The following is a 106304-nucleotide window of genomic DNA, read 5'->3' as shown; positions in this document are numbered from 1 at the left end:
CCGCTCGACTTGCATGTATTAGGCACGCCGCCAGCGTTCGTCCTGAGCCAGGATCAAACTCTCCATAAAAGAATTTGAGTAAGCTCAAATTTGCTGGCATCATGTTTGATGTCCAAAATTTTGTTTCTTATTCAGAAACGTTTATTGTTAACGTTTTGCTTGTTCAGTTTTCAAAGTTCATTTCGTTAAGTTGTTTTGTTATCTCTTAACGACTTGTCTTATATTACAGGCTTATCGGTAAAAGGTCAACACTTTTTCGTAAAAAAAATTTCATTACGCTACATTTATTAAAAGTTTCCTTATTATATAAACCTTTAATCTTTTTTAGACTCTTCACTAAAAATTGTACTTAACCGCATATTGTATTACGGGCAGGCGAGGTTAAGCCTCCTCGTCGCTCATTTTTTTGGGTACTCCCGTAGCTTTGGTGCTTGCGCAGATAAATTGTCACAAGGCATGATGGTTTTAGCCTTTGTTTTTCTATCGCTTTTCCCGTCGGAAGCTTTGCACTTGCCGCTTCACTTCCGATGCAGAAAAACATTGCTCTGTAGCGAAAGACGAACACCGTAAGCCACACTCGCCCCCCCTCCACTATAGGCACTTTTAGAATCCCGCATTTTTTCATCAAGAACATATTTTAGCATTGAACCTTTTTTATATTCATTCAATCATTGTTTCATCATACTCACCAAAAACTTCACTTCAAAACACAAAAAAGAGACACCCTATAAAAGGTGCCTCTTGTTCTAACTAATGATGTACTTTAAATTCTAAAAATTAAAGTTTAACAATGTTAGCAGCTTGTGGTCCACGGTTGCCTTCTTCTACGTCGAATTCAACTTTTTGACCTTCTTCTAATGATTTGAAACCTTCGCCTTGGATTGCTGAGAAGTGAGCAAATACGTCAGCTCCGTTTTCAACTTCGATAAAACCGAAACCTTTTTCTGCATTAAACCATTTAACTGTACCTTGTGCCATGTGTGATGACCTCCAAAAATTTAATTTATAATAATATAGAATTTCTCCGTATAAAAAAAATCCGCCTATTACAAAAAGTACCGAATGATCACGATTACTTTTTGTAATAGGTGAATTCATAGTTTCTCCGAAGAAATTTAATTATTGACCTCATTATATAACATGTTTTTCTATTTGTCCAATTTCTCAACATTTTTTTATAATTTAACGTACGTACGCCTTAGAGAAAACTACGCAATTAATTTCTTACATCTCACTTAAGCCACCGTCAATATCTCATGAATGGTTCTTTCATTCTATCTGCAAAACACGCAAAAAAACGGCAAATTATAAGCGTTTCACGTGTTTCCCTAACATATTAATTTCAATAACCACATCGGAATTAACGCAACATCTAGTTGACTAAATACAGCATTAGACGTTCTTTCAAACGATATAAATTCTTTTAAAAAAACGATTCAATGGCCTACTGTGACTTATCCCTCTTGCCGATTCTTTCTATTGTCACATCACGCAATTCCATTACCACATACACTGTTTGTTTTTTTGAAATATGCCCAATGAAACGTGAGGCTGCCTAACAAAAGTAAACACTTCTGACTGTCCTGCCAAGCATTTTCTACCCTAAAAAAAGCTATCGTTCTCAAGGTTATACATCTAAGCTACTTCGCTTTAACCTATATCCTCTAACCCATAGTACTCATCCTGTAATGCGCCTATTTGATCATGTGTTATTTTAAGGCGTGTTTTTAATTCTTTTAACTTTTCTTTCTCTAATGTAATAAGTGCATCATAATGCAATGCTTTTTCACGGTGAAGAGTCGCACTTGCTTCATATAGTTGGATTTGCTCTCGCTCTGCTTGCAATACAGAGCTATCCATTTCCAAAAAGGCTTCTGTTAGCACTTTGAGCTTTTCATCAATGTCCTTTTGAATTTGTTTTTTCTGTGCTTTTAATTTTGTGTTATCAATCGTAGACGCAATGACCTGCCAAAGACCCTTTCTGGCACGGTTTTCTTCCTGTTGATTCTCTAGTGCTGCTCGTTCACTGTCCTTTATAATGAGCCAATCGATCCCCTCTTGTAGTAGCGGCGTACGTTCCTCTTTCGGTACGGTTGCGATATATTTTCCAATAAAGGCTTTGTATGCTTGCACTTTTTCTTTATCTAGTTCCATTTGCCTCACATGTTTCTCCCGCGCTTCCTCATAGTCGGTAATTTCGAGTTGTTGCTGATGAATAGTTGCTTTATAGCCTTCTCTTTTAGCGAATAATTCCTCATAACGCTTTACTTGCTGTTGCCAATGCTTTGTAAATGGCGTGCTATCAATTTGCCCAATACGATTTTGCGCCACAATAGGTAAGGTTAGCTGCAAAACCCCTAAAGGTAATAACTTTTTCTTTACATGCTTATTTTGATGCTTCAAGAGCAATCCTCCACCACCCAGTGCTAGCGGGATTAACATAAATGGGCTCATCATCATTGAAAATAAGGCTGTCGCTACAGTGTATACACCAAATGGTAAAGCAACACCGCTAAGTGCCATCGTGGATGCAATCGCCGTTGTCAGTGTTGTATAGGCTGAAAAACCCGCCACCTCCACAATCATTGATAAGACAATAACGGACCCTTGCGTTAAAATGGCTATGCGAAGCGTCTCATGTGTTAACTCATCAATGCCTAACCCTTGCTTCAATTGCTGTTGCTTTTCTATCGGTAACTCTGTCAGCAACTGTTGTATTTTCTCCGTAAAGTTCGTTGATTGCTCTTCACTCAACTTACGGAACTTGCCATCAAAAGCAGCAAATAACTTTTGCATGTGGTATTGAATCATTAGCTGATACGCTTCCTGCCCATTAGCTGATTCGATAAACACCGCATAGTCTTTATCACTTTTTAACATTTGTTCATGTATTGCTTGCACAATGACTTCACTTTGCGTCTCAATATCCTCTAGACAATCGTAACGCATCCCTTTTATTTCTAGAACACGCGTCATTTCTGTTAATAATTTCACTTTTAATTCTATATCCGAATAGCGTTCTAACTTTTTTACTTCTTCTTTTAATGCTTCATTGAAATGATCGATGTCTTTAGAGAAAAAATCTTTCGTTTTCGCTGTTAGCATATCGATTATATTTGTCTTACATAATAATGCGTATACCATGCGTAGCTCTTGACCCGTTGTCTGTAACAATGCATGCGCAAGTACTCGACCGTTCATACTAATCCCTCTTTCCCTTATTCATTCCTTCTATATAGTAATCACTTTCTTCCCACTGTGCATCTTTTTCTTTTTATATGATGCACGGTATAATAGAGCTAGTGTAAAACAGAAGGAAGGATGATTTTGATGAACATCACATTAATGGAAAAAGGCGAAGTACTTGCTACGATTGTAGAGAAGCAAGTAACTTGTGACGATAATAAAGTACGCGAATGCTTAGAGGCGCTTATCTTGAATCATGAACTCAATAATTTCCCACCGCATATCGATAAAGACCAAATGCTAAAAGATGCCATCAAAGGCTTTGCATTTGCAAGCGGCTATGAGCTGAAATAACATATTAGCAAAGGATTTGTTATACTATGAAAACTAAAAGAGACGGAGTGAACAATATGTTAAAAGATGAAGTATTTGCTCAATTAAAAATAGCGATGAAAGAAAAAGATGTCGTAGCAAAAGGCGTATTACAGCTCGTAAAATCGGCATTAGATGCGGCAGAAAAAGAAAAAGGCACTGCATTAACAGAGGCAGAAGAAATTGCGGTGATTAACCGTGAAGTAAAACAAACGAATCAAGCATTGGAAGGGGCTCAAGCTGCTGGTCGTGCAGATTTAATTGAAAAAGAAGAAACGAAATTAGCACTGCTAAAGAGTTTTCTACCAAAACAGCTTTCAGAAGAGGAAATTGCGGAAGCATTAACAGCTGCAGGCGTTGTAGCAGGGATGAGTATGGGCGATGCGATGAAAATTGCTAAACCACTACTTGTCGGTAAAGCAGAAGGAGCCGTTATTTCAAAAGTAGTGAAATCCCTTATTGCATAGTTCACCTAGACGTTGCCACAAGCAGCGTCTTTTTTGTCTTTACCCTCTCCTACTAAACTAACAGAAAACACAACTTATTACCTAGCATTTTATAGGAATATAGTATTTCATTTAAAACTCATTATGTTAATCTAGAACTAGTAGTTATATTACTCGGAGGGATTATTTTGCAATCTTATTATGAATCACAACTAGAAGTAGCAAGAGAACTATTCCGTAAAACGCAATGCGATATTACGATTTCTATTCTTGATGCAGAACTACCTAAAATTGAGAAAGAAAAAAATTATAAATTATTATGTGAGTATTTAAATTTAAAAATCGCTGCCTATCTTACTAAAGGAGATATTAAATCGGTAGAACCACTACTAGAACCATTCAAAATTGCACTAACCGAAAGTGGCAACGAAGAGTTAAAAGCAAACTATCCATATCATGCAGCAACCTTCTTTTATATGAGTGGGGATATAGAACGTTCGATTGAGTACAATTTGAGAGCGTTTAAAATCATAGAAAACAACCCTTCTCATCTATACTATATAGGTATTTGTATTAATCTAAGTTCTTGTTATTTATTACTAAAAGATTTTGAAAAGGCCCAATATTACCGAGAAAAAATTGTGACACATATAAAATTCAATAAACATGAATATCCCCTTGCCTATTTTCACTATATGAACAACTATGCGTTTCATTTATTTGAATTAAAACGATACGATGAAGCTTATGAAATGCTAAACAACGTCTTAACCCATCCTTTAATAAGAGAAAATACAAAACATTACGCTATGACAATTTGTAATATGGGTGTGTATTATTCACGGGTCAATCAATGGGAAAAGGCTGACAATTACTTAGAAAAATCTTGGTCGATTTTTGAGAACTTTTCTGACGTACAGGCTAAAGGACGATTTTTAACGTCTATTATTAATGCGTATGAAGAAATGGGCAATTATAAACAAGCATACAAGTATGCGCGAATCAAAAATGATTTATTAGAGTCCGAAGAATCTCAGCGTCAGCAAGCCCGTTTACATGAGTTTGCATTAAGCACAAGTAAAGATTCACTCACTCTATTAATTTATACAGATAAACTAACACAAGTGCATAGTCGGTACTATTTCGATGAGCAATCAGAAAAGTGGCTCCAAGAAGCGATTGAGCAACACACGCCGCTCTGTTGTGCTCTATTTGATATCGATAATTTCAAAAAACAAAACGACTGTTACGGGCATGTCGTAGGCGATCAAATTCTTCAGCAAATCGGCATCGTAGCAAATCAATTCCAACACGAGAACGAATTATTTATCGCTCGCTATGGTGGAGATGAATTTATTGTATTTAGTAAAAATGTTGAATTATTTAACAAAACAATTGAACATTTATTCTCTACTTTGCAAGCAGTCGAAATTCCGTATGAAGATACGTACCTCTCTTTTACGATTAGTTTAGGAGCTGTCGTCATCGAAAATCTATCTGACTATACTGTCTCGATGATGATTGAACAAGCCGATAAAAAGCTATACGAGGTAAAGAAGACGGGTAAAAATAATTTAAAAGTCGGGTAAAGGATGGGGCTGTCCGGAACAGCCCACTTCCATACTTATTAACAACACTAAAAAATATCGCTCCTGCCCTGATTCCATCATCCTCGTCACAAAGCATATGTCTCAAAAGGACTTTTCAGACCCACCCTTTTCACCATAACTGCGGCTTCGCAACCATTAACCATAGCATAATTAACATAATGGCAATATATTTGACTGTTGCTATTTGCATCGTTTTTATAAATAGGTCTCTCCGAAATCCATCAGCATCCGCGATTCGCCATGCAGGCTTAAATGCTTTTGCTAAAAACAGTAGCGATGCTAACATCACCACAATTGTCGCGAGTACCCAAGAAGTTTTCCATGACCAGCCACCAAGCCACATTAATACTAATCCACTCGGTATAACTACATGCCCTGCCAAACTAACCGCTCTTACAGCGCCGCGTAACGCTTCTACAATGCCATGGACTACTCTTTCATCTGCCTGCTCCATTCGTTTTAACATTGGAAAAATAGCAAATAACGGACCAATGGCTACAACAGCACTGAGTATATGTATAAACAACGCGATTTTATATATCACTAACTTCCCCTCTCCATTCATCATTCTTCTGTTCTGTATTTTACCTCATTTCTATTAAAATAATAGCATGACATTCCTATATACCATTTTTTATCAGAATGTTATGATTAATCCATTAAGGGGGGATGTATTGTGAATCGTCAACATGCAGGGGTATTATTTGGGGGAATTTTACTTCTTGTTGTAGCAATGGGCATTAGCCGATTTGCCTTCACACCATTACTACCATTTATGCGAGCAGATGAGGGCTTATCGTTCCAAACAGGCGGCTGGCTCGCTTCAAGTAATTATGTCGGCTATTTTGTCGGGTCACTTGGTGCAGGGTTTATTTATAAACGCAAAAAGTTTTTTCTATTAAGCAATGTTTTATTAAATGTTGTCTCTATTATTGGGATGGGACTCACTCACGCTTATGTATTATGGATTGTTTTGCGATTTATCGCAGGGGTAACAGGTGGATTTATTTTCGTGTTAACTTCTAGTATTATTATGGATTATTTAGCTAAACATCTTCTTACACGCTGGTCTGGCTATGTGTTTAGTGGCATCGGGATTGGGATTGCTATTTCCGGTTTATGTGTCCCCTTTTTAGAAGTCCACTTTATGTGGGAAGGGACTTGGATAGGGCTTGGGCTTTTATCTACACTATTTGTCCTGCTGACGCTTGCCTTATGGAGACATATTGTCGTCCATGATGGTGAACGTGTTGCGAAAACAAATGATACAAATATTTGGCGAGGATTTATGCCCTGGCTCATTATTGCATATGGTTTAGAAGGACTTGGCTATATCATTACAGGGACATTTTTAGTGGACATCGTATATAACATCGAAAATTTACAAGCGTATGCCAGCTACACCTGGGTGGTCGTTGGCATTGCCGCAGCGCCCTCTGCTCCTTTCTGGATGGCGATGATGTCGCGCTTTAAGCCTGTACACGTGATGTTTGTTGCTTACATATTGCAAGTGTTTGGTATTATTTTACCTGTATTATCGCAGACCGTATGGAGTGTACTATTATCTGCCTTTTTATTCGGTTGTACATTCGTTGGACTCGTAACACTGTCGACAGGATATGGGCGCCAACTATTCCCACGTCAAAGTAACTTTGTTGTCTCCATGTTGACTACATTTTACGCCTTCGGACAAATTATTGGACCGATTATCGCAAGCCGCTTAGAAGTATATTTTTCGAGTTTTAAAGCGCCTTTACTATTTGCTGGTAGTATTGTTTTTTGTGCATTTGTTATTTTAGTGAGCGGGTATGTGCTGACACATCAGACACAGAAGGTACAAGTAAAGAGCATCAAATCACCTTCCTAATAGCTTTTACTAGTACTTCCTTCCAAAATCAGCTTAAAATGAGCGGGTACTTAAATGTATACTTGCGATGTTTTTGAAAAAACAAATAGTTATTAGCGAAAAAAGTAGGCCTCGTGTCTACTTTTTTCGTATGATAAGAGTACAAAGGGAGGCATGATGATGGATACAAAAACAATTATTGCTCAAACAGAAGCGTTTGGGGCAAATAACTACCATCCCCTACCAATCGTTATTTCTGACGCTCTTGGTGTGTGGGTGTATGATCCAGAAGGCAATAAATATTTAGATATGCTTTCGGCTTACTCAGCTGTCAATCAAGGGCACCGGCATCCGAAAATTATCGAAGCCTTAAAAGCACAAGCTGACCGCGTTACATTAATATCCCGCGCATTCCATTCAGAAAATTTAGGTGCATGGTACGAAAAGGTTGCCCAATTAACCAATAAAGACATGGTCTTGCCAATGAATACAGGTGCTGAAGCGGTGGAAACAGCGATTAAAACCGCACGTCGCTGGGCATATGATGTAAAAAAGATTACCGGAGAAGCAGAAATTATTTGCTGCGAGGGAAATTTCCACGGGCGTACAATGGCAGCTATTTCGATGTCTTCAGAACAGGCGTATCAGCGCGGCTTCACCCCTTTGTTACCTGGCTTTAAAACGGTTCCTTATGGTAATATGGAGGCCATTCGTCAAGCCCTTTCAAAAAATACGGCCGCTGTCATTTTAGAGCCGATTCAAGGAGAAGCAGGCATTGTCATTCCTCCTAAAGGATTCTTACAAGAGGTTTTAAAATTATGTCAAGATAATAATATATTAATGATTGCGGACGAAATTCAAACAGGGCTAGGTCGTACAGGCAAAATGTTCGCCTGCGATTGGGAAAATGTCGTGCCAGACATCTATATACTCGGTAAAGCACTTGGCGGTGGTGTGATGCCGATTTCATGCGTAGCCGCAAACCGCGCTATTTTAGGTGTTTTTAATCCTGGCTCACATGGCTCCACATTCGGTGGGAACCCACTCGCTTGTGCCGTATCGATTGCTGCACTGGATGTATTGATAGATGAAGAGCTTACTACACGTTCCGTTGAGCTTGGTACTTACTTCATGGAAAAGCTTAGTAACATTCAACATCCTGCAATCAAAGAAATACGTGGTCGTGGATTATTCATCGGCCTCGAATTACATGAAGCGGCTCGCCCCTATTGTGAAAAACTAAAGAATGTCGGTTTATTATGTAAAGAAACACATGATAACGTTATTCGTTTTGCTCCCCCACTCACGATTTCACAACAAGAATTAGACTGGGCAATCGAGCGAATCAAAGAAGTATTTGCATAATCATCCCATCATGCCTCAGGAGCCGCTCGCCCTGAGGCATCACTACTATGTATACTACGGACGAAAAAGGAGTCGAAATCGATGAAGACCATTTATGTAACAGGCTACCGGGCACATGAACTCGGTATTTTTAATGATAAACATCCCGGCATTGCCGTTATTAAAAAGGCACTATATGATCAACTTTATCAACTTTGTGATGAAGGATTGGAATGGGTTGTTATTAGCGGGCAGCTTGGCGTAGAAGCTTGGGCAGCCGAAACAGTGATCGAATTAAAAGAGCATTTCCCCGAACTTAAATATTCCATGATTACTCCCTTTCTAGAACAAGAGAAAAATTGGAATGAACAAAAGCAAGCTCAGTATATACATATTTTAAATCACGCAAATTTCGTGACGAGTGTAACAAAACGCCCTTATGAGGCACCTTGGCAATTTATCGAAAAAGATAAATTTATTATTCAGAATACAGACGGCATATTACTTGTTTACGATGAGGATAATGAAGCTTCACCTAAATATGTACTCAAACTAGTTGAAAAGTATATGGAAAATAACGACTACGAACTACTACGTATTACTGCCTACGATTTACAGATTGTTGCCGAGGAATTACAACGTTCTGACTGGTAATTTTGTTAATTTAAAGAAAATTCTCTAAAATCAGAATGTTTAAGGTACAAAAAGTAGGCCGTCTTTGCTATAATGAAATTGTAGTAAGTTAGTTTTTCTAACATAAGAGAGGAGTGTTACATGAATGGATACAATTAAAATGGTCGTAGAGCAAAAACCGATTAATATTTTGCACCACACGTACAATCGTGAGTGCCGTTACACACGTGGGTTGCATATTCCAATCGAGGATTTCCAACATATTATCAACCGTATGTGTCCAGATACAAAAACGTATTTCGAGTTTCATAATGTCGCAACGAAAATGGAACGTGGCGAATACTTAAATGGGTATGCAGGTTTAGCCCGCAATATCGTGAACTACTACAAAACTGAGAAAGGTGCCGAAGTAGCAGGCCTAAACGATGGACGTGACTTCTACGTTAAAATCGTTTAGAGGAACATACAATTGGAAACCAAAACAAACACCGCCACTAGGAGCAAGCAAACAGCAAGCAACTATAATGGCGGTGTTATTTATTTTCACATACGATTATTTTTTCTTAATCGTAATCGTCCAAGCCGCTTCGCCTACTTGCTCAAAGTTTGTTACTTCATGCCCTGCCTCTGCAGCCCACCGTGGGATTGATTCTGTTCCTTGTGTACAATCGAACTCCACAATTAACTCGTCACCTGAATGGATTTCTTCAATTGCTTGTTTTGCTTCTACTAAAGGAAATGGACAAACCATTCCCATCACTGCCAATTTCTTTTGCATATACACTCTCTCCTTCTATCTTAAGCTGTTACCGTTTGTGTACGAGTAGCCTGTACTTTTTTACGTGGACGAACAAATACAAAATAAGATGCTGTCCATGTTCCTAAAATCATGAATAACAATGAAATCCAGCCAGACCATGTCATCATCGCTGTCATCACAAGTCCATTTCCGATTGAACAGCCGCCTGCTAAACTTGCACCGAAGCCCATCATTAAACCACCTGAGAAACTATTCAGGCCTGTTTTGACATCCGGCATACGGAAACGGAACTCCCCTGCCATTTTCGCTGCAAACATAGAACCAAGCAGTATACCTAAAACTAAGAACACGCCCCAGTTAATAAATGTTAAATCACCTGTTACAAAGAACTGTAGAAGATTGGCAGAAGGTGACGTAATCCCTAAACCACCGATACGACCAGTCGCAACTGATAACGGCCATGCAATCGTTGCAATCACACCGATCACTGCGGCTGTCACAAATGGATTCCAACGTTTCTCAAAGAAAATATGTGCTAACCCTGTTTTCTTTGGCTTTAATGAAGGAATCTTTACTTTCGGCTTTTTCAACTCACGGTACACAATGAATGCTACAATAGCGACTAAAATGCTGATGAAAACCCATGGGCTTACACCAAATGTTGCAGCCATCGAGTTATTACCTACTTCATAAGACTTTAATTCTTCACTGATTGGTGCCAATGGACCTGTACGCATCATGGCTGCTACTAACATATACCCCGCAAGTGCAATCCAGCTACCAATTAAACCTTCTCCAGCGCGATACCAAGTACCTGTTGCACAACCACCAGCAAAAATAATACCAATTCCAAAAATAAAAGAACCTATAATGACTGCCAATATAGAAATAGTCCCTGCTGAAAATTCAAAAACACCTAAACTAATGAATGTATAGACACCTACACTTTGTACGGCAATTGCAATTAATAAGGCATAAAACATACGATTATCCTTCGCAATATACATATCGCGGAAGCCGCCTGTTAAACAAAAGCGTCCACGTTGCATCACAAATCCAAGCAAAGCACCACATAACAAACCTGTAAGAAGACCTAAAGACATATCGTGTAACCTCCTTTAATACTTAGTAAATTTATAGGTTTATATTATATTAACAAATTACCTACCGCAATAATCCTTAATACCTATTTATTTACTAGGTTTTAATTTCAGAAAAATGAAGGCTTCTCTAGCTGTACAGCTCTGAGGTAAATATCTATATTCATCTCGTCTTGACTTTTGTATTGATAAAGATTATCATTATCAATATAGTTGTTAAGTATTTCATTTTTGAGTCGAAACGTATCCCCCAGAATCGTTTCGTATCCTCCCTTCCAATTTTTCATATGATAAAGGCAATGACAAACTTTTAAAGAGTTTGTCATTTTCCCTGTATGGGGAATACTCATTACATACACATAAAAAGGAGCGAATAGTTATGGAATTCCGTATTGAAAAAGACACAATGGGTGAAATTCAAGTCCCTGCTGATAAATTATGGAAGGCACAAACACAACGTAGCTTACAAAACTTTAAAATTGGTACTGAAAAAATGCCAATCGAAGTTATTCGTGCATTCGCCATTTTGAAAAGATCAGCGGCTATCGCAAACCAAAAGCTTGGCAAGTTATCTGATGTAAAAACAAATGCTATCGTAGCGGCAGCTGATGAAATTTTAGCAGGAAAGCTCGATGATCAATTCCCTCTTGTTGTATGGCAAACGGGCTCTGGTACACAGTCAAATATGAATGTCAACGAGGTTATCTCTTTCCGCGCAAACCAACTGCTAGAGAAGCAAGGCACGGAAGAGCGTGTCCATCCAAATGATGATGTAAACAAATCGCAAAGTTCAAACGATACATTCCCTACGGCGCTACATGTTGCGGCAGTTTTAGCAGTGGAAAATTATGTATTACCGAAATTAAACGTTTTAAAAGCAACACTTCAAGCAAAAACAGAAGCATTTAACAACATCATTAAAATTGGCCGTACACACTTACAAGATGCAACACCACTTACGCTAGGTCAAGAAATTTCAGGCTGGGCACATATGCTCGTCAAATCTGAAAAGATGATCCAAGTCACAACTGAATTTATGAAAGAGCTAGCCATTGGTGGTACAGCGGTTGGTACAGGGATTAATGCCCACCCTAAATTTGGTGAAATGGTAGCGACGGAAATTGCAGCATATACAGGCAAACACTTTGTGACAGCTGAAAATAAATTCCATGCTTTAACATCACACGACGAAATTACAACAGCTCACGGTGCGTTAAAAGCATTAGCTGCTGATTTAATGAAAATTGCAAATGACGTACGTTGGCTAGCATCTGGTCCTCGCTCTGGTATCGGGGAAATTACGATTCCTGAAAACGAACCAGGCTCATCCATCATGCCCGGGAAAGTAAACCCCACACAATCAGAAGCAATGACGATGGTGGCATGCCAAGTATTTGGTAATGATGCGACAATTGGCTTTGCAGCATCACAAGGGAATTTTGAATTAAATGTCTTTAAACCCGTCATTATCTACAACTTCTTACAATCCGCTCGCCTGCTTGCCGATGCGATGCAAAGCTTTAACGACAACTGTGCGGTCGGTATCGAACCAAATCAAGAAATATTAGATGCAAACTTACGTAATTCATTAATGCTTGTAACCGCGTTAAATCCGTATATCGGTTACGAAAAAGCAGCTGAAATTGCAAAAAAAGCACATAAAGAAGGCACTACATTAAAAGAAGCGGCACTTGCTACTGGCTACTTAACAGAAGCACAATACGATGAATACGTTGATCCAAAAACGATGATTTATCCAAATGCGGAGTAAGTAGTAAGCGGATTTTCTTCTTAGAAGGACATACAAACGACGCCCCTCACCTAAAAATGGTAAGGGGCGTCGTTTTATCTACTGTTATTCGTTAAAAATTGTTAATTTTAAACATTACCAATGATTAATATTTTGCTCATTCATCTTATGTGCTAAGCGAAGTGTCATTTTCGCTAATTCTGCATACGTCACATCGCTTTTCGGTTTCCATTTACCATTCTCTTCCTCTAGTAGGCCCATAGCAGATGCTAATGCCACATAGCCGCGCATTTCCTTCGTCACTTGTGAAGCATCACTATAATTGAGCTGATAAATATCGCTATATTGTGCCGCTCCATTCCATTTTAATAAGCTTACTGCCCATTTAGCTAATTCTTCACGTGAAAGTGGCGCATCCGCATTAAATGTTTGATCCTCTGCATTCAGTAGGCCGATCGATAATGCACGTGTTACAACTGGGTATAACTCATGATCAGGTGAAATATTTGTGAAAGACTCTGTTGCTTCCTCTTCACCATAGAAACTATAGTACATATGTGTTACTGACTTCACTAACACTTGTAATGCTTCCCCTTTTGTAATCGCCGCATCTGGGTTGAATGCATCGTCTACTTGTAGGGCACCCGTACGAATTAAATAATTTAACTCCTCAGCAGCTGTCGGATGCTCAATTGTTGTTTTATCCTTGCTTGTTGCTTCATATAACCATTCGCCTGTTTTCGCATCAATGTAATTGAATTGGCTTTCTTTAAACTTTGGTTGGTATGCTAAGCTATAATGTTGTTCGTTTTCAACATTTGGAATATTCACATATTGTAATTCTACTTTTAATTGGTCTTTTAAAAGCTTTGTCGCTTCCTGTTTTGTTAAAATTCCTTCGGCTACAGGCCATGCAAGTTGATCATACGCCATTACAGATAACGCCTGTAATTCCCCTGTTTCGCTTATACCTACATGAATTTGATCCCCGATGACTGTTAAACCATTGACGATGCGCGGGAATGTAAAGTAATAACTATCCGTTTCACTGAAATAAGGTTCCACGTTTACTGGTAATGCATAGTTACTTGCGTAAGAAGGTATCCATTCTTTAATATAAGCAACCGCTTTGTCTAATGCTTGTTGCTGTGTTAATGCTGGCGCTTTGTCCTCATCTTCCGCTACTTCTAAAAGTTGATTTTTAATATCATGATACTCAATCACTTCACCTGTTGCTTTATCAATCATTAGTGAAGTACCTGTACCGCCATGCTTATATTCATACATATAGTTAATATAATATACTTCTTTACCATTCCAATTTTCCATTTCTTGAATAGAATCAATTTTTAATTCTATACCCTTTTGATTCGTTGCAAGGAGCTTCATCGCCAACTCTTGTGCTTGTTCTGCTGTAATGCCCGGTTGCTTCGGCGCTAAAGGCTGTTCTACAATCGGTGTCACCTCTTGTTGTTTTGGTAATGTAGCAGATAGTCCATCTGCTGTAATCCACTCACCTGTTAAAGCATGTACACCTGATGTCACTTGGCTGTTTGGTTGATAGACAAGCTTTACATTTTGTTCCCCCGTCTGGTAATTAGTATCAACCATATACGAAAGTTGAGCTGTTACAGCATTTCGAATACGCTTCGCCATGTCTGATTCACTTTGCTTTTTAGATGGGGCATCGTACGTAAAGTCACCTTTTTTAGCTTGTCCCTTATGGAAGGTCGTAACCGTTCCATCACCTAATACCGCTACACTAATATTTTGATCCGCTAACGGTACACCTGATTTTGTCACATTATACGTGAAGTAGTATTGAACTGGCTCTGTTAAAAGCGGGGAATAGAACTCATAGTAACCAAAGGCATCTGATGCAAGTTTGTATTCCGTCGTTTGATCAAACTTTTTAATAAATTCATTGGCAATTTTTTCTGCTTCTTCTTTTGAATATTTAGGTGGGAACAATACCTCTGCATAGTTTGCTGGTTGATAATAGAAACCCTCAAGCTCCAAGCTTTCTCCAGCAAATGTTACACTCCCATGTTCATAACGATTGTCAATCTTTTTAGAGAAGCTCAACTCATATCGTAATGTCTCGTCCCCTGAGTAGTAATGTCCCGTACTCATATGAAAATCTTTTTCCGCTACATTTGTAAACTCATTTGGAAATAACTCTCTAAATCGTTTGATTAAATCATTTTTTGTCACTACCGCATTCGTTTGTGCCACTTGAATTGGCAATGTGTCCGGACGTTCATTCGCGAACGTTGAAGCACTGGCAACTGGCGCTAATAAACCAACTGATAATGCCGTTGCTGATAATAATGTCCCAACTTTTTTAAATGTAACCATTCTTCATCCCCCTATCTATTTTCGTGCAGAAACCTCCACATCTACATATACGTATTTCGAAAACAAAAGTTTCATATATATGTAAAAATGTAACTTATTAACTATACTTTTAATAAATAAATATTTTTAAAAATTTAAACAGATTTTAATAATGGTTCTTTAATCTATTTTTATATGTTGAACTATGTTAGGAGGATAAAACATGAAAAAGTGGATAGTAACAGTCGTCTTAGGGTTAACCTTGTTCTTTGTACCGCAGCTTTCAAGCGCTAAAACGTTTATAGATGTAACGAGCAATAACCCGTACTATGATATGCTGGATCATTTATCGGATGACGGCATTATTAGCGGTTATGGTGATGGTCAGTTTAAGCCAGATGCTACGATGACACGGGCACATATGGCAGTCATGATTACACGTGCATATGAGTTAGAGGATGTACGTCCAGCAGTGAACTTCTTAGATGTACCGCCAACACATCCTTATTACGAGGCGATTACAAAGCTTTATACAGCTGGCATTATTGATGGATCAAACGGTAAGTTCCGTCCAGATGAGCCATTGACACGTGCTCAATTAGCGAAAGTATTAACAAACGTTTTAGGACTTGAAGAAACACAAACAACTGCATTTCAAGATGTCCCTGTACACGATTCGTTTAATGGCTTTATTGGCGCATTAGTCGAAGCAGGTATTACAACAGGTTACGGCAATGAAACATTCCGCCCAAACGCACTCGTTACACGTCAACACTTTGCTGTATTCATCTATCGTGCATTATATAACGAGGAAGAAACAGGAAGCGAAGACGAAGCTGAAATTGAAGAAGATCGCTTGCCTATTTCACCAGTCGGAACGGAAGCAATGCAAGCATACTTAGATCAATTGCATTCGATTGAAACAGAATACGGTCTGTTTTATGCTTCACCATCGATTAGTGATGCGTATTTAACAGCCTATGCTGAGGCGTTCACAGGAGAAGAAGTACATGATTTCGCCGCGCTTTTCGATGTAGTAGTAGATGAAAAACCAGTATTTTTAGTTTTAGCATTTGAGGAAGATATTGAACAGTACAGCAATTACGGCGATGTTGAAGGATTAGACGATGCCATGGGTTGGGTAAACTTTGAAGAAAATGTCATCGTCTTAACGACAAACCTACAAGAAGAAGAGGAGTATGTAAATCTTGAACTATTAGGACACGAATACTTCCACTGGGTTGTATCTAACTTCTATGAAGTATCCTTTACAACGGGTTGGGTAGAAGAAGCATTAGCTGAAAATATTGGCTATACGATGCAAGATAATAAAGACCACTTTGTACAAACTGATAAATTCAAGGAATACATTGAATATTTACTGGAAATTGAACAATTTGGTGATATAACCGAGTCCTATAGTGCTGAATCCGTTGTTGCATTTGCACTACTGGAATCTCAATTTGGTATGGATAAAATAGAAGAGTTTATTCTATTAATCCCACAATTTGAGGATGATGAAGAAGCATTTATACAAGTATTTAACATGTCCTACGAAGATTTATATGCATATATCGAAGCGTATTTAGATGCATTAGTGTAAGCTAAAAACATAACTACTACGTATTTAGATAGGGCTTGTGCTAAAAGCGAAGCATATGCTTACTTTTAAGTACAGCCCTTCTCTCTGTTTAGTTATTTGCCTTGACTACACGTACTTGTATTGAAGGTAGGTTGCTTTCTAATTGCGCTCGCATATGCTCGTATTGTGGTGGCAACATCAGCTGGCTGCCCATTACTTGGGGTATTTCATCCATTGCAAAGCCTGGTGAATCTGTTGCGATTTCAAATAAAATCCCACCCGGCTCACGGAAATAGATGGCCTCAAAATAATGGCGGTCTTTCACATCTGTTACATGTAGCCCTTTATTCATCACATGTTCCTGCCATTGCAAGTGCTCTGTTTGATTTTTGGCACGCCAAGCAATATGATGCACGGTCCCTGGCCCCATTGCGCCGCGACGACCAGGGACTATTTTTAAATCAATGATATTCCCAATCGTAGCAGGTGCTTTATACCTCACATAATCCCCTTCACGTGCGACCAGTTCTAATCCCATGACATTTGTTAATACATCAGCGGTTTGCTGTGGACTACTTGAATATAAAGTGGCACCTCCAAATCCTTTGATTGCCACATCAGATGTCACCTCACCAAATGCCCATTTGCTATTTTCCCCTTCTTTTCGTGCAACTAGCTCGATCTGTAGCCCGTGCGGATCATCAAACTGAACATATTCCTCACCGAAACGCTCTACCTTTATAAATGGAACAGCCAATTTCTCAAGTCGTGCGATCCAAAAAGGCAAAGCTCCCTCTGGTACAACATACGATGTAACACCCACTTGGCCATCTCCAATACGCCCACGGAAATCACTTGGCCACGGGAAAAACGTCATAATTGTTCCTGGTGATCCTGCTTCATCTCCAAAATAAAGATGATACGTACCAGGGTCATCAAAATTTACTGTCTTTTTCACTAGACGTAACCCTAAAATGCCAGCATAAAAATCTACATTTTCTTGTGGGTCCCCAATGATAGCTGAAATATGGTGAATGCCTGCTGTTTGCATTATTTTTCCTCCCACTTAAATAAATGTGACAAACTCATTTACCGGTTTTCGGTAGCCACGTAAATTTCGGCTTTGTTCTTTTTCTTTCCCAATGGTGATCATCATAACAATTTCATGCGTTACTGGAATGGATAAAATTTCGCGTACTTTTTGTTGATTAAACCCAATCATCGGACATGTATCCCAACCTCTATTTTTTGCAGCTAGCATAAATAGCATCGCCGAAAGAGATGCATTACGAATCGCATCTTCCTTCATAAATTCCTCACCACGCTCTTCGTAAAATGCAGCATTATCCGCTACTAATTGCGTCAGCTGACAGTCATTAATAACACCTAAGTTCTTTAACCCTTCATTTAGTCGTGCAGTTTGCTTATATGCATAACGGTCAGCTGTTACAACAATGGCACCTGCTGCTGAATGGACTTTATATTGCCCATATGCTGCTTCACGTAATTGTTCTTTTAACTCTGGATTTAAAACCGTAATATATTCAGCATGCTGCAAATTAAACGCAGACGGTGCTAGCTTTACATCATCAAAAATCGGTTTTAAATCTTGCGGTGTGACTGTAACCCCTTCTATAAAATTATTGGCTGAGCGTCTTTTTTCAATGAGTTTTGTAAATTCCATATGTAAGCCCCCATTATTGATTATAATTTTATCTCGATTTTAAATATCTTTAATTCGAGATAAATATACCACTAAGGAACGGCCATGTCAAACAACAGTAGATAAACGTCTTATAAACATAACAAGGCGCTGCTCTTATTTCTATGCTTGAGCAGCGCCTTTAGTCAAATGTGTCTTGATCGTCGTATGTTTCGATTGTTTTTTCCAATTATTGTGCCTCCTGTAAGATCGTTTTATTGTTCTCAAGAAGCTGAATCATCAACTGAAGAATCTTTTCCTCCATTCTTGGTGATGAATTGACCTCTTTTGCAATAATACGTTTTAAATCTAAAATTGTTTGAACTTCGAGCATGTGCTTTTCTGCTAATTTGAAAGCCTGCTCTAACTGACCGGTCACCATGGGCAACTCTCCTTTTCAAAATGTATTCAGTACTATTATATCAAATAACTCGCAGAGAATTCACATAATTTAGCGAAAAATTTATTGTAAATTTTTTTAATAACTTAAAACCTTAGAAAAAATCTACATTTGCACACTTTAAACAAATATTTTTTACAATATTTACATTTTAAAAATAGCTAAAAACAATACTTCTCCACTATTTTAGTATATGCATATTATTTCAATTTGTTCCCAAAATAACTTATCAAATGTATTCAATAGTGAAAACATATACTATCGGTTTACGCCACGCATGTTGATTTACCTCTTATGGTTAAAGAGAACATTAGAATACGTTGATTTCCGCTACGGCTGACTCGCTTTCCGCAGGCACGGCTTCAACTAATTTCTTTCGACTAATGCCGAAAGAAATGGATTTTCAGCTCGGGGCAACATGATGTTGCTCACAAAGGCGTTGCCACAGGACGTGGCGACTTTAGCCTTTGATCTTTTTCCTGCTGGAGTCGAGTCGCCTCCGCTCCAATCAACGGGCAAGCGCCTTTTTATTAATCATTTCACTAAAAAGCACGCTCCTAATCTACCAGTATTTGTATAGCCAACACATCTGGGTTTACGCATATACTATATTTTCTATTCCCATTTTGGAAGAGAAAAAACAAACGCTCCTCATTACGAGGAGCGTCCTATATTATCGTTTCACTGTATCTGATTGACTCATTGTATTTAACTGTGTTTCCGTTTTCGAACGACCAATCATATTAAACACAATATTTAATGCAATCGCTGTAATTGAACCTGTTACGATACCGTTTGCGAATAAAATCGATAATGTTTCTGGTAAGTTTTTGAATACTTCAGGAACAATCGATACACCAACCCCTAAACCAACAGCACATGCCACGATTAACGCATTTTCCATTGATTTATTGATTTCTGGTGCTAACATTTTCATCCCTTGTGTAATGACTGTACCGAACATCGCAATCATCGCTGCCCCAAGTACAGGTGTTGGAATGATTTGTGTTAAGGCTGCTGCTTTTGGTAAGAAGCCTAGCACCACAAGCATACCACCTGTAATGAAGATGACTTTACGTTCTTTTACACCTGTGATTTGGACTAAGCCTACGTTTTGCGAGTACGTTGTGTAAGGGAAAGCGTTAAAAATACCACCGATAATGGAAGCTAAACCTTCTGCACGATATCCTTTCGCTAAGTCCTTTGAACCGATTGGCTTTTTACAAATATCACTTAATGCATGGTATACACCTGTTGATTCTACTAATGATACCATCGCTACTAATGTCATCGTAATGATTGGTTCTAAATGGAATTCTGGCGCCCCAAAGTAGAATGGCTGCACCATGTGTAACCAGCCTGCTTCTTTTACCGGTGTAAAATCAACGACACCTAAAATCATGCCTAGCACCGTACCAACGATAATCCCCATTAAAATGGAGATGGCACGCATAAAGCCTGTTGTAAAGCGATAAATCACAATGATCGTGATTAATGCTGTAAATCCTAATAGTAAGTTTGTTGTTGAACCGAAATCTGGTGCATCTGCTACACCACCACCAAAGTTTGTAATCGCCGTTGGTAATAATGAAATCCCGATAATGGATACGACTGAACCTGTAACAACCGGTGGGAAGAATTTCACTAGCTTACCGAAGAAGCCTGAAATTAATACAATAATAGCACCTGAAGCAATAATCGCTCCGTAAATGGCACCGATGCCAGCTGAATGTCCAATTGTAATAATCGGTGTTAACGCAGTAAATGTACACCCAAGCACTACTGGTAAACCAATCCCAACAAATTTACCGCTCCATACTTGTAAAAGTGTTGCTATCCCACACATTAAAATATCAATCGCTACTAAATATGTCATTTGCTCTGTATTAAAACCAAGAGCACCACCGATAATGAGCGGCACTAAAATGGCGCCGGCATACATCGCAAGTAAATGCTGAATACCAAAAGTAATCGCTTTTGCATTATTCATTAAAATTCACCGTTTTCGAAGAACTCTACCTTCCCGTTTGCAAGTGATTTAATGCGTGCTAGCGATTCAATACGTACGCCTTGTTCACGTAGCATTTTACCACCATCTTGGAATCCTTTTTCAATCACAATCCCTACACCAACAACATGTGCACCAGCTTGCTCGGCAATATCTAGCAATCCTTTTACAGCTTCCCCATTCGCTAGGAAGTCGTCAATAATGATGACATTATCATCCGCACATAAAAAGTTTTTCGATACTGAAATGTCGTTCGTCTCATTTTTTGTAAAGGAATGGACCTTTGCTGAATATAAATTATCTGTTAATGTGAGTGATTTACGTTTACGTGCAAAGACAACTGGCGCACCAATTGTTAATCCTAAAAATGTTGCCGGAGCAATCCCTGAAGATTCAATTGTTAATACTTTTGTAATTACTTCCTCCGCATAAAGGTTAGCGAACTCCTCACCAATTGCTTTCATTAAAAGCGGATCGATTTGATGATTTAAAAATGAATCTACTTTTAACACCGTATCTGATAATACTTTACCTTCTTGCTCAATTTTATCTTTTAACAGCTTCACAGCTACCCGTTCCTCCCTAAACAAAATACTTTACTCAAATAAAAAAACTCGAATAGTCCTTTCCCTATGTGGAAACAAGACTTTCGAGTGTACGTCAAAAGTATACAAATAAAATGGTCAATACTAGACATTCTATTCATAAAACTTGCTTCTCATAGTCAACTAATTTACGGTTAGTCGGTAGAAACTTGCGAGCCCTATTCCCGCTATTATATGAGTAAAATGATTTAGTTAAAATTTAAGAATGTCACAATTATAATCACGTTATTTTTGAAATGCAATGCTAACTTTAATAATAAAACGATTTCGATTATTCGGAATTTACTTTCAAAAATCAAAGGTAGTATTATCGATCGTTCGTTTTCTAGGTTGTTTTCTGTATTTTATGACAAAATTCGCCTTACTTCATTTTTAAATAATGTAAAGACCTCTCCTGTTTTACCATAATAACTTAAGCTACGGCAAGCAAATACTTTTATTTTTCGCTCATTCGTAACAAATAGCTCTGCAAATGCCCCTACGTCTTCAAGGTCTTGCACTTTTTCAATATGCGCATAGTGGTCGATGAGTGAATCAGCAAATCGTTGGCGGAACTGCCGTAACGCATCTGCGCCATGTAAAATTAGTACCTTCGGCTGGAATTCCGCTAATACTTGACCGAATACATCGTATCCTTTTTCATAGTCCTCCGATAAAACCTTGCTATACTCTTTTAAATGTTTAGCAGATTCCGCCATGAGTGCTGTGATCGTTGTATTGACAGCTCTTTCACCACATTCCTCTTTTAGCCAGTGCATAAAAGCCGCAATGCCCTTATTTTCACGCGACTGCATCTGCTCACCATAAATCAGCTCAAAAAGCGTTGCATCAACAAGTGCTTCCATATACTCAAATTGTTGAAACTCACCACTTACTTCAAGCTTTGGATGTGGAAAAGCGCCCACTACAAAGACACGGGATTTATAGGGGTTACCATCTACTAAAAAAGGTCGAAAAGCAACACCGTTATTATTCGAGCTAATCCATTCATTCATTTTTCGTTGAAATCCAATTGATACACTCATTTCTTCACCCTCTTAACGTTATGTAATATCTGTTACTAGTAGAAAAAACTCACTATATATCATTCTATATTTTTTCAAAAAGTTAGTATTCATTATAACAGGTTCTTACAATCATAAAAGTAGCGAGATACTCTATTTTACATAACAAAACGGCTCGCCATATGGGAGCCGTTTCTATGTCATTAATAATCTAAATCACACTTTTCTAGTGGGACGATTTTTGTTTTATGTTTCATTTTATAACCTAACCATAACAACGCAAATAGTGGAAGTCCGATGTACGATACTAATACACCGTACCAGTCAATCGTACCGCCTGTGAAAGCTGTATAGTTTTGACCAATAATGACAATCATACAGACAACAAAAGCAAATAGCGGACCAAATGGATACCATGGTGATACGTAAGGTAAATCTTTAAGATCGCGCCCTTGCGCAACATACGCTTTACGGAAACGATAGTGACTAATCGCAATCCCTACCCATGCAATAAAGCCCGACATCCCCGATGCGTTCAATAACCAAATATACACTACACCATCCCCAAAGAATGATGCTAAAAACGATAGAGAGCCAATCGCTAATGTTGCGAGCAACGCATAAATTGGAATGCCACGTGTGTTCACTTTTGCAAAGAATTTTGGTGCCTTTCCGTCAACAGCTAATTGATATAGCATACGGCTTGCAGCATACAGACCCGAGTTACCTGCTGACAGCATCGCCGTTAAAATAATCGCATTCATCACAGAAGCAGCAAATGCCACCCCTAATTGGTCGAACACAATCGTAAATGGACTCATCGCAATATCATCCGATAATAGACGCGTATCTGTATATGGAATTAATAAACCAATCGCACCAATGGCAAAAATATAGAATAATAAAATACGCCAAAACACAGAACGAACTGCTTTTGGGATATTTTTTCCTGGATCATCTGTTTCACCAGCAGTTACACCTAGCATTTCTGTGCCCTGGAATGAGAAACCTGCTGCTAAGAAAATACCAAACATCGCCATAAAGCCACCATTAAACGGCGCTTCCTCTACAAAGAAATTAGATAACCCAACTGGATCATTGCCACCTAAAATACCAAAAATCATTAAGAAGCTGACAATGATAAAAATAATAACAGTCGCTACTTTAATCATAGCAAACCAGTATTCACTCTCACCATACGCTTTAACAGATAATAAGTTAAACGATAATACAACCACAATAAATAAAACTGTCCACAGGAGCGAAGAACTATCTGGGAACCAGTATTTCATAATAATAGATACAGCGGCAATTTCAGCGGCAATCGTAATCGCCCAGTTATACCAATAGTTCCAACCTAGCGCAAAGCCAAATGCTGGGTCAACAAAACGCGTTGCATACGTACTAAACGAACCAGATGTTGGCATAAAAGCAGCCATTTCTCCAAGACTCGTCATTAAGAAATACACCATCACGCCGATTAGCGCATAGGCAAGTAGTGCACCACCAGGGCCAGCAGCTGAGATAGCCGAACCAGATGCTAAAAATAGCCCTGTTCCAATTGTACCGCCTAACGAAATCATGGTGATATGACGACTTTTTAGGCTACGCTTCAGCTCAGACTTATTGCCAAGCTGATCAATTTGAATATTACTCATACATATAAAACTCCTCATTTTTTTTGTTGATTGTATTTCGGTTTCGAGGCTTGAGCATTTAAAAAATTTATTTTTCAAACAAAAAACCGCCATAAAAAGTTATGACGGTATCCGAAATACCTCATCAACTTGAAACGATAGCTCACCCACGCAAAACGCGGCAGTTCTGTCCCTTTTCGAGTACAGCCCCAGCATAGTACCTGAAGAGCGATACTATACTTCGGCAACTGTTCCTTTCATAAAGCTTCACGGATTCTCCCAATCTCAGCTATACTAGTCATAACAGTCGCGACCTCTACCCCACTTTTCACATGAGGCAAAAAATATTAAATTAGAATATGTACATGAGTCTAACATAGCATTTTTTTGTTATCAATCGTTTCGGTACTTTTCTTTATTTTCCAACATTTCAAAACAGTCAAACATTATTTTAAGGAGTTTTCATCATGGCGAAGTCATCTAACTACCAAAGCAAAAAAATACAATTAAATCGGAAAGTCATTCTATTTTCTTTATCCATTATTCTATTTGCAATGACCCTTCGAACACCACTTACCGTTGTAGGACCCATTACATCATTCATTCGGGACGGATTAGGCATTTCAAATGTGCTTGCCGGCTTCTTAACGACTATTCCATTACTCGCATTCGCGGTTGTTTCACCTTTCGCACCAAGGATTGCGCAACGTTTCGGCATGGAATGGACGCTATTCTATTCGCTCTTACTATTAGTAGCTGGGATTGTTTTACGCTCACTTGGCACAACCTCTCTTTTACTACTAGGAACAGTACTGATTGGGATCGCGATTTCATTTGGTAATGTACTTATTCCAAGCTTCTTTAAAATGCGTTACCCACTGCATATCGGGATTTTAACGGGGATTTATACGGTTTCGATGAATTTATCAAGTGGTTTTGCCGCAGGAATTAGCTATTCTGTTGCGACAGCGACAAACTGGCAAATGGCTTTAGGGATTGCCATTCTTGCTGCCATTATTGGCATCATTTTTTGGATTCCACAGCTTCGCGAGGAAAAGGTGGCATTAACAGGCTCTACATCGAAAGGAAATGGTTGGGGGATGCTGATCCGTTCTCCGATTGCATTAGCAGTTATGGTTGCGATGGGGATGCAATCATTTCTGTTTTATACAATGGCGGCATGGATTCCAGAAATTTATATCGCACAAGGCATTGATGCAAATCATGCAGGATGGCTTATTTCCATTATGCAGTTTGGTCAAATTCCTATGACCTTTTTAACACCGATTGTAGCCGCAAAAATGACAAATCAACGCCCGATTGTACTTATGTTTTCTGCCTTTTATTTGCTCGGCTTTACGGGCGTGTTAATGGAATGGACAAACTATGCCTTTCTTTGGATGATCTTTTTAGGCTTCGCAGGTGGTGCATCGTTTAGTTTATCGATGATGTTCTTTACCCTTCGTACTACAACGGCTTACGAAGCGGCTGAACTTTCAGGGTTTGCGCAATCGATTGGTTACTTACTAGCAGCCATCGGTCCGACATGTTTCGGGCTGCTTCACGATGTAACTGACAACTGGTTCGTGCCGAATATTATTTTCATTGTGATAGCCATTTCTTTAGCAGTTGCGGCATATATTGCAAGTAGCAACCGAACGATTCACGATTAATACAAACATACGTACTCATTTATGATATAATCATTCATTATATCTAAAGGAGAAAAGTATGTTTCGGAAACGTCGAAAAAAGAAGAAAAAACGCATTCCACTCATGCGGTTGCTGCCATTTTTAATAGCGGGAGGCATCGGCTGGTACTATATAGAAACCGTTAAAGGATTTGGTGTCGGTGTTGGTGCATATGCATTATTATGGCTCGGTTTGAAAACGTGGCTACGCTCACATGAATCCTCACGCTTACGTAAAGCCGGCATTGCAGAAGTCGATCAAATGACGGGCGAAGCATTCGAGCGTTTCCTTGGCGAGTTATTTAAACGCCGTGGTTTTAAAGTATCGTATACGGCGACAAGTGGTGACTATGGCGCGGATTTAGTTTTAAAAGATGGGAAAGATGTCATCGTCGTCCAAGCAAAGCGCTATTCAAGCTCCGTCGGCGTCAAAGCCGTGCAAGAAATTATCGGTGCCATTAAAATGTATAATGCAACAGAAGCATGGGTTGTCACAAATAGTTACTTTACAAAACAGGCGGTGAAGCTGGCCAATATTAATGACGTCTACTTAATCGACCGTAAAAAGCTAATCGACATGATTTTGGATAAATAATAAAAAGTAGTATCTCTTAAATAGAGGTACTGCTTTTTCATTTGTCGGAAAGAAACATACGACCGCCCTCCCTCAAGCAAAATATTACAACTTTTCGCAAAGACGTATTAATATTGACATTCGTATCAATACTAGTTTGTAAAATTTGAGGAGGATTTCAATGGGGCTAACAATACGAATGGACTATGCGATTAATCTTCTTCGCACAGCAGAATATGCAGAAGCAAAAATCGTGTTTAATCAACTATTAAAAATATATACGTCACAGGCACAAACAGAAAATAGTGGTCTTTGTTTATATCAGCTCGCTACGATTGCTTATATGCGCGGGGAAATGCAACAGTTTCAGACTCTTTTTACTCGCTACGAGAAACGAATTCATGAGACAAGCCAACCACAGCTACAAGCACATTATTCTATACTGAGAGGTCTTACACAACTAGCCGACCAAAATTATGAACAAGCGATTCAAGCGTTTACAAATGCTTTACCAATTGCAGAACAGTCTAAATTAGCAGATGAAAAAATAATCGCCTTACTACATATTCAAAAATGTCATATTGCCTTGCAGCATTTCGAACCGTCACTTGAAATGAGTGATACTTACTGGGAAAAATACGCCGATATCATTACATTCGCGCCTGTATTACATCTCTATTACATGTTAAACCGAGCAGAGACGCTTCTAGCACTGCATCGTCTTAAAGAAACAAATGCGCTTCTCCAAAAATGCGAACAGCAGGCCGACTTAGGAAGTATGCCAAAAGAACATATAAAGACACTTGTACTACGTGCCTATTACTATATGGAAAAAAAGGAACTTAACTATGCCATGGATGCTTTGCAGCAAGCACTAATCGTCGCAAAAGAAATAGAGGATATGCAGCTGTTACATGAACTGTACGAGGCACTCGTAAAAAATTGTGAAATGCGAGGTAAAACAAAACTTGCCCTGCAATTTGCGAAAAAGCAGTTACAGCTGCAACAGGAACTTGTAAAGAAATGAACTTGTACACCTTTCTTCCCCATACGTACATACGGGGAAGATTGCATGTACTAGCATAATGCTATTAATTAATCGAGACTTGTTTAATATTAGCGTTCACTTTTTGTGCCGTAAAATTATAAAGTAACGCCACAACACCAAGTAACGAGCACGTCGCAAACATCATTTCGTATGAAACGAATTGTACGATAAAGCCCATGACCATACCGCCCATTGAAAAGCCTAAGTCATACGAAGCTAAAAATAGCCCTAATAAAATATGACGTTGTGCATCTGGTACAACAAATGAAATATATGTCGTTAATGTCGGGTATAGCATGGCGGTAGCAATACCATTAAAAATGGCGCTAATATAAATAAACGAACCAATCATCGGCAACAAGGCTAGTAAACTCGTCCCAATAATAGAGCTTACTAAAACAAGCGCAATAAATTTCGGATGCCACTTGCCATCTGACGGAATGTGCTTACGGAAAAAGAAGCGGCTTCCTACAACAACGATTGCTTGTAAAAATAAATAAAGTGCGGCATTCCCCGTTCCTGTTGTGACAAAATAGAGCGGTAAAAAGGCGGTAATTGCCCCAAAAATACTGGCACCGATTAACATGACACCTGAAGACACAACAAGTCCGTTATGTTGCCGCGCTACCTTCATCGCCGCAAACATTTCCTTAAACGTAAACGACGCATTGTCCTTTTTTGTTTTTGGGAGTGGTGATTTGATGAAAAACAGGAGCGGGAAAAAAGCTAAAGCCGCTACTAATAATAACAACCACATCATGTCCCCCTGATACCATAAAAACAGCGCTAATGCTGGACCATATAGCCCTGGTAATACCGTTGATAACGAATACATCGCCATCCCTTGTCCGCGGTCCTCGTCCCGCAGTACTTCCGTAATCCCAATTTGCATCGCCATCGAGAAAAATGCTGTTACAAAACCTTGTAAAATACGGACAGCATATAAGCTATCGACACCTAACCATATGTATAATAATAAAGCACCGGCATGACCAACTAATAACCATTTCATAATGGTGAATACGCTATGCTTAGCAACCATTTGCCCTGCCCACGGACGTAAAACCATACAAATGAACATATACATGCCCATCATAATCCCAATTTCCGCTTCTGGCATCCCATGGTCCTTCGCCTGTAATGGGAAAATAACGGTTAACACGGAATTGGCTGTAAAGTAAAACATCGCAAGCCCATACATTTGAAGCATGCTAATGGATAACGGGCTTTTCTTCACGATACGCGACCTCCCACCTCTGCTAAATAATTGTGAATACAGTCAATGGATAATTGAGCATTGAGCAAAGCCTTACTTGCTTCATGTTGGACAGAAGCTAAATCACAAGCCGCTACTTGCTCCACAATTTGTCCTTGATGCATAATCGCTACTTCATCGGCAAATAATTTCACCGCATGTAGATCATGTGTAATAAAAAAGTATGTTAAACGAAGCTCTTGTTGTAATCGTTTCAGTAGCTGTAAAATACTAATTTGCACTAAAATATCTAAGCTATTAATGGATTCATCCAACACAATGAGCTTTGGCTTTGTCGAAATGGCACGTGCAATCGTAATACGCTGTAATTGCCCGCCGCTAAATTGATGCGGATATTTCAGCATATCCTCTTTTTTTAGCCCGACCATCTCAAGCAATTCACCGACGATTTGCTCGATCTCAGCTTTTGTTAACTTTTGATGCACACAAAGTGGTTCAGCAATAATATCTCGGATTTTCATTTTCGGATTTACGGCACTATGGCAATCTTGAAACACCACCTGTAACGCATGTTGCAGGAAGCGACGTTCACTGCTAGTTGCTTGGTGAATATCTATATGTTGGAAATAAATCGATCCACTATCAGGCTTTTCAATACCTAATAGCATTTTGCCAAGCGTACTTTTCCCTGAGCCACTTTGTCCAACTAATGCAAAGCAACAGCCTTCTTCAATTGTCAGCGATACATCCTTTACTGCTTGAATGTGGTGTGGCTTTTTAAATAAGGCTTTTTTAGTATAGCATTTTGACACTTGCTCAATTGTAATCACGCGCTTCCCTCCATTCGAACCCAATGACCTGGATCACATTGCATTAATTCACCTGTAATTTCTTCATCAAAACGGTCGATTAAATCCGCTAATTGACTATGCTCATCTCGTGCTGCAACAAGTCGTTGCGAGTAACGGTGACGTGGATGCTGTAAAATATGGCTAGTTGGTCCCTTTTCTACAATAACCCCGTGACGCATCACAATAATTTCCTCAGCTAAATTAGCAATGACACCTAAATCATGTGAGACAATGAGCATGGACATCTCTGTCGTAGCATGTAATTGTTTTAACTCTTTTAAAATTTCAAGCTGTGTCGTCGTATCAAGTGCTGTCGTCGGCTCATCCGCTAATAATAGAGACGGATTTAAACTCGCCGCAATCGCAATCATGACACGCTGCAGCATACCCCCGCTCAACTCATGTGGATATTTCTTTAATATATTTTCATCAAATAATTGAAACCTTTTCAGCTGCTCCTTTGCATGCGCAGTCGCCTGTTTTTTTGTTATTTTTCGATGTGCTTGAATTGTCTCTGTAAAATGTTCACCAATCGTAACAATGGGATTAAACATCGCCATCGGATTTTGCATAATGAGTGCCATTTCGTTCCCGCGTAGTTTCCGCATTTCTTTTTCAGACAGCTCAACTAAAGACATGCCATTAAAAGAAAGGTTGCCTGTTACTGTTCGTTTTTCGCGAAATAATTGCATAATCGTTGTACATAATACAGATTTTCCACTGCCACTTTCCCCGATAATACCGACTACCTTTCCTTTCGGTATAGAGAAGCTGATGTTGTGCAGCACATGCTTTTCGACATGACCATTTCGCAATGTAACATTTAAATTTTCAACGGCTAACATGTTCAGCCCTCCTATGTCGTTTTCGGATCGAGTACGTCTCGTAGTGCATCCCCAAAAGCATTAAAAATAAGGACCGTAATCGAAATCATTATCCCCGGAATGAGCATCAATTCGGGCTTTGTCAGTAAGTATGTCTTACTTTCGCTAATCATCATGCCCCATTCAGCAGTTGGTGCTGTCACACCTAGCCCTAAGAAGGACAATTCCGAGATCATTAAAATGGTTGAGCCTAATCCAATGAATTTCAGCAAGAGCATTTGTGGGAAGACGAACGGTAAAATATGTCGCACAACAATCTTCCATTTCGATACACCGCAAATACGGGCATACGTGACATAATCTGTTTCCTTTAAACTCACGACCATATTACGAATAATGCGCGCAAAGCCGACCCATGTGACCAGTACAATCGCAATGAGTAAATTTTTCATGCCAGCACCTAATGCCCCGACAATGACTAACGCAAAAATAAAATTCGGAATAGCCAGCAAAATATCACAAATCCGCATAAGAAGCATATCTAGCCAGCCCCCTATAAAGCCCGCCGTTAACCCAACGACCATACTAATCACAAGTGTTGCCACTAACACAACAAAAGCAATGGATAGGGAAACCCGAGCCCCCTCGATTAGCCGTGACAATACACAGCGCCCTAAATGATCGGTGCCTAATGGATACTGCGCTGAAAAGCCTTGCAACTTCATGGCTATATTCGGTGCATGTGGATCATTTGGCATTAACCACGGCGCAAAAATCGCTACTAAAAATAAAACGCCTACTAAAAAACTACTCATATAAAGTGCCCATTTTTTGTTCACGAAGCATCCTCCTTTATACGAATACGCGGATCAATCCACGCACACACCAAATCAGCCATAAAATTAATCACGATATAGAAGAAACCAATGATAAAAATAAATGCCTGTAAAACGTAATAATCACGCGCTATGATCGCTTCTACAATAAAACGACCCATACCTGGGATCGTAAAAACAATCTCGACAATTGCTGCTCCGCCTAGCAGTACACCGATCGTCATGGCGAGTGACGTAATTAATGGTGTGAGCGTCCCTTTAAAAATATGACGACGAATAATAATATGCTCTGGTACTCCACGCGCTCGCGCAAATGTCACAAATGGCTGATCCATTTGCTCAATCATGCTCGTCCGAATCATGCGTACATAATACGGGACAACCCCTAGCGCCAGCGTTAAAGCAGGTAAGATCATCGTATCTACTGTTCCCCAGCCCATTAACGGTAATAAATCGAGCTTTAATGCCACCGTATAAACTAACACAAAGGCTAACCAAAAGCTCGGCATCGAAGCAATCGAGAAAATCGTTAAGCGCGTCATGCGGTCAAACCAAGAATCGCGCTTGACAGCACTGATGATTCCAATTGGTACACATAGCAACAAAATAAAAAGAAAGGCAACAACCGCTAGCTGCATCGTCACACTAAAACGGCTAAATAGTTCTTCACTTACCGCATTATTCGTCATAAAGGATGTCCCAAAATTAAACTGAATAGCACCTGATAGCCATTGTACGTACTGCGTGAACATAGGCTGATTTAGCCCATGTTCCTCACGTACTTGTTCCATCGCCTCTTCGGTTACAGGCAATTGATTAGCTTGAAAATATGCCTCTATTGGATCAACGGGCATCACACGTACTAAGAAGAAGGCAATGATTGTGATCCCCCATAGCGCTAGCACCATGCTCAGTAGACGTTTCGTTAAAAATTGCCCCATCTCATCACTTCATTTCATACAAATTGATTGGTACTTCGTATTGTTGTGGGGAGAATGTAATCGTTTCGAATACATCGTTCGCCACTAAATAATTTTGACGATATGAAATGGGCATGAAAATCGCTTCACTTTGAATCGTTTGAATAATACTTTCGTACAGCGCGTGACGCTGTGCTTCATCGGTTGAACGAATCACACGTGTAATATCATCTGTTAACTTTTCATTTGACTCGATACCCGCTTTCGCATAAAAACCGATTTGTTTTTCACCTGTCATTGTACGCAGGTACATATGCGGATCATAAGGCGCTCCCCATGTATCATTGAACATGAGATTATATTCGCCTTCTTTTGAACGCATATAGACTGTTTGACTTTCTTCCCCCATTAAATTGACTTCCACACCAATCTCTTTCCATATACCTTGCAAATATTCAAAGATGGCCTTATGCACTTGCTCACTGCTGTTATAAGGAACGGTCAGTGTCAGCGTTTCACCATTCTTGACTCGTATACCTGTCTTTTCATCCATTACCCAGCCTGCTTCATCCAAAATAGCAGCCGCTTTTTGTACGTCATAAGCATATGATTCTACTTCAATATCACTATAAGGGAAGCCTGGTGCAAATAATGAACGTGCTTCTTGCTCTAAACCGTTTAATACGTGCTCCACAATCGTTTGTCGATCAATTGCATGCTGTAATGCAATACGCACGGCCTTGTCTTGTGTCACGCCGTATGTTGTATTGAAAGATAAAATACGTGTCGATAAAGGCTCTGACACTTTTGTGACGTACTGATTATTTTGCTGTAATGTTGCAAATTCAGCTGGTACAAGCTGCCCACTACCAAAAATTAAATCGATATCCCCTTTTTCTAAGGCCATCATACGTGCTTGCGAATCGGCAATCACTTTTACTACTACTTTTTCAATCGACGGCTTTTTGCCCCAATAGTTTTCATTACGTGTAAATTCTGCATAACGATCTTGCTCATACGCAGTTAAAATCCATGGACCTGTACCGATTGCTTTTTCAATCCCATCTGCCGTACTACCACTTTTCGGGAATCCCGCGTCCCCTAGCATACGAAGCGGACGAATAAGTGATAACTCTTGTAGGAATGGATAATACGCCTCTTTCAAATGAATTTTTACCGTTGTGTTATCCACTACTTCTACTTGGTCAATAACAGTCACTACCTCTAACCAGCTATGTGCTGCACTATTTGCGATAACGGTATCAAAATTACGTTTTACATTTTCACCTGTGAGCAATGAACCATCGGAATATTGCACACCTTCACGTAGCTTGAATGTATAGATCTTCCCATCTGGTGACATGTCCCATGATTCCGCTAATCCTGGTGAAATCGTACCATCGTTTTCATACACCACTAACGGATCATACAACATTGCTTGGGCAAACATTTCATTTGGCGAGTATAAATGTGGATTCACTTCCCCAATATCCTTTGGCCAAGACATCACTAGTGTATTACTCGATTCCTTTGCAGATGTAGCTGTTGTTTGCTCATCATTACCACATGCTGTTAACAGCATCAATATCATCACTGATATAAATAAAATATAAATACGCTTCACTGTTATTCCTCCTATTTTCTAGAAAATGATTCTTATTATCATCCTGATTGATAAGTCATTTCACCGTATAGTAAACATCGTGTTTATGTATCCTTGTCATTTCTTGACTGAAAATGAAGTGAGAAATAATATCATTTTTCATAAATACTATTCCTTATCAATTGCTAAAATCACTACATACTTTCTCAGCGATTTACCTTTATCCCCTCCTTGCTTAAATTATGAATCCACTAAAACAGTAATGATTACTATTATCAATTAAATTATACACTTTTCATTTAAAATAACAATCTTCTTTTTCATTAACAAAAAAGCGCATAAAAAAATACACTTCCTAAGAGAAAGTGCATGGGTGCATAAGTAAATAAGCAAATTGAACATTTGCTTTACTTCGCACCTATCCTCGTAGGTTGAATCGGGCTTAATTTTTGGCAGGTTTCCTGGCTTATCATCAATGCTCCTCACACCTTCCCGTTATAAACAGTGGCTTCTATGTGATTTGCTCCGAATTACAGTTGCGGGACAGCGACGGACTTTCACCGTACTTCCCTTTTAAGCTAATTTGCATTAGCACCAAAAATCATTCAGTTTTATCGTTATGGAACAGTTTAACAAGAACAGGGGGAAATTTCTAGTTTATTTTGTTTGAAATTTCAAACAAAAGTATAAAAATAAAACAAAATAGCCCAGACAAATTGGGCTATGAATAGTTCGCTAATATGGATTTTTTTGATAAAAATAATTTGGTTTATGAATAATATTAGGAATCGGCTGATGGAAAATATGTGTCGTAGCCGGTGATATAGGTGGGATTAACCACGTCCAGTTGCCAGTGACATCACGATTGGATTTTCCTTCCTGTTCTTGAAACAGCTTAAATTGCTGTGCTGCTGTATGATGGTCGACAATGCTGACACCTGCCTCCTTAAAGGAATGCAGTACCGCAATGTTCAATTCTACTAAAGCGCGGTCCTTCCATAATGAACTATTTGTCTCACGCTTCAGCCCTATTACATCTGCTACCTTTGGCAAACAATTATAACGATTCGTATCTGCCAAATTGCGTGCGCCAATCTCTGTACCCATATACCAACCATTAAACGGCGCGGCCTCAAAATCAATGCCACCACAATTAAAACGCATACTCGAAATAATCGGCACCGCATACCATTTTAATTGTAGCTCTTGAAAGGCAGGATACTCAGGATGTGTAATGTCTACTTCCAGTACATACGATTTTGGAATCTCAAACCACTTAGGCTGTTTACCATCTACCTGAATGACGAGTGGTAACACATCGAATGGTGTGCCCTCCCCCTGCCAACCAAGCTTCATACATTGTCTTGTGAAAGTAACCGAATCTGGATCACCAACAATGCCCTTCGTCGTTTCATACCCTGCGTAGCGGATAAGCTGGTGATTCCAAACGCGTACCCTCTTTGATGCAAACACTGTAATAGCAGGGCGGATTTTCCCTTCGTTTGTTGCATAATCAATATGTCTCAATAATGCGTGAAAAATATCTTCCTCATTTTGTAGACTGCGCTCATCAAATACATGCAGTGACTGCCAAAAAAGACGCCCGATACATTTATTACTATTTCGCCAAGCAACGCGCGCACCAAATTCTAATTCATCAAAAGTCGGTTCATAGCTACCGATTACTTGGATTTCGGCTACACGCTGCTGTAACCATACTTCGGTCATTTCTTTTTCTTGTTTATATTTATTTAAAAACTCGATTACTTCTTGTCGTTCACGTTCATTTTTTAATAATAAGTTCATCTGCTGACGCCTCCATTGCCTTCATTTTAGAAGAAGGCATATCCTGATGACAATGAATGTAGACAATCACAAAACATGTATTTTTCATATATGACTAATAATAGACAAAAACAAGCGGACAAGTTTTCTCACACTAAATCATCCTTTATCATTTATGATGAAGCAAACAAGGATGAGCCTCTTGATTGAAAAGATTGGACAGGCGAAACATTCATATCAAGTCCAACGAGTATTCATTGTATTAAGTTTATGAGTCACTATGTATGAAAACATCGTGCGTGTCCTTATGGAAAAAGACTATTCTCTTAATGAAAACAGATGACATCGATCTTTATTTAATCGCTAAAGTCTTAATTGGTACTACAGTAACAAATACCAAACTAGCCATGTTACAACTATTTAGCAGTATAACTTCTATAAAGCAATTTTAAATATGCAACATACATAGACATATTATTTTTCAAAAACCATGCAGCTATACCGCCTAGAAAACTAGTGTTTCTCCCAACTTTAAAATTTTTAAATTCTCCATATCAAGCCTCTTGTTATGCCACTTAGCTACTAAACGATCCAGTGCTTCTTTGGGCGTGTCATCTGCAAGACGAAAAGAATCGTAATGCATCGGAATAAAGAGATCCGCTTTTAAATCCTGGTATCCCTGTACCGCTTGTTCTGGTGTGAGATGTTGCGATTCCATAAACCATTCCGGTTCATAGGACCCAATTGGCATTAAGACGCAATCCACCTTAAATTGCCTTCCAATTTGTTTAAAACCATTATGATAGCCAGAATCACCAACAAAATAAATATTAGCTTTGTCCCCTTCAATCATCCACCCGCCCCACAAGGATTTATTTAAATCATTCAGGTTTCTTCGTGACCAATGAAGGGAGGGGATAAAAGAAATTTTTAATCCCTTGTGAAACATCGAATCCCACCAAGAGAATTCTTTCGTATTATTTAGCCCTTTTCTTAAAAAGGTGATTTTTAATCCTTTCGGAACTAAAAATAGTGGATTGCCCTTTAACTTAATTAAGGTACGAAAGTCAAGATGATCATAATGATTATGTGAAATTAGAACAATATCAATGTCCGGAATATGTTCAATCGGCACGCCGGGTTTAGTTAACCTTTTTTCAAACCCTAGTCTTGATGCCCACACAGGGTCGGACAGTATATTTAACCCCTTCATTTGAATTAAAAAGGTTGCATGACCAATCCAAGTCACAGCAGTTACCTGACGATTACTTCCAATAAATTCTGTGTCCACTTTTTCAATATGTGGGACCTGAAACGAAAGATCTTTCTTTTTCAGGAATCTTTCAACTCGCCATTTTAGTAAATCTTTAAATGAAACTTTCTCCACGGCATAAAATTCTTTTTCTTTCAACATTGGTTCCCCTTTCATACTTTATGGTAAGACAAATAAAAGGCTGTCAGGACAGCCTTTTATTCTCAGTTTGAATTATGATATTATAGTTTAAACAACTCTCGAATTAACATTTAATGTAATAAATAAAATAATATATACAATAATGAAAATGGGAGTTAAAAATGGCATTAAACTATTTCCAATTACTGTATTGGCTTCGTATCTCTCTAAAATTTGATCGCCGACATAAACTTCTACATTTGAATTCTTTATAATTCCATCTTTAATCTTATCCACAATTGCAAGGCTGTCATTATATACATTTTCATCCACTTTGATAACGGGTATATCTCCTGCATCATTGACAAAGCGATTAATTATAAGTGGGTTCACATCAGGCATTTAAACTAGATTTCACGAAAAAACATTTACCATTTCAGGTTTGTAATTCCATAAAATAGACCCATTATATTATCGTTGGGTAATTTCATCTTTAACGACAAAAAAATATACTAATATAGCAGTACAACAGCATCTAAAATAATACTTCTACACAATAAACACTAACAAAAATTACATAAAAAGTAAATTTATAAAGCTGATTATTTATTCAAAAATGCAATAACATTGGTGGATTGAAACGTACTTCAAACAAGTGAAAGGCTACCTCGACTTTCAAGTTACTTAAGCTCACCGTGAACGCGCATTCATCGCTATTAATTATTTGTGTAATGCCCCTACTTATTTTATTGACGTATTACACCGGGTTGCTTTTTTAACTGTCTTTCATTATATGAGCATCAACCAATTCATAAAAAAGAACGTATCAAATGCAAAATCCCACTGAAAGGCTTATTGTCTTTTCAGTAGGACTCTCTTCATCAACTTAAAATAACAAATCAGGAACTTTCAAAGCATGTTTTACTCATTCTCCATCCCAACTACTTTTCACTTCACTCATCAAAAATTCTACAAACTCATCATCTCTTACTAACCATGCTTTTTCGTATCTTTTTAAATGCTGTTCTGCTTCATCAAAGCCGGTGAAGGCTTGTTCCATTTTTGTTTTATTTTTTTCGATAGCCCAGTTGCTTTCATCGATTGGATAAAGTAAAAAAATATCCTCGTTTCGATTTTTATATAATGAACCGAACGAAGCGTATTTTAAGTTATAGCGATTTCGCTTCGCATCTTCTGGAATCGCTTCTAGATGAAATATGCCTGTGACAAATTGCTGATACGCTTCATCATTAAGTGTACAGCCTGCTGCTTTTTGATGTCCCCCACCGCCGTATTTACCGGCGATTTCCGATACATCTACATGATCATGCATCGTACGGAAGGCGATGCGTTTACTCCCTATATTGACGATTGCAATATAATCTAGATGGGCATGCTCTTTGCTTAGTTCATTTCCTAGCTCTGAATGATACGATTCCGCATACACAATTCCAGCAAAGTACCCATCTACCTCACTCTGTACAATTTCTCTCTTTTTGCGACGGATATAGCGCTCTATCCGATCTTCTTCCATATTCAATAATTTCTTTTCAAATTCATCAAAATCAAAGTGTTCCTTTGTTCGCAACCGTTCAATCATCGTTTCCTCAAATTCATCAATCGATACTAAAAAGAATAATGAATTAAGCAGATGTGCTTGATGGTTGTCGTTTTTCTCCCATTCCCACGTATCATATTGTCTTACTAACTCTACAAATTCTGTTATTACGTCTGTTGCTTCTAAATGTTGATGCTTGACCAGATAGTCATAAAATAAGGAAGTCGCTGATGTTAATTGCCCTTCATTATCTTCTACTATGACATATCCCCAGCCGTATTCATTCAAGTGCAAAGCAGTCTTATGATGATCAAGCAATTGAATATTCCCTTTTTCCCCATACGCTTCACTTAATCGTTTCTCATTTTCTTCATTTGGCGATAAATCCGTAATAAATAAAAACGTATGCGGATGTTCTTTTTCTAAGTAAAATTCAATTTCTCGGTCAAGTGATGAGATCGAATTGTAGCGTACCTTTACTTGCTTCCCAAAAGCAAGCTTCGCTAAAATACCACAGCTCACCCCGTCTAAATCGTTATGGGATAATAATTTATACATAAGCTTCACCTCCACACGTAGTATGGTTGAAAAGCGTAGAATCATTATTCATTTTTACAAATCGAACAAGCGCTATAGAAAGCTAGGACGTTCTATAGACATTATTTATTTAGTATAAAAATAGTGTAGCTGCTTATAATTGAGGACATTTAAAATGGCTATGTCTGCTTGCTTCCCTTCCTCAAATACACCCTTTGTTTAACGTATGGAGCAGGTTTTTGAATTATATAATCCAGCCATTTATACTTTAATGTAATACAGTTTATGGAAGGGGATATGGATATGGGACGTTTAGACAATCAAGTGGCGATTGTTACAGGTGGGGCAAATGGTATTGGAAAAGCAATTGCTACACGTTATGCACAAGAAGGAGCAAAGATTGCCATTGCAGATTTTAATGAAGAAGCATTACATAATGCGGTAGAAAATTTTAAACAGGAAGGCTATGAGGCATTTGGTGTCCGTGTGAATGTAGCCGTGGAAGAAGATGTCCAGCGTATGGTGGATGACACAATCGCTCATTTTGGCCGTGTGGATATTTTAGTCAACTGCGCTGGGGTACTCGATCATATACAAGCGGCTCATAATGTAGAAGATGCTGTTTGGAACCGTGTCATGGACATTAATGTTGGTGGCGTGATGCGCGGTATGCGTAAAGTATTACCGTTATTTACAGCGCAAGGTCGCGGCGTGATTGTTAACTTAGCATCGATTGCAGGTTTAACAGGCGGTCGCGGCGGTCTAACGTATACAGCAGCAAAACACGCCGTAGCCGGTATGACAAAAAATGTGGCTTCTCACTATGGTGCACAAGGCGTACGCTGTAACGCCATCGGACCAGCTCAAGTGGAAACTGGTTTAACACAATCCATGGAAGGCTATGATATGTTCGGGCTGCAGCAATCTACGCGGGGTGTTCAATTAATGAATCGTGCTGCTCAACCAGAAGAAATTGCGAATATCGCGTTATTTTTAGCAAGCGATGAATCTTCTTATATTAATGGTGTTGTACTCGCCGCTGATGCGGGTTGGAGCGCTTATTAACGTAAATCCGGAAAAAGTGTATGCTTTTTCCGGATTTTTTTAGGGGTACCTGGTACTTCCCTGGTACTTCCCTAGTACTTCCCTGGCACCCCCCTGGTACAAAGATGGCACCAACTACTATTATTTCTCTACTACCGCCACATTCACTTCGCCGACAAGGGTGTTACTAATTGTACAGCCGCGTTCAATTACTTTTAACAGCTTCTTTTTATAGGCTTCTTCCAATGATGAAGGGAATACAACATCCACATGAAAATCCGTAAAGCGGTTTTCGACACCTGCTTGTTTGGATGCACGTACATCAATCTCTACTTCATTTAAATTCGCTTTTATACCGTCTCGCTCTAATACTTTTTCAAGTGTAATCGAAAGGCAAAGTGCAACAGCCCCTTCCAGTAATTCTTTTGGGGATAATCCTTGCTGATCCGGTGCTTTACTACCGTTTAGTTGCACACCACTTGCGTTGGCAATTTCATTTGTTCCTTCGTTCCATATTAATTTGACCATTGTTTTTCCTCCTCTGCATAATGGCAGGCTACTTTATGTTGTGGGCGAATTTCACGTAATGCGGGCACTTCCTGACGGCATCGCTCTGTCGCAAACGGACAACGTGTGTGAAACACGCAGCCGGACGGCGGGTTTAACGGAGATGGAATTTCTCCCTTCAACACAATACGCTCCTGTTTTTTTCCGGTTGGGACGGCGGAGAACAACGCCTTTGTATAAGGATGAAGTGTTTCAGTAAATAAATCATCTGTACAAGCTTCCTCTACGATTGTCCCTAAATACATAATGCCGATCCGATGTGAAATATAGCGCACAACACTAATATCATGTGTAATAAACAACATCGTTAATTGCATGTCTCGTTGTAATGCTTTTAAAATATTTAAAATTTGTGATTGAATCGATACATCCAGAGCAGATACGGGCTCATCACAAATCATTACTTTCGGATTCATAATGAGGGCACGTGCAATGCTTAAGCGTTGACGTTGCCCACCAGAAAATTCATGTGGATAGCGATAATAATGCTCCTTTTGCAATCCGACAATGTCTAAAATGCGAAACACTTTCTCTACTCGTTCTTCCTTATCTCCTAGCCCGTGAATAATCAGTGGCTCCTCTAATATTTGACCAATGCGCTTTCTTGGATTGAGTGAAGAAAATGGGTCTTGAAATACTAATTGCAACTCTTTTCGGAACTTACGCATTTCACTTTTTGAAAGCTTTACTAAGTCTTTTCCTTCATACAATACTTCCCCTGCTGTTGCCGAGGTTAAGCCTAAAATGGTGCGCCCCGTTGTGCTTTTACCTGACCCAGATTCACCTACTAACCCATATGTTTCGCCTTCATAAAGCGTAAGTGAAACGTCTTTGACCGCATGAACCGTTTGTTTCACACCACCTAATTTACCGAACGGACCGTACACAGGGAACTGCTTTTGTAATGACTTTACTTCGATTAATGGCTTTTTTGTCATTATGCCCAGCCTCCTTTTTCGGTATCGTATAACCAGCATTGAACACGTTGTTGATCAGCCATTTCAATGACTGGCGGTGCACTTTCACGACATAAATCCGTTGCAAACGGACAACGTGTTGAGAAGCTACAGCCTTTTGGTACGTTTGTCAGTGGCGGCACTGTTCCTTCAATGACCTGAAGCGGTGCATGACGATCCCCATCTAATTCAGGCTTTGATTTTAATAATCCTTGTGTATAAGGATGTAACGGATTAGCAAATAGCTGCTCTGTTGTCGCTTCCTCAATAATTTGTCCTAAATACATGACCTTTACGCTTTGGCAAATTTCGGCGACGACACCTAAATCATGTGTAATGAATAGCACGCCCATCCCTAATTCTTTATTTAACTCCACGATTAAATCTAAAATCTGGGCTTGGATCGTGACATCTAATGCCGTTGTTGGTTCATCTGCAATTAACAACTTTGGACGACAGGCAAGCGCCATCGCAATCATCACACGCTGCTGCATACCGCCTGATAATTCATGCGGGTATTCATCAATACGGCGCTCTGGTGACGGGATGCCTGTTAAACGCAGTAAATCAATCGCTTTTTCTCGTGCTTCTTTTTTAGATAATTGTTGGTGGAGGCGTAATACTTCTACAATTTGATTGCCGATGGAATAAACGGGATTCAATGATGTTAACGGGTCTTGGAAAATGATTGAAATATCATTCCCACGAATAGAACGTAGCTTTTTTAACGGCATCGACAATAGATCTTCTCCTTCAAAATAAACCGCGCCATCGTACTCTACCGGATCTGTGTGCTCTAATAAGCGAATGAGCGACTGCGACATGACACTTTTTCCGCAGCCAGATTCGCCGACAATCCCGATAATTTCTCCCTTTTCCACTGTAAAATTCACACCACGTACAGCTGTCACAAGGCCACGGTCAGTATGAAAATGCGTTTGTAAATTTTCAACCTTTAATAACGTCATATTATTGGCCTCCCTTGACTGCTTGACGACGCTTACGTTTACGTGATGGAATGTTTTTCGTCCGAGGATCTAAGAAATCACGTAGTCCATCCCCTAATAAATTGAGCGATAATACAGCTAATACAATAAATACGCCTGGTACAATGACCATCCACCATGCTTTAAAGATCACAAGCTTACCTGCTTGTAAAATGTTACCCCAGCTCGGCTCCGGTGCTGGAATCCCTGCGCCTAAAAAGCTTAAAGCGGCTTCCGAAATAATTGCTTCGGCAAATACAAATGTCGCTTGCACAAGCAGTGGCGATAGTGTATTCGGCATAATATGTAGCCAAATAATGCGCGTGTTACTTGCCCCTTGTGCATGCATCGCTTCAATATACGTTTGCTCTTTTATCACGAGTGCCGATGAACGGACAACCCTTGCGATATTTGGCGTAAATACAACGACTAAGGCAATCACGACATTAATCGCGGATGCGCCTAATGCAGCCATTAACGTAATCGCAAGTAAAATACCAGGAATGGCGATAAGCCCGTCACAAATACGCATTAATACGTGGTCAAGCCACTTATAATAACTCGCATATAAGCCGATAATTAGACCAAATAAGGATGATAAAAAAGCGACAATTAAACCAACCAGTAATGATACACGTGCACCATACACGATTCGTGTAAATAAATCGCGCCCAAATTCATCCGTACCGAACCAATTGGCCGCGCTTGGCTCTAATAATCGACTCGTTACTTTCATTTCATATGGATCTGCCGTTGTAAAATAAGGGCCAATCAGTGCAAGCAATAAGAGAACGATAAAAATAAACCCGCCTACAAGCAACCCTTTATTGCTCGTGAATTTCTTCCAATTCAAGGCACGTTGTTCTTTTTTAAACGCTTTGGATAGCTCCACCATTTGTTGTTTTGAATACGTAGTCATCTTTCTCACCTCATCACTTGCGATCTAAGCGTACACGCGGATCTACAACACCATAGAGTAAATCAATTAATAGGTTAATAAATACATAGAGGATTGTCACCATTAACACAACCCCTTGAATCACGGTATAATCGCGGCGTGTAATCGAATTAATAATTAATTGCCCCAGTCCTGGAATGTTAAAAATCGTTTCGACAACGACCGCACCGGTTACAAGTGTCCCAAATGTTTGCCCGATAACTGTTAAAATGGGTAAAAAAGCATTGCGGAAAGCATGCTTCAGTAATACATTCCATTCTTTTAATCCTTTTGCACGTGCTGTTTTAATATAATTTAAGTTTAATACATCGAGCATCGATGAACGTGTCATCCGTGTAATCAAGGCTGCTTGAATCGTTCCAAGTGAAATGGCTGGTAGCACTAAATACTTTAAATGCTCGATAAGCCCTTCTGATAAAGGTTCATACCCCGCAATCGGCAACCATTGTAATTTCACACCAACGACTAACATTAATAATAAGCCTAATAAAAAGCTCGGCACAGCCATCCCCAGTAGCGAGACACTCATTAATGTCGTATCGGTGAATGACCCTCGTTTATACGCAGCAATTACCCCAAACGGAATCGCTAATACGAGCGCAATCACTTGGGCAAAAATCGCCAATGATAAGGTGGGCCCGATATGCTCTTGAATCGCCTCTGTTACAGGCTGCTTCATAAAAATAGAACTACCTAAATCACCTTGAAAGACACCACCGACCCATGAGATATACTGCTCATGTAACGGACGATTATAGCCTAGCTCTTCATTTAACTGTTCGATTTGTGCAGGTGTCGCTTCCATGCCTAAAATCGTGGCAGCTGGATCCCCTGGTGTAATATGAATAATGATAAAAATCACGACCGATACAACAAATAAAACAGGAATGGTAGAAAGTAGTCGTTTTACTATATACGCTAACATTGAATCTCCTCACATTTAAAAAGGTAGAAAAGGAGAGCTAATAATCGCTCCCCTCATCATTCATTTATTATTCTGGTACTTTCGCGTTCCATACAACTGGTGCTTCAAATAGCTCGAACCCTTCAATATCCTTATTGACTGCTACGACACCGTTATAGTGACCTAACACTGTTGATGTTGCGTTTTCATACATATATTGTTGTACTTTTTCCCATTCTGCACGTGCTTCTTCCGGTGTTGCTGCACTGCGAATAGCGGCTAAACCGTTCGCTATATTGTCATCTTTTAAACCAGCCCAATCAGGTGTTACCGCTAATAATTGTGGTGGTGTAATTTGATATCCTGTACTTGCTAAAAACATATCCCACTTGCTTGTATCGCCTTTTGTTTCAAGGAATGTTGGGAAGTCGTAGTTATCCACACGCACATTCATACCAAGTTGGCGTAATTGCTCTTGAATGACTAATGTACCTGTATACATTTCGTTGTAATCTTTCGTTGTTAATAGCACGATTTCTTCGCCGTTATAACCAGCCTCTTCAAGTAATTTCTTCGCTTTTTCAGCATTCGCTTGATTGTAATATTCTGCACCAGCCTCTGTTGTCCATTGTGTTTGACCCTCACTTAAGTAGCTTGGTGATAATGAATATAACTCTGGCTTCGCAAAAGCAGCTAACATAATTTCTTCATTATTTAATGCCGCTAAAATAGCTTCACGCACCTTTTTATCAGCTAGTACGCCTTCTGTTGTATTAAAGAATGCTGTTAACGTACCACCTGGGAACGTCTGTAATTCCACGTTCGGATCGACATCTAATTGGTCATAGTTTTCAATTGGAATACTATCTGCCACGTCGTATTGACCTGTTTGCACACCTGCAATACGTGTCGCATGGTCCGTGACGAAATGATATGTCAGTTTTTCTGTTGGTGCCGAAATTTTACCTGTAAAACCACTTGGCTCACCCGCATTGTCAACCGCTACATAGTCTTCGAATTTTGCTAATTGAATGTATTGATCTTGCTTCCATTCTACAAATTTGTATGGCCCTGTACCGATATATTCAGAGAAGCCTTCTGCTGTTGCCGTATCCACGATTTCTTTTGGCATAATCGATGGGAATTGTGCTTGAGAAGCCATTAAAACCAATACATCAGATGTCGCCTGTTGCACATCGAGTTGGACTGTATATGGGTCTACTTCCGAGAAGTTTGCTCCTTGTAATAATGATTTCGCACGAGATGATGTCACTAACCAACGATTCATCGAAGCGACCACATCTTCTGCCACCATTTCCTCACCGTTATGGAATTTTACCCCTTCACGTAGCTTAATTGTGTATGTTTTACCATCTTCACTTACTTCATACGATGCCGCTAATACAGGTACTGGATTATAGTTTGCATCTAATTGGAATAATTGTTGATAAATATTTCCTGCGATATCCAGTGCTACCGCTGATACAGTTTGTGCTGTATCTAATGTTGGTGGTTGTGCTGTAATCGCAATATTTAATTCATCTTTATAAACAATATCTTCTTGTGATTGCTCTGTGTCATTTGTCTTTTCTGTTGTGGATTCGCCACCACATGCCGCTAAGCTAAGTGCTAAAAGAGCCGCTGCTAAAGGCGCTTGCCATTTTCGTAATTTCATATAATAAATCCCCCTCTTTAATCCCTACAACTTTAATACGTTTTAATGAAATTAGTTTACTCATTTATTCCAACCAAGTCAATAAGAATTATTCTGAAAATGAAGAATTCGTCACAGTATGTGGAATACGCTAATTTCCGTTCCGACTAACTCGCCTTCACTTCAATCAACTAGCCAGTTCCTTTTAGTAATCTCCTATTTAAAAAATCACGCTTATTATGTACTAAATTATTGATATTATCCACATATCGGATTTAAAGGGGTTCTTAAAATGGTTTTTAATTACATATACCGTTTCTTTACGTACAATTGAACTAAGGATATTTCAATATTTAACCAATTAACAAACATTCTAGTTCAGGAGGAAGTCACTTTGTTGAAAATTTTACGGATCATATTTTCCATCGTTACACTTGCATTAGCGGCGTATGGATTGATAACAAAAAATTTCGAGTTTCAAGCATATATGATTTTATTTTTAGGCTTAACTATGTTCGTAATGAGCATCCAAGAATTCCAAAAGCGAGAAAAATTCACTAGCGGGTTATTGTTCATAGCCTTCTTGTTTTCGCTATTTGTAGCGATTAAAAGTTTTCTATTGTGATAAGAGGTGAAATGATATGAACGAAAAAGAAACACCAAACGAAAGAAGAGAACGTTTACGACAAAGTGAATTACAAAAAAATCCTACTGGTTCCCTAAACGATGGATTGAATAGAGCCAGCAATGGAAGCTTACCTGATGTAACAGGCGGTATGGGGTGGAAAGGTACAGGGATATTAATTGTCGTTTTATTCTTCGGTTACATTGTATACAAACTGATTTCGTAAATCCTGCATATCGATAGAAAACAGCAACAGGCTAGGCCTGTTGCTGTTTGATTAGTTTTCTTCTACTTCTTTACGGTTTTTCTTTAACATTTTAGATAGTACTTCATACACAATTGGTACGACTACTAACGTTAATAATGTTGAAGATAATAGACCGCCAATTACAGTAATCGCAAGGTCTTTCGAAATAAGACCACCGCCTGCGCCACCAAACGCCATTGGTAACATCGCACCGATTGTCGCAATCGCTGTCATTAAGATTGGACGAAGACGCGTTGCCCCCGCTTCTAAAATAGCCGCACGCATTGTTAAACCGTCGCGTTCCATATGAATAATACGGTCTACAAGTACGATAGCATTCGTGACAACGATACCAATTAACATCAGAAGCCCCATCATAACGGATACAGAAATCGTTTGACCTGTTGCCCATAAGCCGACCCATGAACCAATGACCGTGAATGGTAATGAGAATAGGATGGCAAATGGCGCAAGCCCTTCACCGAATGTGACAACAAGGATAAAGTATACAATCGCAATCGCTGCAAGCATTGCAATACCCAGTTGTGTAAATGTTTCAGCCATATCAGCTGCCACACCCGCAACACCTGTTGTAACTCCTTTTGGTAAATCAAGTGCATTCACCTTTTTATCGGCTGCAGCTGTTGCTTTCGAAATGTCATCACCGATAATTGTACCTGATACCGTTGTGAAGTATTCACCTTTTGAACGAGATAACGCATTCAGTGTTGTATTTTCTTCTACTTCTACGAGGTCACCAATTTTCATTGTTGTCCCGAGAGCCGTTTGAATTTCAGTTGCTAATACATCATCTAACGATAAGGCAGCTGCTTTTGCCTCACGTTGCACGACGACATTAATAGAATCCCCATCATGTTCAACGGTCGTTAACACTTCTTTTGTTGACGTTGTATTTAACGCCATCACAATTTGTGCGGTTGTTAAACCATATTGTAATACGTTTTGTTGCTCTACTTTTAATACATGCTCTACATATGCATCTTCAAAGTCTGATGTCACATCTTCTAAACCATCGACTTCTTTCAGAGCATCTTCTACTTCTTTTACTGCTGCCGCTAAATCATCTAAATCTTCACTATATAATGTATAGCTTACTTCATTTGATGACATCGACATTGCGGAGAAGTTTTGTGATTTCCATTCACCTGATTGCCCAATGTTGAATACATAGTCTTCTACTTCTTCACGTGCTGCTGGGAAGTCTTTCATGTCTGGGTCAAAGATTAAGTACATTAATGCACCGCTTCCGCCGCCACCCATCATTACCGCTGCTGGATCAACATTTTCAGGATCATTAATCGATACTTGTAAAATATCAATATCATCACGTTTTAATAGTTCTTTTTCGACAACTTCAATATTCGCTGTCGTCTCTTCCATTAGCTCACCCGTGCCTGGTGTATACGTTAAATATATGACTTTTTCTTCTTGTGAACCCATGAAGCTAAAGCCAATTAACGGGGTTAACGCTAATGAACCGACTAACATTACAACCGCGACAATCGATGTAATCCATTTATGATTTAAACATTTTTCTAAGAAGTTACGGTAGGCTACTGCTAATTTCCCTACTTCTTTATGCTGGCTTTCTGATTTCTCACCGTATAGTTTTTTACGGAATAAGAAGTGTGAAAGTGCTGGTACAATCGTAATCGCTACAACTAACGATGCACCTAATGCAAACGTCATCGTTAACGCAAATGGCATGAATAGTTCGCCAACCATCCCGCCTACGAAAATCAGTGGTGCGAATACCGCAACTGTGACTAACGTAGAAGACATAATTGGTTTGAACATTTCAATTGTCGCCTCACGAATTAAAGCACGACCTGTTAATTTTTCTTCTCTTAAGTGCATACGACGGTAAATATTTTCTACTACTACGATCGAGTCATCAATGACACGACCAATCGCAACCGTAATCGCACCGAGCGTCATAATATTTAGTGTAATATCCATCCAGTTCAACAGCAGTAAGGCCATAAAGATCGAAACTGGAATCGAAACAATGGAAATAATCGTTGATTTGAAATCACGTAAGAATAGTAAGATGATTAATACCGCAATGGCACCACCAAACACCGCTTTTTCAATCATCGTGAAAACAGAATCTTCAATTGGTGCCCCTTGGTCTAATGAAATATCTACTTTTAGACCATCGATTGCTTTTTCTTCTTCTTTCATTAACTCTTTTACTGCATTAACAACTGTGACTGTATTCGCCTCTTGCCCTTTGACGATTTGAATGGCAATGGCATCGTCACCGTTTGTACGAGAAACGGATTGTACTTTCCCTTCTACTTCAATTGTTGCAATATCACCTAAACGAACAAATGGTGAAGGCTGTGTTGCACTCAGTGTCACAGGAATTAATAATTCTTTTAGTTCCTCCACCGATTTCACTTTCCCGTCAACAGAAACAGCCTGCTTCCCTACAGTGAAATCATATAAACCTAGCGATAGTGACATGTCGCTTGCTTGAATCATTTGTTTGACTGTATCTTCTGTTAAACCAAGTGCTTCCATTTTCGCTTGGTCATATGTGAAGGATACTTGCTCGATGTGCTGACCTGTGATTGTCGCAGATGCGACACCATCGATTTTTTCGATTTTCGGTAATAATAAATCTTCTACTGTTGATGTTAACTCAACAATATCTTCTTTCGTGCTACTTACTGATAATGCGACAACTGGCATCATGTTTACACTGATTGCCATAATTGTCGGTTCTTGCACCTCTTCTGGCAATGTGACATTATCCAGTGCTGATTCCAACTGGCGCTTTTTCTCATCCATGTCGATACCATATTCATACTCGACCTGTACTTGTGCCACATTGGATGAGGAAGTCGAATAGACCGCCTTGACATCTTCAAGACTCTCAATTGCCTTCTCAAAAGGAACCGAGACTTCATCCATTACTTGCTCAGGCGTAGCGCCCGGATAGACCCCCATCACGATTAAATACGGAATCGAAATATCGGGAATCGACTCCATTTTCATTCGTGTACCTGAATAAATCCCCGAGACTGTCACAATGATTGTCAACAACCAAACAGCCAGCTTATTTTTCAGGACAAAATTAACTAAACCCTTCACTATCGCACCTACCTCAGTTTGACTTTAATCATACATTTATTTATACTAATGACCAGTTGGTCAAAAGTCAATAAATCGAGCGGGAGTGTCACAAATGGTTAAAAAACAATTAATAATGGAAAACGCTTTAGAGCTATTTGCAAAACAAGGATTCGAAGCGACTTCCATTCAACAAATCACTGATAAATGTGGCATCTCTAAAGGTGCATTTTATCTTTCCTTCAAATCAAAAGACGAATTAATTCTCTCTCTCATCGACTACTTCATGAGTGAAATTGCAGCAGACGTTGAACGAGTGGTCAATTCAGATTTACCAACAAGTCAACTGCTATACAGCTACTATTATCAATCCTTTGATTCCTTTAGAAAATATGCACATTTCGCTCAATTATTTATAAAAGAACAAAATGCAACTTGTAGTAGTATAGAAATTTTCGAGAAACTGGAAATTTACCATAATATCCTCAATCACTTTGTTCATACAATCGTTAAAAAACAGTTCGATTATGTAGAAGAACATATGGTGCCTGACTTAATTTTTACGATCCAGACCTTTATCGGGGATTACATTGGCTTCTTTATAAAAGAAAACATCAATATTAGCAGTGACATTGATATGGATACACTTTGTCGATCACTTGTTGAAAAAGTAACGATCATTGCAAAATATGCGAAGATTCCATTTTTCTCTCCAGAGCTGAATCCAGCAGCACAAGCAAGTGCCGTGTCTTTAACAAAAGAAGAGTTGATTTTATTTTTAGAAAAGAAACTAGAGGAAATTGACGATTCAGTCGTGCATGAATCCATCGAGATTTTACATCAACATTTATTATCGCCATCCCTATCTCCTGCTGTAGAACAAGGACTATTAAAAAATTTACGTGCCAACTCTCATAGTAAGTGGATTGCCTATATGTACGAAATTTCAACCAAGTCCTAATATTTTTACGCTCCATATAAAATTTAGTTTCAACAAATACGCAACATATTGTGTCCAAAAAATGACAATAGCGCACCTAGGCCTAGGTGCGCTACTTTATACAGCAAAGCATTTTGTATTAATATATTCAATTATTTATACAAAAAATACTATCCTAATAAAGTTTTTTAGTTATCTACGAAACTATTTATACATTTATACGTATTAATAATTACCCACAATTGATAAGGTATTTCACAAAAACACTTCGTTGTCGACATAATCATTTCCATGTACTATTTTGTTTCATGTATAATTGTTACCGTCACTAAAAGGAGGAATTCTATTTGAATAGTAAAATAAAACAAAATATACGAAAAATTATTATGATCGTTATTGGGGCAGCGATTACCGCTTATGGACTTGAGGCGGTGTTAATTCCTAATAGCGTTATTGATGGGGGTGTTACCGGTGTCAGCATTATGGGGGCAAAAATCTCCGAGCTTCCACTAGGGGTATTCTTATTCATCTTGAACATTCCATTTGTGTATATTGGTTATAAACAAATCGGGCGTACATTCGCTATAATGAGTATCATTGGGATTGCTGCCCTTTCAGCAGGCACAATTCTCATGCACGATATTGACCCAATTTTATCTGCAAAGGACCCATTATTAGTTGTCGCTTCTGGTGGTATTTTACTTGGGGTTGGTATTGGTATTGTACTACGTAACGGTGGTGCATTAGACGGCTCAGAAGTATTGGCTGTACTTGTCTCACGTAAAATTCCATTTTCTGTAGGGGATATCATTTTAGTTATTAATGTATTCATTTTTGCAGTGGCTGTGTTTATTTATGATTTAGAAAGCGCACTATACTCTGCCTTAACGTACTATATTGCAAAAACGGTGATCGACATTGTACAAGTCGGTCTCGAAAAATCAAAATCTGTGCTGGTAATTAGTAAAAAATCCGTAGAGATCGGAGAAATTGTGCAACATCGTCTTGGTCGTAGTGTAACGTATACAACCGGTCGTGGTGGTTTTTCTAATGAAGAAACGGATATGTTAAACTGTGTCATTAACCGTATGGAAGAAACAAAAATGCTCGAAATTATTAAAGAAATTGACCCGAGCGCCTTTATCGTTGTCTCAGATGTAGCTGAGGTTCGCGGCGGTAGGTTCAAAAAACGCGATATCCATTAACCTTCGACTCTGCCAAATATTTGGCAGAGTTTTTGATTACAAGCAAAGCGCATTCACACCTGCTTAGCTGCGACAAGTGCTCCGTACTTCACTTATTCACTTTTACAGACAATAAAATTTCTTAGAGCTACTACTCAAGGAAAAAATCAGGTTGTCTCCCTGTCTCACGCATAAGGAGGTTTTTTATATGTATCGGGTTTTTTACGCGGGTTTAGAGTGATTTTACGCGACTTTCCTACACTTTTACGCGGGTTCGAAGCTCTTTTACGCGACTCCGCTATTTTACTTTATATTTCTCCCTCTTTTCGAACCGACTTTTTCTAAATTGAGCTTCTTTTAAAAAAGGATAATTTACTTTTCTAAACCACCCCAATTGTTGCACTGCCTTTCTACTGCATACAATAGAAAAAAGGATGTGGTGTAGACAATGAACTCAATCTCCATGAAACAACGGGCCTTTAAGCTAGTCTTGCTTGGTCTACTATTAGGAGCACTCCTTGGTATTGCGATGTTATTTACACAGTCCCTGATTGCCATGATCATTGGGAGCTTCTCTACTAGCTTCCAGTCATTATTAGCCCCTACCACACCAAGCGCTTACCTACTATTAGACCCACCTACACTATTGCATACAGTGAGTCAGTTCAGCCATAAAATGGGCCTTGCCATCCTAACCCTTATTAGCTTAGTCATTACAATCGCCATTATCATCGGAAAAGTGTTGCAAACAATGAGTCCAAAACGTCGTATATTAAAAATCAAATATGACCTGTTCTATATGTATCCCGCTCTTACGACGGTTATCTCCATGCTCATCACTTATCAAATGAGCTATATATTATTTTTTCAAATTTAAAAGCAGCTTGCCTATGACAAGCTGCTTTCGATTTAAAACGGGAATAAGATTGGGACAACAATCATCATCACAATAAACATAATCACTTGTAGCGGTACCCCGACTTTGACAAAATCGATAAACTTATAGCCCCCTGCTGTCATAACCAGTGAGTTCGTTGGTGACGCAATCGGTGTAGCAAACGCCATACCAGCAGCTGCCGCAACAGCAATCATAAATGTATACGGATTAGCATCCATCGTAGTAGCGGCGGTCATCGCAATCGGCGCAAATAAGACAGCTGTTGCCGTGTTACTCACAAATTGCCCAAATACAACCGTTAGCACGTAAATGCCCATCAACACCCCATACGGACCAAAATCACCCAGTACATCAATAATCGTATTCGATAAAATCGTCATACCACCTGTTTTTTCAAGTGCCGTTGCCATCGGAAGCATCGACGCAACGAGCACAATGCTTTCAAAATTCATCTTGCCATACGCATCGTCCATATTGCGAATACAGCCCGTGACAATCATTAATACAGCACCAATGAGTACAGCAATGACGGCATCAAACACTTCAAACACCATCAGTCCTACAATGAACAGCATAATTAATCCAGCAATCCACGCCTTACCATTTGCGGCTGCCAGTCCTGCTTGTTCACGTGTTTGCCCGACAACAACCACATCTTGTGTTTCGCGTGAAAGTAAGTCAATTTCCTCCCATGCCCCTTGCACTAAGATAGCATCTCCAAAACGAAGCCTTTGTTGGGCCATATCTTGCAATAAATACGCACCTTTTCGGTTAATTCCTAAAATATTTAAATTATATTTCTCGCGAAAGCCAATTTTACTTACGGTTTCACCAATTAATCGAGAAGTCGGTGTTAATAATACTTCCGCTACTCCAATCTGCTTGGAAATTAATTGTTGCATCTCATCATCTGCTACTATTTCTAACTGTAGATCATTTTCCAACACAAAACTTTCAACATCTGGTGCCATTCCTTGTACATATAACACATCATTTTCATGAACGATACTTGTTGGACCAGCCATTTCTTGATACGTCATCGCAAGCAGATTCATTCCTTCTGATGCACGACGCTGAATTTTCATTACATAAATATGATATTTTGCTGGCAACTTTAAGTCAGCAAGTGCCTGACCGATTATAGGTGATGCGGTCGGGACAACAACGCGAAACATCTTATCTTGTAATGCATAATCCTTCGCAATTTTTTTCGGTGACAGCTTGTACCCTGCATCCGATTGTGAACGATTTTGCTCATTTGGCAATAATTTATTACGTACAATGACTAAATACACAATCACCGTTATTGTAGCAATAATCCCAATCGGTGTAATCGTAAAGAAGCCAAGCTTTGCATACCCGTTATCCTGTAAAATTTGGCTGACGATTAAGTTCGGTGGTGATGCGATTAATGTCATCAACCCCGACATACTCGCAATATATGATAATGGCATTAAAAACTTCGACGGACTTACTTTAATGCTCATGGCGATACTAACCACAATCGGTAGCATTAAGGCAACCGTCCCTGTATTACTCATAAACGCGCCCACTGATGCCACAATGACGAGTAGTAAAACAAATAGCTTGAGCTCACTATCCCCTGACCATTTCAGTAGCAAATTTCCGGCCATGCCCGCAAGACCCGTACGTAAAATCCCAGCACCTACTACAAAGAGCCCGGCAATCATAATGACAACAGAGTTCGAAAAGCCAGCTAACGCTTCAGCAGGTGTTAAAATGCCTAAAATGACAAATGTGAGTAAGGCCATTAAGGCTACAAGATCGCCACGTATTCGATTTGTCATAAACAACACAATCGTTACGGCTAAAATAATAAATGTAAATGTTAATTGCACAGCTACATACCCTTTCTACATATCATCATCTGTCATTGTATACGATAATATGGAAAAGGTCTCTTTTTACCTCTGAATTACCATTCAATAAATCCCATTTATTTACTAACGTTTTCAATTAGACTCTCAAATTTTCAACACAAAGACAGTGAAAACCTTTTCGTATGTACTCACTCTATCATAATCATACTTATCATTTGAGCTTACATATGAATGAATCCCTTTGTTTCTACTCCAACTCCTATATGACAAGCCCTTTATTTTTATGCATAAAACTCACTTACCTTTCGCAATAAAAATTTCTTAATAATAATTATTATAATTTAGTAGAAATTATGATTTGCATTTGCTATAGTAATTAAAGAAACGTTTTTTAAATTCATTTTTAGGAGGTACTATAAATGACAAACTTAAACAATCGTCCTTTAACAACGATCACTGGGGCTCCTGTAGTTAGCCATGATGATGTACAAACAGCCGGCCGCCGTGGTCCGATTTTATTGCAAGACGTTTTCCTAATTGAAAAATTAGCTAATTTTAACCGTGAAGTAATCCCAGAACGCCGTATGCATGCGAAAGGTTCAGGTGCATTTGGTACATTCACAGTCACGCATGACATTACGAAATATACAAAAGCAAAAATCTTCTCTGAAGTTGGGAAGAAAACAGACATGTTCGCACGTTTCTCCACTGTAGCAGGTGAACGTGGTGCAGCTGATGCAGAACGTGATATCCGCGGCTTTGCGTTAAAATTCTACACGGAAGAAGGGAACTGGGATATGGTTGGTAACAACACACCTGTATTCTTCTTCCGTGACCCATTACACTTCCCAGACTTAAACCACGTCGTGAAACGCGACCCTAAAACAAACATGCATAACGCAAACTCAAACTGGGATTTCTGGACTTCATTACCTGAAGCGTTACACCAAGTGACAATCGTTATGTCGGACCGTGGTATTCCAGCGAACTACCGTCAAATGCACGGTTTCGGTTCTCACACATACTCGATGATTAACGAAGCAGGTGAACGTGTATATGTAAAATTCCACTTCCGCACAGAACAAGGCATTAAAAACTTAACAGGTGCAGAGGCTGCTGAAGTCATCGGGAAAGACCGTGAATCTTCACAACGCGACCTATTCGAAGCAATCGAAAAAGGCGACTTCCCGAAATGGAAAATGTACATCCAAGTCATGACGGAAGAGCAAGCGCGTAACCGTAAAGACAATCCATTCGACTTAACGAAAGTTTGGTATAAATCAGAGTTCCCATTAATTCCAGTAGGTGAATTCGAATTAAACCGTAATCCAGAAAACTACTTTGCAGACGTTGAGCAGGCGGCATTTGCACCATCTAACGTCGTTCCTGGTATTTCATTCTCGCCAGACCGTATGTTACAAGCGCGTCTCTTCGCCTATCAAGATGCAACTCGTTACCGTCTAGGTGTGAACCATCACCAAATTCCAGTGAACACACCGAAGTGTCCATTCATGGTTTACCACCGCGATGGTGCAGGTCGCGCTGATGGAAACAACGGCAGTGCATTAACTTACTATCCAAACAGCTACGGTGCTTTACAAGCGCAACCACAATATAAAGATCCAGCGCTTACGTTAGATGGCGCAGCTGATATTTATGACTTCCGCGAAGATGATAACAACTACTTTGAGCAGCCAGGTAAGCTATTCCGTTTAATGAATGCGGAACAGCAACAGCGTCTGTTCGAAACAACGGCTGCTGAAATGGCACCAGTCGAAGAGTTCATCAAACGTCGTCACATCTTACACTGCTATTTAGCTGACCCAGCTTACGGTGAAGGTGTCGCAAAAGCAATGGGCTTATCTTTAGAGGGGATGGACCTGTCAAATCCGTATGTGCAATCTACAGTAACGAACGCTTAATGTATTGTTTACGTTCTTTATGAGCGCAAACTCTTAAATATTACTTTTGGCGTCCGTCTCTATATACTCAATATCGCTTACAAAGGCGCCAAAAGTATCTGTTTCCATTAATATCCTATGGGACCGTCATGCATTGAGCATGGCGGTTTTTTATTTCTTCCACATACTATATGAGGTATAATATGGTAAAGGAGGCGGTATAGATGAGTGACCAACACCGATTCTTCACACCTGGACAACTCGAAAAAGCCCAAAAGGATATGATCGAAACAAAGCTTACAGCGGAAAAAGCAGAAGACATATTACGTAAATCAGCCCTTTCTTTAGTCGAGGCTAAAAAAAGCATTATACTCGCTTTACTTGAAGAAGATGTTGATATACATATCATTAGTGAATCAACGAAAACACCACTAGACCGTGTAGTAGAACTAAGAGCATCTATTAAAAAATAAAAAGCCTTCCCTAAATTAGGGTAAGGCTATTTTTTTATGCTACTTTTACACGAATAAAATATTTGACATATAAATGACAACGGTTACTGTCAAACAACTAATAATCGTCGAAAATAACACGGTTTGTGCTGCTGTTGCAGACTCAATATCATATTCTAATGCCAGACTGGAGCTGTTACGCGATGTAGGAAAGGCGCTCGCAATAAACAATGATTGCGCAACAACGCCGTCAATCCCTAGCAAGTAAATGATGCCAAGTGCCACAGCTGGTCCTACAATTAAGCGGGTAAAGCAGCTAATAAAAATCGTTTTATTAAACATCGTCTTCATCTGAATTTGTGATAACTGAGCACCTAGCGTAATGAGTGCCATAGCCACAAAGCCGCCAACTACATAATCAAGTGGAATTCGAAACGTTTGCGGAATGGGAACATCTAAATAATTTAGTAAGCCCCCTATCCAAAGCGCATGGATGATAGGCATTTTTAAAAAGTCCCGGACAATTTCCAGTCCGGATTTCGTTGCAGAAATTAAATTATAGAGCCCATATGTATACGTCGTCATATTTTGAAAAATAACGAGAATGACTTGAATGGCTACGCCGATTGGTTGCGTCACAAAAATCATTTGTGCTACCGGAATCCCGTAGTTTCCCGAGTTAATGAGTACGACACTATTTTTAAAAACAGCCGATTCTTGCCGGTTAAGCCTCATCACCTTCGCTAAATAATGACTTAAAATCATCTGACTACCGATAAATAACACAATAAACAGCGTTAACTGCCCCACTACTGCCATCTCAATTTGTGTTTCATAAATATTAATAAAAACAGCAGCCGGCATAAAACAATACGTAATTAAATGCGACAACGCCTTTAAATTAAATTGAAACTTCCGCTGCAACATCGCCCCTACAATGAGTAAGATTAATATCGGCGCTACGATTTGGAAGAAAATCATCGATAAATAAACCATAACTTAAATCCCCTCCATTTATGTATATTGTTAACTGTACACGAACCCCTCCCTTTTTGGTGTATTTTCTACACGAATTAGCAAAAAGAGCTTGAAACGCGTGGATGTCTCCACATACGTTTCAAGCTTGCTTTATTAATCGTCTGTCATTCGCTTTTTATAGAGCACGCTTGTTACAGCGAGCGCTACAATCGTCCAGGCAATTATGACGACAAACGGCATGATGATCTCCTTTACTGGTACCGCTACTTCAAGTGCATCTGCTAGCACAATCAGCTGCGCACTCGGTAACCATTCAGCAACCGCTAATGCTGGGTATTTTTCTGTTAAACCTAGTGCTAATGGCCCCATGGAGAATACAATTATTACAGGCATGACTGCCAACGAAGCCTCCATTACCGTTTTTGTATATAAACCACAAATGGTACCCAGCGCAATATAAAACACAATGGATACAGCTAATGCCAATACGAGCATGACGATATTGGCTGGCTCATAGCCCACTAAATAAATACTTAACGCTAAAATAACAGCTGAAATACTAAAGACTACTGCACTTTTTCCAATTAAAATGTCAGCAACACTTGCTGGAGACATCATTAAGCTACGAAGTGTATTGCTTTCTTTTTCTTCTGCAATTAAACAGCATTGAATAAATGCCGTTACCATCGCAAGTGTTATATTGATCGGTAAGAAATACATTTGCATCGTATTAACCCCGCTCTTACTATAGAAAAAGGCTAAGAACAGTGGCACTAAAACCATTGTTGAAATAGCATAGTTTCTTGAAAACTCTCGATAATCCTTCATAAAGATTGCTTGAATTCGTTTCATTGACAGATTCATTGTAAATCACTCCCCGTTAATTGCATGAAAATATCCCCTAATGTCGGCTCATTTGTATAAATACGCGCAATAGCCCCTGTGCTCATCCACTGTGTTACATTCGTTGCAGCCGCGTGATCAGCTAATGGTAAAACATGTTCTTCCCCCGTTACTAACTGTACCGTCATCGAATGATCGCTATATTGATGCTTCAATTGTGACGGTGCCCCTATTGCTTGAATTTTTCCTTTATGCAGAAAGGCTACACGGTCACATAATGTTTCTGCTTCTGCCATATCATGCGTTGTTAAAAAGATAGTCGTGCCCATTTCATTTAATTTGCGCAGCCCTTTATAAATATGCGCTGTATTTACCGGGTCAAGTGCGGATGTTGGCTCATCTAAAAATAATAAATCTGGTTTATGCATGATTGCTCTTGCCAGTGTGACACGTTGCATCATCCCTTTCGATAACTCAGTCACTTTTTTCTTTCGAGCCTCTGTTAAGTTCACAAAAGCAAGCGCCTCATTCACTGCTGACCTTGAAAGGTTATACATCTCACTAAATAGAACTAGATTTTCCTCTACTGTTAGCCTTTTATACAGCCCACTATTATCTGTAAGAATACCGAAACGTGCTTTATTCTCGCTTTTCTTCATGTGATGAGCTGGCAATCCTAACACATGCGCCTCACCTGCAGTTTGTTCTAATTGCGCAGTAAGGATTTTAATCATCGTTGTTTTTCCCGAACCACTTGGACCAAGAAAACCGAAAATCTCTCCTTTTTGAATGGTAAATGAAACATCTTGTAACGCTGTAAAAGTACCAAATGTCTTTTGCACATTTTTTACTTCAATTGTTGTTGTCGTCATGTTGGCGACCTCCTTCAATTCGTTTTGTTATCTTTAATTTAGTAGAATCGAAGAAATATCGCCTTCATTTCCCGTTAAAATGTAGCTATTTAGCGGTGAACTGTAGCTTTTTGTCGACCAAGAAGTCGTCAATATTCCCCAGGAAATATTACGCAATACCAATTAATTCTTTTAATTCCGACAGTTTACTACGCGATAACGGTACAACAATCCCTTCACCAACATGTAATTTTAAACTATAGCTATTTTTCGTCCATGTAATAATTTCCCGCACTTTTTGCAAATTCACGATATATGAACGGTGGCATCGATAAAAACCATATGCCTTTAAACGTTTTTCAAGTTCTTGCAATGTAAGCGAACAACTATAGCTCGTACCGGCAACATTCACCAATATTTCCCCGTCAACACTCTCAATATAATCAATCTCCGGTGGATTAAATAAAATCGTTTTATCGTTTTTCTTCGTTTGAATCTTTTCAATTTTAATGATCGGCTCTTCAGTTGAAGGCGTATGCGGCTCTTCCGTAAAGTCCATCTTATGACATCCTGATTGATCCATTCGAATAATATTAGAAGTTGCAATAAGAAGTTCTTCTATATTATTAGCCAGTAAAATAATCTGCTTTCCTTGCTCAACCAACTGCTGAATCAATTGCGCAATCATTTCACGAGAATGTTCGTCCATTCGATAAAACGGTTCCTCAATGACCAATACGTTTTCTGCATATAAATAAGCTCTGACAAAAGTAAGTCGCTTTTGTTCACTGAGCGTTAAATCTTTGACCTTTGTTTTTCGCTGTTTTGTAAATCCGAAAAGTGCTAGCATTTCATCCATCGGTTTCTTACACTCCGCCATGCCCATATAAAAACGAAACGCTTCCTCTACTCTCAACCTTTTGTACTCACCATCTGTCGCATAATGTACATAGCCTTTTGTTTGTAGCTGCTTCATGATTAATTGCATCTTTTGTACGTCCGTATAAATCCCCGTTACTTGCCCTTCAATCTGACAAGCTGGGAGTATCATCTTGCCATCCTCAAATACAGCTTCTAATTGTATGTCCATGCTGTCACCCCAACCTATTAAAATGATACTCTTATTATCGCACAACGAAGGAAAATACTTACATATAAAAATAGCTGTTTGGTAAGTAAACCTTACCAAACAGCTATTTATAAAAAGAATCCACCGACTACAAGCCCTGCTACAATCACCATTGCTGGATGGACTTTAAATTTTTCTAACGCCAAATAACTAATAACCGCGATGAGAATCGTTGGCATCCAGCTAATCCCTGCAATCGAAGTAGAAAAGAAATCAAATGTTAAATCCGCCATTAAAATCGCAATAGCTGGCAAGACAAAGCTCGACAACCGTTTTACTCGCCGTGAGTTCCGATTACGATAAAGCAGACTAAGTAGTACGAGCATTAAAATCAGTGATGGCCCAACCGTTGCAAAAAGCGCAATGACTGCGCCTAAAATGCCCGCCTGCTCATAGCCGATGTAACCGGCTAGCTTTGTTGCAATGGGTCCAGGTAGCGCATTGGCAATTGCTAACGCATCACTAAATTCTGCTGTTGTCATCCATTCGTAATTTTCAACGACCTCATGTTCAATTAATGGAATCGACGCAGGACCGCCCCCGTAGCCTAAAATACCCGGGATGAAGAAGGCTAAAAATATGTGTATATAAATCACTCTTCTTCCCCCTTTTTAATCGGTAACGCTAATGCCAATACAAGTAGTACACCGATAACAATACCCGGATGCACATCGAGTAACATCATTGTAATAAATGCCGCCATGAGGATGATAAGCCCGACCTTCCAACCAAGCGCTGTTTTTGACTTTTTCAAGAAATCCCACGTCAGAACACCCATCATAACACCCACAATCGGTACAACACCTTTCGTCATACCTTCTATAAAGCTCAAGTCTTTATATCCTTTTAATACAGATAAAAAAAGAATTAACAAAATCACTGTCGGTAAAATCGTTGCCGCAAGGGCTGTGGCCATGCCAAGCCATCCGCCTACACGATACCCAATGTAACCCGCCATTTTTGTCGCAATCGGTCCAGGCAGTGTATTACCAATTGATAGCACATCCGCAAATTCATCATCGGTCATCCATTGGTACGTACCAACAACTTCCTTATGCACAAGCGGAATCGTTGCCGGCCCTCCACCAAACCCTAAAATGCCAGATCTAAAAAATGCTATGAAAATATCTAGTTGTTTTTTCAAATACTCACCTCTTAATAACCAATTGCCACTCCGTCCCCTCTAGGATCTGCACCACCAAATTTCACATCCGTCTCTGGGTCAATCCAAATCGCACCTGCATGCCCCATAATGTCTGTGAAGTCCTTCAGCACCTCAACGTCATGCCCTTTCTCAATAAGCGATAGTTGGACTTCCTCGCTAATACGGCTTTCTAGCTTTAACGTATTCGATGATGCCCCCCACGTTCTTCCGTATAGCCAACGAGGTGCTTCAATCGCTGCTTGAACAGACATACCATAATCGATAATGCGCGTCACGAGTGCCGCTTGTGTTTGTGGTTGCCCTTCACCGCCCATTGTGCCATACACAAGCGCTGGTTTATCGTTTTGTAATAACATAGCCGGATTTAATGTATGGAACGTACGCTTCCCTGGTGCAAGTGCATTCGTATGTTGTGCATCTAACGAGAAATAGCTCCCTCGATTTTGTAACATGACACCCGTTCCTTCGGGAATAATCCCTGCACCAAATTCATGGTAAATACTCTGAATAAACGATACCGCATTGCCTTCTTCATCGACAACGCCAAACCAAACGGTATCTCCTTTAGCATCCAGTGGTTGCAACGATTTTGCATACAGCTTTTCTTTAATTTGCTGTGCTAGTTTTTCGCCGTGCTCCTTACTTAACAGTCTATCTAACGGGATAGAAGAAAATGTCGGATCCGTTAAATGCGCATCGCGGTCGATAAACGCATATTTAATCGCTTCGACAAGCAAGTGATAATAGTGTGCCGAACCTTCTTCTATCGCAGCTACATCAAAGTTATTTAAAATATTCAGGATCGATAAGCTCGCCATCCCTTGCGTGTTCGGTGGTAAGTTGTACGCCTTATAACCACGGTAATCGACAGAAAGAGGCTCTACCCAATCACTTACATGCGTCTTAAAATCTTCTAACGTCAGGATACCACCTGTTTCCTGTAAGCCCGTCACGATTTTTTCTGCGAGATTCCCTTCATAAAAGGCTTGTGCCCCATGTTCTGCAATATAAGCAAGTGTGTCGCCTAAGTCTGTTTGTTTGAAAATTTCTCCCGTTTCATACGGCTTGCCGTCTTTTAAGAAGATACGTGCAAATTCGTCGAAACGTTGCAATGCACGAAATTCTTCATCCGTCGCATCTAAATTCACATGTGACCAGTACACTTGACTTTCTGTAATCGGAAAGCCCTCTTTCGCATAGTCAATCGCTTGCTCGAGTAATCCTGCCCACGGGAATGTCCCATCCATTTCTGCTGTCGAATACTGATATGCTTCTCCCCAGCCAGCTACCGCTCCCGGAACTGTATTCGCTGCAAGTGGCCCGCGCGCAGGAATTTTTTCATAGCCTTGCTCTTTATAAAATTCTATCGTTGCCTTTTCCCCTGCACGCCCACTGCTATTTAGTGCCTTTACTTCTTTCGTTTTCGCATTATAAACGAGCCAAAAATTGTCCCCACCTATGCCATTCATATGTGGATACACAACCGCAATAGTTGAAGCCGCTGCAATAGCCGCCTCAATTGCATTGCCCCCTTTATGTAGTACTGCGAGTGCCGCCTGTGATGCTAAATAATGCGGCGTTGTCACCATCCCCTTTGTTGCCATCGTTGTTGCACGATATTGTTGTACCATCTCTCAATCTCCCCTCTGAATGAGTTTAATCGTTTTAGCACATGTATCCCCTCCATATGCTAAAATGCCTTCTCATGTTCAACATGACAAAGCATCCTCATCATTATATCAAAAATTCTGTATTTTCCAAAATTAATTGTTTAGTATTTAGAAATATTCGTGTGGCTAGGTTTTTATGAGCGGATACATGTTACTTTTGCTCGGATAGCTCCTGCTTTTGACCGCATACTCAATCGTTTTGCTCGTTCACAATATAAGTTCATAAAAAAGAAAAACCCGTAGCGTATTGGCTACGGGTTCATTGATTAGTTTGTATATGAAAGAACGGCGTTTTTCTTGAAAGTTTGTAATGCTTTTGTTGCCTCGTTTTTGTTCGTGTATTCGAAAATACGAATGTCATTTTGATTATTAAATACTGTTACTACCCACATGTTTAAGCTCTCCTTTTTGTTTGAAAATTCCATTGGCACTGTATATAGAAACGATCATTGATTAGTTTGTGTAAGATAAAACGGCGTGTTTGAAACCTTGTAATGCTTTTGTTGCTTCACCTTTGTTCGTGTACTCGAAAATACGAATGTCATTTTGATTATTGAATACTGTTACTACCCACATGTTTAAAATCTCCTTTTGTTTTAAAATTTCACAGACTGATTTATATAGAAACAATTACTTTGTATAGGACAGAATTGCGTTTTTATGAAACCCTTTTAATGCGGCTGTTGCTTCACCTTTACTTGTATACTCAAAAATTCGGAATGTGTCTTGCTCAAATACTGTAATTACCCACATGTTTAAGCGCTCCTTTTATGTCCAAATTTTGTACTATAACACTTTTAAAATCTTCAATGACTTTTACAAATTGTTATATAACATCTTTTACCTACTTCACATTCTACTCCGATTTTTGAAAAAGAAAAGCACTTTGTTCAGCTTTTCACAATGTGTTCAAAATCAAAACGCTTTCATTGAACTATTTGTGACAACGCCGTTTTCACGGTTCTAAATGCCATTTAGAAACATCCCCCTTAAGTGAGAAAAACCGTGTTATAGTACAGAATAATAGCGGTTTCATTTTATCGTGCGATAATGCCTTATTCCTGAATAAGGTCGTCACATTTTGGACACATTATTTTACCCGCGAATCTTCCTATAGATAACAAAAAAATCTCACCCAAACGAGTGAGATTCCCCCTTATATCCAACAGCCAACCAATGTGAATCCCATTCTGTAATGTCATTGCCGACTCGACAAGCAAGACCACATGCTTGTCCACCTACTATAAATGAGCCGACAAGCCATTTTTTCTTGTGCATACCGTCTCGCAAACGAATATCGATTGCGGGCATGTTCACAAATTCCTGGTACAAATACAAATTATCCGTATAATGACGGTTTGGCGATGCCATCGTGACCTCACCATCTGCGCCAAAAATTTCAACTGTATTGCCTTCCCTTGAAAATACAGGCTTCTTCACGAAAGCATGCCCTGCCTGTTTAAACGGCTGATCTGTCAAAAATGTCGGGAGCATATAGCGCTTAATTGCCCCTTGCTCATGCTTCGTAAACAGCAAATCATCATTGCGGCGATCCCAAATGAGCCACAATAAAACTTTCGTCTGCAACAAATAAGCAGACGGTGCATTAATGATTGCTAGCTCACGGTCACGTACTAAATCAAGTAACTGAAGGCCAATGCGATCGCCATCTTCTGCAACATCATCTATCAAAAACTCAATTGGGTGAGCTGGGCGATATAATACATCAATTTTCTCCATCGCTGGTGTATACAATCCTCGTTGCGGACCTTCTGTCAAAATAATGAGCTCCTTAATTGGCACATACTCTACCTCAAATGGAAGCAGGCGCTGTATCGCTTTCACTTGGCAGTATTCCTCGAAATCATCATCCGCTTCTTTTCCTGTAATGACTACTTTCGGCGTACCTGTTTTATGCAAATAATGCATGGCATGAAATAACGCTTGGGCCATCCCTTTTATAAACTGCTGTGTATTATTAGGATTTACTACGCCAAACTCCGCGCAAAGCTTTGCATTCATTTCAAATGTTTCCTGTACTAAAAACGGCGTATCGCCATTTAATTCAATGCACTTCATGCCCCCGTCTTCTGTGCAAATAAAATCAAACCGTGCAAGCACCGCCATCTGTTGTAAATAGTTGAGTGAAATATATGGGAGCATCTCCTCGCGAATGCCGAGTGCGAGGAGCTGTTCCTTCGATAAATGCGGGAGCTGCTGTGCCACTTTACAAAAAATACCCCACAGCATTTGTGAGGCAAAATGAATTTCGTCGATTTTCTCTTTCGGTAATACCATCACATCATATAGTGCATATTCCAAATCAACAAAATCGGCAAAAAATGTTTCTTTGTAAGGTGCGTAAAAAGCTGCTCGTTTCGTATAACCTTTCTCCATGTTTACACTCCTTACGATGAAGAGGAACCGCCGCGCGACGTCCCACCTGAGCTAAAGCCTGATTTTCCGCTACTGTAATTGGTTGCGCCATTGGAAGGTTTTGTTGTCCCTGCTTTATTTTGCTCTGTTGTACTAGTAGAAATGCCCGATGAACTTGTAGAAGTATTAGCGTTCGTTGCCCCGCCCGATGTACTTGTAGCACCACTTGTTCCTTTGGAGCTGCTACTCGATGAACTGCTACTAGAGTAGCCACCACCGCCACTTGATTGCCCTTCTCGCTTCGTACCATTTAGTTTATTTTTCGACTTATAGTAAGAGCTTGCGACCATTGCACCAATCGTAGCATACATGAGTCCGTCAAAAAAATGCTGTCCATGATATGTCGAATATTCATCCTCACACACATACGAGCCGTCCTCTTGCTCCGCCCAATCTGCACATGCATCAAAGTATTCTGAATTTTCGATCCCTGCAACATCTTCATCTAGTATCTCTTCTGCTGTCACATCTTCATAACTTCCTGTATTCTCAATGACTTCACTTGGCGTATATGTAATTTCACTCGCTTCTTCAATCGATGCTTCCTCCGCACCACATGCTGCTAATTGAATCGTCATTGCCGAGGCCGTTGTGACAGCCGCTACCTTTTTCCACTTCGCCATACTACCCTCTCCGTTCGTTGTTGTTACTTTATATACGGACATATTATCAAAAAGTTTCTATGTAAAGTGAAATTATTTCCAATAATGCTAGAGGTAAATTAACACGCTTAAACTTACCTACTATTTTCCCCCTAAAGAAATGAATCATTTAGGCTAACACCTTATTTTAGTACGCTATTTATTACTTAAAATCTATTCTCAAATAACAGTTGAAAAGTGTGAACAAACACGCTATACTCCAGTTCTAAATAACTGATTTTTCATTATATTTCTTCACTTTATATAGAGGGGGATAAGAAGCTTATGGTTCAATCCATATTATCTAACCTAGCCATTATATTACTAGGACATTTATTCATGAGTATGTTGTTGAGTCAAAGTAATCGATTATCTAAACAGGTTCTTTCTATTTGCATCGTCTTACTTTTCTCAACCGTTATTATTAGTATGTTTTACTTACCGATTGAAATTGATGGCTATAAGTTTGATTTACGCTTAATTCCACTCATATTTTTAGCTATATTTAGAGGTTGGAAAATTACGCTATCCACTCTCATAATCGTTTGTACGTGGCGTTATTTCATGGGAGGCGTTGGGGCATTACCAGGTATTTTGGCTGGGATGGTTGGACCAACCTTATTTGTACTCTTTTTTTACGCTCTTACAAAAAGATTTAATAACCTCTATGAAAAAATCTTTGTCCTTACCGTTTGTTGGCTGATCTCTGATTTTCCGATTGTCTTTATTGTTCCTAATGGATGGGAAGTATTTAAAAATATTTTTTTAATCCGATATACATCATTTCTTGCAGTCGCTTTCACCTATTACTCCTTTATTAAAGCGGAATATAACAAAGCCTATTATAAAAAGCAATTAGAATGGATGGCTTGGCATGACCAGCTCACTAATCTCTTAAACCGAAGAAAGTTTATCGAATTGATTGAAGCTAAAAGAAGCACTTCAATAAAAAATTCATACATCGCGATGATTGATATCGATCATTTTAAAAAGATTAATGATACATATGGACATATAGCTGGAGATCATGTGTTAATTGAGCTCGCCTCTATTTTTAATAAAGAAAAAGAGAATAATATGATGATTGCTCGGTACGGAGGAGAAGAATTTATTGTTTACTTGGAGGCTGCAACGTTAGAAGAAGCGATTCTTTCATTGGAACAGTTGCGTCAACATGTACACAATACGTCATTTGAAATAGACCCTGCTCACCATATTCACATCTCGATTTCAATCGGATTAGCGAAATGGGAAAAGGACTACCTGCTACAAGAAGTAATCGATACAGCGGATCAGCATTTATACATCGCAAAAGAAAGAGGCAGAAATCAATTAATTTCCTCTTACCATGTGGATTTCGTTTATAGCTAAAAAACCTAAAAGGTCTGCTAGTATTCTCTCTAGCAGACCTTTATCATCTAATCACGACTTATTCGTACACGCTACTTTTTGGATGAATCGATAAAGTAGTCCTTTATATTTAATATCTAATAGACCCGCAATGAACAAGCCAATACCACCCAATAATACAATCGGTTTCTTCACATTTTTACATGTCTCTTTCAACTGCAGTCACTCCCTAATATAAACTTTTATAATATTAGTTTATCAAATGAGGGAAGCTTGTATAGATATTAATCGCTTCGGAAAGCTTTTAATACTTCTTTACGTTTTAACTTCTCAATGTCCCCTTAAAACTCTTTGGCCTTGTCGCATAACTTTCGATTACATAACCACAGTCCGTACAAATAACATGCATAATCGCGCTCCCGAAGCTTAACTTGCCATTTGCGGACACATTGCCATAGCCGCCTTGCTTACCGTAACCAATATGTGTGCAGCCACATTTCGGGCATTCTTTCGCCTCATTTCTCATATAAGCTCTCCCTCCAACCCTTTTTATTCATTTACGGCTTGTGAATGAATAAAGTTTCAATTGATGCTAAAAAGGGAAGCAGTTATTGCACTTTAAAACGGAGACAACTATTAATCCTTCATTCTATAAGATGAAACCTTCTACTAAATCAATCGTATAACTAATAAATACAAGACGGAAGGATGTTTTCAATGCAATCGATTACAAAGAAACGTACAGCAGCCATCGCCATTGATTTAGCGATTTCGACAGCCGTTACATTAGGCGTGGAATATTTTTTACGAAAAAAAGTTAAAAATGAAGCAGTGCATAATCTCATCACACCGACTGTGGTTATGTGGGGATTAGAATATGCCCAATTGCGGAAAAGTGGTCAAACGATTGGGTATAAAGCGATGGGACTAGCACTTGAAAATGAGGACGGCTCGAAACCGACGGATGCCCAAATTGCGAAACGCATCGTGTACCGCGATACAATCAGTACGTTCGATTATATAAAGGACCGACACCACTTTGAAGAACAGGACGGCGCCATTTTACCACACGATCGCTTTGCCCATACAGTGGTGAAGGAAGTATAAGGTGCCTAAAGCAAAGGGGGCGTCTGAAAAGACATTTCGATGTGAACACCGCAGGAGCAATGTTTTTCAGTACGTATTGATCAACAAGTAAAGGGGATGTTCCGAAAGTTTTTACTTTCAGGACGCCCCCGTTAAATACTAGTGAATTTGAATATCCGCAATTTTAAACGCACCATATTCATCGGTCATGACTGTGTACGTTTTATAGCGGTCGTAGTATTGATAATCACCCGTCCCACTATAAAAATCAAATGTCTCATTCATGTACACTAAATAATTGCCGTTTTCATACGTGACGTCTAACACATCATTCGTGATAAAATAAAAGGAATGCCCTTCATATGAAATATCCCCCACATAATCTTCTAATTCCTCATAAGCACTACTACCGATCGCTAACATATCGGCTACCCAGTAGAAATTACTTTCATTTAATGCAAGCTCATAATACATACGGAACGATTGCACAAACTGTCCCGCTAAAACCGCATCGATATCCGCATTCACTGGCTCCTCATAAGCACTATACTGTTCGTAAACACCTGCGACAGCGAGGACATTGTCACGTGACATCGGCTGCTTGCTCCACCGTTCAAATTGCTCTAGCATACTATACAGCGGGATAGAAAAACCAAAATTTGTGCTCGTTTCTGACGTATATAACAATGAATTAATCCCAATGACTTTCCCCGTTTTGGCATCGACTAACGGACCACCACTACTCCCTTGGTCAATTTGCGCATCGATTTGGTAAATTTGTTTATAAATAAACCGGTCTAGCTCCATATCCCGATTATGTCCGGTAATATAGCCAATAGAAGCCGAGTTTTCAAAGCCTTGTGGACTACCAAATGCGATGACTTCAAGCCCGATTGGCGACTCGCTCGTCTCCACTCCTAGCGGTTCTTCGTTTTGATAGTCGGGCACATGCAATAAGGCGATATCATAATGCTCTGAAATGCCGATCACCGTTGCTGCGAATTCTTGTCCTTTTGTATTACGAACGGTTACGTCTACTTCCCCATCGACTACATGTGCATTTGTAATGACATATCCACCTTTTTTATATAAAAAACCGGAACCTTGGCCATACGACGTGATCACGGTAAAGACTTTTTGCTGTACTTCTTTAATTAACGTGACACGATCTAACTCTTCCGTATACTGTTCTTGCCGCGCTTCTTTTTCCACCACAGCGGTTTGCTTCACCGGATGAGCATCAGAACTCACTTCCTTATAAGCTGGTGCGCTTTGGGTTTCCTGATAATAATCCCAAAAGCCATACCCTACTCCACCAATTGTGATACAGCTCACGATTAAAACAAGCCACATCCATATCGGGACCCCTTTTTGAACAACGTGTTCATGTAACTTCTCCCCACATGCAGAACAAAACTTGGCGCTTCCCTCATTTTGATGACTACATTTTCGACAAGTCATACAATCCCCCTTTCATGCACCGAAAGTATATTACATTTTTTACATATAGTACTAATTAGTTTTATTTTACCATTATTTTATAGGTAGAGAAATACATCTACAAAACAATACACGATACATAATACCTAATATATCGTGAGCAATATTGTATAATGCACACCATTCTCAATATTTATATGCGCGGAACGAAAAAGAAAAAACGCCTTCCCGCTCACTAAAAAGAGCTTGTCGGAAATTCACTTCGACAAGCTCTGAATATCATTCGTCTATTTGATTTTTATCCGATCAGTGGAATAGTAGTACTCACTACCGTTTTCTCATTTCACTAAGTGGTTATACCTGGTACCCGATAATAAAGTCGCGTATTTTTGTTTGTTTTTATGAAAATAGAGAGATTTATTTTTCTTTATAAATCAATACACCTTACAGAAATTTCAAAAAAACTCCCCCAACAAATTAAAGGAAACTTGTTTTTCCGCACAGCTTAACGGTTTAATTTCATCGGGACACGTGTAATATTTTCAAATAACGGGTGAGATGTAAATTCTCCGATCGATAAGCCCAATGCATCAGCAATTTGCAAGATCGCTTGCATAGATGGATTTTTGACTTTTCCTTTGACAATGTCATTTACAGTTGATTGTGTCAGACCTGCTCTACGTGCTAATTCAGAAATCGTTAAATTGCGTTCTTGCATTAACGGTGCAATGCGTTGTCGAATAGCTTCTTGCATACTATACATGTTATGACTCCCTTCAAGATTTTACGTACATCAATACATGTTCTTTGCATTATGATTTTAGATATAAATATTTATACCTGAATCCTATTTTAACGAAATTTCGTTAAAATAGCACGTTTTTTTACCCGCAGGCATACTCGGTAACTTGTAACCTGAATGCCAGCTACACCTAGCATATACGCAGACTACAGGGTGCAAGTCCTGAACTCCGAACCTGGAAAACAGATGCCCTCTCTTGCTTTAATGCATAGCACCTTCTCCCATTACTATAGATAACCCACTAAAGAGGTGTTAAAATTAGTTGAAATTCATCTAGAAGGAGCATAAGTATGCAACAAAAAGTATCATTTTCCACCTATGCCATCATTGGGACCATGCTGTTTGGCATGTTCTTCGGTGCAGGTAATTTAATCTTCCCCATCCAGATGGGACAACTTGCTGGCACGAATTTTTGGCCTGCCTTAATCGGCTTCCTCATCACCGCAATTGGCCTACCATTCATGGGGATTTTAGCATTTGGTTTATCGGGGAGCAATGGATTACGTGACTTAGCAGGTCGTGTTCATCCATTATTCGGCACCATCTTCGCGGTAGCACTTTACTTAACGATTGGACCATTTTTCGCCATTCCACGGACAGCAACGGTTCCGTTCGTCGTAGGTTTTGAACCCTATATCAATTTGGTATACGGTAGTCTATATCTTGGAATCTTTAGCTTTGTATTTTTCGCAATTGTCTATTATTTTTCTTTGAATCCAGCAAAAATTATTGACTATATCGGCAAATATTTAACACCTGCTTTTTTAGTGTTTTTATTCATGTTAATTGCCATCGCTATCGTGAAACCGATGGGGCAGTTCAGTCAACCAACTGGGGACTACAGCAGTTTGGCCTTTATCACGGGCTTTAAAGAAGGGTATAACACGATGGATGCACTAGCATCACTCGCATTCGGAATTGTGGTCATTAAGGCGATTAAGAGTCGAGGCATTACGAATCCAAAAGAAATCGCCAAAGCGACTTGGAAATCAGGTATTTTCGCTATGGTCCTGATGGTACTCATTTACGGACTCATTACTTATATGGGGGCATCTAGCGTATCCGCTATTGGAACATATGATAATGGCGGCTTGATCTTTGCGGCAGTCGCTCAGCATTATTTCGGCCCATTCGGCGCGATTTTATTAGCCATTATTATCGTACTCGCTTGTTTAAAAACGAGTATCGGACTGATTACATCTTGTAGCGAGTTCTTTAATCACATCTATCCAAAAATAAGCTATAAATGGTTCGTTCTAATCCTATGTCTTCTGTCATTTTTGATTGCGAACTTTGGTCTCAACAACATCATTCAATACGCAGTACCTGTATTAATGTTACTGTATCCTTTAGCGATTGTACTAATCTTATTAGCCCTTTGTTCACCTTTATTCAAACATAAGCAAAGTGTTTACGCCCTCACAATGCTCTTCACTTTTGGTGTCAGCTTCTTCGATGGCTACAGCACATTAGTAGCTAGTTTACCAGGCGCAGCTGTTCCTTTGTTAGAGTCCATTAAATTATTCTACGTGGATCATCTACCCCTTTATAGTATTGGGCTTGGCTGGATTTTACCAGCGCTCATGGGGGCATTTATCGGGATTTTATGGCCAACGAGCACTAAGAAAACGGCTATTTAATAAAACGAATGAGGAATCAGTTTAGAATTGTTTCTAAGCTGGTTTCTTTTTGTTGTAAAAAGCTTGCTTCCTTCCATCTATTTCGTCCCTTTTCGATGCGAAAACAAGCGGAAAATGCCTGAAAAAGCACCCTAAACTGCGTTATTTTTTCTAATAGGTTATTAGAAGCAAGGAATAAAACAAGACAAAAGACTTATCATTTTTATGACAGAAAACGCCCATAGATTAAGAAATTCATTCTAAAAGAAGTTTGATTTTCCTTTTTCACATTGCTTCCTATGTCGTGAAAAAAAGCCATTCAGTCTTTTTTGAGTCCCCACCCGCTAATTTCCATTCGAAAAATAATCTACATGATGTTGAATCGTTGCGCAGAAAAGTGCGTTTTTTAAAAAGACCGATTTTATGATACAACTTAATTTAAAATAAGTACAATCTAATATTTTTTTGATAATCGACACTTATTTATAAATATGTTGTATATCAATTTTGATTAATCCGCAATTTAGCGTTTTAAAAAAGTAGGTGTGAAAAAAGCACCCATTAAAAATACTCACTAAAAAGAGCTTACTGGAGATGTTCTCTCCGGTAAGCTCTGAATATCACCTTATTTTATCAAGCAGTCATAACTCATATTTACTGCTGTCTCTTTAACTATTATGGCGTAATTGGAGTAGGGATAACTGCGTTACGTATTACAGATTGGTTACCGTATTGGTCTTGTACAACAATAAAGATTCTTTGTCCTTCTTGGAATGTTTTATCTCCCGTTAATTTAAATTGTAATTGGGTACCTATTCCTTGTGCTGGCATATTACCATAAATATCTGAATACGAATAATTTTGAGCATTGATAATCATATCTGGATCTGTCAATGTAGTATTGGCAATTGCATAGTAAATACGAATATCATCATAAGTATATCTTAACGATAAATCTACATCTAAAACTTGACTCTTATATTTATAAATAGAGCCCGATTGTACTTTTGATGGATTATTTAAACCAACACCATAGAAACTCGTAGGTAATGCCCGGTATATATACAATGCCCTATGATGTTTAATATCCGATACAGACACTGCATTATTTGCTACATCCGTTATTTTTGTTGTGCTATTGAAATCAACAAGCAACTCCTCTTCGTCTGAATAATCCTTAGCTGCTAATTTAATTTGAACAACTCGCGAATCGCTTGGTTTTAATTGAACAGATGCAATGCTCACTGCAGCACCAGATTTATCTGTTACTGTAAAGTTATAATTACCTAAAGAAGATGCTTTTATTGCTTCTGTAAATGTTACCTCTAAAGTAATCTCACTATCTATTAATGAATATACATCATCAGTCCAATCCGAATTCGCTTTATCATCCACTGTAGTATCTTTTGATTGCTTCACATTAACGGCCACATTACTCTTTAACTTAGGCTTTACTCTATCATCATATCCAAAGCTAAATCCATTTCCACTATTAACACTATTTAGTTTTGACGCATCTTTCACATTATTTAGCTTAATTGTTAATTTTTCATCATGTATAAGATTATATTCTAAATAGTTAGATTCACCTGGTGCTGGCAATGCTTCAATTGTAAGCGCAACTGTTTGTTTATCCTCTAGTAATGTTGCCTTTACTACTTTTAATTTTCCAGATGCAGTATCACTTAAGACATAATTTGCTACAGTCTGAGCAGAACTTTCATCCATTGGCTCATCAAAGCGAACTCTAAATTGAAAATACTTTTTCCCTTGCACATACATGCCATATTCGTCTACTTCAAAGAAGAATTTAGTAGTATCCGGTGTCGCTAATATTTCATCATCCTTTAAAACCTTTGTGGCACTCTCCACAGTACCTACAAAGGCAAAATTTAAAACGGAAGGAGCAGTCTTATCTTCATAAAACATCGCTTCTTCTACTTCAGAGTAGTTACCATTACGGTCTTGCATGACAAGGTAAATTTTGTAACCAAATTTATGGTTTCCAGCCTTCGAAATTTCAACAGCGATATCATCAATTAAATTTTCACCCGGCTCATTGATAACATTTTCCCCTTGTTTATCTCCGCGAATAGAATATTTAATGATGCTCTTATTCCGGTCTAAATATTTATCTGGGAAGATCACATCCTCTACTAACGGCTGCTCTAAACCATCCTCTACAGGAAGTACTAAATAATAATAACGTCCAGGCGCACTAGCAGTAAAAGTAACATCTCGATAATCATTGTCTCCCGCTGCCGGTTTACTCGGTTTTACTTCTTTAATATCAATTACCGGTTTTGAACCAACTACTTTATATGTTAACGTGGCTTTTGTGCCTGCCTGGATTTCATTACCAGACTCGTCCATAATACCGTTAATTTCAATAATCAGTGTATCGTTATTTACAAATGCCGCCATAGATGGAACAGTTAGAATAACATCCCTACCACCATTAGCAAGCTTGGCTTCATATGGTCTACCTGTCAAATTACCTGTACCACTAAGCTTGTAGTTATTAATATTCGTCGCACTTTTCGGATCTAAAGGCTCATTAAATCTTAGCGTTACTTGTGTACGACCCTCTTCACCATTCCAATTTTCCACATCTTTATTTTGATCTAATACCTCATTTAAAAGATATGGTCTTTCGTAATCGATTTCACCTGTTGTAAAGACTGCCTCTTTCACAACTTCCGTACGGTTTCGAGTTAAATCCTCCATTACCATATAAATTTTATAGGTTGTATAAGGATCAAATTCTCTTTTTCGAAATAGAATTTCATCTAAAGTGTCGATTTTCAAATGATCTCCACTTTTGAATACTTCTTCAGCAGTAGGCGGAGGTGTTTCTGTATCATTTGTATATTTACGAATCACATAATACGCATTCCCTAATTCAGATGCCTTCACTTTAAACTCTACATTCGTTTTATTATTAATAACTTCTGCTTCTAATACATTAATAATCGGTAGCGTCCCATCCTTCGTTGAGAAAGATTTCGACACCTTATCTGAGTAATTATCGGCTTCATCTTTTGTCACTAAATAAAGGACATACTCCTGATTATCTTCTAATCCGCTTGCTGTAATCGTTTTGTTTATATCTGCATCAATCCAGCCTGTGCCGGATGTTTTGAGTGTGGTTGTTTGTGCTTCTTCCATAATTTCACGAATCGTTGGAATGCGTTCATCTGCTTTTCGGATTGTATAGTAGTAGTAGCCGTCTTCTGATGATTTAATCGTCCCTGTCATCGAAGAGCCTTGGACATCAATTTTGACGATTTCTGCCGTTGGTGCTTCTAAATCAGGCACAATGATGTCGTCATCCGGTTCACGATCGACATCTTCTCCATTGGAATCCTCCAGATCGCCAATGTTGTCGTTATCATTAACAAAATCATTAAAAATATCATTCGGCAGTTTATTTGGTGGAATAATCACTTTATCGACATAGAAATGATCGCCTAAATCAATCCAACCACTACTATTATCCACCACCATTAAATTCACGTGGCTATCTGAGTTAAAGTACACATCTTTATAGCTATTTTTGTAGATGGTCCCGATATCCCCTACCCCGTACATCGTCGTCGCTACATCTGTCTCGATGTACAGCGTATCGATATGGGCATACATTTCGAATTGGCGTACCCATCCTCGTACATTTACATGCGGTAGCTTATTTGTTGAGGCAACGTATGTGCGATTTGCTTCAATGACAAGACGGCGTAATGAACAGTTGGAAAAATCCACATAATTTTCAATAATCGGCATACGTTCTACGACTTTATCGCCTGGGTTAATGGATGGCTTTTCGGTTAAATCATTGCCGCCCCCATTGTATGTTGGGTCGTCATCCTCTTCCGTCGTATCCGTCGGTTTTTCCCAATCAATAAAGCCAAATCCTGTTAGACTCGCTACTCGTCTATTTTGCCACGGATTGGCGAAATCACTAAGCGTACGGCGTGGTTTTTCGGCAATTGTAACAGGCCCTGTTAACGTCCAGTTTTTAAAATGAATATAGCTTCCTTGTACGATTAATTGCCCTGAGAATGTTGAATCATTGCCATCAAACGTTAAAATACGATTGGACGTACCCTGTGCATTCAACGTTAAAGTAGCAATGGTTTTTAATGTTTCCCCGACAATTTGCCCGTCAATATGTGCTCCCTTTAAAGCAGCGGCATTCGTATCATTAATGATATCTCGTAGGGCCGAATCGACACGGTACTTAATGCCGTTAATGTACACATATGATCCTTCTACGTGACCAATTTCCTTAATTGGCTTTACTTTTTCTGCCGATGTATTTTCAGCACGCAAAATAAAGGTCGACAGCTGACCGCGCGTTACGAGCCCATGTGGTGAAAATGTAATGCCCGTCGTGCCCTTTGTAATGCCTAAATCGTATAAAGTTTGGATATAGAAACGATTGGCATTTGACTCCGATACATCCGTAAAATCATGTGTAAGCTTATTGGACAGCTGAAATTCATAACCGAGCGCAATAATTTTCGCCATTTGGTTGCGGTTAATAAGCTCATTCGGGCGAAATGTTTTATCGCTATAGCCATTAATGATGCCCTCATTCGCAAGGGCCGCGATATATTTATAATGCTCATGGGTAGCTGGGATATCGCGGAATCCTGGATTTTTAGGATTCGTGATATTTAAATTCAATGCTAATGCGAGCATTTTCGCCGATTCCCCACGCGTAATTGCCTGGTGTGGACGGAATGTACCGTCTTGGAATCCACTAATATAGCCGCGATTGTATAATTCCATAACAGGCTTATAGTAATCTGCATTCGGATCTAAATCTTTAAATATTGTAGCTGCCTTTGTCGGCACAACAGGAGCTGTTACCGTAATACCACTAGCTGCTAACACGGTTGCAACTGCCGCTTTGTTTAACTTTTGTAGCTTCTTTTTCTCCATCGTCTAGTTCTCCTTTCTAGTCAGAAGAGATAATTGTATGTAAACATTTTTTAGATTTTCAATAGAAGGAATGTCCATAATCGTTATATCGGCTAAAACTCTATAAACGTTCATCAATAAACGGTTTTTTATCATAAAAAACGACTCAAGTTATTGAATGGGTTCATAACTTGAATCGCCTTATTGATAGATTACTTGTTTTGTAAACTTCTTAACTGACCTTTGACGAGTTTCCCGACTGTATTCCGAGGGAGCTGTTCAACAAAGACGACTTCCTTAATTGCTTTATATGCGGCCAATTGTTGACGACAAAAATCCATCAACTCCTCGGCCGTGCACGGCATCCTTTCTTCTAATTCTACATACGCCCTTGGGATTTCACCAAAATACGCATCGGGCACACCGACGACGGCTACTTGCGCGACAGCTGGATGCTTCAGGAGGACGGATTCCAGCTCGGCACTGTAAATTTTTTCACCATTACTGACAATGATGTCTTCTAAACGGTCTACTAAATATAAGAAACCTTCCTCATCCAAATGACCGATATCCCCTGTATAATACCAGCCGTCCTTTAGCACTTGCTTTGTCTCTTCTTCATTTGCATAGTACCCAAGGAAGGTTTGCGGTCCACGGCAAATCACTTCACCGTTTTCATATGGAGGTAGCGCTTCACCTGTTTCAAGCGAAATCACTTTTATATCGCCATACATCACCGCTTTTCCTTTTGAACCGTATTTCTGCTCATCAAATTCGCTACGCCACATCGTCAAGCTACCTGTATACTCTGTAATCCCATATACTTGTTGGACAGGAATACCGAACTGTTTAAACACGACGATAATTTGCTGCGGTACACTTGCCGCCCCACATGTAATCGTACGAATGGTGGATAGATTAGGCTTCATAATTGTAAGGGCTTTAATGAGTGAAGCTAGCATTTCCGGCACAGACATCATCGTTGTAATCCGCTCTTTTTCAATCGTATGCCATGCCGAAATGGGCTCGAAATCCTCTGCTAAAACGGTTGTCGCCCCTGTATGGATATTTGTAATCAGCGGCACAAAGCCCGCAATATGGAACATCGGCACAACGAGTAAAAATCGATCCGTTTCCCACCATGTAATCGTTGTAGAAAGACTAACAGCAGCAGCAAGCAAATTATGATGTGAGATCATGGCACCTTTCGGATTACCCGTTGTACCTGATGTATACATCATTAAGATTGGTTCATCGTCAAACGATTGATAAACGGGCTCATCAGATGGATAACGCTGCACAATCGTTGCAATGACATTCGCCTCATTGCTTGTACCATTCGATATATAATAACGAATCGGCGTTTCCGTCTTCGTTTGCTCAATGATTGGTTGTAATGCCTCGTCATACATGACCGCTTTGACACAGCTATGATTAAAAATGGCTGCCATTTCTTTTGCTTGTAGCTTACAATTGACCGCTACACAAATTACGCCAATTTTAGCAGCTCCAAAAAATACAGCAACAAAGTCCTCATTGTTTTTACAAACGATCGCTAGTTTATCTCCCTTGTTAAAACCGTTTTCCAGTAGAAAATGGGCAATCGCATTTGCCCGATTGTTCATGTCTGTAAAAGTGAACCGTGTGTGACTGCGTACAAAACCTTCTTTTCTTCCTAGTAAACGAGCCCGATTTGCTAACATTTTTCCAATATTAAACGCCATACTTTCTCCCTCCAATCGTCTTTTACTCTTACCTCTCTATTGAATTACTCCCCGGTCTAAAATTTTCTGAATTTTAAGTTTAATATACCGAAAAGTACATTTTATGTAAACTAGTCACAAAAACATAAAATATATCAAAATATTATTCTGAGTAATAACGATATAACGCTTAGACAGATTCATCACTATTAAATTTCATAGCCATTTCGTTTATAATGTGAAAATAGCATTAATAAAATTCTATTCAATATACACTTTTTACCATTTAAAAATACCAACATTTTAGGAACATCGATGCAGGTGATTTTATTGCACAAAAACAAATCCAGCTGTTCAATCGGTAAAAAAATTTTTCTTATATTACGCTATTTATCTGTATTGTATATGTGCCCGCATAACAATTGATTTTCAAAATGAGCCGATATGAAGGTTTTGCTCATATCGAGGGGTTTTGATCGACTGCGGTATGGACGCTACAAATGTCGGCATTTTTACACAATATCCAAGTTTTTAATACATATTAAGCTGTATACTTTTTCATCGTTTACTCACAATAAAGGAACTAACAACCATAGACAAAATCATAATAAAAGAGGCTGTATAGTATGAGGAAACTTACAACAATCATGATGGGGATGGCTGTCATCCTATGCCTTACATCGTTTTCACAAGCTGCTACGGCAAACACGTGGACAAACTTTTCAAATGTAGCGTTAGATAAACAGTGGAGTATTACATTTAACCGTAGTATTGACCCTAGTTCCATTGCAAATAACGTATATATCACCCAAGGCTCCACAAAAATGGAGGTCACAGCGTCCGTTTCTCAAAATACATTAACGATAAAACCAACGAGCAATTTAGCGTATAACACGGCGTATACATTAGTTGTGTCACCACTTATTCGTGATACAACTGGCAATCCAATGAATAAAACGATTAGCATCCCCTTCCTAACGGTGGATACGCCAAAGCAAGAAGCATATAAATCCTTTCAGTCTGAATATGACATGCTATGGAATATGGCAAACGAAGATTACGAAAACTTCCATTTAGTAGGTTATGCTCATGACGAAGAAGTTGGGGGCTATGAAACTCGAGCAGGTCAATCTGTATTCGGGATTAACATTGGGGATAGCCAGTCCGTTGTGGAACGTAAATACGGTAAACCACTCGACTCTATCAAAAAAGGCAATACAAATTACACGCAAAACTATACCGATAAATCCGGCAATATACTAAGCAATACGTATAAAATTGGCCAATACTATGTGACATTTTTCTATGATATTTTCAAGCACAATACAGTCCGTTCCGTCACATGGGTAGCGGCAGAAACAGAAGCATCGAAAACAGGCTTCTTCCGTACGGACATGTCGAGTGCCTATCGCGATTCAATGGAAGAAATGATGGTCCACCTTATTAACCAGGCGCGCGTTGCAGAAGGATTAAACCCTTTAATCTATACACCAGACTATAATGCCATTGGGCGTGATCATAGTGCCGATATGGTTCAGCATCAATACTTTAGCCATACAAATCTGGATGGTGAAAGTGCCAAAGAGCGGATGGATGCAGGGGGATTAGCTTTCTCATGGTACGGTGAAAACTTAGCCTATGGGCAATATAGTGCCATTTATGCACATGAGGCATTAATGAATTCAGCAGGTCACCGTGAAAATATTTTGCGCCCTCACTTTACACATGTCCTTGTCGGTGTAGCTTTTACGAACAAAGGGGCCCCTTACTTTACCATTAACTTTTATAGACAATAAACGGACAATATGTCTTAGGATCTACTGCTTAAGGAAGAAATTACGTTGTCTCCTATCTCATATTGAACCATCCTTACACATAAGGGTGGTTTTTTTGTGTGCTGGGGTTTTTTACGCGAGTTTCTTGTAATTTTACACGGGTTCGGGGCGGTTTTACGCGACTTTCCTGCACTTTTACGCGGGTTCGAAGCTGTTTTACGCGACTTTCTTGCACTTTTACGCGGGTTCGAAACGTCACGAAGGGGTGTCCAGAAAGTTTTACTTTTTCCAGACACCCCTTCTTCTATTTACGCAAGCTCTTTATTTTCGCTTGATATATACATAATTTGGTAGTTCCTATCATTCACGACCGTTAAGTCATTTGGTAGCTCTTCATGAACTTTCTTATATGAATCTTCTGTTAGTCTCACAACAACAGAATTTTCGTAACGTTTAATCACAGTCGCCTCTAGTGTTTCATTGAAGCGGTTAAACAAAATTTGGTCATTCGCTTTCGCTTTCGGTAAATACATAATTTCTTCCCCCTTGTCCGTTTTTTTAAAACACTCCCCGTTCTTATTATTTTATATGAAAATTCAGAAAATTATTACTGTATGAATAATTTTTTTAAAATACATCTATTAGCCCCTTTTTATATTAAGAAATTTCTAAATATACAATAAATAGTCATAACCGTTAACTACTAATTTCCATTATAATGTGATTTACATATATAATTTCACAAAAACAACTGTTATAATACTGTTAACAATATAATTACCTGTATTATTACAGATTCTTGTTATTGACCAAAATAAAGGGGATGGGAAAATGACAATACTAAGTGGGTTAAAAATTCTCGACTTTTCTTCACTGTTGCCAGGACCACTGGCAACGATGATGTTTGCGGATTTAGGGGCTGATGTCATTCATATTGAATCAGCGAAACGGGTAGATTTAATGCGTATTATGCCACCATATGATGAAGATCAAGAAGCTTATATGCACCAGCATTTAAACCGTTCTAAAAAATCGCTCAGCCTTGATTTAAAAACAGAGGGAGCAGTCACGATTATTAAAAAGCTGCTAAAAGACTACGACATTATTGTCGAAGGGTTCCGCCCTGGAGTCATGAAGCGTCTCGGTCTTGACTACGACACGCTAAAAGCTCTCAATCCAAAGTTAATTTATTGCTCTATTACGGGCTATGGACAAACAGGGCCTTTTGCTACTCGTCCAGGCCATGATAACAACTATTTATCCGTTGCGGGTGTACTCGACCACTCGCGTCATAAAGGCAAAAAACCTGTATCGATGGGCATTCAAATTGCCGATATCGCTGGCGGGACATTGCATGCAGCAGTAGGGGTGCTCGCTGCAGCGCTACATCGCGAACAAACAGGAGAAGGTAAATACATCGATGTATCGATGACAGATGCGGTCTTTACGATGAATGCATTGTACGGCTCACAGTTCTTCGGTAGCGGTCGTAATCCACAACCAGAGGAGGAAATCTTAAACGGCGGCACATTTTATGACTTCTATCAAACGAAGGATCATCGGTATTTCTCCGTAGGAAGTCTTGAACCACCGTTCCGTAAACTATTATGTGAGGCACTGGAAATTCCTGAACTTATTGATAGCACATTTAATGATTCACATTACACACAAATGCGCTTTAAAGAAGCGGTATGTGATGCATTTAAATCAAAAACATATGCTGAATGGTTAGACATTTTCAACGATGACTTCCAAGGGTGTGTGGAGCCCGTGCTTACTTTTGAAGAAGCATGTGATCACCCGCAGATCATCGCGCGGGATATGTTAGTAGACGTGCCGAAGAAGGATGGCACTACACAACGCCAAATTGGGACTGCCCTCAAATTTGACGGGGTCAAACCATCTTATCGATTTGTTGGGGCAAAATTGGGCGAACATACAACTGAAATTTTAAAAGAAGTTGGCTACTCAGACGAGGAAATCGCTGTTTTAACAGAAAAAGGGGTATTACAATAAAAGCATTTCCTATCAGCCGTTTCGAATACATGTCGAAACGGTTTTTTTCTAATGAATGAATCCTTTTTCTACCTTATACGTAATAATTTAATAGAATATTAAGAATTACACTTAAATTTAATTAAGAAACAATTGCTATAGTATAAGGAGAATAGCGGAGGTGACTATATGAGTAAAATTATTTATATCGTCTTAACAGAAACAGGCTCTGTTTTATCACGAGCGATTCAAGTATATACACAGGAAAACTTTAATCATATATCCATTGCTTTTGACCCTGAACTGAAGGAAATGTATAGCTTCGGTCGAAAACATGAAAATAACCCATTAATCGGGGGATTTGTACAAGAAGATGCCCAATCCAAATTACTAAGAGAAGCCAATTGCGCGATTTACCAGCTGACGGTTTCAGATGCACAATACGAAAAGTTACGCATGGAAATTGCTTATTTCAAACGATATAAAAATAAATTTAAATATAATTTTATCGGTCTATTTTGTGTAGCTTTTCGCATTCGCTTGAAACGGGATTACGCCTTTTTTTGCTCACAATTCATCGCTTTTCTATTTTTGCGTGCTGGCATCTCCATCGATTTATGTCCGTACTTTATCAAACCGACGGACTTCCAATACATACAAGGAATAAAGCTCTGTTATAAAGGGAGACTAACAACATATCGCACACAATCAATACAACATATGCCAATTGCTTCTATCATCAAAATCGCATAAGCCGCTCGTACCACCTTATGGTGTACGAGCTTTTTCTATCATTTAATCTTCCAATTTAATTCCAACACTTTAGAATAACAAAGTATTTTTAAGTTAGCATGAAGAAATATGGCGATTTCGTTGTACTTTTGTAAACGCAATGTAAATTTAATATTGCATTTTTGTAATTTTATTTACTTCCTCACATAGAAACGTAATACTAAGACAGGAAATATGCATCTCTATGAAAATAAATTGAGATGCACGCTTTTATGCGGACATTCATGTGAAACATGAGGTTGGCCGTGAAAAATTTAGTTGAGGTGACAATGGTGGAAATTAACTGGCAAGAAATGATATTTCAATTTCTTGGAGGGCTAGGTCTATTCCTTTTTGCAATTAAGTATATGGGAGACGGTCTTCAAAAAGCAGCTGGGGATCGTTTACGTGACATTCTAGATAAATTTACAACAAACCCGCTAATGGGCGTATTGGTCGGGATTGTCGTAACCGTCCTGATCCAATCGAGTTCAGGGACAACTGTTATTACAGTCGGGTTAGTAAGTGCTGGCTTTATGAAGCTACGCCAAGCCATCGGTGTCATTATGGGGGCGAACATCGGGACAACCGTAACCGCCTTTATTATTGGGATTGATGTCGGTGAATATGCTTACCCAATTATGGCGCTTGGGGCGATTTTGTTATTCTTCTTTAAGAAAAGTACCATCCAAAATATCGGACAAGTCCTATTTGGTTTTGCCGGTCTATTTATCGGTTTAGAGTTGATGAGTGGTGGGATGAAGCCACTTCGCGAATGGCAACCATTTTTAGATTTAACGGTTAGTATGAGTGATACACCGATTTTAGGCGTAATCGTTGGGACAGTATTTACCTTAATTGTACAATCTTCCTCTGCCACAGTAGGGATTCTACAAGGTTTATATGCAGAAGGTTTGATTCCATTAAGTGGTGCATTACCTGTACTATTTGGTGATAACATTGGAACAACCATTACAGCAGTTTTAGCCGCACTTGGTGCATCGGTTGCCGCGCGCCGTGCCGCTGCCACACACGTATTATTTAACGTCGTTGGTACCGTTATTTTTATGATTTTATTAATACCATTCCTCAATTATATGGAATGGATTATAGGTGTACTTGGGCTTGAAGCAAAAATGCAAATCGCCTTTGCTCATGGTACATTTAACGTCATTAACACACTAATCCAATTACCATTTATTGGTGTTTGGGCTTGGTTAGTGACACGTCTTATCCCAGGTGAAGATACAGCGATTGAATATAAACCGAAATATTTAGACTATAGCTTAATTACACAATCACCATCGATTGCCATTGGACAAGCAAAACAAGAGATTGTGCGTATGGGTGAATACAGTGTGCACGGTTTACAAGAAGCGATGCAATATTTAAATACACAAGATAATAAGCACGCCAATACAACAGCACAGTTGGAAGAAGCGATTAATAATTTAGATCAAAAATCAACAGACTATTTAGTTTCATTATCGAAACAATCGTTATCTGAACAAGATTCAAAAGTCCACCATGCACTGCTTGAAAACATTCGTGATATCGAACGCATCGGAGACCACTTTGAAAACTTAATTGAGTTAATTGAGTATAAAGAAAACAACCGCGTGAAGCTAAGCGCAGATGCGATGGAAGAGTTAAATGAAATGTTTGAGCTCACAGTAGAAACGGTGTCATTAGCGATTCGTTCACTCGATCAACGTGATGTCAAGTTTGCCGAAGAAGTGATGGCAAATGAAGATAAAATCGACGAAATGGAACGTAAGCTACGTAAGCGTCACATCCTTCGTCTAAATGAAGGCGTATGTTCTGGTTCTGCCGGTATTGTGTTTGCTGATATTATTAGCAACTTAGAGCGTATCGGGGACCATGCTGTAAATATTGCACAAACGGTCATTGAAACAAAATAAAGAACAAAAGCGCTAAAGCGCCTGTTCATCCCCGACACGCGCTGGAGAATCCCGACAAGTGTGCTTGCCACACGTAGGAGGGAGTCGAAGCGTCGCGAGGGGATGGCGCTTTCGCCTAGACGTAGATGCTCTTTTCCACAACCGTTATTCACAATGCGAAATTTTATAATTTCGCTTAACAAATTAAAAACATGAGTCAGCGGAAAATTTCCGTGTGACTCATGTTTTTTTATGCATTGTTATAATACGTTAATCTTCATATTGTTGTTTGACATACTTAAATAGACGCGCATTTTTTAACATCGTTTTCGGGAATTGTGCAGTAACGATCACAAGTCCTGGGAAACGTCCAATTTCTACCCCACCTGTAATCGTTGCCCGGTTCTTTACCTCTGCAATCGGTACATTCACAAGTTTCGCCATTCGGTTTAATGCACTTTCTGTTGCGCTATTAATCGAATCCCCTGTACCAACAACGGCAATTGGAAATGCCTCTTCCATTTGTTTAATCCCATGCTCTTGTGCTACATCACGTGCTAGTTTCCGTTCATCCTTTGACAGTGGCTTCGCTAAAAATGGTAAATCATCGGTATTCGGTAATACTACCGGTCCCTCTACCGCCACCTTTTTTAATACACTCACTTTCACCTGAACAATACCTGATACGCTCGTCGTATGCCCTGCTACATGCCCTGCTCCCTGCATCGCATGAATATCACCAAGGTACACTCCAGCCCCTTTGATACGAACGGGACAAATTAATACCGCTCCCGCGCGTACTTGTGGTAACTGTAAATGACCATCCGTACAATGTGTGACTAATTCATCTTTTGTTAATTGCCATTCATGTTGTGCATTCACAAGCGGTAGCCCACTATCACCCGCATTATTAGACGCTGGCATCGATTTGGATGGGACTGTACCGATTTCACCAATAAACGGGCGCATACGTGTTGCCACACCGATTAAATCACTTGGTGCCAAACTCACAACTGGGTGTTGTACAGCATGTTCCGGTAGACGTAAATAGTGTTCAGACTGACTTGCGATTTTACGGGCTGCTTCTTTTCCAACTGTAACGCCTATGTCCCCTTTCGGATGAAAGGCCATCGTATAACCATTCGCAAATTTTACTGGGGCTGTATCTGTATAGCACGTTGCACAACGAATCGCGTCTGAACCGATGCCATTGACCGTCGTTTGTGGATGAAGCTTCCCACAACCTGGACATTTCACTTTTAAAAATGGCTCACTAATATAACGATCCACTAGACGTTCTTCTACACCGGAAGCTGTCGCACTGGATGTGATTTGAATGGATTGGATTTCAATGACAACGGAATCACCGATATCGGCTCCCTCTATGTATACTGGCTTTGTGACCTCATGTGCGCCTTTAATGGCTGGGGTTAACATCGGCCCCCAACAGCCTGGTGCTGTATTCGCAATAATCGTGCCACCATCTCGTAACGGACCTAAAAATTCACTTTCCGGCCCAATTAGTCCATCAGTAAATTCATTGACGAACAATGTTTCAACTGCTTTTACTCGTTGTTCCACTTCTGCTGGCTGTTCTGCCTCTAAAATTACTGTATTTTGCCCATGATACACCTTACTCACCTTCACTTCCCTTTATCATCAATACACCATTTTCATAAAATTTACTTATAAAACCTTTTTATGGATTTAGATAATATGTATTCATTTTACCATAGATGCGTGGAATACTAAGTGAATTCTATAATTGTTATACACTTTATCGGTTTATCTCACGTCTATTCCCCTTTTCATCCTTTAAAACAAGACTTTTCTCACCTATTTACCATAAATTTTTGTGTAAAACTATTGACTATTTCATTTTGATATTTATAATCAAAGATGATAATCATTTTCAATAAAGGGATAGGAGAAATGAATGATGAAAAAGCTATTTACACTTTTAGTATTCAGTATGTTGCTTTTATTAGTAGCATGTAGTGACAGTAACTCTGGCACACAAAAAGAGTCCGAACAAAACACGGACAACACAAAACAAGAAGCAACAACAGAATCTAAAGAAGTGAACTTATATACAAGCCGTCACTACGATGTAGACGATGAGCTATACAAAGCGTTCGAACAAGAAACGGGCATTAAGGTCAATGTGATTAAAGGCGAGCCAGATGAGCTTTTAGAGCGCATTAAACGTGAAGGTGACGCAACAAAAGCAGATGTATTTTTAACAGCTGACGTAGCACGCTTATTCCGTGCGAAAGAAGACGGGCTTTTACAGGCTGTTTCAAGCGACACATTAACGCAACAAGTACCTGAGAAATTCCAAGACGCAGATCAAATGTGGTACGGTTTAACAAAGCGTGCGCGCGTTATCGTGTATAATAAAGAAACAGTAAAACCTGAAGAGCTTTCAACGTACGAAGCGTTAACAGAAGACACATGGAAAGGTCGCGTACTAATTCGCAGCTCTGAAAATGTGTACAACCAATCTTTACTTGCTTCATTTATCGAAATTGATGGTGAAGAAAAAGCAAAAGAGTGGGCAAACGGGCTCGTAGCAAACTTCGCTCGTAATCCTGAAGGTGGCGACAGAGACCAAGCAAAAGCAATTGCTGCTGGTATCGGCGATGTGGCGATTATGAACACATATTACTACGGTCAAATGTTAAACTCGGCTGAACCAGAAGAAGTAAAAGTAGCGGAGCGCTTAGGTGTCTTCTTCCCGAACCAAGACACAACAGGCACACATGTAAATATTAGCGGTGCAGGTGTAATTAAAGCTTCCAAAAACAAAGACAATGCAGTAAAATTATTAGAGTACTTAACAGCTCCTGCAGCACAAGCTGTTTTTGCAGAAGCAAACTATGAGTATCCAGTAAACCCAGAAGCATCTTCTTCAGAGTTGCTGACTTCTTGGGGCGAATTTAAAGAGCAAGATATTCCACTTTCTACTTTAGGCGATCATAATGCAAAAGCCGTTATGATTTTTAACGAAGTAGGCTGGAAATAATACAATGATATAACCCTTGTTGCGTCTAGCAACAAGGGCTTCTTGCTATATATGTAGAGGTGCAATTCATATGCAAAGGTTCATCAGTAAATTGAACGGCTGGTCGATTTTGTCAATCTGTATCATTTTATTTCTTGTAGGTCCTAATATGACAATTATTGAAGGTCTATTTATGCCTGCAAACGAAAACTGGGTACATATTAAAGAATTTATTTTAGCCGATTTCATACGTACATCCGTTCTTCTCGTATTTTTCACAGGTATTTTCACCATTATATTAGGAACAAGTCTTGCTTGGCTCATCGCTCAGTATCAATTTCCTTTGCGCGGATTTTTTAAGTGGGCACTGATTTTACCATTGTCCATTCCGCCTTTTATCGGAGCCTATACGTATCATGGCATACTGAATTATACAGGCGTTGTGCAAACGACGTTACGCAATGAGCTAAACATCGAAGTGAATGCCGCTTACTTCGATATTATGAACATGCCAGGTGCGATTTTTATATACACCATGTTTTTGTTTCCATACGTTTATACGATTGTCCGTGTGTTTTTAGCACAACAATCAGCGACACTGATTGAAAGCGCACGTATGCTTGGAAAAGGACCCTTTGGCATTTTCTTTAAGGTTGTACTCCCAATCTCACGGGCAGCGATTATTGGTGGGGCTAGCTTAGTTATTTTAGAAGTATTAAATGATTACGGCGTTGTAAAATATTATGGTCTCCAAACATTTAGTACAGCTATTTTTCAAACATGGTTTTCTCTAGGAGATATCGATACATCGCTAAAACTTGCTGCCTCTCTCATGGGGTTTGTCATCCTCATTTTAATACTAGAGAAGGTGCTACGTGGGCGAAAGCAGTTTAGCTATGCAAGCACGAAAATTAGACCGTTAAAACTCGTACAATTACGTGGTATAAAGGCCGGACTTGCTACATTTTATTGTATGCTTATTTTTAGTTTAAGCTTTTTCATTCCTGTCCTTCAACTGATGGACTGGTTTGTCTTAACATTTGGCAAAATCCCATTTGAAGACTTCGCGATTTACCTGAAAAACTCAAGTATTGTGGCAGCCATTAGTGCTACGCTGATTATTGCGTTCGCGTTGATTGTCGGTAACTTTAATCGACTATTCCAAGGGACGATCGCCAAACTATTAACTCGACTTTCTGTGTTAGGCTACTCGATTCCAGGGGCAGTCATCGCAGTTGCTGTTGTTACAGCCTTTATTCAGCTCGATCAATGGCTCGCACCGCTTTACGTAAAACTAGGACTTGATTCCACACTTGTGCTCAGCGTCAGTCTTGTCATGCTCATTACGGCTTATTTAGTCCGCTTCTTCGCTATTGGCTTCAACTCGATTGAGGCTGGTTATGAGAAAATCGGTACCAATTTCCGAGATGCTTCAAGACTTTTAGGTGCTAGTGTCACGAAAACCTTTTTTAAAGTGGATGTACCGATGATGAAAGGCGCGATTGTGAGTGGCTTTATTTTAGTATTTATCGATATTATGAAGGAAATTCCATTAACACTTATTTTACGTCCCTTCAATTTCGATACACTTGCAACGAAAGCGTTCCAATATGCAAGTGATGAAAAAATTATGGAAGCATCCCAAGCATCCCTATTCATTATCGCGATTAGTGCCCTTGCCATTTTTATTTTTAACAAGTTACTTGAAAAGGAGCAGAGCTAACATGTACTTATCGATTAATAATTTGTGCTTCTCGTATCCTTCTGCCAAGACAGAAACAATCCAGTCATTTACAATTGACATTGAAAAAGGTGAGGTCATTTCCATTTTGGGGAGAAGTGGTAGCGGGAAAAGTACGATTTTGCGCATATTAGCCGGGCTTGAATATGCAAGTAAGGGCTCTTTTCATGTGCAAGATGAAGTCATCTTTGACAGTAAAACCTTTATACAGCCTGAAAAGCGTGGCATTGGCATGGTGTTTCAAGATTATGCCCTGTTTCCACATATGACGGTTGGGAAAAATATTTTATTCGGCATTAACCACTTACCAAAAGGCGAACGTCGCAAACGGTTAAAAGAAGTGCTAGAGCTAGTTGAAATGGAAGAATATGAAAACAGATATCCTTATCAGTTAAGTGGTGGGCAGCAGCAACGTATTGCAATTGCACGAGCGCTCGCACCTAATCCGCGTTTGCTATTATTAGATGAGCCGTTTAGTAATTTAGATACCGAGCTACAAGTAAAAATCAGAAAAGAATTACGTGACATTTTAAAGCGAGCAAAGATTACATCAATTTTTGTGACGCATGATGAGGATGATGCCCATGCTATCGCGGATCGTATCGTGAAGCTACATCAAGGCAAAATCGAGCAAATGGGGCGTCCATGCGATATTTTAAAAGAAGACACAAAAATGGTATTATCTTAAGCTTTAAATGAACAAAGTAGGTAGAGCACGGTCTCTACCTACTTTTTTATGACACTGTTTATATTTATTTATATATGGATTTTAATGTTCCAGCATGGGGATTGACTTTAACAATCAACCTACATGTTGTGTGCTTTTAATCGGATACCATAGCTTTTTGATCGTCCAATGTCGACAGTTTTAAGATGATTTATATAGCTTAAATTTTCGTTAAAAAACTACTCGTACTTTGATCGAGCGACTCGGCCGTTTTAGCAATCTCGATAAACCCTGCTGTTGTTTGTTCAATTTGTTGCGCACTCGCATGTACATTGGATGTAATCGATTCAATACTAGTAGCGACAGTATTAATTTTTTCAATAATACCTTCTACATTATTCTTTACTTCTCCAATGGATTTTGACACTTTATCGGATAAATTACGTACCTCTTGTGCTACGACGTTAAATCCTCGACCATGCTCCCCTGCCCGCGCGGCTTCAATCGCTGCGTTTAATGCTAACAAGTTGGTTTGTGCTGCAATTTCACGAATCGTTTTCACAACGGCAGTAATTGATTCTGCTTCTTGTTGTAATACTTTTAAATTTTGTTGATTTTGGTCTGCTACTTCTTCAATCTGCTGAATATTACGTAAAAGCGTCATACTATCGTGATGACCGATTTGAGACTTTTCATTTAACACTTCTGCCGTGTCCTTTAAGTTGCTAGCTAATTGTAATACTGTATTATTCCGTTCTGTAATGTCCGTTGCAATTTTACTCACACCGATGACTTGATTACGCCCGTCCGATGAAAATATAGGCATGTATGTAGCCTCTAACCAAATCGTCTTACCTGATGCATGGCGACGTTCAATTTTGTCTTGAAAACTTTTCCCTCTTAACAGTTCACTCCAAAAACGCGCATACGCTGGACTATCTGCAAACGCAGGGAAACAAAACATACGGTGATTCATGCCAATCATTTCTGAAGCGTTGTAGCCCACGGTTTTCGCAAATTGATCATTTACATATTCTACTTCTTTGTTTGTATTGAAGTGGATAATGGCTAGGTTTTTTTCGAAGGCTCTCATAAGATGTTGTTCTGTTACTAATTCAGTATGTTTTGTATTTTTCATAAATATCTCCTATTAATGGATTAGATTTCATACAAATACTTTTATGATTCAAAAAATAAAAATATGACTTATAGAAATGTTTTATAAGTCTTAAGAACTTCGTTTCATATAAAACCCATTTCATGCCCTACTGAAAAGGGACGTTATTACTATAATATGAACATTATACAGCTCACCGTTCCGTACAGCAAATATGTGATTTCTACCGTTCCATCATAACGATTGAATTTTAAAATTAATTTATATTTTGCGAGCTACTACCTTATGTGCTTACATTTTGGCTAGAAAATGAAGGTTTTTTGACCGGATACCACGATGTTTTGCTCGGACCAAGAATTTTTGACCGGATGATAGTAGTTGGTTACGCTATGGATACTACAAATATAATAATTTATATAGAAGTTAAACAAGATTTAAAGTAAATGATTATTACGTAACAATGAATAATACTGTTACATCTGTAAAATGAATGTCATAAAATTCTCATGAAAATTCCACCTCAGTTGTTGGTATAAAAGCATTTCATGTAGATTTAACCAGTTTTCTAAAGCGTTACAGTTATATTAAAGGTCTGTTAAAACACACATTTTGATATTTTTTTGATGTATGATGAAGTCAGTTCCAAATTCATTTCTGCCTGAATCCTCGCAGAGATGAAAAAACATTTCGCATGACGTTCACATTCCGCAAAAGTAGAAAAGCTACTTTTGAACGTGTATCCGAAATTCACTCACCCAAAATTTGGACATTGTAAGAACACCTCTATAAGAAACGTGAAAAAACCGCGCTTCCTGCTCAAGAAGCGCGGTTTTTCATATTCTCGAAAACTCAAACTTAATATGCCCCCATACCACCACGGACATTTGTTACTTTTTCATAGCCTAATTTTTTTAATTGTTTACATGCTTGTGCCGAACGCATACCACTTTGACAAATGACGACGATCTCTTTGTCTTTTGGCAATTTAGATAAATCTGAGCCAAGTGGCATATTTTTAAATTGCTTAATATTACGGGCTTTAAACTCCCCTGGTGTACGAACATCAATAAACATCTTATTCGAATCGCTTAATTCTTGCTTTAGCTGGTGTGCTGATATCGATTTTACACCTTTGGTTGGCTTCATGCGCCATACAAGAAATAGCACCACAACTGCTATGATAATTCCGGTTTCCATGTTGCTCCTCCTTATACCATTATGGGTACATTATTGTATCTAAAAAACACCTATTAACGGCTTTTTACAACTAAATTAATCGCTTCTTGAATTGTATCGCTCATTTCATCTTCTGTATCTGCATTTTGAATACATGTCATCAGATTATTACTTACGATCACACCGATTGTACGGTCTACGCCTGAACGAACAGCACTTAACTGTGTAATGACGTCTTTACAGTCCTTCTCTTCTTCCATCATGCGTAAAATTCCGCGAAGCTGCCCTTCAATTCTTTTGATCCGATTCATCGTTTTTGCATCGTACTTCATTGAATGCGCCTCCTTTTTATAGTTCTATTATATACCCCTGCAGGTATTAAATCAACTATCTTTATTTTAATGTATCGGTAATTTTTTCTAATGCCCCATTATCAACTGGTCCGACAATTCGTTCTACGACGCGCCCCTCTTGATTCAGAATATACGTAGTCGGAATCGATAGAATGTCATATAGCGCCCCTACTTCATCTTGTTCATCTAATAAAATCGGATACGTTACACTATAATCATGGACAAACTGTTCCAGTACTTCTATCCCGTCATCACGCTTTGTTAAATTCACACCTAATAATACAACATCCCCTGTACTATTCTCATGAAATGACTGCAAATGGGGCATCTCTGCTTTACACGGCGGACACCATGTAGCAAAGAAATTGAGTACTACAATTTTCCCCTCATAATCAGATAAAGATACCGTCTCCCCGCTAAGTGACTGTAGTGTAAAATCTCGCTGTTCTCCCACTTCCTTCGTTTGCTCTGGCAACGTTTGCTGTATTACAATTGCTACCATCGATAGTACAAGGACCTGTACAATGAAAGAGCTCAGCTGTTGCTTATACTTTAGCAATCCATATATCACGATAACCCCTAGTACATACGTGATGACCGTTACACTATTCCATTCCGTCGCAAGCTGTAAGAAAAAGGCTGTTAGCACCATCGCTAACATCGTTGGTCTCCTCCACCAAAATATTAACAACACTAGCCCAAGTAGCACGATGAGCATATCCTTTACGAATAAAGCATGAATGAAAAATATGAAGGCAAACAGCTTCCCCCATATTTTTAAAAAGTCCTCATCTATAATACGTTTTCGGTATAATTGGACTGCCCCGATAATCACACCGAGTATATGCCCTACGTACCCACCATGAAAGTACAGTACCGATAATGGAGCAGCGATAAAGGCTGAAAAAGATAGTGGAATATAGCTTAACTTCCATACAAGCACGTATGTAAAGACGACATCATTCAACGCTTTTATTTGCTCGTCTTTTCTATATAAAAGGGATAATACAAGCAAAGCAGCTACTACGCTAATCCATAGTGCCGGCACGGTTGCATTCCCTATAGTAATATATGACATCCCTTCTCCCCTCCTTTTTGATTAGTTTACAATACACTAAAAGCTATGTATGTGCATTTTAATGTTCCAGCATAACGATTGACTGTAACAATGAGCCTACATATTGCGTACTTATTGTCTCATTTACTTGCATTTCGGATAAATGTTTTTTGACCGTTTACTGTAGAATTTTGATTGGGATACCGTAGTGTTTTGCTCGCGCTGGGTTGTTTTGACCGAATACCGCAGCTTTTTGACCGTTCACCGTGGGCTTCTGCTCAGATACCATAGCTTTTTGATCGTTCAATGTTGACAGTTTTAAGATGATTTATATATCTCTATAAAAAAGGGGAATTCACTAGCTATCCGCCTATGAATCCCCCTTAGTATTCTATACAAAACTATTTTACTTCTAAAACAAAATATCCGCCCAAATTTTAATAGCAGTTGCGGCAATCATGAGTGCTAAAATAATTTGTAGCACTTTTGTATTCATTGTTTTCCCTGCTTTTGCACCCAGTGGAGCGGCTAAAATACTGGCGATAATCATGATGAAGGCAGGCCAGTAATCCACTTGCCCCGTCATTAATTTCCCTACGCTACCACCGATGGATGAAATGAATGTTACAGCTAAACTTGTAGCAATCGTCATACGTGTTGGAATGTGTAAAACCGTCAACATAATCGGTACTAATAAAAATCCACCTGCTGCCCCAACAATCCCAGAACCCACTCCGACAATTAATGCTAAACCTGCTGCTAACGGCTTATTAAATGTGACTTCATTTAATGGCTTATCATCCACTTGTTTTTTCGGTATAAACATCATCACGGCTGCGATTAATGCCAGCGTACCATAAACGATATTTACGGCCTCTTCCGATAAAAATCCAGAACCATAACTACCGATGAAGCTACCAATTAAAATGGCTCCACCCATGTAAATAATTAATTGCTTATTTAAATAACCACCTTTACGGTAAGCCCACACACCTGCAATAGAGGCGAATAATACTTGTACTGCGCTAATTCCCGATACTTCATGTGCTGTAAATGCCGCTAAACCGAACATCGGTGGAATATAGAGCAACATTGGATATTTAATAATCGACCCTCCAACACCTAGCATCCCGGATAAAAACGAACCAATAAATCCTAAGGCGAAGATGACGAGGATATACGTAACGGAGAAATCCATCTCTATTCCTTCTTTCTAATAGAAATAGCGAGTAAACGAGTTACCCGCTATTTGATTTGATTATGCTTTTTGAATGTAAAAGTAAAACACACCTGCTTCTTCTTTTTGTTCTACAATTGTGTGTCCGCCTGCTTGTGCCCATGCCGCGAAGTCATTTAATGCACCTTTGTCTGTTACTAATACTTCTAATACTTCACCAGAGTTAATTGTATCGATCGCCTTTTTTGTTTTCACGATCGGCATTGGACATGCGAAGCCTTTTGCGTCTAATGTTTTTGTAATATTCATGTTAAATTCCTCTTTTCTTTGATTTTGTAAGCGATTTTCAATTTTGCCCATCAGGACAGTTGCTTGCCTCTTGAGCATGAGGCAAGCATAGGTGTAACATTTCATTCTATTTAATTAGCGTACTGCACAGCGGTTCGAGGCTGACACGATGTCGGTCACATATCCGTTGCCGCACGGATGCGGCGATGTTAGGATATGTTCCTCTAAGATTGGACTAAATCGTTAGCGTACAGCGCAACGATTTGGTCCAATCTCCATTTCCGTTTGCTCATCGTTGTCTGGTGTAATTTTACCCATGTTCACTTGACGGATTTGTTGGTACGCATTTGGTTGTGGTGGTAAATTGTCTGTTACTGTGCGACGGAATTCTTCTTCGTCCTCAATATTTAAGCCGTGGTTTTCAGCGAATAAGTCACCTAAACGTTTTGAAACTGTCCCATCCACGTTTAACTCTTCGATAATCATAAAGTGTGCTGGTAAAACGATTAAGTCTTCTGCTAATTCACGGTAACGCTTATACAGTGTTTCGCGTAAATCGCCTACCCAGTCCTCTGCTAAACCAGCTAAGTCTGGACGACCAATTGAATCGATGAATAAAATGTCACCTGTTAATAAATATTTTGAATCGATTACGAATGAAGTTGAACCGATTGTATGACCTGGTGAGTAAAGAGCGCCTACTTCAATTTTTGATGCCCCAAGTTGTACTGTTAAACCATCTGTTAATGCTGTATATTCGAACACAACTTCTTCTGCATCTTTTGGCGGTAAGTAGTATGTTGCGCCTGTTTCAGCTGCAATGTGACGACCACCTGAAATGTGATCCGCATGTAAGTGTGTATCAAATACGTGCGTAATTTTCACACCTTTTTCCTCAGCAAATTTTGTGAATACTTCTGTGAAGCGTACAGCATCGATAATTGCCGCTTCGCCTTCGTTAATAGCCATGTAAGAAAGACAACCTTTACCTAAGCGAACGAATTGATATAATTCACCGCCACCAGCTAAGTCACCTACTTTGATTGGCTCAAGGTACATGGACCAAGATTTCATACCGCCTTCTAAATACGCTACTTCACGTCCTGCATCTGATAGCATTTCCGCTACCATAATAGACGAACCTTCTTTTGCACATACAACTAATACGTCTTTATCTGCTGGAATCTTTGGTAAGATTTCTTCTACACCGTCTAATAATTCGAAATAAGGAATGTTTAAATACTCAAATTTATGACCATCAATTTTCCAATCTTCAAATGCATCTGCATTACGAACATCTAAAATAAATAACTCTTTATTGTCGATTACTTTACGTGCAACGTCTGCTGCTGTCCATTTGTTTACTGTCATTTTAAATTACCCCCATAGGTATTATTTTTTCGATTTTTTTGCAGTGAGGGGCTACCTCACTGCTCGTAGTATGCCTAAATCCATTCAGGAAAATTTATTTATTAAAACGTTAACGTTGGTGCTGCGTCTTTTGCATATTCTAAGAATGTTACAGCGCCACCTACTTCAATCCCATCAACAAAATCTTCCGTTGTTAAACCCATTACATCCATTGTCATTTGACAAGCGATAAACTTTACACCTAATTCTTGTGCCATTTCTACTAATTGTGGAATAGCGGGTACATTCGCTTTGGCAAATCCTTCTGCAAAATGTTCTTTTCCTGCTGGCATCTCTAATGCTTGCATGCCTTGTTTATGAATTAAGTTTAACCCTTCGAATGTAAAGAAGATCGCTACTTCTTTTTCAGAAGCGGCTGCTGCCGTTGCAATATTGAATACTTTATAAGCGTCGAACATGCCACCATTTGCGGCAATAATAGCTACTTTATTTGACATAATTAGTTTCCCCCTAATTGATTAAATAGTTTTTTCTACTTCACTGTTCCACTCGCTCATGCCTGGTAGAACATTGTATACTTTTTTGAACCCTGCATTGGCAAGCATTTGTGCGGCCATATCCGAGCGTGTACCTGTGCGGCAAATCACATAAATTTCTTGATCCATATCTAATTCCTTCATGCGTGCTTCTAATTCACCCATCGGAATCGATTTTGCGCCTGGTACGTGACCAAAAGCATATTCTGCTGCTTCGCGAACATCTAACACGATTCCTTCTCGTGACGTAATTTCATCGTTTGAAATCGTTTGTTCAAATTTTTTCTCCGCTTCTGCGGCATTTTCAGGATTGCACTTACGAATATAGTGATACAACACATCGCCCTCTTCGTGCGTCCCAATATATTGATGCCCTACTGTGTTAGCCCAAGCGGCAATATCCGCTTTTGAACCTTTATCCGTTGCCTGTACTTCTAATACTTGCCCTTCGACTAAATCATTCATCGCTTTTTTCGTACGAACGATTGGCATCGGACAAGCAAGACCTTTTGCATCTAACTGTACATCCGCTTTAATCATTGATTCATCCTCCATACTATATAGGGTATTATTTTTTCCAAAAAATTTTTAGCTATACTTATTTAAATAAATAGATTTACATTTCCATCTTCCGCATCTGCTAAATATGCTGCTACACCTGCATACTGTACGCCGTCTAATAGCTCTTCTTTCTGTAAACCTAATAAGTCCATCGTCATCGTACAAGATACGAGTTTAATGTCTTGTTCTTGGGCCATCTCAATTAATTGCGTTAATGTTAACGCATTGTGCTTTGCCATGACATGCTTAATCATTTTTGGCCCCATTCCCATCATTTGCATTTTGGATAGGCCGAGCTTTTCAGCACCACGCGGCATCATCTTACCAAACATCTTTTCAAGGAAACCTTTTTTCACTTGAACCGGCTCTTGCTTTCGCAGTGCATTGATACCCCAGAATGTATGGAAAATCGTCACCTCATGGTCATAAGCCGCAGCACCATTCGCAATAATGTAAGCTGCCATCGCCTTATCATAGTCCCCACTAAATAACACTATCGTCGTTCTTTTCTTTTCCATTTCGCTCTCCTTTATACCTAATAGGGTATTATTTTATCGAAAATAAATAGCCGCTATGTTTGCGACTTTTAGTATTGTTTTTCCTTACATCACCTACTATATACCCTAGTAGGTATATTGTCAACAACATTGTGTAAATAAATTTTATTCTCCACTATCCAATGAATATTTATGGTAAAAAACGTTTAAATGCCACTTTTTTGTCATTTTTACTTCACAATTAAAAGGTTATTTTCCTATATAATTTAGAAAAGATTTGAAATACACACATAGAGGTATGAGAAATGAAAACAACGGTGAAACAAAAATTATTTTTATCCTTTGGTGTCGTACTTGGATTAATGTTGATTATTTCTGCCATTTCCCTATATTTTCTAAATAATAATAAAGCAACATTAACAGATATCCAAAAGGACTCTGAGCTAATCACGCTTTACGATGATATTTCATTCCAAGCGGTTCGTGCCAATGCAGCCATTCGCGGCTATATGTTATACGGCAACGAGCAAATGCTATCGAACCATTATGAAATCCGTCAAACATTACACAAATCAGCTGATCGTATCGATGAATTAGGCTATGGGAATGCAGATTACGACCAGTTCATTCTTCAATTGACGGAGTGGGAAACAGCGATTGATAATGACATCCTTCCTACCTACCAAGCGGGAGATAAAGAAAAAGCGTATGCGCTATCGGTTCCTATATTGGGGCAAGGTTCACAAAATTTAGTTGTATTTGGAAAATCCATGTCCACTGCTGTCAATGAAGAATTACTAAAGAAAATTGAAGATACAACAGCAAACAGCAATACTATCATCCTACAAATTGGTGTACTGGCATTAGTATCTCTCATTATTGGTATTGCCATTTCTTCCATTTTTGGTCGCCGTGTAGCGCAAAATGTCAATACTTTATCTGATAAAATGAGGGAATTTGCACAGGGGAATTTAAATACAGAGCTGTCATTCAAAACAAAAGATGAATTTGCAAGCTTAGCATCGTCCTTCAATCAAATGGCAGCAGATTTAACGTTTTCAATGAAAGGCATTACCCATGCTTCTGAGCAAGTTGCTGCAACATCTCAGGAATTAACAGCCAGTAGTTATGAAGTAACACAATCAACAGAGCTTGTGACGAATGCCATGCAAGAAATCACTTCAAAAATTGAACAGCAAGATCACTACACAAAAGACCTGAAGCATTTATCTGAGCATATCGTCAAGAAGATGGGGGATATTACAACAAGTATTCATTCTGTTAATGCATCTACTTCGAATACTAAAACGTTATCCAACGAAAGCTATCATTCTATTGATGCCGTCACAACACAAATGGATACCATTTCGGAAAATACACAATTACTTAATTCACGTATTTCCGACTTAGATGAAAATGCAGAGGCGATTACGACTGCCGTTCAAGTGATTAAATCGATTGCAGAGCAAACAAATTTACTCGCATTAAACGCAGCGATTGAAGCGGCTCGTAGTGGCGAACACGGAAAAGGATTTGCGGTTGTAGCCGAGGAAGTGCGGAAATTAGCCGATGAATCGCATGTAGCAGCCATTCAAATCGAAAAAGTAGTCGGACAAATTACAGAAAGCACGCGCTTAATTGAAGAAGATATTGTGGAGAATAGCCAGTCTGTTAATGTGGGGTTAGAAAAAGTATCAACTGCACGCACAAACTTTATTTCCATTAGTGACGCCATTCATAGTGCGACAGAACAAACAGCAGCTGTTACAGAAGCGGTACAAGTCATTTATACAGATGTTGAATCGCTTGTAAAAGAAATTGATTTAATTGCAAAACTGTCCATTGAATCAAATGAAAATGTACAAAGCATTGCTGCTGCCTCCGAAGAGCAAATGGCCGCGATGGAGGAAGTATCTGCCTCATCAGCTCACCTTGCGAAAATGGCGCAAGATTTACAACAAACCATTCAGCAATTTAAATATTAATAAAAAGCGTGCCGACATGTTTCGAGCACGCTTTTCCTTTTCTTCTTCCTCAAATACTGCTGTTTACGACTCTACCTTAAACCACCCCGGCACATTCGTAATCATCGTCCAAAGTGGTGGTGGGATATCCAGCTCCTTTTCTTTACTACGGTATAGTGCCGGATAAATTTTATCTTGCTGCCCACTTTCAGCCTTTTGATACCATTCTGGATCCATAATCATTGCATGCCCGAGTGATACGAGCGGCACTAGTGTCAGGGCTTCTTCTACTTGTTCTACCGTTTGTAAGCCTCCAACCCCAATGATTGGCATGCGGTCCCCCACTGCTTCTTGTATTAACTGAATGCGAACGCGCGTATCTTGCGCATCCCGCATAGAGCCCGCATGGAATTGGTTAATCGATACGTGAAGATAATCGATTTCTTTATCAGCTAATGCATTGATAAATAATAACGTATCGTCCATCGTAATTCCTGGCTCTTCGCGTTCTTCAGGGCTAAAACGATAACCTATGGCAAAAGGCTTTGTTGCGTATTTCGCGATGGTTTCTTTTATAGCATCTACGACAGCTAATGGGAATGCCATACGAGCCTTCACATCCCCTCCCCACTGATCTGTTCGACGATTCGAATGTGGCGAGAAAAATTGTTGCAGTAAGTACGTATTCGCTCCGTGTAGCTCAATGCCATCAAATCCAGCTTCAATGGCACGGCGCGTCGCCTGCGCAAAATCGGCAATCGTCGTTTCTATTTCTGCTAAAGTTAACGGCCTTGGCGTCTCTGCATTCGGACGTAAAGCAGGAATATTACTCGCCGAAACCGGTTGCGTTCCAAGTAATGTCGCGTTTGACATACGGCCCGCATGAAATATTTGTAAAATAGCACTAGCACCACCTGCTTGAATGGCCTGTGCTAAGCGTGTTAAGCTTGGAATCCGTTCGTCACATTCTGCACCAATAGAATGTGTAAAGCCTGGCGCTAACTCATTAATAGAAGCACACGCCGTAATCACTGTGCCCACACCCCTAGCACGCCGGTTATAATACATTAATTCCTCTTCGGTTACATCCCCATTTGCCTGTGAAGAAGAAATCGTCATCGGTGCCATGAGTACACGATTTTTTAATGTAAGACCGGAACGTAATGTAAATGGTTGTGTAAACTTCATCTAATCACCCCTTCTAAAAACGTGTCATCCTAGAAATAGTATCGCTTCTCTAGTTAATGATAATCCCTTCAAAACATTTCATGTTGTACAACAAACATACAACTAAAGTATTAACTTATTTCAAAGCACTAATCTAACAAAAAGAGGGTGTCCATTTTCTAGACCCCTCGTTTGTAACAGTTTCGCCTCAAAATACCTTTTCAGACGGAACCGTTCGTTATTATTTAAAATTATATTGTGTCACAATCGGTTCGCGACCTGTTTGGACATCCGTGAAATATTCGTACAGGCAAATGCCAAGGAATGAACCCGAGACATTGACAACCTGATTCCACCCTGCACCCTGTAATGCCATCACCGCATTGTAGCTACGCTGTGCAGAGCGACAATGTACATAAACAGGCTGATCTTTTGGAATTTCGTGCATGCGTTCACGTAATTGGCTAAGGGGGATATTCAGTGCGCCTTTCATATGACCGTTAGCAAATTCATTTTCTTCACGTACATCGACAAATAGTGCACCTGCCTCGTAAAGCCCGCGTACTGCTGACACTGGTACTTGACGGAAACGACCAGCCATGATGTTATTGGCTACTAGCGCCGCTAGATTCACAACATCTTTCGCTGTACTAAACATTGGCGAATATGACAGCTCTAGTTCTTTTAAATCTTCAATTGTCCCGCCCATCGTAATGAGTGTGGCAATGACGTCAACTCGCTTATCCGCATTGCCTTTCCCAATTGCTTGCGCCCCTAAAATGCGACCAGTTGGCACTTCATACACTAACTTCAAATGCAGCGGATTACTCGTTGGCATTAAGCCGACTTTATCCGGTGCAATAACATATACACTATCGACTTGGAAACCTGCTTTTTTCGCTACTTCCTCTGTTAAGCCTGTAGCAGCCCCATTTAAGTCAAACACTTGGATACTCGATGACCCAATAACCCCTTTATTGATGTTGGCTATCCCGTAAATATGATCAGCTGCTGCACGTGCTTGACGCTGTGCGGGACCGGCTAACGCTAAACGAACTGGTTTATGTAGTAAACGGTGATATACTTCGATTACATCGCCCACCGCATAAATATGTGGATCACTTGTCACATAGTTTTGATCCACTTTAATACCACCGGATGTACCAATTTCTAATCCTGCTTCCTCAGCGAGCGTTGTTTCAGGGCGTACACCTATCGCTAACACCACGATATCAGCCTTTACCTTTTTGCCTGAAACAAGTGTAACCTCTTCTGCGGTAATACTAGCTAGCCCATTTCCAACAATGACCTGCACCCCTTTATCCATCATTTCCTTTTGTAAAATTTGCGCCATATCAAAATCAAACGGACGGAGAATTTGAGGGGCACTTTGTACAAGTGTGACGTTACGGCCAGCAAGGCATAAGTTTTCTGCTACCTCGACACCAATATATCCCCCACCGACAACCGCAATATGTTGGGCATCATTTTCTACGATTGCTTTTTGCAAACGCTCAATATCGACAACGTTTCTTACCGTAAATACATGCTGTAGTGTTGCACCTTCTACACGTGGGACAATCGGCGCTGCCCCTGGCGATAACACTAATTTATCGTAAGTCTCATCGTATTGTTCTGTTGTGATCAGATTGCGAACAGTAACCGTTTTGTCTGCACGATTAATGCGGATCACTTCAGAATGAGTGCGCGCCTCTAAATTATATTTCGATTTAAAAGAGTTCGGATTCATTAACACGAGGCGATTACTACTTTCCACAACCCCACTTAAATGAAAGGGTAATGAACAGTTTGAAAATGATACGTGTGGTCCCTTTTCAAACATAATGACCTCTGCTTGTTCATCTAAACGACGAATCCGCGCTGCCGTAGAAGCACCCCCTGCTACACCACCGACGATTAAAATTTTTTTACTCATCTCAAAAATCCTCCTTTGTCCTTCTCTCACCGAACACGTTATACCCATATAGTTATAATAGGAAAAATCATACTACTTTACTTGCATTGTAGCATGATTCATTCTCATTTTCTTGCACTCTTCAATTTTCAGACTTCACTTACAAGACTACATTCATATCCTTATTCACACATATAACATCGGGATGTTTTATACTTCATCACCAAAGAAAAAACCTTAATTTCAACGGACAAATAACACAAAAAACTCGAAATAATGTAACAAATAGTACAACTTTATTAACTCTATACTGATAGTATTTATGGTATATATTAAATTAATTTACATTTAATTTATATTTAATTTACATTTAGGGGTTGTCAATGTGTCTATACGAACTAGGGGTTTGCTCTCATTTGTTTTTATTTTTTTAACGCTAATCATTGTAGGAATCGTTCAATATAATAATGCCGATTCTCAAATGAAACATCTTAAGGAAATCGAAAATACTACATTACAAACGACTTTCTTAACAGAGGAATTAAAATTAGCCGTCGTACAAGTCCAACAGTATTTAACAGACATTGGTGCTACACGTGGACAAGATGGATTAAATGATGGCTTTGAATTAGCTGAAAAACATAGCCAAATTGTGTATACAAATCTACAGGAATTAAAAGAGCTACAGCCAGAAAATTCAAATCGACTACATGAAATTGAAGAAGCCTTTAACGTTTACTATCAATCTGGAAAACAAATGGCGCAAAATTATATTGATGGTGGTCCTGAACAAGGAAATAAAATCATGGGCGAATTTGATGCCACCTCAATTGCGATTAATAAAATGGTCGATGAATTAAAACAGGAAAGTGTCGCTCAAACAACAAACAGTTTACAAGATGTTCAACAGTTACTTGATGATAATACAAACTTTTTTATCATGACGTTTTCATTTGTTATTTTAATTGGAATGATAATCGCTCTCCTATTAAGCCGTTCGATTATCCGCCCACTACAACAAATTATTCATTCAACAGAGCAAATTGCTAAGGGAGATTTAGGGACATCTGTACGCTTAAATCGGAAAGATGAGCTTGGAAAACTGGCAGAAGCATTTGAAAAAATGCGCCTAGAATTGCGGTTACTTATCACAAAAATTGATGACGCATCGGATAAAATGCTTGCTAATGCCTCGTTATTAACCCATAACATGGATGAAAA

At 39.2% G+C, this 106304-nt stretch carries 95 protein-coding genes, 1 rRNA gene and 3 riboswitches (1 of these 99 only partly in view); of the genes, 32 read left to right on the top strand and 64 right to left on the bottom strand.

Features of this window, described 5'->3' with window-relative positions:
• The 3 genes from AAGS61_RS14140 to AAGS61_RS14130 all read right to left on the bottom strand — a co-directional run.
• A 16S ribosomal RNA gene (locus tag AAGS61_RS14140) occupies nucleotides 1–69 on the bottom strand; the annotation flags it as partial.
• Nucleotides 70–777: 708 nt separating this feature from the next.
• Complete coding sequence (locus AAGS61_RS14135) at nucleotides 778–978, bottom strand: cold-shock protein (protein WP_391373085.1); 201 nt, start codon at nucleotides 976–978, stop codon at nucleotides 778–780.
• A 672-nt stretch (nucleotides 979–1650) separates the two neighbouring features.
• Nucleotides 1651–3201: a hypothetical protein gene (locus AAGS61_RS14130; protein ID WP_391373082.1), complete on the bottom strand. Its 1551-nt coding sequence runs from the start codon at nucleotides 3199–3201 to the stop codon at nucleotides 1651–1653.
• Nucleotides 3202–3330: 129 nt separating this feature from the next.
• On the opposite strand from AAGS61_RS14130, the gene AAGS61_RS14125 reads away from it, so the two are divergent.
• The 3 genes from AAGS61_RS14125 (at nucleotide 3331) to AAGS61_RS14115 (ending at nucleotide 5593) form a co-directional block, all read left to right on the top strand.
• Nucleotides 3331–3540, top strand: coding sequence for a hypothetical protein (locus AAGS61_RS14125; RefSeq protein ID WP_391373079.1), 210 nt, complete (start codon nucleotides 3331–3333; stop codon nucleotides 3538–3540).
• Nucleotides 3541–3596: 56 nt separating this feature from the next.
• The gene (locus AAGS61_RS14120; RefSeq protein WP_391373110.1) at nucleotides 3597–4025 is read left to right on the top strand and encodes a GatB/YqeY domain-containing protein; all 429 of its coding nucleotides are present in this window, start codon (nucleotides 3597–3599) and stop codon (nucleotides 4023–4025) included.
• Nucleotides 4026–4192: 167 nt separating this feature from the next.
• Nucleotides 4193–5593 (top strand): tetratricopeptide repeat-containing diguanylate cyclase, encoded by a 1401-nt coding sequence (locus AAGS61_RS14115; protein WP_391373076.1) that lies wholly within the window; start codon nucleotides 4193–4195, stop codon nucleotides 5591–5593.
• 130 nt (nucleotides 5594–5723) lie between these two features.
• Here the strand turns inward: AAGS61_RS14115 and AAGS61_RS14110 are convergent, their stop codons facing one another.
• Nucleotides 5724–6158, bottom strand: coding sequence for a DUF2269 family protein (locus AAGS61_RS14110; protein WP_391373073.1), 435 nt, complete (start codon nucleotides 6156–6158; stop codon nucleotides 5724–5726).
• A gap of 132 nt (nucleotides 6159–6290) precedes the next feature.
• Here AAGS61_RS14110 and AAGS61_RS14105 point away from each other — a divergent pair, with 132 nt between their 5' ends.
• The 4 genes from AAGS61_RS14105 (at nucleotide 6291) to AAGS61_RS14090 (ending at nucleotide 9894) form a co-directional block, all read left to right on the top strand.
• Entirely contained in the window at nucleotides 6291–7481 is a 1191-nt protein-coding gene (locus tag AAGS61_RS14105) for a YbfB/YjiJ family MFS transporter (protein WP_391373070.1), read from the top strand.
• A 156-nt stretch (nucleotides 7482–7637) separates the two neighbouring features.
• A complete protein-coding gene (locus AAGS61_RS14100) occupies nucleotides 7638–8825 on the top strand; it encodes an ornithine--oxo-acid transaminase (RefSeq protein ID WP_391373067.1) in 1188 nt (395 codons plus the stop codon).
• Nucleotides 8826–8906: 81 nt separating this feature from the next.
• Nucleotides 8907–9458, top strand: a complete 552-nt coding sequence (locus tag AAGS61_RS14095; RefSeq protein ID WP_391373064.1) for a DUF1273 domain-containing protein — start codon at nucleotides 8907–8909, stop codon at nucleotides 9456–9458.
• A 124-nt stretch (nucleotides 9459–9582) separates the two neighbouring features.
• Complete coding sequence (locus AAGS61_RS14090; protein ID WP_391373061.1) at nucleotides 9583–9894, top strand: hypothetical protein; 312 nt, start codon at nucleotides 9583–9585, stop codon at nucleotides 9892–9894.
• A 96-nt stretch (nucleotides 9895–9990) separates the two neighbouring features.
• Here the strand turns inward: AAGS61_RS14090 and AAGS61_RS14085 are convergent, their stop codons facing one another.
• Entirely contained in the window at nucleotides 9991–10215 is a 225-nt protein-coding gene (locus AAGS61_RS14085) for a sulfurtransferase TusA family protein (RefSeq protein ID WP_391373059.1), read from the bottom strand.
• Nucleotides 10216–10235: 20 nt separating this feature from the next.
• A complete protein-coding gene (locus tag AAGS61_RS14080; protein WP_391373056.1) occupies nucleotides 10236–11300 on the bottom strand; it encodes a YeeE/YedE thiosulfate transporter family protein in 1065 nt (354 codons plus the stop codon).
• 376 nt (nucleotides 11301–11676) lie between these two features.
• Between AAGS61_RS14080 and fumC the strand changes: the two genes are divergently transcribed.
• Nucleotides 11677–13068 carry a class II fumarate hydratase gene (gene fumC / locus AAGS61_RS14075; RefSeq protein WP_391373053.1) on the top strand — a complete coding sequence of 464 codons (1392 nt, stop codon included), beginning with the start codon at nucleotides 11677–11679 and terminating at the stop codon, nucleotides 13066–13068.
• Between the two features lie 114 nt (nucleotides 13069–13182).
• Here fumC and AAGS61_RS14070 read toward each other — a convergent pair whose 3' ends face one another.
• Entirely contained in the window at nucleotides 13183–15405 is a 2223-nt protein-coding gene (locus AAGS61_RS14070) for a YcdB/YcdC domain-containing protein (RefSeq protein WP_391373050.1), read from the bottom strand.
• 202 nt (nucleotides 15406–15607) lie between these two features.
• On the opposite strand from AAGS61_RS14070, the gene AAGS61_RS14065 reads away from it, so the two are divergent.
• Nucleotides 15608–16987: an S-layer homology domain-containing protein gene (locus AAGS61_RS14065; protein ID WP_391373048.1), complete on the top strand. Its 1380-nt coding sequence runs from the start codon at nucleotides 15608–15610 to the stop codon at nucleotides 16985–16987.
• A gap of 88 nt (nucleotides 16988–17075) precedes the next feature.
• Here the strand turns inward: AAGS61_RS14065 and AAGS61_RS14060 are convergent, their stop codons facing one another.
• From AAGS61_RS14060 to AAGS61_RS14030, 7 genes are all read right to left on the bottom strand, one after another.
• Nucleotides 17076–18017, bottom strand: coding sequence for a ring-cleaving dioxygenase (locus AAGS61_RS14060; protein WP_391373045.1), 942 nt, complete (start codon nucleotides 18015–18017; stop codon nucleotides 17076–17078).
• A gap of 15 nt (nucleotides 18018–18032) precedes the next feature.
• On the bottom strand, nucleotides 18033–18650 hold the full coding sequence (locus tag AAGS61_RS14055; RefSeq protein WP_391373043.1) for a nitroreductase family protein: 618 nt from the start codon (nucleotides 18648–18650) through the stop codon (nucleotides 18033–18035).
• A 208-nt stretch (nucleotides 18651–18858) separates the two neighbouring features.
• On the bottom strand, nucleotides 18859–19050 hold the full coding sequence (locus AAGS61_RS14050) for an ABC transporter permease (protein ID WP_391373040.1): 192 nt from the start codon (nucleotides 19048–19050) through the stop codon (nucleotides 18859–18861).
• A gap of 691 nt (nucleotides 19051–19741) precedes the next feature.
• Nucleotides 19742–21058: a nucleobase:cation symporter-2 family protein gene (locus tag AAGS61_RS14045; RefSeq protein ID WP_391373037.1), complete on the bottom strand. Its 1317-nt coding sequence runs from the start codon at nucleotides 21056–21058 to the stop codon at nucleotides 19742–19744.
• Nucleotides 21058–21642, bottom strand: a complete 585-nt coding sequence (locus tag AAGS61_RS14040) for a xanthine phosphoribosyltransferase (RefSeq protein ID WP_391373034.1) — start codon at nucleotides 21640–21642, stop codon at nucleotides 21058–21060. The genes AAGS61_RS14045 and AAGS61_RS14040 overlap by 1 nt, the downstream gene beginning before the upstream one ends.
• A 135-nt stretch (nucleotides 21643–21777) precedes the next feature.
• Nucleotides 21778–21879: riboswitch (purine riboswitch) on the bottom strand.
• Between the two features lie 146 nt (nucleotides 21880–22025).
• Nucleotides 22026–22706, bottom strand: a complete 681-nt coding sequence (locus AAGS61_RS14035) for a hypothetical protein (protein WP_391373031.1) — start codon at nucleotides 22704–22706, stop codon at nucleotides 22026–22028.
• Between the two features lie 182 nt (nucleotides 22707–22888).
• Nucleotides 22889–24343, bottom strand: coding sequence for an amino acid permease (locus AAGS61_RS14030; protein ID WP_391373028.1), 1455 nt, complete (start codon nucleotides 24341–24343; stop codon nucleotides 22889–22891).
• Between the two features lie 130 nt (nucleotides 24344–24473).
• A riboswitch (Lysine riboswitch) is annotated at nucleotides 24474–24649 on the bottom strand.
• 140 nt (nucleotides 24650–24789) lie between these two features.
• Here AAGS61_RS14030 and AAGS61_RS14025 point away from each other — a divergent pair.
• The 3 genes from AAGS61_RS14025 (at nucleotide 24790) to AAGS61_RS14015 (ending at nucleotide 27614) form a co-directional block, all read left to right on the top strand.
• Entirely contained in the window at nucleotides 24790–25995 is a 1206-nt protein-coding gene (locus tag AAGS61_RS14025) for a CynX/NimT family MFS transporter (protein WP_391373025.1), read from the top strand.
• Between the two features lie 58 nt (nucleotides 25996–26053).
• Nucleotides 26054–26608 carry a restriction endonuclease gene (locus AAGS61_RS14020; RefSeq protein WP_391373022.1) on the top strand — a complete coding sequence of 185 codons (555 nt, stop codon included), beginning with the start codon at nucleotides 26054–26056 and terminating at the stop codon, nucleotides 26606–26608.
• Nucleotides 26609–26768: 160 nt separating this feature from the next.
• Entirely contained in the window at nucleotides 26769–27614 is an 846-nt protein-coding gene (locus AAGS61_RS14015; protein WP_391373020.1) for a hypothetical protein, read from the top strand.
• A 64-nt stretch (nucleotides 27615–27678) separates the two neighbouring features.
• On the opposite strand, the gene cntE is transcribed toward AAGS61_RS14015, so the two are convergent.
• The 10 genes from cntE to AAGS61_RS13965 form a co-directional block, all read right to left on the bottom strand.
• Nucleotides 27679–28872, bottom strand: coding sequence for a staphylopine family metallophore export MFS transporter CntE (gene cntE, locus AAGS61_RS14010; protein ID WP_391373017.1), 1194 nt, complete (start codon nucleotides 28870–28872; stop codon nucleotides 27679–27681).
• Nucleotides 28869–29681, bottom strand: coding sequence for an ABC transporter ATP-binding protein (locus AAGS61_RS14005; RefSeq protein WP_391373014.1), 813 nt, complete (start codon nucleotides 29679–29681; stop codon nucleotides 28869–28871). The genes cntE and AAGS61_RS14005 overlap by 4 nt, the downstream gene beginning before the upstream one ends.
• Nucleotides 29678–30547, bottom strand: coding sequence for an ABC transporter ATP-binding protein (locus tag AAGS61_RS14000; RefSeq protein ID WP_391373011.1), 870 nt, complete (start codon nucleotides 30545–30547; stop codon nucleotides 29678–29680). Before AAGS61_RS14000 ends, AAGS61_RS14005 begins: the two co-directional genes overlap by 4 nt.
• 11 nt (nucleotides 30548–30558) lie before the next feature.
• On the bottom strand, nucleotides 30559–31365 hold the full coding sequence (locus tag AAGS61_RS13995; RefSeq protein WP_391373008.1) for an ABC transporter permease: 807 nt from the start codon (nucleotides 31363–31365) through the stop codon (nucleotides 30559–30561).
• Nucleotides 31362–32303: a nickel ABC transporter permease gene (gene nikB / locus AAGS61_RS13990; protein ID WP_391373004.1), complete on the bottom strand. Its 942-nt coding sequence runs from the start codon at nucleotides 32301–32303 to the stop codon at nucleotides 31362–31364. Before nikB ends, AAGS61_RS13995 begins: the two co-directional genes overlap by 4 nt.
• Before the next feature lie 4 nt (nucleotides 32304–32307).
• Nucleotides 32308–33906 carry a nickel ABC transporter substrate-binding protein gene (nikA, locus tag AAGS61_RS13985; protein WP_391373002.1) on the bottom strand — a complete coding sequence of 533 codons (1599 nt, stop codon included), beginning with the start codon at nucleotides 33904–33906 and terminating at the stop codon, nucleotides 32308–32310.
• Nucleotides 33907–34319: 413 nt separating this feature from the next.
• A riboswitch (cobalamin riboswitch) is annotated at nucleotides 34320–34499 on the bottom strand.
• Nucleotides 34500–34620: 121 nt separating this feature from the next.
• The gene (locus AAGS61_RS13980) at nucleotides 34621–35691 is read right to left on the bottom strand and encodes a nitric oxide synthase oxygenase (RefSeq protein ID WP_391373000.1); all 1071 of its coding nucleotides are present in this window, start codon (nucleotides 35689–35691) and stop codon (nucleotides 34621–34623) included.
• Between the two features lie 484 nt (nucleotides 35692–36175).
• Nucleotides 36176–37081, bottom strand: a complete 906-nt coding sequence (locus tag AAGS61_RS13975) for an MBL fold metallo-hydrolase (protein ID WP_391372997.1) — start codon at nucleotides 37079–37081, stop codon at nucleotides 36176–36178.
• Between the two features lie 90 nt (nucleotides 37082–37171).
• A complete protein-coding gene (locus AAGS61_RS13970; protein ID WP_391372994.1) occupies nucleotides 37172–37465 on the bottom strand; it encodes a hypothetical protein in 294 nt (97 codons plus the stop codon).
• Between the two features lie 523 nt (nucleotides 37466–37988).
• A complete protein-coding gene (locus tag AAGS61_RS13965) occupies nucleotides 37989–39179 on the bottom strand; it encodes a DHH family phosphoesterase (RefSeq protein ID WP_391372991.1) in 1191 nt (396 codons plus the stop codon).
• Between the two features lie 282 nt (nucleotides 39180–39461).
• On the opposite strand from AAGS61_RS13965, the gene AAGS61_RS13960 reads away from it, so the two are divergent.
• Nucleotides 39462–40223, top strand: coding sequence for an SDR family NAD(P)-dependent oxidoreductase (locus AAGS61_RS13960; protein WP_391372988.1), 762 nt, complete (start codon nucleotides 39462–39464; stop codon nucleotides 40221–40223).
• 120 nt (nucleotides 40224–40343) lie between these two features.
• Here the strand turns inward: AAGS61_RS13960 and AAGS61_RS13955 are convergent, their stop codons facing one another.
• The 6 genes from AAGS61_RS13955 to AAGS61_RS13930 form a co-directional block, all read right to left on the bottom strand.
• Nucleotides 40344–40730 (bottom strand): OsmC family protein, encoded by a 387-nt coding sequence (locus AAGS61_RS13955; protein WP_391372985.1) that lies wholly within the window; start codon nucleotides 40728–40730, stop codon nucleotides 40344–40346.
• Entirely contained in the window at nucleotides 40718–41707 is a 990-nt protein-coding gene (locus AAGS61_RS13950) for an ABC transporter ATP-binding protein (protein ID WP_391372982.1), read from the bottom strand. The genes AAGS61_RS13955 and AAGS61_RS13950 overlap by 13 nt, the downstream gene beginning before the upstream one ends.
• Complete coding sequence (locus tag AAGS61_RS13945) at nucleotides 41707–42693, bottom strand: ABC transporter ATP-binding protein (RefSeq protein WP_391372979.1); 987 nt, start codon at nucleotides 42691–42693, stop codon at nucleotides 41707–41709. Before AAGS61_RS13945 ends, AAGS61_RS13950 begins: the two co-directional genes overlap by 1 nt.
• Nucleotide 42694: 1 nt before the next feature.
• The gene (locus AAGS61_RS13940; RefSeq protein ID WP_391372976.1) at nucleotides 42695–43630 is read right to left on the bottom strand and encodes an ABC transporter permease; all 936 of its coding nucleotides are present in this window, start codon (nucleotides 43628–43630) and stop codon (nucleotides 42695–42697) included.
• 13 nt (nucleotides 43631–43643) lie between these two features.
• A complete protein-coding gene (locus AAGS61_RS13935) occupies nucleotides 43644–44594 on the bottom strand; it encodes an ABC transporter permease (protein ID WP_391372974.1) in 951 nt (316 codons plus the stop codon).
• Between the two features lie 67 nt (nucleotides 44595–44661).
• Nucleotides 44662–46248, bottom strand: coding sequence for an ABC transporter substrate-binding protein (locus tag AAGS61_RS13930; protein ID WP_391372972.1), 1587 nt, complete (start codon nucleotides 46246–46248; stop codon nucleotides 44662–44664).
• Nucleotides 46249–46714: 466 nt separating this feature from the next.
• Here AAGS61_RS13930 and AAGS61_RS13925 point away from each other — a divergent pair, with 466 nt between their 5' ends.
• Both AAGS61_RS13925 and AAGS61_RS13920 read left to right on the top strand, forming a co-directional pair.
• The gene (locus tag AAGS61_RS13925) at nucleotides 46715–46852 is read left to right on the top strand and encodes a DUF3953 domain-containing protein (RefSeq protein WP_391373108.1); all 138 of its coding nucleotides are present in this window, start codon (nucleotides 46715–46717) and stop codon (nucleotides 46850–46852) included.
• 16 nt (nucleotides 46853–46868) lie between these two features.
• The gene (locus tag AAGS61_RS13920; RefSeq protein WP_391372970.1) at nucleotides 46869–47078 is read left to right on the top strand and encodes a DUF6366 family protein; all 210 of its coding nucleotides are present in this window, start codon (nucleotides 46869–46871) and stop codon (nucleotides 47076–47078) included.
• Nucleotides 47079–47129: 51 nt separating this feature from the next.
• Here AAGS61_RS13920 and AAGS61_RS13915 read toward each other — a convergent pair whose 3' ends face one another.
• Nucleotides 47130–50219 carry an efflux RND transporter permease subunit gene (locus AAGS61_RS13915; protein WP_391372967.1) on the bottom strand — a complete coding sequence of 1030 codons (3090 nt, stop codon included), beginning with the start codon at nucleotides 50217–50219 and terminating at the stop codon, nucleotides 47130–47132.
• A 94-nt stretch (nucleotides 50220–50313) separates the two neighbouring features.
• Here AAGS61_RS13915 and AAGS61_RS13910 point away from each other — a divergent pair, with 94 nt between their 5' ends.
• The 3 genes from AAGS61_RS13910 to AAGS61_RS13900 all read left to right on the top strand — a co-directional run bounded on the left by AAGS61_RS13910 (nucleotide 50314) and on the right by AAGS61_RS13900 (nucleotide 53199).
• Nucleotides 50314–51159 carry a TetR/AcrR family transcriptional regulator gene (locus tag AAGS61_RS13910; RefSeq protein WP_391372964.1) on the top strand — a complete coding sequence of 282 codons (846 nt, stop codon included), beginning with the start codon at nucleotides 50314–50316 and terminating at the stop codon, nucleotides 51157–51159.
• A gap of 365 nt (nucleotides 51160–51524) precedes the next feature.
• A complete protein-coding gene (locus tag AAGS61_RS13905) occupies nucleotides 51525–52343 on the top strand; it encodes a YitT family protein (protein WP_391373105.1) in 819 nt (272 codons plus the stop codon).
• Between the two features lie 427 nt (nucleotides 52344–52770).
• Entirely contained in the window at nucleotides 52771–53199 is a 429-nt protein-coding gene (locus AAGS61_RS13900; protein ID WP_391372961.1) for a hypothetical protein, read from the top strand.
• Between the two features lie 32 nt (nucleotides 53200–53231).
• On the opposite strand, the gene AAGS61_RS13895 is transcribed toward AAGS61_RS13900, so the two are convergent.
• On the bottom strand, nucleotides 53232–55079 hold the full coding sequence (locus tag AAGS61_RS13895) for an SLC13 family permease (protein WP_391372958.1): 1848 nt from the start codon (nucleotides 55077–55079) through the stop codon (nucleotides 53232–53234).
• Nucleotides 55080–55480: 401 nt separating this feature from the next.
• Here AAGS61_RS13895 and AAGS61_RS13890 point away from each other — a divergent pair, with 401 nt between their 5' ends.
• A complete protein-coding gene (locus AAGS61_RS13890; RefSeq protein ID WP_391372955.1) occupies nucleotides 55481–56983 on the top strand; it encodes a catalase in 1503 nt (500 codons plus the stop codon).
• A 203-nt stretch (nucleotides 56984–57186) separates the two neighbouring features.
• A complete protein-coding gene (locus tag AAGS61_RS13885; protein WP_391372953.1) occupies nucleotides 57187–57435 on the top strand; it encodes a hypothetical protein in 249 nt (82 codons plus the stop codon).
• Between the two features lie 45 nt (nucleotides 57436–57480).
• Here the strand turns inward: AAGS61_RS13885 and AAGS61_RS13880 are convergent, their stop codons facing one another.
• From AAGS61_RS13880 to AAGS61_RS13825, 12 genes are all read right to left on the bottom strand, one after another.
• Complete coding sequence (locus tag AAGS61_RS13880; protein ID WP_391372951.1) at nucleotides 57481–58410, bottom strand: AEC family transporter; 930 nt, start codon at nucleotides 58408–58410, stop codon at nucleotides 57481–57483.
• Nucleotides 58411–58545: 135 nt separating this feature from the next.
• Nucleotides 58546–59256, bottom strand: a complete 711-nt coding sequence (locus AAGS61_RS13875) for an ABC transporter permease (protein WP_391372948.1) — start codon at nucleotides 59254–59256, stop codon at nucleotides 58546–58548.
• The gene (locus tag AAGS61_RS13870) at nucleotides 59253–60107 is read right to left on the bottom strand and encodes an ABC transporter ATP-binding protein (RefSeq protein ID WP_391372945.1); all 855 of its coding nucleotides are present in this window, start codon (nucleotides 60105–60107) and stop codon (nucleotides 59253–59255) included. The genes AAGS61_RS13875 and AAGS61_RS13870 overlap by 4 nt, the downstream gene beginning before the upstream one ends.
• 148 nt (nucleotides 60108–60255) lie before the next feature.
• The gene (locus AAGS61_RS13865) at nucleotides 60256–61176 is read right to left on the bottom strand and encodes a LytTR family transcriptional regulator DNA-binding domain-containing protein (protein WP_391372942.1); all 921 of its coding nucleotides are present in this window, start codon (nucleotides 61174–61176) and stop codon (nucleotides 60256–60258) included.
• 107 nt (nucleotides 61177–61283) lie between these two features.
• Nucleotides 61284–61811, bottom strand: a complete 528-nt coding sequence (locus AAGS61_RS13860) for a chromate transporter (protein WP_391372939.1) — start codon at nucleotides 61809–61811, stop codon at nucleotides 61284–61286.
• Complete coding sequence (locus AAGS61_RS13855; protein WP_391372937.1) at nucleotides 61808–62359, bottom strand: chromate transporter; 552 nt, start codon at nucleotides 62357–62359, stop codon at nucleotides 61808–61810. The genes AAGS61_RS13860 and AAGS61_RS13855 overlap by 4 nt, the downstream gene beginning before the upstream one ends.
• 11 nt (nucleotides 62360–62370) lie before the next feature.
• On the bottom strand, nucleotides 62371–64011 hold the full coding sequence (ggt, locus tag AAGS61_RS13850) for a gamma-glutamyltransferase (RefSeq protein ID WP_391372934.1): 1641 nt from the start codon (nucleotides 64009–64011) through the stop codon (nucleotides 62371–62373).
• A gap of 305 nt (nucleotides 64012–64316) precedes the next feature.
• Nucleotides 64317–64442 carry a hypothetical protein gene (locus AAGS61_RS13845; protein WP_391372932.1) on the bottom strand — a complete coding sequence of 42 codons (126 nt, stop codon included), beginning with the start codon at nucleotides 64440–64442 and terminating at the stop codon, nucleotides 64317–64319.
• 61 nt (nucleotides 64443–64503) lie between these two features.
• Nucleotides 64504–64626, bottom strand: a complete 123-nt coding sequence (locus AAGS61_RS13840) for a hypothetical protein (RefSeq protein ID WP_391372929.1) — start codon at nucleotides 64624–64626, stop codon at nucleotides 64504–64506.
• 54 nt (nucleotides 64627–64680) lie between these two features.
• Nucleotides 64681–64803: a hypothetical protein gene (locus AAGS61_RS13835; protein WP_391372927.1), complete on the bottom strand. Its 123-nt coding sequence runs from the start codon at nucleotides 64801–64803 to the stop codon at nucleotides 64681–64683.
• A gap of 378 nt (nucleotides 64804–65181) precedes the next feature.
• Complete coding sequence (locus AAGS61_RS13830; RefSeq protein WP_391372924.1) at nucleotides 65182–66447, bottom strand: glutathionylspermidine synthase family protein; 1266 nt, start codon at nucleotides 66445–66447, stop codon at nucleotides 65182–65184.
• A gap of 11 nt (nucleotides 66448–66458) precedes the next feature.
• Entirely contained in the window at nucleotides 66459–67109 is a 651-nt protein-coding gene (locus tag AAGS61_RS13825; RefSeq protein ID WP_391372922.1) for a hypothetical protein, read from the bottom strand.
• A 303-nt stretch (nucleotides 67110–67412) separates the two neighbouring features.
• Here AAGS61_RS13825 and AAGS61_RS13820 point away from each other — a divergent pair, with 303 nt between their 5' ends.
• On the top strand, nucleotides 67413–68498 hold the full coding sequence (locus AAGS61_RS13820) for a diguanylate cyclase (protein ID WP_391372920.1): 1086 nt from the start codon (nucleotides 67413–67415) through the stop codon (nucleotides 68496–68498).
• 51 nt (nucleotides 68499–68549) lie between these two features.
• On the opposite strand, the gene AAGS61_RS13815 is transcribed toward AAGS61_RS13820, so the two are convergent.
• Nucleotides 68550–68693, bottom strand: a complete 144-nt coding sequence (locus tag AAGS61_RS13815) for a hypothetical protein (protein ID WP_391372917.1) — start codon at nucleotides 68691–68693, stop codon at nucleotides 68550–68552.
• A gap of 106 nt (nucleotides 68694–68799) precedes the next feature.
• Nucleotides 68800–69003 (bottom strand): transcription initiation factor TFIIIB, encoded by a 204-nt coding sequence (locus AAGS61_RS13810; protein WP_391372915.1) that lies wholly within the window; start codon nucleotides 69001–69003, stop codon nucleotides 68800–68802.
• A 191-nt stretch (nucleotides 69004–69194) separates the two neighbouring features.
• On the opposite strand from AAGS61_RS13810, the gene AAGS61_RS13805 reads away from it, so the two are divergent.
• A complete protein-coding gene (locus tag AAGS61_RS13805; protein ID WP_391372912.1) occupies nucleotides 69195–69584 on the top strand; it encodes an RDD family protein in 390 nt (129 codons plus the stop codon).
• Nucleotides 69585–69722: 138 nt separating this feature from the next.
• On the opposite strand, the gene AAGS61_RS13800 is transcribed toward AAGS61_RS13805, so the two are convergent.
• Together AAGS61_RS13800 and AAGS61_RS13795 are read right to left on the bottom strand one after the other, a co-directional pair.
• Nucleotides 69723–71024: a trypsin-like peptidase domain-containing protein gene (locus AAGS61_RS13800; RefSeq protein WP_391372909.1), complete on the bottom strand. Its 1302-nt coding sequence runs from the start codon at nucleotides 71022–71024 to the stop codon at nucleotides 69723–69725.
• 484 nt (nucleotides 71025–71508) lie between these two features.
• Complete coding sequence (locus AAGS61_RS13795; RefSeq protein WP_391372907.1) at nucleotides 71509–71766, bottom strand: helix-turn-helix domain-containing protein; 258 nt, start codon at nucleotides 71764–71766, stop codon at nucleotides 71509–71511.
• A gap of 329 nt (nucleotides 71767–72095) precedes the next feature.
• Here AAGS61_RS13795 and brnQ point away from each other — a divergent pair, with 329 nt between their 5' ends.
• Nucleotides 72096–73445: a branched-chain amino acid transport system II carrier protein gene (gene brnQ, locus AAGS61_RS13790; RefSeq protein WP_391372904.1), complete on the top strand. Its 1350-nt coding sequence runs from the start codon at nucleotides 72096–72098 to the stop codon at nucleotides 73443–73445.
• Between the two features lie 654 nt (nucleotides 73446–74099).
• Here brnQ and AAGS61_RS13785 read toward each other — a convergent pair.
• Together AAGS61_RS13785 and AAGS61_RS13780 are read right to left on the bottom strand one after the other, a co-directional pair.
• Nucleotides 74100–78368: an S-layer homology domain-containing protein gene (locus tag AAGS61_RS13785; RefSeq protein WP_391372901.1), complete on the bottom strand. Its 4269-nt coding sequence runs from the start codon at nucleotides 78366–78368 to the stop codon at nucleotides 74100–74102.
• Between the two features lie 191 nt (nucleotides 78369–78559).
• Nucleotides 78560–80071 (bottom strand): class I adenylate-forming enzyme family protein, encoded by a 1512-nt coding sequence (locus AAGS61_RS13780; protein ID WP_391372898.1) that lies wholly within the window; start codon nucleotides 80069–80071, stop codon nucleotides 78560–78562.
• Between the two features lie 605 nt (nucleotides 80072–80676).
• Here AAGS61_RS13780 and AAGS61_RS13775 point away from each other — a divergent pair.
• Nucleotides 80677–81846: a CAP-associated domain-containing protein gene (locus AAGS61_RS13775; protein WP_391372896.1), complete on the top strand. Its 1170-nt coding sequence runs from the start codon at nucleotides 80677–80679 to the stop codon at nucleotides 81844–81846.
• Between the two features lie 287 nt (nucleotides 81847–82133).
• Here AAGS61_RS13775 and AAGS61_RS13770 read toward each other — a convergent pair whose 3' ends face one another.
• Nucleotides 82134–82358: a DUF2187 family protein gene (locus AAGS61_RS13770; RefSeq protein ID WP_391372893.1), complete on the bottom strand. Its 225-nt coding sequence runs from the start codon at nucleotides 82356–82358 to the stop codon at nucleotides 82134–82136.
• Nucleotides 82359–82656: 298 nt separating this feature from the next.
• On the opposite strand from AAGS61_RS13770, the gene AAGS61_RS13765 reads away from it, so the two are divergent.
• The 3 genes from AAGS61_RS13765 to AAGS61_RS13755 all read left to right on the top strand — a co-directional run bounded on the left by AAGS61_RS13765 (nucleotide 82657) and on the right by AAGS61_RS13755 (nucleotide 86513).
• Nucleotides 82657–83841, top strand: a complete 1185-nt coding sequence (locus AAGS61_RS13765) for a CaiB/BaiF CoA transferase family protein (protein WP_391372890.1) — start codon at nucleotides 82657–82659, stop codon at nucleotides 83839–83841.
• Nucleotides 83842–84009: 168 nt separating this feature from the next.
• Complete coding sequence (locus AAGS61_RS13760) at nucleotides 84010–84573, top strand: hypothetical protein (RefSeq protein WP_391372887.1); 564 nt, start codon at nucleotides 84010–84012, stop codon at nucleotides 84571–84573.
• 332 nt (nucleotides 84574–84905) lie between these two features.
• On the top strand, nucleotides 84906–86513 hold the full coding sequence (locus AAGS61_RS13755) for a Na/Pi cotransporter family protein (protein WP_391373102.1): 1608 nt from the start codon (nucleotides 84906–84908) through the stop codon (nucleotides 86511–86513).
• Nucleotides 86514–86762: 249 nt separating this feature from the next.
• Here the strand turns inward: AAGS61_RS13755 and AAGS61_RS13750 are convergent, their stop codons facing one another.
• Nucleotides 86763–88100 carry an acetamidase/formamidase family protein gene (locus tag AAGS61_RS13750; protein WP_391373100.1) on the bottom strand — a complete coding sequence of 446 codons (1338 nt, stop codon included), beginning with the start codon at nucleotides 88098–88100 and terminating at the stop codon, nucleotides 86763–86765.
• Between the two features lie 331 nt (nucleotides 88101–88431).
• On the opposite strand from AAGS61_RS13750, the gene AAGS61_RS13745 reads away from it, so the two are divergent.
• The 3 genes from AAGS61_RS13745 to AAGS61_RS13735 all read left to right on the top strand — a co-directional run bounded on the left by AAGS61_RS13745 (nucleotide 88432) and on the right by AAGS61_RS13735 (nucleotide 91925).
• Nucleotides 88432–89517 carry a Fe(3+) ABC transporter substrate-binding protein gene (locus AAGS61_RS13745; RefSeq protein ID WP_391372886.1) on the top strand — a complete coding sequence of 362 codons (1086 nt, stop codon included), beginning with the start codon at nucleotides 88432–88434 and terminating at the stop codon, nucleotides 89515–89517.
• Nucleotides 89518–89587: 70 nt separating this feature from the next.
• Complete coding sequence (locus tag AAGS61_RS13740) at nucleotides 89588–91219, top strand: ABC transporter permease (RefSeq protein WP_391372883.1); 1632 nt, start codon at nucleotides 89588–89590, stop codon at nucleotides 91217–91219.
• Between the two features lies 1 nt (nucleotide 91220).
• On the top strand, nucleotides 91221–91925 hold the full coding sequence (locus AAGS61_RS13735; protein ID WP_391372882.1) for an ABC transporter ATP-binding protein: 705 nt from the start codon (nucleotides 91221–91223) through the stop codon (nucleotides 91923–91925).
• A gap of 199 nt (nucleotides 91926–92124) precedes the next feature.
• Here AAGS61_RS13735 and AAGS61_RS13730 read toward each other — a convergent pair whose 3' ends face one another.
• The 10 genes from AAGS61_RS13730 to AAGS61_RS13685 form a co-directional block, all read right to left on the bottom strand.
• On the bottom strand, nucleotides 92125–93042 hold the full coding sequence (locus tag AAGS61_RS13730) for a methyl-accepting chemotaxis protein (RefSeq protein ID WP_391372880.1): 918 nt from the start codon (nucleotides 93040–93042) through the stop codon (nucleotides 92125–92127).
• A gap of 834 nt (nucleotides 93043–93876) precedes the next feature.
• Nucleotides 93877–94218, bottom strand: coding sequence for a rhodanese-like domain-containing protein (locus tag AAGS61_RS13725; protein WP_391372878.1), 342 nt, complete (start codon nucleotides 94216–94218; stop codon nucleotides 93877–93879).
• 53 nt (nucleotides 94219–94271) lie between these two features.
• Complete coding sequence (locus AAGS61_RS13720; RefSeq protein ID WP_391372875.1) at nucleotides 94272–94529, bottom strand: metal-sensitive transcriptional regulator; 258 nt, start codon at nucleotides 94527–94529, stop codon at nucleotides 94272–94274.
• A 61-nt stretch (nucleotides 94530–94590) separates the two neighbouring features.
• Nucleotides 94591–95628, bottom strand: coding sequence for a TlpA family protein disulfide reductase (locus AAGS61_RS13715; protein ID WP_391372872.1), 1038 nt, complete (start codon nucleotides 95626–95628; stop codon nucleotides 94591–94593).
• Nucleotides 95629–96019: 391 nt separating this feature from the next.
• Nucleotides 96020–96805, bottom strand: a complete 786-nt coding sequence (locus tag AAGS61_RS13710; protein ID WP_391372870.1) for a sulfite exporter TauE/SafE family protein — start codon at nucleotides 96803–96805, stop codon at nucleotides 96020–96022.
• Nucleotides 96806–96865: 60 nt separating this feature from the next.
• Nucleotides 96866–97093, bottom strand: a complete 228-nt coding sequence (locus AAGS61_RS13705; RefSeq protein ID WP_391372867.1) for a sulfurtransferase TusA family protein — start codon at nucleotides 97091–97093, stop codon at nucleotides 96866–96868.
• Nucleotides 97094–97315: 222 nt separating this feature from the next.
• The gene (locus AAGS61_RS13700) at nucleotides 97316–98443 is read right to left on the bottom strand and encodes an MBL fold metallo-hydrolase (protein ID WP_391372865.1); all 1128 of its coding nucleotides are present in this window, start codon (nucleotides 98441–98443) and stop codon (nucleotides 97316–97318) included.
• A gap of 101 nt (nucleotides 98444–98544) precedes the next feature.
• The gene (locus tag AAGS61_RS13695; RefSeq protein ID WP_391372862.1) at nucleotides 98545–98940 is read right to left on the bottom strand and encodes a DsrE/DsrF/DrsH-like family protein; all 396 of its coding nucleotides are present in this window, start codon (nucleotides 98938–98940) and stop codon (nucleotides 98545–98547) included.
• Nucleotides 98941–98961: 21 nt separating this feature from the next.
• A complete protein-coding gene (locus AAGS61_RS13690) occupies nucleotides 98962–99519 on the bottom strand; it encodes a sulfurtransferase TusA family protein (protein ID WP_391372859.1) in 558 nt (185 codons plus the stop codon).
• A 62-nt stretch (nucleotides 99520–99581) separates the two neighbouring features.
• The gene (locus AAGS61_RS13685) at nucleotides 99582–100058 is read right to left on the bottom strand and encodes a DsrE/DsrF/DrsH-like family protein (protein ID WP_391372857.1); all 477 of its coding nucleotides are present in this window, start codon (nucleotides 100056–100058) and stop codon (nucleotides 99582–99584) included.
• Nucleotides 100059–100342: 284 nt separating this feature from the next.
• Between AAGS61_RS13685 and AAGS61_RS13680 the strand changes: the two genes are divergently transcribed.
• A complete protein-coding gene (locus AAGS61_RS13680; RefSeq protein WP_391372854.1) occupies nucleotides 100343–102022 on the top strand; it encodes a methyl-accepting chemotaxis protein in 1680 nt (559 codons plus the stop codon).
• A 63-nt stretch (nucleotides 102023–102085) separates the two neighbouring features.
• Here AAGS61_RS13680 and AAGS61_RS13675 read toward each other — a convergent pair whose 3' ends face one another.
• Complete coding sequence (locus AAGS61_RS13675; protein WP_391372852.1) at nucleotides 102086–103189, bottom strand: NADH-dependent flavin oxidoreductase; 1104 nt, start codon at nucleotides 103187–103189, stop codon at nucleotides 102086–102088.
• 220 nt (nucleotides 103190–103409) lie between these two features.
• Nucleotides 103410–105104 carry an FAD-dependent oxidoreductase gene (locus tag AAGS61_RS13670; protein WP_391372849.1) on the bottom strand — a complete coding sequence of 565 codons (1695 nt, stop codon included), beginning with the start codon at nucleotides 105102–105104 and terminating at the stop codon, nucleotides 103410–103412.
• Between the two features lie 364 nt (nucleotides 105105–105468).
• On the opposite strand from AAGS61_RS13670, the gene AAGS61_RS13665 reads away from it, so the two are divergent.
• On the top strand, nucleotides 105469–106304 hold the start of the coding sequence (locus AAGS61_RS13665; RefSeq protein ID WP_391372847.1) for a methyl-accepting chemotaxis protein. Its footprint extends 850 nt past the window's final position; 836 of the gene's 1686 nt are visible here — the first part of the coding sequence; it begins with the start codon at nucleotides 105469–105471; the stop codon falls past the right edge of the window.

Source organism: Lysinibacillus sp. KU-BSD001 (genome assembly GCF_042920265.1).
In the GTDB taxonomy this organism is placed as follows: Bacteria; Bacillota; Bacilli; order Bacillales_A; family Planococcaceae; genus Lysinibacillus_B.
This window is presented reverse-complemented; position numbering and strand designations above follow the sequence as displayed.

Coding starts and splice junctions, on each gene's coding strand:
- AAGS61_RS14070 (WP_391373050.1), bottom strand. CDS start 15,405: ATGGTTACATTTAAAAAAGTTGGGACATTATTATCAGCAACGGCATTA.
- AAGS61_RS14100 (WP_391373067.1), top strand. CDS start 7,638: ATGATGGATACAAAAACAATTATTGCTCAAACAGAAGCGTTTGGGGCA.
- AAGS61_RS14025 (WP_391373025.1), top strand. CDS start 24,790: ATGGCGAAGTCATCTAACTACCAAAGCAAAAAAATACAATTAAATCGG.
- AAGS61_RS13840 (WP_391372929.1), bottom strand. CDS start 64,626: ATGTGGGTAGTAACAGTATTCAATAATCAAAATGACATTCGTATTTTC.
- AAGS61_RS14015 (WP_391373020.1), top strand. CDS start 26,769: ATGGGGCTAACAATACGAATGGACTATGCGATTAATCTTCTTCGCACA.
- brnQ (WP_391372904.1), top strand. CDS start 72,096: ATGCAACAAAAAGTATCATTTTCCACCTATGCCATCATTGGGACCATG.
- AAGS61_RS14120 (WP_391373110.1), top strand. CDS start 3,597: ATGTTAAAAGATGAAGTATTTGCTCAATTAAAAATAGCGATGAAAGAA.
- AAGS61_RS13960 (WP_391372988.1), top strand. CDS start 39,462: ATGGGACGTTTAGACAATCAAGTGGCGATTGTTACAGGTGGGGCAAAT.
- AAGS61_RS13865 (WP_391372942.1), bottom strand. CDS start 61,176: ATGGACATACAATTAGAAGCTGTATTTGAGGATGGCAAGATGATACTC.
- AAGS61_RS13720 (WP_391372875.1), bottom strand. CDS start 94,529: ATGAAGTACGATGCAAAAACGATGAATCGGATCAAAAGAATTGAAGGG.
- AAGS61_RS13830 (WP_391372924.1), bottom strand. CDS start 66,447: ATGGAGAAAGGTTATACGAAACGAGCAGCTTTTTACGCACCTTACAAA.
- AAGS61_RS13670 (WP_391372849.1), bottom strand. CDS start 105,104: ATGAGTAAAAAAATTTTAATCGTCGGTGGTGTAGCAGGGGGTGCTTCT.
- AAGS61_RS13845 (WP_391372932.1), bottom strand. CDS start 64,442: ATGTGGGTAGTAACAGTATTTAATAATCAAAATGACATTCGTATTTTC.
- AAGS61_RS13680 (WP_391372854.1), top strand. CDS start 100,343: ATGAAAACAACGGTGAAACAAAAATTATTTTTATCCTTTGGTGTCGTA.
- AAGS61_RS13710 (WP_391372870.1), bottom strand. CDS start 96,805: ATGGATTTCTCCGTTACGTATATCCTCGTCATCTTCGCCTTAGGATTT.
- AAGS61_RS14000 (WP_391373011.1), bottom strand. CDS start 30,547: ATGTTAGCCGTTGAAAATTTAAATGTTACATTGCGAAATGGTCATGTC.
- AAGS61_RS13925 (WP_391373108.1), top strand. CDS start 46,715: ATGATTTTATTTTTAGGCTTAACTATGTTCGTAATGAGCATCCAAGAA.
- AAGS61_RS14050 (WP_391373040.1), bottom strand. CDS start 19,050: ATGGTGACCGGTCAGTTAGAGCAGGCTTTCAAATTAGCAGAAAAGCAC.
- AAGS61_RS13900 (WP_391372961.1), top strand. CDS start 52,771: ATGAACTCAATCTCCATGAAACAACGGGCCTTTAAGCTAGTCTTGCTT.
- AAGS61_RS13835 (WP_391372927.1), bottom strand. CDS start 64,803: ATGTGGGTAATTACAGTATTTGAGCAAGACACATTCCGAATTTTTGAG.
- AAGS61_RS13935 (WP_391372974.1), bottom strand. CDS start 44,594: ATGTTAGCGTATATAGTAAAACGACTACTTTCTACCATTCCTGTTTTA.
- AAGS61_RS13980 (WP_391373000.1), bottom strand. CDS start 35,691: ATGAACTTATTATTAAAAAATGAACGTGAACGACAAGAAGTAATCGAG.
- AAGS61_RS14065 (WP_391373048.1), top strand. CDS start 15,608: ATGAAAAAGTGGATAGTAACAGTCGTCTTAGGGTTAACCTTGTTCTTT.
- AAGS61_RS13920 (WP_391372970.1), top strand. CDS start 46,869: ATGAACGAAAAAGAAACACCAAACGAAAGAAGAGAACGTTTACGACAA.
- AAGS61_RS13780 (WP_391372898.1), bottom strand. CDS start 80,071: ATGGCGTTTAATATTGGAAAAATGTTAGCAAATCGGGCTCGTTTACTA.
- AAGS61_RS13805 (WP_391372912.1), top strand. CDS start 69,195: ATGCAATCGATTACAAAGAAACGTACAGCAGCCATCGCCATTGATTTA.
- AAGS61_RS14130 (WP_391373082.1), bottom strand. CDS start 3,201: ATGAACGGTCGAGTACTTGCGCATGCATTGTTACAGACAACGGGTCAA.
- AAGS61_RS13685 (WP_391372857.1), bottom strand. CDS start 100,058: ATGGAAAAGAAAAGAACGACGATAGTGTTATTTAGTGGGGACTATGAT.
- nikB (WP_391373004.1), bottom strand. CDS start 32,303: ATGGGGCAATTTTTAACGAAACGTCTACTGAGCATGGTGCTAGCGCTA.
- AAGS61_RS13715 (WP_391372872.1), bottom strand. CDS start 95,628: ATGTCATATATTACTATAGGGAATGCAACCGTGCCGGCACTATGGATT.
- AAGS61_RS13955 (WP_391372985.1), bottom strand. CDS start 40,730: ATGGTCAAATTAATATGGAACGAAGGAACAAATGAAATTGCCAACGCA.
- AAGS61_RS13880 (WP_391372951.1), bottom strand. CDS start 58,410: ATGGTTTATTTATCGATGATTTTCTTCCAAATCGTAGCGCCGATATTA.
- AAGS61_RS13730 (WP_391372880.1), bottom strand. CDS start 93,042: ATGAAAAATACAAAACATACTGAATTAGTAACAGAACAACATCTTATG.
- AAGS61_RS13825 (WP_391372922.1), bottom strand. CDS start 67,109: ATGGCGAAGTGGAAAAAGGTAGCGGCTGTCACAACGGCCTCGGCAATG.
- fumC (WP_391373053.1), top strand. CDS start 11,677: ATGGAATTCCGTATTGAAAAAGACACAATGGGTGAAATTCAAGTCCCT.
- AAGS61_RS13930 (WP_391372972.1), bottom strand. CDS start 46,248: ATGAAATTACGAAAATGGCAAGCGCCTTTAGCAGCGGCTCTTTTAGCA.
- AAGS61_RS14020 (WP_391373022.1), top strand. CDS start 26,054: ATGTTTCGGAAACGTCGAAAAAAGAAGAAAAAACGCATTCCACTCATG.
- AAGS61_RS13945 (WP_391372979.1), bottom strand. CDS start 42,693: ATGACGTTATTAAAGGTTGAAAATTTACAAACGCATTTTCATACTGAC.
- AAGS61_RS13770 (WP_391372893.1), bottom strand. CDS start 82,358: ATGTATTTACCGAAAGCGAAAGCGAATGACCAAATTTTGTTTAACCGC.
- AAGS61_RS13795 (WP_391372907.1), bottom strand. CDS start 71,766: ATGTATAGTATGCAAGAAGCTATTCGACAACGCATTGCACCGTTAATG.
- AAGS61_RS13745 (WP_391372886.1), top strand. CDS start 88,432: ATGAAAAAGCTATTTACACTTTTAGTATTCAGTATGTTGCTTTTATTA.
- AAGS61_RS14055 (WP_391373043.1), bottom strand. CDS start 18,650: ATGGAATTTACAAAACTCATTGAAAAAAGACGCTCAGCCAATAATTTT.
- AAGS61_RS14030 (WP_391373028.1), bottom strand. CDS start 24,343: ATGAGTAATATTCAAATTGATCAGCTTGGCAATAAGTCTGAGCTGAAG.
- AAGS61_RS13950 (WP_391372982.1), bottom strand. CDS start 41,707: ATGACAAAAAAGCCATTAATCGAAGTAAAGTCATTACAAAAGCAGTTC.
- AAGS61_RS13905 (WP_391373105.1), top strand. CDS start 51,525: ATGATCGTTATTGGGGCAGCGATTACCGCTTATGGACTTGAGGCGGTG.
- AAGS61_RS14060 (WP_391373045.1), bottom strand. CDS start 18,017: ATGCAAACAGCAGGCATTCACCATATTTCAGCTATCATTGGGGACCCA.
- AAGS61_RS14090 (WP_391373061.1), top strand. CDS start 9,583: ATGGATACAATTAAAATGGTCGTAGAGCAAAAACCGATTAATATTTTG.
- AAGS61_RS13695 (WP_391372862.1), bottom strand. CDS start 98,940: ATGTCAAATAAAGTAGCTATTATTGCCGCAAATGGTGGCATGTTCGAC.
- AAGS61_RS13700 (WP_391372865.1), bottom strand. CDS start 98,443: ATGACAGTAAACAAATGGACAGCAGCAGACGTTGCACGTAAAGTAATC.
- AAGS61_RS13885 (WP_391372953.1), top strand. CDS start 57,187: ATGAGTGACCAACACCGATTCTTCACACCTGGACAACTCGAAAAAGCC.
- AAGS61_RS13690 (WP_391372859.1), bottom strand. CDS start 99,519: ATGATTAAAGCGGATGTACAGTTAGATGCAAAAGGTCTTGCTTGTCCG.
- AAGS61_RS13765 (WP_391372890.1), top strand. CDS start 82,657: ATGACAATACTAAGTGGGTTAAAAATTCTCGACTTTTCTTCACTGTTG.
- AAGS61_RS13910 (WP_391372964.1), top strand. CDS start 50,314: ATGGTTAAAAAACAATTAATAATGGAAAACGCTTTAGAGCTATTTGCA.
- AAGS61_RS13755 (WP_391373102.1), top strand. CDS start 84,906: ATGATATTTCAATTTCTTGGAGGGCTAGGTCTATTCCTTTTTGCAATT.
- AAGS61_RS14080 (WP_391373056.1), bottom strand. CDS start 11,300: ATGTCTTTAGGTCTTCTTACAGGTTTGTTATGTGGTGCTTTGCTTGGA.
- AAGS61_RS14095 (WP_391373064.1), top strand. CDS start 8,907: ATGAAGACCATTTATGTAACAGGCTACCGGGCACATGAACTCGGTATT.
- AAGS61_RS13735 (WP_391372882.1), top strand. CDS start 91,221: ATGTACTTATCGATTAATAATTTGTGCTTCTCGTATCCTTCTGCCAAG.
- AAGS61_RS13785 (WP_391372901.1), bottom strand. CDS start 78,368: ATGGAGAAAAAGAAGCTACAAAAGTTAAACAAAGCGGCAGTTGCAACC.
- AAGS61_RS13820 (WP_391372920.1), top strand. CDS start 67,413: ATGGTTCAATCCATATTATCTAACCTAGCCATTATATTACTAGGACAT.
- AAGS61_RS13970 (WP_391372994.1), bottom strand. CDS start 37,465: ATGCCTGATGTGAACCCACTTATAATTAATCGCTTTGTCAATGATGCA.
- AAGS61_RS14125 (WP_391373079.1), top strand. CDS start 3,331: ATGAACATCACATTAATGGAAAAAGGCGAAGTACTTGCTACGATTGTA.
- AAGS61_RS14135 (WP_391373085.1), bottom strand. CDS start 978: ATGGCACAAGGTACAGTTAAATGGTTTAATGCAGAAAAAGGTTTCGGT.
- AAGS61_RS14045 (WP_391373037.1), bottom strand. CDS start 21,058: ATGAATAATGCAAAAGCGATTACTTTTGGTATTCAGCATTTACTTGCG.
- AAGS61_RS13940 (WP_391372976.1), bottom strand. CDS start 43,630: ATGACTACGTATTCAAAACAACAAATGGTGGAGCTATCCAAAGCGTTT.
- AAGS61_RS13725 (WP_391372878.1), bottom strand. CDS start 94,218: ATGGAAACCGGAATTATCATAGCAGTTGTGGTGCTATTTCTTGTATGG.
- AAGS61_RS14035 (WP_391373031.1), bottom strand. CDS start 22,706: ATGAGTGTATCAATTGGATTTCAACGAAAAATGAATGAATGGATTAGC.
- AAGS61_RS13675 (WP_391372852.1), bottom strand. CDS start 103,189: ATGAAGTTTACACAACCATTTACATTACGTTCCGGTCTTACATTAAAA.
- AAGS61_RS13740 (WP_391372883.1), top strand. CDS start 89,588: ATGCAAAGGTTCATCAGTAAATTGAACGGCTGGTCGATTTTGTCAATC.
- AAGS61_RS13760 (WP_391372887.1), top strand. CDS start 84,010: ATGAGTAAAATTATTTATATCGTCTTAACAGAAACAGGCTCTGTTTTA.
- AAGS61_RS13890 (WP_391372955.1), top strand. CDS start 55,481: ATGACAAACTTAAACAATCGTCCTTTAACAACGATCACTGGGGCTCCT.
- AAGS61_RS13965 (WP_391372991.1), bottom strand. CDS start 39,179: ATGTATAAATTATTATCCCATAACGATTTAGACGGGGTGAGCTGTGGT.
- AAGS61_RS13800 (WP_391372909.1), bottom strand. CDS start 71,024: ATGACTTGTCGAAAATGTAGTCATCAAAATGAGGGAAGCGCCAAGTTT.
- AAGS61_RS13810 (WP_391372915.1), bottom strand. CDS start 69,003: ATGAGAAATGAGGCGAAAGAATGCCCGAAATGTGGCTGCACACATATT.
- AAGS61_RS13870 (WP_391372945.1), bottom strand. CDS start 60,107: ATGACGACAACAACAATTGAAGTAAAAAATGTGCAAAAGACATTTGGT.
- AAGS61_RS13875 (WP_391372948.1), bottom strand. CDS start 59,256: ATGAATCTGTCAATGAAACGAATTCAAGCAATCTTTATGAAGGATTAT.
- ggt (WP_391372934.1), bottom strand. CDS start 64,011: ATGGTACAACAATATCGTGCAACAACGATGGCAACAAAGGGGATGGTG.
- AAGS61_RS13775 (WP_391372896.1), top strand. CDS start 80,677: ATGAGGAAACTTACAACAATCATGATGGGGATGGCTGTCATCCTATGC.
- AAGS61_RS14085 (WP_391373059.1), bottom strand. CDS start 10,215: ATGCAAAAGAAATTGGCAGTGATGGGAATGGTTTGTCCATTTCCTTTA.
- AAGS61_RS13705 (WP_391372867.1), bottom strand. CDS start 97,093: ATGAATATTACAAAAACATTAGACGCAAAAGGCTTCGCATGTCCAATG.